The sequence below is a fragment of the Dyella caseinilytica genome (assembly GCF_016865235.1).
GTDB classification, from domain to species: domain Bacteria; phylum Pseudomonadota; class Gammaproteobacteria; order Xanthomonadales; family Rhodanobacteraceae; genus Dyella_B; species Dyella_B caseinilytica.
Window position 1 is genome coordinate 864625 of record NZ_CP064030.1, and the last position, 115343, is coordinate 979967.

82 protein-coding genes (1 of these 82 running past the window's edge) are annotated in these 115343 nt (G+C 61.0%); 47 read left to right on the forward strand and 35 right to left on the reverse strand.

Annotated elements, in window-relative coordinates; genetic code table 11:
* Positions 1 to 1439 carry the 5' portion of an acyl-CoA dehydrogenase C-terminal domain-containing protein gene (locus ISN74_RS03545; RefSeq protein ID WP_188797456.1) on the reverse strand. The gene continues 337 nt to the left of window position 1, outside the view, so 1439 of the gene's 1776 nt are visible here — the first part of the coding sequence; it begins with the start codon at positions 1437 to 1439; its stop codon lies beyond the left edge, outside the window.
* 36 nt (positions 1440 to 1475) lie between these two features.
* On the reverse strand, positions 1476 to 1973 hold the full coding sequence (locus ISN74_RS03550) for a hypothetical protein (protein WP_188797458.1): 498 nt from the start codon (positions 1971 to 1973) through the stop codon (positions 1476 to 1478).
* Between the two features lie 315 nt (positions 1974 to 2288).
* Here ISN74_RS03550 and ISN74_RS03555 point away from each other — a divergent pair, with 315 nt between their 5' ends.
* A complete protein-coding gene (locus tag ISN74_RS03555; protein ID WP_188797460.1) occupies positions 2289 to 2756 on the forward strand; it encodes an SET domain-containing protein in 468 nt (155 codons plus the stop codon).
* A gap of 120 nt (positions 2757 to 2876) precedes the next feature.
* Here the strand turns inward: ISN74_RS03555 and ISN74_RS03560 are convergent, their stop codons facing one another.
* Together ISN74_RS03560 and fusA are read right to left on the reverse strand one after the other, a co-directional pair.
* A complete protein-coding gene (locus tag ISN74_RS03560; RefSeq protein ID WP_188797462.1) occupies positions 2877 to 3377 on the reverse strand; it encodes a GreA/GreB family elongation factor in 501 nt (166 codons plus the stop codon).
* 158 nt (positions 3378 to 3535) lie between these two features.
* On the reverse strand, positions 3536 to 5575 hold the full coding sequence (fusA, locus tag ISN74_RS03565) for an elongation factor G (protein ID WP_188797464.1): 2040 nt from the start codon (positions 5573 to 5575) through the stop codon (positions 3536 to 3538).
* Positions 5576 to 6057: 482 nt separating this feature from the next.
* Here fusA and ISN74_RS03570 point away from each other — a divergent pair, with 482 nt between their 5' ends.
* Positions 6058 to 6954, forward strand: coding sequence for a hypothetical protein (locus ISN74_RS03570; RefSeq protein ID WP_229678976.1), 897 nt, complete (start codon positions 6058 to 6060; stop codon positions 6952 to 6954).
* 117 nt (positions 6955 to 7071) lie between these two features.
* Entirely contained in the window at positions 7072 to 9045 is a 1974-nt protein-coding gene (locus tag ISN74_RS03575) for a hypothetical protein (RefSeq protein WP_229678978.1), read from the forward strand.
* A 156-nt stretch (positions 9046 to 9201) separates the two neighbouring features.
* On the opposite strand, the gene ISN74_RS03580 is transcribed toward ISN74_RS03575, so the two are convergent.
* The 3 genes from ISN74_RS03580 to ISN74_RS03590 are packed head-to-tail and all read right to left on the reverse strand — an operon-like array spanning position 9202 to position 13361.
* A complete protein-coding gene (locus ISN74_RS03580) occupies positions 9202 to 11457 on the reverse strand; it encodes a xanthine dehydrogenase family protein molybdopterin-binding subunit (RefSeq protein WP_188797466.1) in 2256 nt (751 codons plus the stop codon).
* The gene (locus ISN74_RS03585; protein WP_188797468.1) at positions 11454 to 11987 is read right to left on the reverse strand and encodes a (2Fe-2S)-binding protein; all 534 of its coding nucleotides are present in this window, start codon (positions 11985 to 11987) and stop codon (positions 11454 to 11456) included. The genes ISN74_RS03580 and ISN74_RS03585 overlap by 4 nt, the downstream gene beginning before the upstream one ends.
* Positions 11988 to 12041: 54 nt before the next feature.
* Positions 12042 to 13361 carry an APC family permease gene (locus ISN74_RS03590; RefSeq protein ID WP_188797470.1) on the reverse strand — a complete coding sequence of 440 codons (1320 nt, stop codon included), beginning with the start codon at positions 13359 to 13361 and terminating at the stop codon, positions 12042 to 12044.
* A 561-nt stretch (positions 13362 to 13922) separates the two neighbouring features.
* Here ISN74_RS03590 and ISN74_RS03595 point away from each other — a divergent pair.
* Positions 13923 to 14543, forward strand: a complete 621-nt coding sequence (locus tag ISN74_RS03595; protein ID WP_188797471.1) for an outer membrane protein — start codon at positions 13923 to 13925, stop codon at positions 14541 to 14543.
* A 119-nt stretch (positions 14544 to 14662) separates the two neighbouring features.
* Here ISN74_RS03595 and ISN74_RS03600 read toward each other — a convergent pair whose 3' ends face one another.
* Complete coding sequence (locus tag ISN74_RS03600; RefSeq protein WP_188797473.1) at positions 14663 to 16591, reverse strand: S53 family peptidase; 1929 nt, start codon at positions 16589 to 16591, stop codon at positions 14663 to 14665.
* A gap of 499 nt (positions 16592 to 17090) precedes the next feature.
* On the opposite strand from ISN74_RS03600, the gene ISN74_RS03605 reads away from it, so the two are divergent.
* From ISN74_RS03605 to murD, 6 genes are all read left to right on the forward strand, one after another.
* Positions 17091 to 17735, forward strand: a complete 645-nt coding sequence (locus tag ISN74_RS03605; RefSeq protein WP_188797475.1) for an outer membrane protein — start codon at positions 17091 to 17093, stop codon at positions 17733 to 17735.
* 112 nt (positions 17736 to 17847) lie between these two features.
* Entirely contained in the window at positions 17848 to 19362 is a 1515-nt protein-coding gene (locus ISN74_RS03610; RefSeq protein ID WP_188797478.1) for a fumarate hydratase, read from the forward strand.
* Between the two features lie 372 nt (positions 19363 to 19734).
* Positions 19735 to 22296 (forward strand): bifunctional aspartate kinase/diaminopimelate decarboxylase, encoded by a 2562-nt coding sequence (locus ISN74_RS03615; RefSeq protein WP_229679203.1) that lies wholly within the window; start codon positions 19735 to 19737, stop codon positions 22294 to 22296.
* A 177-nt stretch (positions 22297 to 22473) separates the two neighbouring features.
* Entirely contained in the window at positions 22474 to 22854 is a 381-nt protein-coding gene (locus ISN74_RS03620; RefSeq protein WP_188797482.1) for an endonuclease domain-containing protein, read from the forward strand.
* A gap of 141 nt (positions 22855 to 22995) precedes the next feature.
* Positions 22996 to 24345, forward strand: a complete 1350-nt coding sequence (murL, locus tag ISN74_RS03625; protein ID WP_188797484.1) for a UDP-N-acetyl-alpha-D-muramoyl-L-alanyl-L-glutamate epimerase — start codon at positions 22996 to 22998, stop codon at positions 24343 to 24345.
* A 1-nt stretch (position 24346) separates the two neighbouring features.
* Positions 24347 to 25705 (forward strand): UDP-N-acetylmuramoyl-L-alanine--D-glutamate ligase, encoded by a 1359-nt coding sequence (gene murD, locus ISN74_RS03630; protein ID WP_188797486.1) that lies wholly within the window; start codon positions 24347 to 24349, stop codon positions 25703 to 25705.
* 116 nt (positions 25706 to 25821) lie between these two features.
* On the opposite strand, the gene ISN74_RS03635 is transcribed toward murD, so the two are convergent.
* On the reverse strand, positions 25822 to 26490 hold the full coding sequence (locus ISN74_RS03635) for a TetR/AcrR family transcriptional regulator (protein ID WP_229678981.1): 669 nt from the start codon (positions 26488 to 26490) through the stop codon (positions 25822 to 25824).
* 24 nt (positions 26491 to 26514) lie between these two features.
* Here ISN74_RS03635 and ISN74_RS03640 point away from each other — a divergent pair, with 24 nt between their 5' ends.
* Both ISN74_RS03640 and ISN74_RS03645 read left to right on the forward strand, forming a co-directional pair.
* Entirely contained in the window at positions 26515 to 27150 is a 636-nt protein-coding gene (locus tag ISN74_RS03640; RefSeq protein ID WP_188797488.1) for a glutathione binding-like protein, read from the forward strand.
* A 509-nt stretch (positions 27151 to 27659) separates the two neighbouring features.
* Complete coding sequence (locus ISN74_RS03645; RefSeq protein WP_188797490.1) at positions 27660 to 31583, forward strand: autotransporter outer membrane beta-barrel domain-containing protein; 3924 nt, start codon at positions 27660 to 27662, stop codon at positions 31581 to 31583.
* A gap of 90 nt (positions 31584 to 31673) precedes the next feature.
* Here ISN74_RS03645 and ISN74_RS03650 read toward each other — a convergent pair whose 3' ends face one another.
* Together ISN74_RS03650 and ISN74_RS03655 are read right to left on the reverse strand one after the other, a co-directional pair.
* Positions 31674 to 33758 carry a M13 family metallopeptidase gene (locus ISN74_RS03650; RefSeq protein WP_188797492.1) on the reverse strand — a complete coding sequence of 695 codons (2085 nt, stop codon included), beginning with the start codon at positions 33756 to 33758 and terminating at the stop codon, positions 31674 to 31676.
* A gap of 142 nt (positions 33759 to 33900) precedes the next feature.
* Positions 33901 to 37260 carry a GH92 family glycosyl hydrolase gene (locus ISN74_RS03655; protein WP_188797493.1) on the reverse strand — a complete coding sequence of 1120 codons (3360 nt, stop codon included), beginning with the start codon at positions 37258 to 37260 and terminating at the stop codon, positions 33901 to 33903.
* Between the two features lie 407 nt (positions 37261 to 37667).
* Here ISN74_RS03655 and ISN74_RS03660 point away from each other — a divergent pair, with 407 nt between their 5' ends.
* Together ISN74_RS03660 and ISN74_RS03665 are read left to right on the forward strand one after the other, a co-directional pair.
* The gene (locus tag ISN74_RS03660; protein ID WP_229678983.1) at positions 37668 to 39134 is read left to right on the forward strand and encodes a DHA2 family efflux MFS transporter permease subunit; all 1467 of its coding nucleotides are present in this window, start codon (positions 37668 to 37670) and stop codon (positions 39132 to 39134) included.
* 37 nt (positions 39135 to 39171) lie between these two features.
* Complete coding sequence (locus tag ISN74_RS03665; RefSeq protein ID WP_188797495.1) at positions 39172 to 39942, forward strand: DUF899 domain-containing protein; 771 nt, start codon at positions 39172 to 39174, stop codon at positions 39940 to 39942.
* Between the two features lie 22 nt (positions 39943 to 39964).
* Here the strand turns inward: ISN74_RS03665 and ISN74_RS03670 are convergent, their stop codons facing one another.
* The 3 genes from ISN74_RS03670 to ISN74_RS03680 all read right to left on the reverse strand — a co-directional run bounded on the left by ISN74_RS03670 (position 39965) and on the right by ISN74_RS03680 (position 48289).
* The gene (locus ISN74_RS03670; protein WP_229678985.1) at positions 39965 to 43756 is read right to left on the reverse strand and encodes a translocation/assembly module TamB domain-containing protein; all 3792 of its coding nucleotides are present in this window, start codon (positions 43754 to 43756) and stop codon (positions 39965 to 39967) included.
* Between the two features lie 8 nt (positions 43757 to 43764).
* Entirely contained in the window at positions 43765 to 45525 is a 1761-nt protein-coding gene (locus tag ISN74_RS03675) for an autotransporter assembly complex protein TamA (RefSeq protein ID WP_188797497.1), read from the reverse strand.
* Positions 45526 to 45670: 145 nt separating this feature from the next.
* Complete coding sequence (locus tag ISN74_RS03680) at positions 45671 to 48289, reverse strand: glycosyltransferase (protein ID WP_188797499.1); 2619 nt, start codon at positions 48287 to 48289, stop codon at positions 45671 to 45673.
* 703 nt (positions 48290 to 48992) lie between these two features.
* On the opposite strand from ISN74_RS03680, the gene ISN74_RS03685 reads away from it, so the two are divergent.
* Positions 48993 to 52061 carry a TonB-dependent receptor plug domain-containing protein gene (locus ISN74_RS03685; RefSeq protein WP_188797501.1) on the forward strand — a complete coding sequence of 1023 codons (3069 nt, stop codon included), beginning with the start codon at positions 48993 to 48995 and terminating at the stop codon, positions 52059 to 52061.
* A gap of 53 nt (positions 52062 to 52114) precedes the next feature.
* Here ISN74_RS03685 and ISN74_RS03690 read toward each other — a convergent pair whose 3' ends face one another.
* Positions 52115 to 52582 (reverse strand): Dps family protein, encoded by a 468-nt coding sequence (locus ISN74_RS03690; protein ID WP_188797503.1) that lies wholly within the window; start codon positions 52580 to 52582, stop codon positions 52115 to 52117.
* A 118-nt stretch (positions 52583 to 52700) separates the two neighbouring features.
* On the opposite strand from ISN74_RS03690, the gene hrpA reads away from it, so the two are divergent.
* The 7 genes from hrpA to ISN74_RS03725 all read left to right on the forward strand — a co-directional run bounded on the left by hrpA (position 52701) and on the right by ISN74_RS03725 (position 66053).
* Positions 52701 to 56858 (forward strand): ATP-dependent RNA helicase HrpA, encoded by a 4158-nt coding sequence (hrpA, locus tag ISN74_RS03695; RefSeq protein WP_188797505.1) that lies wholly within the window; start codon positions 52701 to 52703, stop codon positions 56856 to 56858.
* A 122-nt stretch (positions 56859 to 56980) separates the two neighbouring features.
* Positions 56981 to 59113 carry a RelA/SpoT family protein gene (locus ISN74_RS03700; RefSeq protein ID WP_188797507.1) on the forward strand — a complete coding sequence of 711 codons (2133 nt, stop codon included), beginning with the start codon at positions 56981 to 56983 and terminating at the stop codon, positions 59111 to 59113.
* A 186-nt stretch (positions 59114 to 59299) separates the two neighbouring features.
* Positions 59300 to 60997, forward strand: coding sequence for a tetratricopeptide repeat protein (locus tag ISN74_RS03705; RefSeq protein ID WP_188797509.1), 1698 nt, complete (start codon positions 59300 to 59302; stop codon positions 60995 to 60997).
* Positions 60994 to 61824 (forward strand): SDR family oxidoreductase, encoded by an 831-nt coding sequence (locus ISN74_RS03710; protein WP_188797511.1) that lies wholly within the window; start codon positions 60994 to 60996, stop codon positions 61822 to 61824. The genes ISN74_RS03705 and ISN74_RS03710 overlap by 4 nt, the downstream gene beginning before the upstream one ends.
* A gap of 219 nt (positions 61825 to 62043) precedes the next feature.
* Positions 62044 to 64383: a penicillin-binding protein 1B gene (gene mrcB / locus ISN74_RS03715; RefSeq protein ID WP_188797513.1), complete on the forward strand. Its 2340-nt coding sequence runs from the start codon at positions 62044 to 62046 to the stop codon at positions 64381 to 64383.
* Between the two features lie 8 nt (positions 64384 to 64391).
* A complete protein-coding gene (locus ISN74_RS03720) occupies positions 64392 to 64922 on the forward strand; it encodes a tetratricopeptide repeat protein (RefSeq protein ID WP_188797515.1) in 531 nt (176 codons plus the stop codon).
* Between the two features lie 3 nt (positions 64923 to 64925).
* Entirely contained in the window at positions 64926 to 66053 is a 1128-nt protein-coding gene (locus ISN74_RS03725; RefSeq protein WP_188797517.1) for a prephenate dehydrogenase, read from the forward strand.
* Between the two features lie 24 nt (positions 66054 to 66077).
* Here ISN74_RS03725 and ISN74_RS03730 read toward each other — a convergent pair whose 3' ends face one another.
* Complete coding sequence (locus tag ISN74_RS03730) at positions 66078 to 66464, reverse strand: MAPEG family protein (protein ID WP_188797519.1); 387 nt, start codon at positions 66462 to 66464, stop codon at positions 66078 to 66080.
* A gap of 112 nt (positions 66465 to 66576) precedes the next feature.
* Here ISN74_RS03730 and yoaA point away from each other — a divergent pair, with 112 nt between their 5' ends.
* The 3 genes from yoaA (at position 66577) to ISN74_RS03745 (ending at position 72129) form a co-directional block, all read left to right on the forward strand.
* Positions 66577 to 68523, forward strand: coding sequence for a DNA repair helicase YoaA (gene yoaA, locus ISN74_RS03735; RefSeq protein ID WP_188797521.1), 1947 nt, complete (start codon positions 66577 to 66579; stop codon positions 68521 to 68523).
* Positions 68524 to 68792: 269 nt separating this feature from the next.
* Entirely contained in the window at positions 68793 to 70229 is a 1437-nt protein-coding gene (locus tag ISN74_RS03740) for a sugar porter family MFS transporter (RefSeq protein ID WP_188797523.1), read from the forward strand.
* Between the two features lie 292 nt (positions 70230 to 70521).
* Positions 70522 to 72129, forward strand: coding sequence for a CocE/NonD family hydrolase (locus ISN74_RS03745; protein ID WP_188797525.1), 1608 nt, complete (start codon positions 70522 to 70524; stop codon positions 72127 to 72129).
* 169 nt (positions 72130 to 72298) lie between these two features.
* Here the strand turns inward: ISN74_RS03745 and hemE are convergent, their stop codons facing one another.
* The 5 genes from hemE to ISN74_RS03770 all read right to left on the reverse strand — a co-directional run bounded on the left by hemE (position 72299) and on the right by ISN74_RS03770 (position 76860).
* Positions 72299 to 73369, reverse strand: a complete 1071-nt coding sequence (gene hemE, locus ISN74_RS03750; RefSeq protein ID WP_188797527.1) for a uroporphyrinogen decarboxylase — start codon at positions 73367 to 73369, stop codon at positions 72299 to 72301.
* Between the two features lie 3 nt (positions 73370 to 73372).
* Positions 73373 to 73636: a WGR domain-containing protein gene (locus ISN74_RS03755; protein WP_188799494.1), complete on the reverse strand. Its 264-nt coding sequence runs from the start codon at positions 73634 to 73636 to the stop codon at positions 73373 to 73375.
* A gap of 82 nt (positions 73637 to 73718) precedes the next feature.
* A complete protein-coding gene (locus ISN74_RS03760) occupies positions 73719 to 74780 on the reverse strand; it encodes a terpene synthase family protein (protein WP_188797528.1) in 1062 nt (353 codons plus the stop codon).
* A gap of 452 nt (positions 74781 to 75232) precedes the next feature.
* Positions 75233 to 76327 (reverse strand): 3-dehydroquinate synthase, encoded by a 1095-nt coding sequence (aroB, locus tag ISN74_RS03765; protein ID WP_188797529.1) that lies wholly within the window; start codon positions 76325 to 76327, stop codon positions 75233 to 75235.
* Positions 76324 to 76860: a shikimate kinase gene (locus ISN74_RS03770; protein WP_188797530.1), complete on the reverse strand. Its 537-nt coding sequence runs from the start codon at positions 76858 to 76860 to the stop codon at positions 76324 to 76326. The genes aroB and ISN74_RS03770 overlap by 4 nt, the downstream gene beginning before the upstream one ends.
* Before the next feature lie 98 nt (positions 76861 to 76958).
* Here ISN74_RS03770 and ISN74_RS03775 point away from each other — a divergent pair, with 98 nt between their 5' ends.
* The gene (locus ISN74_RS03775; RefSeq protein WP_188797531.1) at positions 76959 to 77789 is read left to right on the forward strand and encodes an NAD-dependent epimerase/dehydratase family protein; all 831 of its coding nucleotides are present in this window, start codon (positions 76959 to 76961) and stop codon (positions 77787 to 77789) included.
* A gap of 29 nt (positions 77790 to 77818) precedes the next feature.
* Here ISN74_RS03775 and ISN74_RS03780 read toward each other — a convergent pair whose 3' ends face one another.
* Both ISN74_RS03780 and ISN74_RS03785 read right to left on the reverse strand, forming a co-directional pair.
* A complete protein-coding gene (locus ISN74_RS03780; RefSeq protein WP_188797532.1) occupies positions 77819 to 78577 on the reverse strand; it encodes a response regulator in 759 nt (252 codons plus the stop codon).
* A gap of 373 nt (positions 78578 to 78950) precedes the next feature.
* On the reverse strand, positions 78951 to 79781 hold the full coding sequence (locus ISN74_RS03785; RefSeq protein WP_188799495.1) for a kinase: 831 nt from the start codon (positions 79779 to 79781) through the stop codon (positions 78951 to 78953).
* A 40-nt stretch (positions 79782 to 79821) separates the two neighbouring features.
* On the opposite strand from ISN74_RS03785, the gene pdxH reads away from it, so the two are divergent.
* The 3 genes from pdxH (at position 79822) to ISN74_RS03800 (ending at position 81759) form a co-directional block, all read left to right on the forward strand.
* Positions 79822 to 80409: a pyridoxamine 5'-phosphate oxidase gene (gene pdxH, locus ISN74_RS03790; RefSeq protein WP_188797533.1), complete on the forward strand. Its 588-nt coding sequence runs from the start codon at positions 79822 to 79824 to the stop codon at positions 80407 to 80409.
* 11 nt (positions 80410 to 80420) lie between these two features.
* On the forward strand, positions 80421 to 80861 hold the full coding sequence (locus ISN74_RS03795; RefSeq protein ID WP_188797535.1) for a secondary thiamine-phosphate synthase enzyme YjbQ: 441 nt from the start codon (positions 80421 to 80423) through the stop codon (positions 80859 to 80861).
* 88 nt (positions 80862 to 80949) lie between these two features.
* Positions 80950 to 81759 carry a cobalamin-binding protein gene (locus tag ISN74_RS03800; protein WP_203546696.1) on the forward strand — a complete coding sequence of 270 codons (810 nt, stop codon included), beginning with the start codon at positions 80950 to 80952 and terminating at the stop codon, positions 81757 to 81759.
* A 289-nt stretch (positions 81760 to 82048) separates the two neighbouring features.
* On the opposite strand, the gene ISN74_RS03805 is transcribed toward ISN74_RS03800, so the two are convergent.
* Positions 82049 to 82624: a YggT family protein gene (locus ISN74_RS03805; RefSeq protein ID WP_188797539.1), complete on the reverse strand. Its 576-nt coding sequence runs from the start codon at positions 82622 to 82624 to the stop codon at positions 82049 to 82051.
* Between the two features lie 16 nt (positions 82625 to 82640).
* Positions 82641 to 83462 carry a pyrroline-5-carboxylate reductase gene (gene proC, locus ISN74_RS03810; RefSeq protein WP_188797541.1) on the reverse strand — a complete coding sequence of 274 codons (822 nt, stop codon included), beginning with the start codon at positions 83460 to 83462 and terminating at the stop codon, positions 82641 to 82643.
* A 448-nt stretch (positions 83463 to 83910) separates the two neighbouring features.
* Between proC and ISN74_RS03815 the strand changes: the two genes are divergently transcribed.
* Positions 83911 to 84948 carry a type IV pilus twitching motility protein PilT gene (locus tag ISN74_RS03815; RefSeq protein ID WP_188797543.1) on the forward strand — a complete coding sequence of 346 codons (1038 nt, stop codon included), beginning with the start codon at positions 83911 to 83913 and terminating at the stop codon, positions 84946 to 84948.
* Positions 84949 to 85101: 153 nt separating this feature from the next.
* Positions 85102 to 86271, forward strand: a complete 1170-nt coding sequence (locus ISN74_RS03820; protein WP_188797545.1) for a PilT/PilU family type 4a pilus ATPase — start codon at positions 85102 to 85104, stop codon at positions 86269 to 86271.
* 163 nt (positions 86272 to 86434) lie between these two features.
* On the opposite strand, the gene ISN74_RS03825 is transcribed toward ISN74_RS03820, so the two are convergent.
* The 4 genes from ISN74_RS03825 to ISN74_RS03840 all read right to left on the reverse strand — a co-directional run bounded on the left by ISN74_RS03825 (position 86435) and on the right by ISN74_RS03840 (position 90410).
* Complete coding sequence (locus ISN74_RS03825) at positions 86435 to 88207, reverse strand: hypothetical protein (protein ID WP_188797547.1); 1773 nt, start codon at positions 88205 to 88207, stop codon at positions 86435 to 86437.
* 169 nt (positions 88208 to 88376) lie between these two features.
* Entirely contained in the window at positions 88377 to 89303 is a 927-nt protein-coding gene (locus ISN74_RS03830) for an aspartate carbamoyltransferase catalytic subunit (RefSeq protein WP_188797549.1), read from the reverse strand.
* 103 nt (positions 89304 to 89406) lie between these two features.
* A complete protein-coding gene (ruvX, locus tag ISN74_RS03835) occupies positions 89407 to 89838 on the reverse strand; it encodes a Holliday junction resolvase RuvX (protein ID WP_188797551.1) in 432 nt (143 codons plus the stop codon).
* Positions 89835 to 90410, reverse strand: a complete 576-nt coding sequence (locus tag ISN74_RS03840) for a YqgE/AlgH family protein (RefSeq protein WP_188797553.1) — start codon at positions 90408 to 90410, stop codon at positions 89835 to 89837. Before ISN74_RS03840 ends, ruvX begins: the two co-directional genes overlap by 4 nt.
* Positions 90411 to 90563: 153 nt before the next feature.
* Here ISN74_RS03840 and ISN74_RS03845 point away from each other — a divergent pair, with 153 nt between their 5' ends.
* Positions 90564 to 91148, forward strand: a complete 585-nt coding sequence (locus ISN74_RS03845) for a flagellar basal body-associated protein FliL (protein ID WP_203546697.1) — start codon at positions 90564 to 90566, stop codon at positions 91146 to 91148.
* 67 nt (positions 91149 to 91215) lie between these two features.
* On the opposite strand, the gene ISN74_RS03850 is transcribed toward ISN74_RS03845, so the two are convergent.
* The gene (locus ISN74_RS03850) at positions 91216 to 92076 is read right to left on the reverse strand and encodes a TonB family protein (RefSeq protein WP_188797555.1); all 861 of its coding nucleotides are present in this window, start codon (positions 92074 to 92076) and stop codon (positions 91216 to 91218) included.
* Positions 92073 to 93035 carry a glutathione synthase gene (gene gshB / locus ISN74_RS03855; RefSeq protein ID WP_188797557.1) on the reverse strand — a complete coding sequence of 321 codons (963 nt, stop codon included), beginning with the start codon at positions 93033 to 93035 and terminating at the stop codon, positions 92073 to 92075. Before gshB ends, ISN74_RS03850 begins: the two co-directional genes overlap by 4 nt.
* 496 nt (positions 93036 to 93531) lie before the next feature.
* Between gshB and pilG the strand changes: the two genes are divergently transcribed.
* From pilG to ISN74_RS03895, 8 genes are all read left to right on the forward strand, one after another.
* On the forward strand, positions 93532 to 93888 hold the full coding sequence (pilG, locus tag ISN74_RS03860) for a twitching motility response regulator PilG (RefSeq protein WP_188799497.1): 357 nt from the start codon (positions 93532 to 93534) through the stop codon (positions 93886 to 93888).
* Positions 93889 to 93917: 29 nt separating this feature from the next.
* The gene (locus tag ISN74_RS03865; RefSeq protein WP_188799498.1) at positions 93918 to 94289 is read left to right on the forward strand and encodes a response regulator; all 372 of its coding nucleotides are present in this window, start codon (positions 93918 to 93920) and stop codon (positions 94287 to 94289) included.
* 7 nt (positions 94290 to 94296) lie between these two features.
* Positions 94297 to 94851 (forward strand): chemotaxis protein CheW, encoded by a 555-nt coding sequence (locus ISN74_RS03870; protein ID WP_188799499.1) that lies wholly within the window; start codon positions 94297 to 94299, stop codon positions 94849 to 94851.
* 109 nt (positions 94852 to 94960) lie between these two features.
* A complete protein-coding gene (locus ISN74_RS03875) occupies positions 94961 to 96994 on the forward strand; it encodes a methyl-accepting chemotaxis protein (protein ID WP_188797559.1) in 2034 nt (677 codons plus the stop codon).
* Positions 96995 to 97068: 74 nt separating this feature from the next.
* A complete protein-coding gene (locus ISN74_RS03880; RefSeq protein ID WP_188797561.1) occupies positions 97069 to 103146 on the forward strand; it encodes an Hpt domain-containing protein in 6078 nt (2025 codons plus the stop codon).
* Complete coding sequence (locus ISN74_RS03885) at positions 103139 to 103339, forward strand: hypothetical protein (protein WP_188797563.1); 201 nt, start codon at positions 103139 to 103141, stop codon at positions 103337 to 103339. The genes ISN74_RS03880 and ISN74_RS03885 overlap by 8 nt, the downstream gene beginning before the upstream one ends.
* Positions 103336 to 104991: a chemotaxis protein CheB gene (locus ISN74_RS03890; RefSeq protein ID WP_188797565.1), complete on the forward strand. Its 1656-nt coding sequence runs from the start codon at positions 103336 to 103338 to the stop codon at positions 104989 to 104991. Before ISN74_RS03885 ends, ISN74_RS03890 begins: the two co-directional genes overlap by 4 nt.
* Complete coding sequence (locus tag ISN74_RS03895; RefSeq protein ID WP_188797567.1) at positions 104988 to 105464, forward strand: chemotaxis protein CheW; 477 nt, start codon at positions 104988 to 104990, stop codon at positions 105462 to 105464. Before ISN74_RS03890 ends, ISN74_RS03895 begins: the two co-directional genes overlap by 4 nt.
* Before the next feature lie 88 nt (positions 105465 to 105552).
* Here ISN74_RS03895 and ISN74_RS03900 read toward each other — a convergent pair whose 3' ends face one another.
* Positions 105553 to 106287, reverse strand: coding sequence for a 16S rRNA (uracil(1498)-N(3))-methyltransferase (locus ISN74_RS03900; protein WP_188797568.1), 735 nt, complete (start codon positions 106285 to 106287; stop codon positions 105553 to 105555).
* Positions 106288 to 106466: 179 nt separating this feature from the next.
* Between ISN74_RS03900 and ISN74_RS03905 the strand changes: the two genes are divergently transcribed.
* Entirely contained in the window at positions 106467 to 106784 is a 318-nt protein-coding gene (locus tag ISN74_RS03905; RefSeq protein WP_188797570.1) for a hypothetical protein, read from the forward strand.
* Between the two features lie 33 nt (positions 106785 to 106817).
* Here ISN74_RS03905 and ISN74_RS03910 read toward each other — a convergent pair whose 3' ends face one another.
* Positions 106818 to 108182 (reverse strand): adenosylmethionine--8-amino-7-oxononanoate transaminase, encoded by a 1365-nt coding sequence (locus ISN74_RS03910; protein ID WP_188797572.1) that lies wholly within the window; start codon positions 108180 to 108182, stop codon positions 106818 to 106820.
* 130 nt (positions 108183 to 108312) lie between these two features.
* Here ISN74_RS03910 and gspN point away from each other — a divergent pair, with 130 nt between their 5' ends.
* The 6 genes from gspN to ISN74_RS03940 all read left to right on the forward strand — a co-directional run bounded on the left by gspN (position 108313) and on the right by ISN74_RS03940 (position 113346).
* Positions 108313 to 109095, forward strand: coding sequence for a type II secretion system protein N (gene gspN / locus ISN74_RS03915; protein ID WP_188797580.1), 783 nt, complete (start codon positions 108313 to 108315; stop codon positions 109093 to 109095).
* On the forward strand, positions 109092 to 109892 hold the full coding sequence (locus tag ISN74_RS03920) for an inositol monophosphatase family protein (RefSeq protein WP_188797582.1): 801 nt from the start codon (positions 109092 to 109094) through the stop codon (positions 109890 to 109892). The genes gspN and ISN74_RS03920 overlap by 4 nt, the downstream gene beginning before the upstream one ends.
* 166 nt (positions 109893 to 110058) lie before the next feature.
* On the forward strand, positions 110059 to 110616 hold the full coding sequence (nudE, locus tag ISN74_RS03925) for an ADP compounds hydrolase NudE (RefSeq protein ID WP_188797584.1): 558 nt from the start codon (positions 110059 to 110061) through the stop codon (positions 110614 to 110616).
* On the forward strand, positions 110613 to 111434 hold the full coding sequence (gene cysQ / locus ISN74_RS03930; protein WP_188797586.1) for a 3'(2'),5'-bisphosphate nucleotidase CysQ: 822 nt from the start codon (positions 110613 to 110615) through the stop codon (positions 111432 to 111434). Before nudE ends, cysQ begins: the two co-directional genes overlap by 4 nt.
* Positions 111435 to 111549: 115 nt before the next feature.
* Complete coding sequence (gene mazG / locus ISN74_RS03935) at positions 111550 to 112362, forward strand: nucleoside triphosphate pyrophosphohydrolase (protein WP_188797588.1); 813 nt, start codon at positions 111550 to 111552, stop codon at positions 112360 to 112362.
* A 207-nt stretch (positions 112363 to 112569) separates the two neighbouring features.
* The gene (locus ISN74_RS03940) at positions 112570 to 113346 is read left to right on the forward strand and encodes a DUF4097 family beta strand repeat-containing protein (RefSeq protein WP_188797590.1); all 777 of its coding nucleotides are present in this window, start codon (positions 112570 to 112572) and stop codon (positions 113344 to 113346) included.
* A 97-nt stretch (positions 113347 to 113443) separates the two neighbouring features.
* Here ISN74_RS03940 and ISN74_RS03945 read toward each other — a convergent pair whose 3' ends face one another.
* Both ISN74_RS03945 and ISN74_RS03950 read right to left on the reverse strand, forming a co-directional pair.
* The gene (locus ISN74_RS03945) at positions 113444 to 114577 is read right to left on the reverse strand and encodes an SLC13 family permease (protein WP_229678987.1); all 1134 of its coding nucleotides are present in this window, start codon (positions 114575 to 114577) and stop codon (positions 113444 to 113446) included.
* A gap of 76 nt (positions 114578 to 114653) precedes the next feature.
* The gene (locus ISN74_RS03950; protein WP_188797592.1) at positions 114654 to 115283 is read right to left on the reverse strand and encodes a glutathione S-transferase family protein; all 630 of its coding nucleotides are present in this window, start codon (positions 115281 to 115283) and stop codon (positions 114654 to 114656) included.
* Positions 115284 to 115343 lie beyond the last annotated feature (60 nt).

Sequence of the window (115343 nt, forward strand, 5' to 3'; positions counted from 1 at the left end):
TGCGCCTTGCAGAAGGCGCCGATTTCGGCGAGGAAGTACTGCAGACCCACGCCTTTGAGCTGGAGGATTTTGCGACCGAGCAGGTCCGCCGCCTGGATGCCGGTGGTGCCTTCGTACAGCGTGATGATGCGTGCATCGCGCACGAACTGCTCCACGCCGTTCTCCACGATAAAGCCGTGGCCGCCGTAGACCTGCAGTGCTTCCTTGGTGCATTCCTGCGCCAGCTCGGTGACCACACCCTTGGCGATCGGGATCAAGAAGGCGAGCAGTTCGCTGGCGTGCTGGCGCGCGGCTTCATCGGCACCGCGCGCTTCGATATCGGTCTGCAGTGCGGCGTACATGATCAAGGCGCGCGAGCCTTCCACGAACGCGCGCTGGGCGAGCAGCATGCGACGTACGTCCGGCTGCACCAGCAGGTTGTCGGCGGGCTTGTCGGGGAACTTCGGACCGGACAGTGAGCGCGACTGCAGACGTTCGCGCGCATAGTTGAGGCTGTTCTGCAGCGCGCGTTCGGACAAGGCCAGACCTTGCAGACCCACCGACAGGCGCGCGGCATTCATCATAGTGAACATCGCCGCCAAGCCCTTGTGCGGCTGGCCGATCAGATAGCCTTCCGCCTCGTCGAAATTCATCACACAGGTGGCCGAGCCACGGATGCCCATCTTGTGCTCGATCGCACCCGGGTAGGCATTGTTGCGCTCGCCCAGCGAGCCGTCGGCCTTCAGCTTGTACTTGGTGACGATGAACATGGAAATGCCACGGCTGCCGGCGGGTGCGTCGGGCAGGCGTGCCAAGACCAGGTGCAGAATGTTTTCCGCCAGATCGTGATCGCCGGCGCTGATGAAGATCTTGGTGCCGGTGATTTTGTAGCTGCCATCGGGGCCGGGTTCGGCGCGGGTTTTCAACAGGCCGAGGTCGGAACCGGCTTGCGGCTCGGTCAAGCACATCGTGCCGGTCCAGCGGCCGGCGACGATGGGCTTGAGATACGTGTGCTTCTGCTCCTGCGTGCCGTGCAGTTCCAGCGCGTGGCAGGCGCCTTCAGACAGCAGCGGATACAAGCTCCACGCCAGATTGCCCGACTGGAACATCTCGGACGTCGCGATGCCCATCACCGACGGCAGCGCCTGGCCACCGAATTCTTCCGCCATGGTCAGACCGGCCCAGCCGCCATCGGAGAACTGGCGGAAGGCGTCTTTGAAGCCCTTCGGCGTCGTGACCGTACGGGTGGCCTTGTCGAAATGGCAGCCTTCCTCGTCGCCCGGGGCATTGGTCGGCGCCAGCACCACCTCGCTCAGCTTGCCGGCCTCCTCCAGCACCGCGTCGAGCAGGTCACGAGTGTGGCCCTCGCCACCTTGTAGCTTGGTAAGAATGGCTTCTGCGCCGAGCACGTCAAAGAGTGCAAAGCGCTGATCGTCGAGGGGGGCCTTGTAGAGCGTCATGGCGTAAGTCCTTCGTGTGGCGATTGCGATAGATCGTCAGCGATACGTATTGGCGATGCCGGGTACCGGTGACAGGAAATCGTCGTGTTTGAATGGGAAGTCGCGCGGATTCTTGTCGTCCGGGTGATCTTCCAGATTGGGCATGCAATGCACGATGCCGCGGATCGTGTAGGCCAGCGAACCGGCGCTGCCCTTGGCGTTGACCGCTTGCAGTGCCTGGCTCATCTCGGTCGTCGGCAGCACGGACACCTGGATCACGTCGGCGGCAAAGGACGGCACACCCAGGTCGAACTTTGCATGCAGGCGCACGGGAATCCCTTGGGCGACCTGCAACTGGCCTTCGACCGATTGGTAATCCATGCCGGTGTAGCTGTTGTTCTGGAAGCGCAGGGTGAGTTCCCAGGTGCCGTCAGGCTGCAGGCGCATCTGCTGGATCGTGATGGTGGGCGGGAACACGCTTTGTTTCTGCGGCCCGCAGGCAGCCAGGACGCCAGCCAGGAGAACAAGGGCCAATCCGTGGAGCAGTCGTTTCATGGAATCACCTCAAACGATTGTTTGAATATAGCAGGGAAAGGGACGGGTGGAATGGGCGCCCGCAACACGCGAAACGTTTGAAACTGTTGTGGTTATACAAAATAGGAGGAGGGAGATGGGGCGTGGAGGGGCAAGTTCGGCCGCTTGCATTCCATGTCACGGAGAACACGCCTCGGGACTGCTGCGGGAGCGCGTGTTGCAAGAGTGTGGGACGGTGTGTTCTTGCGCCCACACCAGCCGTTCGTTACTTCCCGTTTTCAAGCCAGGCTGGAGCAGGCATCATTAGGGATCGCGTCCCTCATTCCCCGGTTGCCCATGCCCCGTCGTATCGTTGCTCGCCGCTCTCCCATCCATGGCAATGGCGTGTTTGCCGTCGCTCCACTCAAGAAAGGCGAAGAAGTCATCGAGTACAGGGGCACGCTGATGACCCACGACGAAGCCGACGTGATGTACGGCGACGGCGGGGAGACTGGCCATACGTTCCTGTTCACGCTCAATGATGACTACATCATCGACGCGAACCGCAAGGGCAATATCGCGCGCTGGATCAATCACAGCTGCAACCCCAATTGCGAAGCCCTCGTCGAGGAAAACGACACGGGCAATCCGCGCAAGGACAAAGTGATCATCCAGACCAAGCGCAACATCAAGCCTGGCGAAGAGCTCACCTACGATTACGGCATCGTGCTGGAAGTACCGCACACCGCACGGCTGAAGAAGCTGTGGAAGTGCCTGTGCGGTTCGCCCAAGTGCACGGGTACGTTGCTGAAGCCCAAGCGCTGAGATTTTTCAGTTTCTTCCTGATGAATAGCATTACCTCACCGTCATTCCGGCCTTCGCCGGAATGACGGTGAGGCTATAATTCGACATCGCTGCAAGTCAGCGGTGGTGGCGAATGGGCACTCAGCTCGGATAATCGATCGCCACCACCTCGATGGTCATGTCGCCGGCGGGCCGCTGCCAGCGCACTTCATCGCCCACACGCGCGCCAAGCAACGCTTGCGCCAGCGGCGAGACGTAGCTCACCAGACCATGCTCCGCGTCGGCCTCATCTTCGCCGACAATCTGCCATCGTCGTTCGCCATCTTCGCTATCCACGGTAACGATCGCGCCAAAGGCGACACGATCGTGTGGCTGTTTGGCGAGATCCACCTCCATGGCACTGGCCACGCGCGTATTGAGCCATCGCAGCTCGCGCTCCAGCGCGGCGAGTTCGCGCTGCTCGTCGAGCGCATCCTCCTCACCCGTCTTCAGGGCATCGCGTCGTGCTTGCGCATCGGCCAGCCGACCGCGCAAGGCGGCGATGCCGCGCGGCGTGACATAGTTGGGGTGTTCGCTTAGCGGTAGTTCGGGCAATGCGTCTTGGGCATCGCCGTCATTGTCTTTAACGAAGGCGCGACTCATGCGGCCCTCCGCAGTCATGGATTATGAGTGTGTGAAAGCACATCCTGGAACCCTGATGGCTCGCGCCAGGAGGGGCCTGCAGCTCCTTCTGCAACATGGGTATGCGGCCGGGCGACTGCAATGTTGCCCGGCCATGCATTTAAGTCAGGCGGGCGACGTCAGTCCTCGTCCAGCTTGGGCTTCCACGCCTCGCTGAGCTGTCGCTGCAAGGGCGGGGGAACCGGTTCGTAGTGACTGAGATCAAGGCTGTAGCGGCCTCGCCCGCCGGTCATCGCTTTCAGCTCGGTCGGATAGTCCGTCAGCTCGGCCAGGGGAGCCTGCGCCTTGATCACCAGTTCGCCACCGCGCTTGGTATCGGTGCCCATGATCCGCGCACGTTTTCCGGCCAGACCGCCGGTGACATCGCCGACGTTGTTTTCCGGAATCGACACTTCGACATCCACGATGGGCTCCAGCACGATCGGACGCGCCTTGCTGATCGCATCGAGAAACGCCTTCTTGCCGGCGCTGATAAAAGCCACCTCTTTCGAATCGACCGGATGGTATTTGCCGTCGTACACGGTCACGCGCAAATCCTGCAGCGGATAGCCGGCCACGGCTCCGTTTTCCATCGCCTGCCGCACGCCTTTCTCGATCGCCGGCAGAAACTGCCCGGGAATCACGCCGCCCTTGATGGCGTCGATGAACTCGAAGCCCGCGCCGCGTTCGAGCGGATCCACGCGCAGAAACACTTCGCCGAACTGGCCTGCGCCGCCGGTTTGTTTTTTGTGCCGATGATGTCCCTCGGCGGAGCCGGCGATGGTTTCGCGATACGCGATGCGTGGCGGATGTGTCACGACTTCCACGCCGTAACGATCCTTCATGCGCTCCAGCATGATTTTCAGATGCAGGTCGGACAATCCTCGCACGACCGTTTCATTGAGTTCCTTGTGGTGCTCCATGCGGAAGCAAGGATCTTCCTCGGAAAGTCGATACAGCGCCTGCGAGAGTTTCTGTTCCTGGCCTTTGTGCTTGGGCTCGAGCGCGAGGCTGAACATGGGTTGCGGGAAGTGCAGGGGTTCCAGGTGAATGCTGTCTTCGTCGTGCGAATCGTGCAGCACGGCATCGAAGTGGATGTCTTCGATTTTTGCCACTGCGGCGATATCGCCCGGAACGGCCTGGTCGACTTCCACGTGATTCTTGCCATTGAGGCGGAACAGATGACCGACCTTGAAGGCTTTGCGGTTATCGTCGATGAACAGCTGACTGTCGCGGCGGATGGTGCCTTGCCATACACGGAACACACCCAGTTTGCCGACGAAGGGATCGTTGATCACCTTGAATACGTCGGCAACGACATGAGAAGTAGGATTCGGATCGACGGCGATCTGCACATTGTCGCCATTGCGGAACGGTGGCGGGTTGGCTTCGGCCGGGTTGGGTAGCAGCCGTTCGAACACATCCAGCAGTTCCTGGATGCCTGCTCCGGTGCGCGTGCTGACGAAACAGATCGGCACCAAGTGCCCTTCGCGCAAGCATTGCTCGAAGGCATCGTGCAATTGCTGCGGCGTCAGGGCGTCTTCACCTTTGTCGAGATAGTCGCCCATGGTGGTTTCATTGATCTCCACCACCTGGTCGAGAATCTGCTGGTGCGCCTCGGCCAGCGATGAGAAATCGGTCTTGCCGTCGCGATGGAAAAAGCAATCGAGCACGCGGCTGGCATTGTCGGCAGGCAGGTTGACCGGCAGGCATTCGTTGCCGAATTCCTCGCGAAGCGCATCGATCAGCGTGGCCAGATTCACACCTTCGCTGTCGATCTTGTTCACCACCAGCAAACGGGCGAGGCCACGTTCGCGCGCATGTTCCATCATGCGGCGCGTGCCGTGTTCGATGCCGTTGGCGGCATTGACTACGATCGTTGCAGTTTCGACCGCCGCCAATGCGGAGAGCGTCGCGCCGCGGAAATCGCTATAGCCGGCGGTATCGACGACATTCATATGGCAGTCACCGCGATCGATGCTGGCAATGCAGCTATCGATCGAATGGCCGCGGGCTTTCTCTTGTATATCGGTGTCCGATTGCGTGGTTCCGCGCTCCACCGATCCCATGCTCTGGATGGCGCCGCCAGCGTGCAACAAGGCTTCGAACAAACTGGTCTTGCCGGCACCGGCGTGACCGGTGAGTGCGACGTTGCGGATATTTTCCGTGTAGTAGGACACGATGCGACCCTCCTGATACAGAGGCGCGGGATCGTGCCGGCGACGCCGCATGAGGCCGCGCATTGGCGGGCCGTCATGGTCGTCCTTCGCGTGCGGGACGCAGGGCGGTCATGGCGGGAAGGCGGGGAAGGGACCAGTGGTCTCTCGGCCGCGCCGTTAGCGTTCTCCCATTCCCGGCAATGGTCAAGTTGCACTGCGAAGACGACGAGCCACAAAGTGGCTCGTCGTCCCGGCGAAGGCCGGGATCCAGTGTCTTTCACGCCACTCAAGCCGACAACCGTTAACGCGGTGTGAGCACGGTATGGAACCGGCGGCTACGCGAAAGGTCTCTGTGGCAACCTGGGAATCTTTTCCACATAGCATCCCATTCCCCTGCGGTCACAAGCTGTGGCCGGGCAACATAGCGAGGACGGCTTATCGAACGCCCCGATCAGGTCGAACACCACCGCTGGCTTCCCCTGCCCGAAGGCAAAGACCGCGGCTTGCATCCGTTCGACGGCCCCACGCGCGCCATGCTGCATCAGATGCGCTGGCGCAAAGCACCGCGCGATCGTCGCCGCCTGTGGGTGGCGCTGACTATCGCGCTGTTGCTGCACGTCTTTTTCATGTCGTTCGTGTGGTACCAAATGGAGCCGCGCGGACCATTGGCAAGAACGGTAGCGGTACAGACGCAGAGTGCCATCGAGGTGCGTTTCATAACGCGTGGCTCCGGTCCCGTACAGGCCGTGCCGCCGCCGGTCGTGCCTCCGTTGCCACCGCGGCCATCACGTGAGCCCGTGTCGAAAAATGCGATGACTTTGCATATACCGGGTCCCGCGCCAGCGCCTGCTGCGACCACGCAGCCGCCTCCTGCGCCCGCGCCTGTCCTGTTCGATCGCACCGGGCGGATCATCCTGCCGGCCAATGCCTCCAGCGCGCCCACGGCACCCGAAGCCGATTATGTGCAGCGCGGTCCGCAGGGTGATACGCAGATCATGCGCGATCAAAATCCGGTCAAATACAAGCCGACCAAGCTCGATCCCTATTGGCGCAAAAGCACCAATGCTGTGGACGACGCGCTGCAGAAGCTGGTCGAAAAAACCACCGTTACCAAGACGATCGAATTGCCTAAGGGCATTCGCATTCACTGTGGTATCTCGCTGGCGGCGCTTGCTGGTGGCTGCGGCGGCGATCCGCCACCACCACCGCCGACCAACGATGGCGATGAACGCATGAACATGGCCCCCGCGTCGTTAGTGAAAGGTGGCGCGGCGCCAGCCAAACCGGATCTCGCAACGTGTATTGCCACGTACAAGGCCGGAAAACCGTTGCCCTATGGTTGTCCGGTGGACACGCCGGCGCGCGCGGTCTCTGCGCAGAAACCGGCATCGGGGCCTTGATCAAGCGAATGGTCAGTGTCACTGACCTGCCGCGATGCTGCGGCAGGTCCACGGCGACGCAGGGACGTGGCCGGTCGCGGTCAGGCTTGAAGCGATCCAGGCGCAAGAAATGCCGTCGTGCCCATTACACTGGCGCCCATGCAGCCATCGCCTCCGGATCAGCCTGCCCCACCTAAATCTGCCGTGTTGATCAGGTCGCCCCGCGACGCGACAACATGGGCGCTCGTCTATCGGCGGCGTATCCGCGAGAGGCCGCGCGAGCGGTTGCTGAAAGTGGCCGGCGTGGTCGGCGCGCTCCTGGTGCATCTGTTGTTTCTGCTTGGATCGATGCTCGGCTCGCCTTACCAGTTTCAACCACCGCCCGAGCCGAAAGGCAACACTTTGCTGGTGCGCCTGATCAACAACAAGCCATTGCCGCCCCCTCCACCTCCGGTACTGGGTACCCCACCCAAGGAACATGGCCCGCGCCATCGCGGCAACACGTCGCAAGTGGTGCATGCAACGCACGAGATCTCGACCGCGGCCCCCGTGGCTGCCGTCGAGCAACCGCCCACGCCTGCGCCGAAGCAGCAGCCTGTGGTGGCGCCAAAGCAGCAGGCATCATCCGAAAAGCCCCAGCCTGTGGCCGCGCCGCTGCCGCCGATCACATTACCCAAGCCGTCGCCAGCCCCCATGGTGCAGGCGAAACCTGTCGGCTTGCCGCCACCTCCACTTTCACTGCAAGCCGTGCAGGTGCCACAGCCAGTGCCGCCGGCATTCCAGCCAGAAATGCCGCGCAAGGCACAGGCGGAAGGTACGCAGCCGATGCCGCCATTGCCTTCGCTTGCGCTGCCAACCCAGCCGGCCCAATCAGCGTTGACCGCGACGCCGCCGCAGATGGCGGTGGAGACGCCGTCGCTTGCGCCGGTGGCAATCCCTCAGGTTGCTACCGTCACGCCAGCACCAACACCGGTAGCGCCGCCAGCGCCAGCATTGCAGCCGATTCCGATGCCGGCGCAGCCCGCGCCCACTGTCAATCTGCAGTCTTCCGCCGCGCCGCTGGAAGCGCCGAATGTGCCAAGCACGGCCCAACAAGTCGTGTCGCCTGTATTGCGTCCGCAGGAAGCGCAACTCGCGCCGGTGCCGGTCACGCCTGTTGCCGCGCCAGCGGCGAACCTCACGCCCTCCGCGCCTGCGCTGACCGTGGAAGCGCCTAAGCTGGCCATGCCTGCGGTGTCGGTACAACCGCAACTCAGCACGGCGCCATCGCCAGCGCCAGCACCCGCAACGGCGCAAACCAAGCCGGCAGAGTCGCCCTCCAGCGAAAAGGCGGCGGAGCAGCAGCCGTCCTCATCCGCGAGCAACGCAGCGTCATCGAGCGCATCGGCAAACGAAGAAAACGCCAGTGTCAGCACAGCACCGAACGCGACGCCGCAAGGTAGCGAAACCGGCAATCCGGGACAACCTAATGGCGTAAGTCAGCCTTCCGAAAACAATGGCAGCCAGACAGGCCAGCCATCGCTATCGGCGGGAGCCGGTAACACGGCAAACGCGCAAGGCAGCGGCACGCCTGGTACGCCCAACGGCACGTACATCCAGCTCAAACCACGCGGCGACACCGAGATCATGTCGCACAACATCAATCTCCCCAAATATCGCCCGACTGTCTTCGACCAGTACTGGACGCCGAAGGGCGAGAGCTCGGTGGATACGGCTTTGCGCCATGCGGTGGAAAAGACCACCGTCAGCCATACCTTCAATTTGCCGCAAGGCGTGCGCATCAAGTGCACGGTGATGCCGCTGTTGCCGTCGTCACTGTTCGGCTGCACCAATCCGGATCCGCCCGCCGTGCCATTGCCGCAGAAGATCTATGATCGTCTGAACTTGCCCACGGCCAATACATCGGTACCGAAGGTGGCGCCGGTCGCTGCCGCCACGCAAGCGGCACCGGTCACACCTGTGCAACTGGATAACAGCGCGGAGTGTGCGGCGGCGCGTATCAGCGGCGGACCGATGCCACCGAACTGTCCGCCATCGGCATCAGTGCAACCCTTGAAACTACCATCGCCCGCTTCGGGTTCGTGGGTGCCGGCGAGCGATCAGTTCCACTGAACGGGAGTTCTGCCATGGATGCTGCGTTGAGCTTCGAAGGTGGTTGCGGTTGCCGACTGGAGTTACCTGATTCTGCCTCAGCGTCATTCCGGCCTTCGCCGGAATGACGCTGAAGCAAAGCTTGTTATTGCTGCAGGCTGAAGTTCTCGCGATGTTTTACAACAACCGCACCAGCTCCTTCATCAACGGCAGTCGCCGCACACGCACCGCACTCACACGGAACACGGCATTGGCCAACGCTGGCGCTGCGGTAGGCATGGCAAGGAAACTGGCGCCGGCAGGATCACCTTCGCCAGGCACGGTGATCACTTCCACCGTATTGGGTAGCTGCGCCATGCTGGCGAGCGGGTAATCCTTCCAGCTGCTTTGTTGAACCTTGCCATCTTTCACCGTGATAGCGAGATTCAACGCTGCGGACAGCGCATCCAATGTTGCGCCGGCCACTTGTCCTTCCAGTCCCTGGGGATTGATGACACGGCCGACATCGACGGCGCACACGGCACGTTCGATGGTGAGCTTTTCGCCTTGCATCGACACTTCGATGGCATGCGCGACATACGCGCCGTCCATGTACCAGCACGCAATGCCAAGGCCGTTGACCGTGCGCAGCCAGTCTTTCCAGCTGATGCGGTCGGCGACCAGTTTCAACACATTCACAAGACGCGCCGTGTCGATCGCGCCGCCGCCTTGCAGCGGGACCAGACGCGGTTCACCGATCAGGCGAAGGCGGGTGTCGAGCGGGTCTTCCTTGAGCGAATGCGCGATCTCATCGATAAAGCTGTCGGCGGCAAACGCGTTGGTGACATCCGGCATGCCACGGTGCGGGCCGCGCGGCATCGACGAGGTCAGACTGAACCAGTCGCTGCGATAGTTCGGCACGAAGCCGGCAGGAAATTGGTTTACGCCAACTTCGGACGTCCAAAGGTGATCGCTCGATGTGCCGCGGCCGGTCAGTGCGGAAGCGCTGGCAAGGCGCTGGTTCCACGCAATGATGTGACGCTTGGCATCGACGATGGCATTGAACTTATGCACGGTGCCAGAACGGTAATAATCGTGCGTAAGATCCTCATCGCGTGGCCAGAAAAGACGCAATGGTTTGTTGATGGCCTGTGCCAGCAGCACCGCTTCGGCGACGTAATCATGATCGAGACGGCGGCCATAACCACCACCAACGCGTGATACGCGGATATCGATCTGATCACCCTGCAGGCCGGTGAGGCGTTGCACCACCGTCCATGCCTGCAGCGGCGATTGCGTCGGCACGTACAGCGTGGCGCTGGTTTTATCCAGCCGCACCAGGCAATTCATCGGCTCGCTGGTCGCGTGCGCGAGCCACGGTTGGTAGTACGTCGCCTCGACGCGGCGCGCGGCTTTGCGGCCGGCCTTGTCCACATCACCGTCGTCGCGCACGCGTGTGGTGGGTGCGCTGTCGCTGTTCAATAGCGTGGTGGCTTCTTGTTCGAGCGCAGCAGTACTCTCGCTGCCGCTAGCGCCTGGTTTCCAGTTGAGCTTCAGTGCGCGCCGGCCTTGCAGAGCGAGCCAGGTTGTTTCGGCGATCACGGCGACGGCAGGCGCGATCACGGTTTGTCCGGGCGGCAGCTTGGGATCGGGCTTGAGTTCGATCACGTCGATCACGCCCTTGATGGCCAGTGCGGGCGCTTTATCCAACTGGTCGAGGTGACCATCCGGCCAAGGGCTGTGTGCAAGGACGGCAACGACCGCATCGCCGAAATGCTGGTCGAGCGAATAAGGCGTTTGCCCGGTGACGATATTGCGCGCGTCGGCATCGCCAGCTGGCTGGCCGATCAAGGTATAGCGATCCGGCGTCTTCACCGCGATGGGTGCTTGCTGCGGCGCGACCTTTGCGGCGGCTGCGGCGAGCTGGCCGTAGCCGAGACGGCGGCCATCGGGAGCGATCACGGTGCCTTTTTCGGTGTGCAGGCGTTCGGCCGGAACACCAAGCTGCTGCGCCGCAGCCTGCATGAGCAGCCAGCGCGCCAGTGCGCCGGCCGCACGCAGATCGCGCCATGCCCGCGGAATGGAGTTGCCGGTGCCGCCCACTTGCTGACCGTAGATCCACTGCGGCTGACCGTTGTTGACGTTGACGCCAAGGTCGAGCGGTACGACACGCACGCGCTGCCAGTCGGCATCCAGCTCATCGGCAATGATGCGTGGCAGTGAGGTATTGACGCCGGTACCGGTATCCGGATCGCGCGCGCCGATCAGCACGCCACCATCCTGATCGATGCGCACGTACAGACCCAGCCCGTAGAGATTGTCGCCAAGCATGTCCAGCGGCACCGGTGGCGCATTGGCGGCTTCCGCCGTGCGGATGCCCACGATCAACGCACCGGCAGTGCCGGCAAGCACCTGCAAGAAGCGGCGGCGGGAAAGGCGAACCTGGCCGCTCATGCCTTGCTCCCTTGCTTCATGGTTGCCGCAGCGCGCTTGATCGCAGCGCGCACGCGCGTCTGGCAGCCACAGCGGCACAGGTTGGGCAGAGTATCGATATCGCTGTCGGCAGGATCCTTGTGACGGTTGAGCAGATCCATCGAAGCGATCAGCCAGCCCGGCGTGCAGTAGCCGCAGCCGATCGCGTCTTCATCGATGAAGGCCTGTTGCAGCGGATGGAGATTGCCCTTGGCATCGACCAGGCCTTCGACCGTCACGATCTGCTTGCCGCTGAGCTTGCTGACCGGTACACCGATGGCCGAGGTCGCCTTGCCATTGACCAGCACCAGATCTGCGCCGCCCTCGCCATGCTCACCACCGTACTTGGTGCCGTCCAGCCGCAGCACGTCGCGCAGATACCAGAGCAGCGGCATTTGCGGATCGCCGGTGTGGAGATAGTGCTCGCCATTGATCTGCAGATCGATCCCGGAACGAGCCGGAACCGGGGTGATATCCCCGCTATGCGCCGGCACGGCGTGGTCTTGCGCCATCTGGTGGACTCTCCTGAATGCTTAGGACGCGCATTGTGGCATTGACGCAAGAAATTAGGGGTGTACGGGCCTGAACAGCCGGCGCCAGATCCAGTACACCGGAATGCCCGCCACCATGATGGCCACGCCGATGCCGGTATTGACCGGGCTATCACGCAGGTTTTGCACCACGACCAGGGCAATGACGGCGATGAAGATCAGCGGCAGCAATGGGTAGCCGGGAACCTTGAACGAGACCTCGCCCGGCTGACGCCGCCGGTACCAGAACACCGTGCTGACACCCACGGCGCAGGCCAGCCAATCGCCAAAGGTGGCGTAATCGAGCAATTGCCCGTAGCTGCCCGAGAGCACCAGCACGATCGACCAACCGGTCAGCAGCAGCAAGGCAGTGTTGGGAGTGTGGTGGCGTGCATGCAGGCGGCCGACGCTGGCGAAGAACAGGCCATCAGACCCCATCACCTGCAGCACGCGGGCGCCGGCCACCAGGGTGATGTTGCAGAAGCCGAAGGTGGAGATGGCGATGCCCACGGCGATCAACTTGGCGCCGGCAGAACCGAACACCTTGCCCATCACATCCGCGGCAGGCGTGTGGCTGAGCGCCAGACCGTCATGGCCCAGTACCGCCAGGTAGGCCACGTTCACCAGCGCATACGCGGTGATCACGCCGAGCATGCCGAGTACCAGCGCGCGGGGCAGGGTGCGCTGCGGTTCGCGCACTTCGCCGGCCAGATTGTTGAGGTAGGTGAAACCCGAATAAGCAAACAGCACCGGCAGCGATGCACCCATGAAGCCGACGCCCGCATGTACCGGATCCACCGCCAGCACCGAGGTCTTGCCCGCGCCGGCCAGAAACAGCCCGCACACCACCAGTACCGCCACAGCCAGCAGCTTCAGCAGGGTGAACAGGTTCTGCATCTGCACACCGAATTTCAGGCCGAACAGGTTGATCCCTGCGACCAGCACCAGCGCGCCGGCAGCAAGCGGCGTCGCCATGCCGGGCGGCAGCCCGAATACTGACGCGGCATAGCTGGCAAAGATGGTCGCGACCGCAGCGCTGGAACCCGAATAAATCACCAGCAGCATGGTCCAGCCAAACAGGAAACCGGCCAGCGGCCCGAAGGCCTCACGCAGATAGACATAACTGCCGCCGGCATGCGGACGGCGTGCGCCGAGTTCCGCGTAGCAAAGCGCGCCGATCAAGGTGAGCACGCCTGCGCCTACCCACATCAGCAGTAAGGCTAGTCCCGATTCCGTGCGTTGCGCGGCAATGCCTGGATTGAGAAAGATGCCGCCTCCGATGATGCCGCCAATCACGACCAACGCCGCATCCCGCAGGCGAAGGCTGCGCTGATAGCCGGTAACCGGTGACGTCATGGGGGAGTTCCCTGCAGGTTAAAAGCGCAGCATCGCAATCGGGCGGGGATTGGGCAAGGGCGGGATGGAGAGTTACACGTGGCACCTAAACCGCTTGTCGCGCTTAACCCAACCTCGAATTTCAATTTCCCGTCGTCCCGGCAAAGGCCGGGACCCAGCGTCTTTGATGCGGAAAGTCACTAGGTGATTCGCTTTGCTCACCCCTTCGGGCCATCCTTCGGATGTTCTCCGCGCTTTGCGCTCCGTCCTTCGCGGGACGACGGGTTGTGGTTTACATCAATCAGATAGTTGATCGGCACATGAGCGCGTGTTTTGTTCGGCATGAGTGCATCGCATTAGCTTCCGTGCTTTATCTGCATCACAAAGACGCCTTGATCTGCGCAAAGCGCTGTCTGCGTGGCCCCATTTGCCAATTCTTTCCCAATTCCTACAATGCCCGATCCGCGGGTTTTTCCAGCGGTCGCAAGAGTTTGCGTTAGTGGATCAGCGCGAATGCAAAGGTGGTCGGATCGTTGCGTTCATTTCGTCGACAACAACCCACTTTCTCTATCAGGGGCTTCAATGAAAACATGGATTTCCAAGGCCGCCATCGGGGCGGCGCTGGCTGTTGCGTGTAGCACGGCCATGGCAGCGGATGGCCAGTTCTTCGTCAACGGCGAGGCGGCCGGTCAAGATACCGCCTTCAATAATCTGCGAGACAGGGACCCAACCAGCTGGGCAGGCGCACTGCGCCTGGGCTATCTGTGGAACACTGGCCCGTATTCCTGGGGTATCGAAACCGGTTACGTGGATCTGGGCAAAGTAGCCGGGACCAACTTCAACCTCGTGTCCAGCGAGGGCGGTCCTTATGATCCCCTCCGCATAAGTGCCAAAACCCACGGTGAAATATTGGGTGGCAATTTCAAGGTGCACTATGGCGACTACCGCTGGTTCGTGTCGGCGCGCGCAGGCTGGTTCCATTCGCAGACCAGCGAAAATGTGCACGACACGCTCGGTCTGATAACGGGTTCAGCACATGCCAGTGACAACGGTTTTTATGCGGGTGTAGGCGTGGGTTACGACTTCACCCAGCATCTGGGCCTAAGCCTGAATTACGACCTGTTCCATTCGCAGGCTCCCGGCATCTGGCAGGGTCATTTCGGCACCAGCATGTACGGCGGTACGCTCGAATACCGGTTCTGAAGTTCGGCGCGACGATCCCACCTCACAACGGCCGCCATCGTGCGGCCGTTGTTGTGTTTGCACGAAAGAAAACGGCCCGCGTGCATCACACGCGGGCCGATGTTCGTGTCAACGCGAGATCAGAATCCGCTACGCAGGAACAGATCCAGATTGGCCACATTCAGCGAGCCGATACCGGCACCCTGGTTGTAGCGCGGCTCGCCGTAGTAGAACCAGTTGTCACCGGCACGGATACTGTTGAACGCCGAGAAGCGTCCGTAGCCGAAGATGTTCTGGATCGCGTACACCTGCGGATTCCACAAGCCGATGCGATGGCCGGAGCTCTGCCGCAACAGTGCAGTGATACCGTTGAGCTGCGGAGCGACGAAGCTGGTACCGCCTTCACCGCTGTTGAGGCCGCCGTCGTAGGTGGAAACGAAGATGTAACCGGTTTCCGGATCCGCATTCAGCGAAATATCCGGCACGTTACGGCCCTGGAAACGGCTGGGCAGGATCAACTGCGTGGTCGGGCCGGCGCTCGGGTCATAGAACACCAGTGATTGATTCGGCTGGCTGCTGCGAACGCCGTTGGTGAACGCCTGATAGAACGGTGTATGCCAATACACGCTCACGCCGCCGCCACCGCCGGTGGAGAACAGATTGACCACGTTCGGGCCGATGTAGGTATTGAAGTAGTTCTGGATATAGTCCCAGCCCCACACACTTTCCTGTGTGATTTGCTCGGTCGGACCCGTGCCGAATGCATAGCTGTATGGTGTGGTGGTGCCGCCCGCCGCGGTGATGAACGGATCGGAGGCCGGCGAATCGACGGTCAGCGGTGCGCTGTAATCACCAGGAGCGGTACCGACGCCCAGATCACGCACAGTGTCATACGCGCCAGAGTCACCCGCTGCCGCGAACAGCGATTGTCCCTGTACTGCCGCTTCCAGGAAGATCGAGTGGAACGCGCGCAGATCGCCAGCGTCGCTGGTGTCGGTATTGCTGGCGCCCGTTACGTTAAGCGCGGCGAAGTTGAAAATTTCCGGCAGACCCCAGCTGGTGGAAATGCTGTCGGCGATGTTGTCCGATACGGCTTGCGCAAAAGCATCGACGTATCCGTTTCCAGCATTGGGTGCGTCGTACACGATGATGTTTGCGAAAGGCGCGACACCGCCGGACTGCTCGACGTCGATCGAGGTTTCGCCGCTACCGCCGTCGATGGCGCCACCGCCGTCCACATGCACCTGAGTGATACGGTTCGGCTTGGTGGTCAGGCCGATATCCGACCAGTAGGTGGTCGCGTCGCTGGGATAGAAATTCGACAGTGTCACGATCGCCACCGTCGAGCCCTTGCCGACCACGCCACGCTTGTACAGCGGATTGATGTTGTAGAAGTTGGCGACGTCGCCCACGGTGTACTCACCCGGCACGCCCGAGGCGGTCGGATTACCGTTGGAACCGGTGGAAGACGAACTGGAGGCACTGAGCTTCGGCGACTGGCTGTTGAGCGCCGTGAAGGCCGATGCCGAAACATGATGCGAACGATAGGCGCGTTCGTTGCTCAGACCGCTGGCGACATCCACGACATCGGCGATCGCCGAGGGAATCTGCGCCGTGCCGGCGGGCTTGTGGAACTGACGCCCGGTTTCGCGCGACACATAGTTGTGGATGGAGGTGCTGAACAGCGCGTCGAGCTGAGCCGTCGTGCCGCTGGTGCGGATGGCCAGATGACTCGGCAGCACCTGACTGCTCAAACCCTGCTTCTGCAAGTAGGCCTGCACGCGCGAAATATCCGCGCTGCTGGCGCCATATTGCTCGGCGAATTGGCTGGTGGTCAGGAACTGCTGGTAGTGCGCGCTGCCGGGTGTCACGGTCTGCTTGATGTAATCCTCAAGCGCGGCCTGATTGCGTAGTTTCAACACCAGCGTGACTTGCACGTTCTGACTGGCCGGTGCTACTCCGGCGTCCACGGCAGGGGTCGCGTTGGCTGCCACGGCGCCGGTGGTGATACCGGCCAGCAACAGGCCCAGGGACAACGGAAGCGACTTGCGATGCAACTTGGCGAGCATTGGTGTTCCTCCCGGTGAGCACAACGATCCGCTCGTCTGCATAGCCTGGGCACTGGACACATGTCCCCGACCCAACAGGCGAACCGTTGAGCGTTAGCTTGAGTCTCTCGATCTTCCCCGCGACGTCATCCGTCTCCCCTGACGACTGGCGTTGCGCCGCTTCACCACCCTATAGCGCTCTCAGTAACTGTGGAAGTGCCTGAGAGACATGTAGGCATGAGTGAATGTCCATACGGGAAAAATTCCGAGATTTGTTTCCGTGATGACGCCGTGAATCAGCATGACTGGCGTCGCCGATGGATTTGCGTGCCGCACCTATTCGGATCGACCGCAATTCACAAGACGTTTTGTGTAGGCCCATCCCTACCGGCGATGGGGAAAAGTCTTTAGGCGTCAGCGACTTGGTTCGCTACATTTTGCGAAATCTTTACAGTCAGAGCCGACTCGGTATGCGCGCGGCTCGATGGATACGACATCACTTCACCAAGGAGCTCGCTCAATGCGCAAACTCGTCACGCTCGCCGTTGCACTCACGCTGGGTACTGCATCGGCTGCCGCTTTCGCCGATGGCAATGCTTTCGTCAATGCCAATGCCGGTTATTCCGATTACAACTACAACAAGGATGCGTTCTCCGCGCCCGGCCTTGATACCAACCTGCGCAAGCGTGATCCAGCGGGTGCCGTGCGTGTTGGCTATCGCTGGAAAAGCGTTGTCGATTACGGCGTGGAAGTGGGTTATGGCTACCTCGGCCAGGCTCGCCTGAACGTTGCCGCGGATCCCTATGCAGCACGCCTGACCCAGAAGAACCGCGGCTTCCTGTTGGGTGGCAACCTCAACTACAACATCACCGACAACTGGTACCTGTCCGCGCGTGCAGGCTGGTTCCGTGGCCGCAACACGTACACGGTTGCCGCCTATGCGCCGCAAGGTACAGCCACGTTGCGTGGCACGAACACCCATACCGGTGAGTACTTCGGTGTCGGCGCAGGCTACAACTTCAACAAACATTTCAGCCTCGGTCTGGCCTACGACACCTACCACACCCCGAACAGCGCCCTGCGCAGCTCGACCTTCGATGGGATGGATCTGGGACGCGGCACCCGCGCCGGCATGTACTCGATCCAGGGCGAATACCGCTTCTGATTCAAGGGCTTTCTGCCATTCTCTGCGGCCGCCTTGTGCGGCCGCTTTTTTTAATGAGGCGCCCGATTGGGGCACAATAGGCAGGTTGTGCCCCTCAGTCGAAGCAGCCGCCATGACCCTCATCAAGCAAGACGATCTGATCCAGTCCGTCGCCGACGCCCTCCAGTACATCAGCTACTACCACCCGGTCGACTACATCACCAACCTGGCCAAGGCCTACGAGCGCGAAGAGTCGCCGGCGGCCAAAGACGCGATGGCGCAGATCCTGATCAATTCGCGCATGGCTGCTGAAGGCCATCGCCCGTTGTGCCAGGACACCGGCATCGTCACCGTGTTCCTGAAGGTGGGCATGAACGTGCGCTGGGACGCCACGATGTCGCTGGACGACATGGTCAACGAAGGCGTGCGCCGTGCCTATAACGATCCGGATAATAAATTGCGCGCCAGCGTGCTGGCCGATCCAGCCGGCAAGCGCAGCAACACCAAGGACAACACACCGGCGGTGATCAACATCTCGATCGTGCCGGGCGATACCGTCGACGTGATCGTCGCAGCCAAGGGCGGTGGCTCCGAAGCCAAGTCCAAGTTCGTGATGCTCAATCCATCTGATTCCATCGTCGACTGGGTACTCAAGACCGTGCCGACCATGGGCGCCGGCTGGTGCCCGCCGGGCATGCTCGGCATCGGCATTGGCGGTACCGCCGAAAAGGCCATGCTGCTGGCGAAAGAAGCACTGATGGAGCCGATCGATATCCAAGATCTGATCGCCCGCGGCCCGAGCAACCGCGCCGAGGAATTGCGTCTGGAGCTCTATGAGAAGGTCAACGCACTGGGTATCGGCGCGCAGGGCCTGGGTGGTCTCACCACCGTGCTCGACGTAAAGATCAAGGACTACCCCACCCACGCTGCCAACCTGCCGGTGGCGATGATTCCGAACTGTGCCGCCACCCGTCATGCGCACTTCACGCTGGACGGTTCCGGTCCGGTCACGCTCGATCCGCCATCGCTGGAAGACTGGCCCAAGCTCACCTATAACCCGGCGAATGCGCGGCGTGTCGACCTCGATACGATCACCAAGGAAGACGTCGCCAGCTTCAAACCCGGCGAAGTGCTGTTGCTCAACGGCAAGCTGCTCACCGGCCGCGACGCTGCGCACAAGCGCATGGTGGACATGCTCAACAAGGGCGAGAAACTGCCGGTCGATTTCAACGGCCGCTTCATCTACTACGTCGGCCCGGTCGATCCAGTCCGCGACGAAGTGGTCGGCCCGGCCGGCCCGACCACCGCCACCCGCATGGACAAGTTCACCGAGCAGGTGCTGGCGCAGACCGGCCTGCTGGGCATGGTCGGCAAGGCCGAGCGCGGCCCGGCTGCGATCGAGGCGATCAAGAAGCACCAGTCGGTCTATCTGATGGCCGTGGGCGGCGCGGCTTATCTCGTTTCCAAGGCGATCAAGGCCTCGCGCGTGGTTGGCTTTGCCGATCTGGGCATGGAGGCGATCTACGAGTTCGAGGTCAAGGACATGCCTGTGACCGTCGCCGTCGATTCGGTCGGCACCTCGGTGCACAAGACAGGGCCGCGTGAATGGCAGGCGAAGATCGGCAAGATTCCCGTTTCAGTGGAATAACGTAGTGCGCGTAGCGCACACCTTCGCCTCCTCTACCCTTCGGGGAGAGGATTGAGGTGAGGGGTCAAGGCTGGCCCCAAACTTCAAAAGAGCCGCACTTCGAACTATCTCTAAGGCGAGACTGACCCCTCACCCCAACCCTCTCCTCGCTCCTCAAAGCCGAGCACGTCCGTGTGCTCTCCCCGCGTACCCCAGAGGGGGGAGGGAGAAGAGCCAGCCATTTAGCCATCCAAACCCATATGCCTCATTGCCGGTTGCATTCCGGCTGATGCAGCGCAACACTGGCGGGATTGTCTTCCCCGCAACCCTGATAGAGAAACCGTGACCTCGAATGCCCCCGCGCCGCTTACCTCCGGCGCACCCTGGATCGTGATGAAGTTTGGCGGCACCAGTGTCGCCACCCTGCCGCGTTGGCAGAACATCCGTGAGCTCGTTGCCAGCCGCCGCGCCGAAGGCGCACGCGTGCTGGTGGTCGTGTCCGCGCTCACCGGCATCACCGACGCACTCAAACACATGTGCGCGCAGGAAGACAAAGGCAAACGTATCGAGGCTGCCAAAGCGATCGCACAACGTCATTACGATTTGCTCGATCACATGCAGCTGGCGGTTCCGGATGCACTCGGCACGCGATTGGCCGATCTGGCGAAGCTGGCCGAAGAAGGTCCTGCAGCGCTGGGCGAACTGGCGTGGTCGGCATCGGTGCAGGCGCATGGCGAGCTGATGTCCAGCGCGCTCGGCGCAGCGTTCCTCAGTCATAGCGGTTTGCGCACGCAATGGGTGGATGCGCGTGACTGTCTGGCCGCGGCATCGCTGCCCAACCAGAACGAGCGCACCAAACTGCTTTCGGCGATGGTCGAAGCCAAGCCTGATCCAGCCTTGAATGCGCGCCTGGCGCAGCTCGGCGAGGTGTTCATCACGCAAGGCTTTATTGCGCGCGAATCGCAAGGCCGCACCGTGCTGCTCGGCCGTGGTGGTTCGGATACATCGGCCTCGTATTTTGGCGCGTTGCTGAAAGCGCTGCGTGTGGAAATCTGGACCGACGTGGCCGGCATGTTCACTGCCAATCCGCGTCAGGTGCCTGGCGCGCGACTGCTGCAGAAGCTGGACTACGAAGAAGCCCAGGAAATCGCTTCTACCGGCGCGAAAGTGCTGCATCCGCGCTGCCTCTCGCCGCTGCGCGAACCGCGTGTGCCGATGCTGATCAAGGATACCAACCGACCCGAGTTGGAAGGCACCGTGATCGGTCCGGAAGTACGCGAGCATGCGCCAAGCGTGAAAGCGATCAGTGCACGTAAAGGCTTGACGTTGGTGTCGATGGAATCGGTCGGCATGTGGCAGCAAGTCGGTTTTCTTGCCGACGTGTTTGCGCATTTCAAGCAGCACGGTTTGTCAGTGGACTTGATTGGTTCGGCCGAAACCAACGTGACGGTGTCGCTCGATCCCACCGAAAACCTGCTTGATTCCGATGCCGTCGCCGCGTTGGCCAGCGATCTCTCCAAAGTATGCCGCGTGAAGGTGATTGCGCCATGCGCGGCGATCACGCTGGCCGGCCGCGGCATGCGTTCGATGTTGCATACCTTGTCGGGTGTATTGGCCGAATTCGGGCAGTTGCGCGTGCACTTGATTTCGCAGTCGTCAAACAATCTCAACCTCACCTTCGTGGTGGACGAGAGCGTGGTCGATGAACTGGTGCCGCGCCTGCACGAGATGTTGATCGCTGCCGGCGCTCTGCGCACCGACGACAGCGCCTTGTTCGGGCCGAGCTGGCAAACGTTGTACGGCAGCGGTGAAACGGTTGCTGTCGAAGATGCGTGGTGGCGTTCCTCATGCCGCGAGCAACTGCTTGCCCTCGGCGGCGAGGCGACACCGCGCTACGTCTATCACTTGCCGACGGTGCGCAAACAAGCGCGTGAACTGAAAACGCTTGGTGCAGTCGATCGCCTGCATTACGCAGTCAAGGCAAACACTCATCCAGCCATTTTGCGTACGCTGGCCGAGGAAGGTTTCGGCTTCGAATGCGTGTCGCCCGGCGAATTGAAGGCAGTGATGGCGGTGGTGCCGGAATCTACGCCGCTGCTATTCACGCCGAACTTTGCACCGCGCGACGATTACGCATGGGCATTGAGCACGCGCGCCACTGTTTCGCTCGATTCGCTCTATCCGCTGGAGCATTGGGGCGATGTATTCCGTGGACGCGAGATTGTGCTGCGCGTTGATCTTGGCCGCGGCCTGGGCCATCACGAAAAAGTGCGCACCGGTGGCAGTGGCAGCAAGTTCGGCTTGCCGGTGGATCAGATCGATGCGTTCCTGCGTCTTGCCGATGCTCACCACGTGACGGTGCGCGGCCTGCACGCGCATCTGGGTTCAGGCATCCTCGACGACAAGCACTGGGGCGAGGTCTACAACCAGCTCGCCAGCCTGGCCGAGCGCATCGGCAGCGTGGCCTTCCTGGATATCGGCGGCGGCCTCGGCGTCCCTTCGCATCCCGGCGAGGCGCGATTGGATATTGCCGCGCTCGAAGAGGTGCTGCGCAAGGTCAAATCCGCTTATCCGCATTACCAGCTATGGATGGAACCGGGGCGCTACCTCGTCGCCGATGCCGGCGTGCTGATCACCCGAGTCACTCAGCAGAAGGGTAAGGGTTCCTGGCGCTACCTCGGCGTGGACACTGGCATGAACAGCCTGATCCGCCCCGCGCTATACGACGCCTGGCACGAGATCGTGAATCTCACCCGCCTCGACGAGCCTGCTACCGCGTTGTACCAAGTGGTGGGGCCGATTTGCGAAAGCGGTGACGTCATCGGCTCCGACCGTCGCCTGCCGGAAGCGCAGGAAGGTGACGTGATGCTGATCGCGCAGGCCGGCGCCTACGGAAAGGTCATGTCTTCGCCGTACAATCTGCGGGATGAGGCGGAAGAGATCATTCTGGAGTGACGATCCACTTTTCCCTCTCCCCTTCGGGGAGAGGGCAGGGTGAGGGGCCAATCTTGCACTGAGTAAAAACGAAGCGGGGCTCTTAGGTTGGTTTATCGCAAGATTGGCCCCTCATCCCAACCTTCTCCTCGGATGGAGAAGGCGTTATTTGTGGCAAGCATGGAGCAATGCGTCAGGATGAAACGCATGCATGTCGATCGGGCGCGTGGACTGCGCCGCAATATGACGGATGCCGAACATCTGCTTTGGCGCTATCTGCGCAATCGACACCTGATGGGAAGCAAATTCCGCCGCCAGCACGAGATCGATCGTTACATCGTCGATTTCGTCTGTCCTGAAACGGGTTTGATTGTGGAACTCGACGGCGGACAACATGCGGAAATGCTGGCAGCGGATGCTGACCGTACACATCGGCTCGAAGCTTTGGGTTACCGTGTGCTGCGTTTCTGGAACAATGACGTGTTGACGAATACCGAAGCGGTGCTTGAGGTGATTTCGGGGGCTGTGGCAAGAGTGGCCCCTCACCCCAGCCCTCTCCCCGGAGGGGAGAGGGAGTAAAGCACAGCGCCGCTTTTCCACTCCCCTCGTGGGGGAGTGGGCGTAAACGCGCAGCGCGGCTCTTCCCCTCTCCCCTCCAGGGGAGGGCTGGGGTGAGGGGCCAACCTCGCGAAGTATTAGAAATAAAGCCGGAGCTTACGTGTGACCAACCCGATCCAACCCCGCCTGACCCAGGTCTTCCGCTTCGTACGCTGCAGCTACGCCAATGGTGTGGCCGAGTTGGTGTACGCATTCGACCAGGGCGAGGAACTGATCGAGCGGGTGAGCTTTCCTGCCGCTCCCCCTGTTCCTGCTGAGCGTAAGCGCGCATTCGATGATGCGCTGAAGCTGCTGCATCTGTTTGCCGGCGTTAGCTATTACAAGGCTGGTATTCCACCAAAGATCGAGTTGGCCAACGGTCCGCTCGATGACGCCACGGCTAATTTGCTCGAAGCGCTTTACCTGCATGGCTTGGCTGAGTTTGCGTATCGCAACGGCCTGGATCTTCGCGGTCGGATCAACTTCCCGCGCTCGGGTGAGCCTGCCGACAGGGTGGAAGCAGCCACGCTGCATCTGCCCAAGCGCACCTTGGTGCCGATCGGTGGCGGTAAAGATTCTCTGGTGGCGGTGGAAGCGGTCAAGCAGATCGGCGGCGAGGCGACGGCAGTATGGGTCGGTAATTCGCCGCTGATTGCTGCGTGCGCGGAAAGCACGGGTTTGCCGACGCTCAATATTCAGCGCGAACTTGCACCGGGTCTGTTTGAGCTGAATCGGCTGGGTGCCTGGAACGGGCATGTTCCCGTCACCGCGGTGAACTCGGCAATTCTGGCCGTCGCAGCCATTCTTTATGGTTACGACAGCATCGCGTTCGCCAATGAGCGTTCTGCCTCGGCGGCCACGCTGGAGTATGAAGGTCAGCAAGTGAATCACCAGTGGAGCAAAGGCTTCGCGTTCGAGCAGATGTTCGGTGACTGGCTGCACACGCATGTTGCGGCAGATCTGGATTATTTCTCGCTGCTGCGCCCGTATTCGGAGCTGGCGATCACGCGCGCCTTTGCCAGACTCACGTCGTACTTCGATGTGTTCTCCAGTTGCAATCGCAATTTCAAGATCCTTGGACCGAAGCCGGCGGATCGCTGGTGCGGTCAATGCCCGAAATGCCACTTCGTATTCCTCGCCTTGGCGCCGTTCCTACCCAAGCCGCGGCTGCTTGGTATTTTCGGCCGCAATCTGCTGGATGACGAAGCGCAGTCGGCCGGGTTTGATGCATTGCTCGAATATCGCGACCACAAGCCGTTCGAATGTGTGGGCGAGGGTGCAGAAGCGCGTGCCGCGATGTACGCGTTGAGCCAGCGGCCGGAATGGCAGGAAGATGTGCTGGTTGCGCGCTTCCGCAGCGAGATCCTGCCGCAACTGGATAGCTCACAGCTGGCGCTTGAGCCGTGGCTGCAGGCATCCCCGGAACATCGCGTACCGAGCCGTTTGCAGGCGGCGCTGGCAGCGATCGGCTGATATGCGCATAGCCGATCTGGCGGGTCAGCGCGTCGCGATCTGGGGCTTTGGCCGCGAAGGGCGAGCGGCAATCCAGGCATTGCGAAAGCATCTTCCCGAAGTGGCGCTGGCGCTTTATTGCAGCGATGCTGAAGTGGCAGAAGCACAAACCTTCGACGCGGCGTTGCGCATCTATCCGCATGAGCCGGATGCGGTTGTGCTGAGCGCGTACGACATCGTTATCAAGTCGCCTGGCATTTCCGCCTACAAACCCGCCATTGTCACGGCGCAGGCACAGGGCACGCGTTTCACGTCCGGCACGGCGTTGTGGTTTGGCGAAAATCCCCAGGCTCGCGTGGTTGCCGTGACCGGCACCAAGGGCAAAAGCACCACCACGGCGTTGCTGGCGCATCTCTCGCGCGGGCTTGGCATCCGCACAGCGTTGGCCGGCAACATCGGCTTACCGTTGCTTGAGTTACTCGATCAACAGGCGGAATTGTGGGCGATCGAGCTATCCAGCTTCCAGACGGGTGAAGCAGGTCCCTTGGAGCTTGGTGTTATCACCAGTCTCTATGAAGAGCATCTCGACTGGCATGGTTCGCGCGAGCGCTATGTGACTGACAAACTCAAACTGGCCGATGTTGCGCGTCGCCTGCTGGTGAATGGCACACAGGAAGCGCTACTGGAGAAGACGGCCCATCACGCGCATCGTCAGTTGTTCGGTCAACTGGAAGGTTGGCATGTGGCGGACGGGTTCATTCGCCGTGGCGCGACAGATGTGTTTGCGTTGGAACGTATTGCCGTGCCGGGCGCGCACAATGCGTTGAATGCCTGCGCTGCACTCGCCGCACTCGAGGCAATGGGCTACGACGCCGTTGCAGCCGCCCCCGCGCTGGCAACGTTCCGCCCGCTGCCGCATCGCCTGCAACCCATCGGCGAACGCGATGGCCTGCAGTGGATCAACGACTCCATCAGCACCACGCCACAGGCCACGCTGGCCGCACTGGAAAGCCTCAGCGGCAGGGAAGTAACCGTCATTGTCGGAGGCCATGATCGCGGCCTGGACTGGACCGTTTTTGTTGATGCGATCAAGTTACGCACAAGCCTGCGCATCATTACGCAGGGCGCCAACGGCCCGCGTATTGCCACAGCGCTGCGCGCTGCCCGATCGGAAGTGCCGCTGGGTGACGTGGACAAGCTGGACGATGCCATCCAGATGGCACGGACGATTACACCGGAAGGCGGCACGGTGCTGCTTTCGCCGGGCGCGCCGAGCTTCGATCAGTTTCACGACTATGCCGAACGAGGCCGCCGCTTCGCGGGCATGATCGGTTTTGACGAAAGTGAGATATCCGGTATCGCCGGCATGGGCATCAGTTAGCGCGAATGAGCCATTGCACGCGGACGGACGGCTACGCCAGACAAATCAGATTGCGCCATCAGGATAGACCACGCGACTACGTGCGGCGCTTTGAACGGAACGATCCATAGGCTTTTTTAGCCGGATGCGCAAATCATCTTCATGCCCGCCATGGCCGTTGCTCGCAGCGATGCTTTGGTGTCGCCGGCGCGCGAGCGCATGGCTAACGTGTGGATGATGGCCGATGCAAGTTTTGCCAACACGGCGGGCTTGGAGTCGGCTGGAATTTCCCCCCGCTTTTTCGCGACCTTGAAGCGATCTTCGAAGGCGTGATCGAATGTTTCCAGTGCGGCGCGAAGCTTCTCACGTACCTCGACATCATTCATCGCCTCGGCCAACGATGTGCCAATCAGGAAGCAGCCGTGCGCGTCGGCCTGAGTAGGAAAGTAACGGGCCAGTGCAAAGTCGCAAACCTTCATCAGGGCTTGTTCCAGCGGTATATCCGCCGCCAGTGCTTCCACCATCGCGTCATGGCTAACCGAGATGTAGCGGTCCATGACAGCTAGATAAAGCGCTCGCTTGTCGCCAAAAGCGGCGTACAGGCTTGGGCGGTTCATGCCGGTCGCCTCGCTCAGGTCATCCAGTGATGTAGCGGAGTAACCCTGCTGCCAGAACGTGTCGCGGGCGCTCGCCAAGGCGTGCTCAGGATTGTAGGCGCGCGGGCGTCCGCGAGGCTTGGGAGAAGTTTTTTGTACCATATCGTATAAAAAGATTGACCAAGGGTTATTTTGTTCAATATAGTACAAAAGCTATCTCAGGAGGCTTGCCGGATGAATCTCTACTTTTCCCCGCTGTCTTGCTCGATGGCCAGCCGCATTGCGTTCTACGAAGCTGGCGCTGACGTGGAGTTCACACGGGTGGACAACAAGTCAAAAACCTTGCCCGACGGCTCGGACTTCCTTGCCGTCAATGCGCTAGGGCAGGTTCCTGTCCTGCACACCGACGAAGGCGTGCTGCTGACCGAAAACACAGCCATCCTGCCTTTTATCGCCGATTGTTTTCCGGAAGCCGGATTGGCTCCCGTGACGCGATCAGAACGTGTCCGCATGCAGCAATGGCTGGGGTTTGTCAGTACGGAGCTGCACAAAGCCGTATTCACACCATTGCTTGATCCCAAGGCGCCGGAAGAGGCCAAGACCTATGTGCGCGCTAAAGTAGAGAAGCGCTTCGACGTCTTGCAGAAACATTTCGCCACCCATGAATTTCTGCTCGACCGCTTCAGCGTGGCCGATGCTTATCTGTTTGTAGTGCTCAACTGGGCAGCGTTCGCAGGTGTGAGCCTGGCGCAATGGCCGAACGTGGATGCTTACTTCAAGCGATTGTCTCAACGGCCGAATGTCGCCAGGGCACTGAGCGAGGAGATGCGCCTCTATGGTGAGGAGCGCTTGAAGCGCGCAAAGGCTTGAGCTTCCTCACGAGGTTTCATCTAAAGGGCCGCTCTATGCGGCCTTTTTTTTCACATGCGGTTGGTGTGACTTTATTCCATTGATTGCCCGTACTAGGGCTTCCGGTATTGAATCTATCGAGTAACTGGTCGATATTACGTAGGCGGTTAGGAAGTCGCGAAAGTTCATGTGAGTGGGGAGATGTCGGCGTAAGCACGCCGGGACATCGAATATTTCCCAGTCATCGTTCAGATAGATGACAAGCGTGCTCGCTATGCGTTATGTGAAGAAAGCGTAGACAGCATGCAGCAATGCCTATTCTTCTACATCTTTTGTAGCATTGGCATTCGGCTGATATTTAGCCATCTTGAGTTTTTCTATGTGACTCATTGTTTGGCAGCATCGAACTAACCTTAAACGTTGTCCAACTTGTTCGTCGTTTGTATATCGATATCTATGCAGATACCGGGGTGGATTACACCGCAGTCAACAAGCGAAGGATAGGTTGCAACCGTTGTGGATCGATGGGGATGCCGAATAAAAAAGAAATTCCTTGGCTCTACCTGCTTGGAGGCGGTCGCATGAGTGGCAGAGAGCGAAAGGCTTGCAGACTGCAATGTGCCATCGGCAGCACCGTCATGTATCAGGATTGGCGCAAAGGCGACAAGAACGATCACGTTGCGATGTGCATCAAGGGGCATCTACGGGATCGACTTCGTTTGGCGCCGCTTTATACGAGCCTGCTGATGATCGGACTGGGTACTGTCCTGAGCCACGCAAGCGCTCAAACGATCAACCTTACAACCGCCAATCCAAGCTATGCCCTCAGCGGAGATCAATCTGTTACGGCAATCACTGTCGCTAATGGTGTAAACGGTACGATCGCTGGTTCTGGTTACACGCTTACTTACTCAGGTGCAGCAACAAAATTCGCGCTTGGAGGTACCGCTAGCGGCGCAAATCAGACTCTGAATATGTCTGGCTTGACCAATTTTATTTTCGACAATCCTACGCAAAGGTTCAGTGTCGGAGGGCAATTGATCGGTAGTTCCGTGACGGGTAGTGCCTCGGGCACCTTGACGTTGGCTTCAGCTGGCAACGTCATTACGACGTCTTCGTTTGGTGTTGCTGATGTGGGCCGAAGTATCAGTGCGACAAATAACAATACAGGCACGCTGAATCTTGGGCAAAGCAATACGATCAATGCCAACACGATTAACATTGGTGCCAATCAGTCGACAGGCACCATGCAGTTCGCGAGCGGAATAACCAATGGTTCCCTGGTGCTTCGTGCTACAGACGGCAGCAGCGCAGTGGCGAATTGGAACATCGGTACGGGAGCGTCGAGCAATTACACCGGTACGTCGGCTACTGTCAATCTAAGTGCTGGTACGTTGGATGCGCTAGTTACTAATGTGCTGATTGGGCAGTCGCTTTACGGCACCGTGAGCAACAGCGCTGTCGGCACTCTTATTCTTGGAAACGGTACGCTCGACGCTACGTCTGTCATCGTAGGGCAGAACATGACCACCGAAAGCGGTGCGGGTCGCGCAACGGGTACCCTGACAATAGGTAACGCCACGGTCGCAACACAAACGCTGACACTGGGTGATCATCCTAATTCGCAGGGTTCAGTGACCGGGATCGTTAATTTGAATGGTGGTGCGTTGCTTGCGCAGACCATTCAATCTGGCGCGGGCACCGCTACGCGCACCTTCAACTGGAACAACGGCACCATTGGCAACTATGCCAGTGGCGAGAATATGACAGTGTCCATTCCTGGTATCACTTTGGCCGGTGGTGGCGCGCAGATATTTGATATCGAAGGCGCCGGCGCTAATGCTACGGTGAGTTCCGTATTGAGTGGCGCGGGTGGGTTTACCAAGAACGGTGCCGGCATACTCACGTTGACAGCAAGCAACGCCTACGCAGGTGGTACCACGGTGACCAGTGGGCTGATTAATTTTGCCGCTTTGTCGAATTTTGGCACAGGCAACATCACTCTCAATGGTGGCGGTTTGCAATGGGCAACTGGCAACCGGGTCGACGTCTCTGCGCGCTTGAATCCGCTGGGCGTCAACGGTGCCACATTCGATACCAATGGCAACAATGTGACCCTTGCCGGAAATCTTGCTGGCGCAGGCGGAAGCCTGATAAAGAATGGCGCAGGTGTGCTGGTTTTGACGGGGACTAACACGTATGGCGGCGGTACGCGGATCAATGCCGGTACGTTGCAGCTTGGCAACGGAAGTACGACAGGTAGCATCGTCGGCAATGTCATCGACAACAGTCAGCTGGCCGTCGTCCATTCCGATACATTGACTTTGTCCGGAGTGATTTCAGGTAGTGGAAGCTTGGCTCAGTCCGGAACGGGAACCACCATTCTCACAGGCAACAATACGTATACCGGTGGAACATTGATTGTCAGCGGCACGTTGCAGCTGGGCGATGGTGGTACCAGTGGCAGCGTCGTCGGCGCAATCATGGATGGAGCAGGCATTGCGAACGCGGCACTGACGATTGATCAATCGAGCACAGTCACGCTATCCGGAAGCATCTCAGGATCGGGTTCATTGAACCAGATCGGTACAGGCACCACGATACTCACCGGCACGAATACGTACACCGGCGGCACCGCCATCAGCGCTGGTACATTGCAGCTTGGCAGCGGTGGCACCACTGGCAGCATCGTGGGTGATGTCACCAACAACGGCACGCTGGCGTTCAATCGTTCCGATACCGTCGTCTACTCCAACATCATCAGCGGCACCGGTGGTTTGACGCAGTTGGGTCCGGGGACATTGCAACTGGAAGGTGCTCAAACCTACACAGGGCCGACCAACATTTTGGGTGGCATCCTGGCCGTCGATGGTTCGATTCAATCGGACACCACGACCATTGCATCCGGTGCGACCTTGTCCGGCTTCGGCGATCTTTATGCTGACGTGATCAATCAAGGCACGGTGTGGCCGGGCAATGCCATCGCTGGCGACACAAACTACGGCACGCTCACCATTCATGGCAACTATGTCGGGCAGGGTGGTGTACTGGCGCTCAATACCTACCTTGGTGGCGACGGCTCACCTTCGGATATATTGGCCATCGATGGCGGCGCCGCGACCGGTATCACCGGTGTGATCGTGCACAACACGGCTACAGCTGCCGCCGAAACCAGTGGTGACGGCATTCTGGTGGTTTCCGCGATCAATGGTGCTACGACTGCGACGGATGCCTTCAACCTGATTGGTGAGACACGCAGCGGAGCGCTCGACTATCGATTGTTTCGTGGCAGCGTGGATGGAACGAGCCCAGACAGTTGGTATCTGCGCAACGAGTTCACAGTACCGCCGGAACCCCCCGAGCCGCCTGAGCCGCCAGTGCCACCCGAACCGCCGCTCCCGCCGGATCCACCACCTGAGCCACTGCCGCCCGGCGTCTATCCCATCATCGGGCCGGAGGTTGCTACGTATGGTGTCGTGCAACCGGTGGCCCGTGAATTGGGAATGCTTACGTTGGGAACCATGGACCAACGCATCGGTGACAGTGCCTTGATGGCGTCATCGTCGGCAGGCACGGATCAGGGCCCTTCTGCGTGGGGACGTTTGTTCGCGACCAACATCGACAACAGTTATCGCGCGTTCGCGGCACCCCAGGCGAATGGCAATCTTTATGGCTTCCAGACGGGTGTAGATGTCTGGCAGGGTGAAACGTTCGCCGGTCATGTCGATCGTTTTGGTGGTTACGTCTCTTACGGTCAGGCTGACATCAGTGTGCGTGGTCTGGTGACCAATGAAGAGGCCACCAACTACGCGATGCAGCACACCGGTGACCTGACCCTGCGCGCGACATCCGCAGGTGCTTATTGGACACATGATGGACCCGGTGGCTGGTATCTGGATGGCGTGGTGCAGGCCAGCACCTACAACGGCGCCGCCACGACGGAAAATACGCGCCTGAACACGAACGGCGTCGGCTTCATGGGGTCGTTGGAGTTTGGTTATCCGTTCTCGCTGCCGCAATTGGGTTCGAGTTTTGTACTTGAGCCGCAAGTGCAGGCGATATGGCAGCACACCGCTTTCAGCCCCAATGACGACGGTTTGGGCGAGGTGAATCTTGGCAGCACCAATGGCTCGACAGGTCGTGTTGGCGTTCGCGGCAAATGGCAGTTGACGAGTGCCAATGGACAGCTGTGGGAGCCGTATGCTGCGCTGAATGTCTGGCGTGATTGGGGTGGTCGCAGTACGACGGTGTTTGGCGACTCAGCAGGCGACGCAAGCACCGCACCACTCGTGCCGCAAGCCAGTCGTGCCGAGCTCGATGGTGGCGTCACCGCAAAGTTGCTGACTCGCTTAAGTGTTTACGGTTCGATGGGTTACGAGCACGAGCTGGGGACTTCGGCAAATGCCAAACGCGAGGGCTTCAATGCCAACGTGGGATTGCGTTATTTGTGGTGAGTGATAAAGCGGCGTCGTCGATCCGTGGTAACGAAAATAAAAATGGCCGCACTCGTAGAAGTGCGGCCATTGGTTTTTGAATCGGCGTTCTTACCAGATCTTCACGCGATCATCCGGCGCGAGATAAAGCTTCTCGCCGGGCTTCACGCTGAAGGCGTCATACCAGCCATCGATATTGCGCACCGTGAGTGCACGGAAGTTGGCCGGTGCATGCACGTCGGTGGCGAGACGTTGGCGCAGCGCGGCGTCGCGGATCTTGGAACGCCATGCCTGGCCAAAGGCGAGGAAGAAGCGCTGATCGCCGGTCAGGCCGTTGATCACCGGAGCAGGCTTGCCGCCGAGCGACTTGTGATACGCCGCATAAGCCACGGTCAAGCCGGAGACGTCGGCGATGTTTTCGCCCAGTGTCTGCTGGCCATTGACGTGGATGCCTGGCAGCGCTTCATACTGGTCGAATTGCTTGACCAGCTTTTGCGTGGCTGCCTGGAAATGTGCGGCGTCTTGTGGCGTCCACCAGTTTTCCATCTTGCCTTGAGCGTCGAAGTCCGCACCGGTGTTGTCGAAGCTATGGCTGATCTCGTGGCCGATAATGGCGCCGATGGCACCATAGTTGGCAGCCTCATCCGAGTTCGGATCGAAGAATGGCGGTTGCAGAATCGCGGCGGGGAAGTTGAGGGCGTTCTGCAGGGGCAGATTTACCGCGTTCACCGTTTGCGGCGTCATCCACCACTCACCGCGATCCACGGGCTGATGCAGCTTGGCGAGCTGGTGCTGGTATTCGAGTGCGACAGCACGTTCGTGATTGCCCACTGGATCGTCTGTGCGGATATCCAGCGAGCTGTAGCTGCGCCAGGTTTCGGCATAGCCCACGCCCACGCGCAGGGTTTCAAGTTTTTCCTTGGCCTTGGCGCGCGTCGCGGGCGTCATCCATGCCAGCGTATCCACGCGATCGGCGAAGGCAGCAATGATGTTCTTCACCATCTCTTCCATCTTCGCTTTAGACGAAGCCGGGAAGTACTGCTTCACGTAGATCTGGCCGACAGCATCACCCAAATCCCTGTTGGTCGCGGCAACGGCGCGCTTCCAGCGATCCTGTTGCTTGGGTGTGCCTTGCAAAGTGGTGCCGTAGAAATCGAAGTTCAGATCCGCATAGGCTTTGGGAAGCAGGGGCGCTGCGCTGTCCAGAGCGTGATAGCGCAGCAGTTGCTTCCAGGTTTCCAGCGGTTCACTGGCGACGAGGGCAGCAAGGCCGGTGGTGGCGGAGGGTTGCCATACGTCGATGTGCGTCTGGTCGCCCAGGCCCGCGGCCTTGAAATAGGCGGTCCAGTTGAGTCCAGGCGCCTTCTGAGCAAAGTCGCTCATGCTCCACACGTTATTGGCCTTATGCACATCCTGGCTATCGACCAGGCTTTCCTGCGCCTGCGCAATCTTGGTCTCGAGCGCAATGATCGACTTGGCTTGCGTTTCGGCATCGGGTGTGCCGGCCAGCTTCAGCAGCGAGGTGACATAGGTTTGGTATTTGGCGCGCGCGTCCACCATCTCCTTGTCTTGCGACAGGTAATAGTCGCGGCTGGGCATCGCGATGCCGCCTTGCAGCAGATATGCCATGGCATGCGACGGATCTTCCAAGCCTTGCGTGACGAACAAGCCGAACAGGTTTTCGGTCGCGAAGTTGGTGTCGTTGATCGGGTCGACGTCCGCACGTTGCTCGCTGCCTAGCACGCTGGCGAGATCATCGCGCGTCTTTATCGCGTCGATCTGGTCGAATTGCGACTTAAGCGGAGCGAGGCCGTGCTTTTCGATGCCCGCTTCATCCATGTAGGCCGCGTAGTAATCGGCGATCTTGCGTTCGTTGCTGCCGGGTGCGGCATGGCCTTGGGCGATGTTGCGGATCAGCCCGGCGGTACGCTTCTCGGCCAGCTCGTAGACCTGCAGGAAGGTGCCGGTGCTTGAGCGGTCGGCAGGGATCTGCGCTGTCTTCAGCCAGTTGCCGTTGGCGTAATCGAAGAAATTGTTGCCAGGCAACACGGTGTGGTCGATGCCCTTGAGGTCAATGCCGATAGCCGGCCCGCCGGCCTTGGCGACCGGTGCGCCATCCATGGCAGCGGGAGCCGCTATCAAGGTAGTGGCGCTGCCAAGCACCGCCGCCGTAAGAATCCATCGAAATCGCTGCATGGCGAACACCTCTATGTGGGACTAAGTAAGTCACGATAGTGTGCCACTGCAGGCTTGTGAGTATGACTTTTGGGCTAGAGCTCATCCATACGGCTTACTCCCCCAAGGTACGTGGGGGAGTAAAGGCGCGCAACGAATGCTCTCAATGCCCAAGCAATTCGATCTCGGCTAGCGCGGTCGGTCCGCTGTTATCAAAACGCAACCGGTAATACGTGTGTCCCGCTGGCTTGCCGATACCGAACACGCGTGTCTGCCGCGCCCACGGAAAATGTTCGTCTTGGCGGGCATCCAGTACGGTCCAGTGTTGTCCGTCGTCGGAGGCTTCAAGTTTCCAGTTGGCAGGCGCTGGCACATGCGTGCCCGACGTAAGCGTGTACATGGCGACGTTATGCGGTTGTGGGAAGTGCCAGCTCACGACTGCCTGCGTGCCAGGCAGTTGCGCTTCGGTGTCGCTGGTGTGATCGAACAGCGCGTTCAGATCGGGCATCGCAGGTTCGCTGCTTGCTTGGCCTTGTCCCGGGCCGGCCAGATCGCGCAGCGGTGACGGTTTGCCGGTCGTGGTGAGCGAAGTGGGGACGGCCTGCGTATCGCTGCCCCAGGTCGAAGGTTTGGGACCCATGGTGAAATCGAGGGTCGCGCCTTGGGCCAGCAATTCATGCGGCAATGTCAGTTTGTTCCAGGGCTGACCGTTGATGCGCAGGCTTTGCACGTAGCGGTTGGTGTCGCTGACGTCCGGAGCATTGATAACGATGTGCTTGCCATTCTCCAGCGCGATATCCATATGCGGGAAATACGGCGCACCGATCACGTATTCCGGTGTGCCCATGCGCAACGGATAGAAGCCCGCGGCACTGAACAGCCACCAGCCGGACATTTCGCCGTTATCTTCGTCGCCCAGATAACCCTGGCCGATGCTGCTGCCCAGATACAACCGCGACAGCACATCGCGCACTTTGTCCTGCGCTTTCCATGGTTCGCCGGTGTAGTCGTACATGTAGATGATGTGATGCGACGGCTGGTTGCTGTGGCCGTACTGGCCCATACGCACTGCTTGCGCTTCGCGCATTTCATGGATGGGCGAGCCGTAGTCGCCGACATGGTAGACGCCGGGCGTGGCGAAGAACTGGTCCAGTTTGGCGGCCAGGGCTGCGCGGCCGCCGTACAAGGCGGCGAGGCCGGCGCCATCCTCCGGTGCGTGGAAGGCCATGTTCCAGGCATTGGTTTCGGTGTAATCACCACCCCAGGCCAGCGGATCGAATTGCTGCTTGCTCACGCGCCAGTGACCTGCCGCATCACGGCCGACGAAGAAGCCGACGTCCGGATCGAACAGATTGACGTATTCCAATGCGCGGTTCTGGAAGTAAGCGGCATCTTCCGTATATTGCGCAGCGTACGGATCTTGCGCATCGTGCTGGGTGTTGAGTGCTTGGGCGAGATTGCCGATGGCGAAGTCAGCGATATAGCCGTCCATCGACCACGACAGACCTTCCTTGATGCCGGTGTCGGTATAGCCGTTGAAGATCGAGCGCTGCAGGCCCTTGCGTCCGGTGCCCTTCAGCGGGCTGACCACGGTGGCATCCTTCAGTGCCGCTTGATAGAAGGATTGCACATCGAAATTGTGCACGCCTTTCAGCCACGCATCAGCGAAGGCGACATCGGCGCTGGTACCGACCATCAGATCGGCATAGCCGGGCGAAGACCAGCGGGCGATCCAGCCGCCATCGCGATATTCCTGCACGAATCCATCGATCATCTCGCCGGCCTGATGCGGCATCAGCAGCGCGTACGCTGGCCAAGCGGTGCGATAGGTGTCCCAGAAACCGTTATTGACGAACACCTTGCCGTCGACGATGCGCGCGCCGGTATGGGTGGGCGTGTCCGCGGCAACTTCAGGCGAGAACGGGCTCGCATATTGATAGACCGGATGCGTCGCGGTGCCGGTGTTCTCGTAGGCCGAGTTGGGGTACATCAGCATGCGATAGAGATTGGAATACAGCGTGACCCGCTCGCCCTGGCTGGCACCTTGCACTTGCACGATACCGAGCTGCTTGTCCCAGATCTGCTGCCCATGATTACGCACATCGTCGAAACTTTCGTTCGGTGCGATTTCCAGTTCCAGATTGTGCTTGGCTTGTTCCAGGCTGATCAGCGAGGTGGCGATGCGCACGTTCACGGTTTTCGTTTTCGAGGTATCGAAGCCGAACCATGCGGTCACGTGGTCGCGTCCTTCGCCCGTCAGCCGTCCGCTTTCGCTGACGGGTTGGTCGACCACGGCATAGAAGAACAGACGGGTGGCGCCAGCGGATAGGTCACTTTTTACGTCGGAATAGCCGCTGAAACTGCGATGCGACGGGTCGAGCGTAATCCCGCCCTCGGCCGTACGATTGTCAAAAATGAGCTGTCCGCGCTGGCCGGGGAAGGTGAAGCGCAGCATGGCGGCGTGGTCGGTCGGCGTCATTTCGCCGACGATGCCGTTGTCGAAGGTCACCTTGTAGTCATGCGCATGCGCGATTTCGTTAGCGTGGCTGAAGCTAAGTGCGCGCGCTTCACGATTGGCACTGGGCGCGCCGCTGGCCACTGCGGCGGGCATCATCTGGAAGGTCTGGCGATCGCCCATCCATGGACTGGGTTCGTGCGAGAGCGAGAAGGCTTCCAGCCGCGGCCGGTTGTTGGCGTCGTTGCGTGACTGGTATTGGTACATCCAGTCCGAGCTGGCATCGGTCACCGGAACCCAAAAGTTGAAGCCGTGTGGCAGCGTAACGGCCGGAATATTGTTGCCGCGCGAGAACACAAAACCGGCGTTGGTACCACGCAAGATGTTTACGTCGTCGCTGGGATGCTGGTTGACCGATTCGCCGACAGCCGGGCCGATACGCAGGTCATCGAGGAAACCTTCGAAGTGCGCAGCGGGGCCGTCATGGATAAGTACGATTTTGCGAATCCGGCGCCCGGCGACAAGCTTGCCGATGTCGATTGCCAGCCTGTTCCACTGATTCACATACACCGTACGACTGGCGCCCAGCGCATGCGCGTTGGCGGCGATGCGGTGCTGATCCTGCGCATTCAGGCCGGAAAGGCGGGAGCCGTCGTCGAAGATCAGGTCGATGGACACGTAGGTGGACGGATCGTCTAGATCGTTGGCGACGATGCAGGGGAACAACATATAGGAAAGCTGTGTATCGGCCTGCACCGGCAGATCCACATTGAAGATGGCGGCCTCCTGCTTGCCGCCGCTCGTGCCCTGATAATGGAGCGATTGCAAGCCCGTGAAGCCGACGCCGGGTTTGGCGCTATAGGCATCGTCAGTCGAAGGACCGCCGGCGACATTGACCTGGAACGAGGCGCCCGCGGCACCGGCCACCGGCGCAGGCTCGCCCTTTTCGAAGGATCGGTAGAAAGTGTCGTTCTGGTTTGCAAAGACGGCCGTGGTAAACAAGGCCAAGCTGAAGCAAAGCAGTTTTCGCTGGAAGCTGACTGCGGTAGAACCTGGAGCCGTGTGCATCTGTTCACCCCTGTCGGGCCGTGCCGTGCGCGGCCGCCATGCGTCAAAGGCTTGATTTGAATCGATCTAAATCAGAAGTGTCAAACCGCACTGCAGCACGGTCGGTATGGCTTTAACCGTGTATCGGGCATGGTGGCTGCGGTAAAACGTGGGGATCATTGCGAGTGCCATGCTCCCAATGTGATGTAGCCACAGAAGAGTGGCATCTCGCCTCATCGTCATCCCGGCTTTCGCCGGGATGACGATCGGTTTGATGAACGTTCGAGGCAACTATGCGGCTGTATAGGTACGGCAGTTCGAAGTTTGCAGTATTGATCGCGAGTGCGGCTGTCGATTTTCCCAACGGCCATTCGACGTAACCACAAGGACGCCGGAATCGTCCTGCGATAAACCTTTCTGGAGCCATCATGACGCACGTGTCTGAAACACAAGCCTCCCACGTTTCCATGCATCCCGATCGCCGCTGGCTGGCCTTGATCGTGCTGTGCATGGGCGTGCTGATGATCGTGCTCGATACCACCATCGTTAACGTGGCGCTGCCCTCGATCAAGACCGATCTGAAATTCGGCGACACCGCGCTGGCGTGGGTGGTCAATGCCTACATGCTTACCTATGGCGGTTTTCTGTTGCTGGGCGGAAGGCTGGGCGATCTGTACGGACATCGCCGCCTGTTCCTGATCGGCATTGGTGTCTTTACGTTCGCATCCCTGGCTTGTGGCCTGTCGACCACGCAGGCTGCGCTGGTGGTGGCGCGTAGCGTGCAGGGCTTGGGCGGCGCCGTGGTTACGGCGGTGGCGCTTTCGCTGATCATGGATCTGTTCACGGACCCGGCCGAACGCGCCAAGGCGATGGGTGTCTACGGATTCGTTTGTGCAGGCGGCGGCAGCATTGGTGCGATGCTGGGCGGTGTGCTGACCAGTAGTCTCAGCTGGCACTGGGTGTTTCTCGTGAACCTGCCGATCGGCTTTGCCGTGGTGCTGGCTTCGCTGCGCTTGTTGCCGGCGGCGCCGGGTACGGCGACTTCGCGGCATCTGGATGTATGGGGCGCGGTCACGGTAACCGCTGCACTGATGCTGGCGGTGTACGCCATCGTCAACGGCAACCAGATCGGTTGGCTGTCTTCAGGCACGCTTGGTCAGCTTGCCGTGGCTGCGGTGTTGCTGGCGCTGTTTCTGTGGACCGAGGCACGCGTGCAAGTGCCGTTGATGCCGCTGCGTCTGTTCCGGCTGCGCAATCTGGTGGTATCGAATATCGTCGGTGTGCTGTGGGCGGCGGCGATGTTCGCGTGGTTTTTCCTGTCGGCCTTGTACATGCAACTCGTGCTTGGTTATGGGCCGATGGAAGTGGGCTTGGCATTCCTGCCGGCCAACCTGATCATGGCGATGTTTTCGCTGGGTATTTCAGCCAAGCTGGTGATGCGTTTCGGCATTCGCCGGCCACTGGCGGTGGGACTGGCGTTTGCAGCATGCGGACTGCTGCTGTTTTCGCGGGCTTCGGAACACGGTCATTTCCTCACCGATATTCTGCCCGGCATGCTGATGCTTGGTGTCGGTGCCGGTGTTGCCTTCAATCCCGTGCTGCTGGCAGCGATGAGCGATGTCGGTCCGTCGGAATCGGGGCTCGCTTCCGGTGTGGTGAATACGGCTTTCATGATGGGTGGCTCGCTGGGTCTGGCGGTGCTTGCGAGTCTTGCTTCCTGGCGCACGCAAGTGCTGGCAGCGGCTGGCGGCAGTCAGGCATTCGCGCTTACTGGCGGCTATCAATGGGCCTTTCTCGTCGGCGCTTGTTTTGCGGCGCTGGGCGCGCTGCTTGGCGCGTTGCTATTGCGTACACGTCATGCGCCGGCCGGCGAACAGCCGGCAATTGCGCATTGACTGGCAGTTTCGGTATCTGAGTGTCATCGGAGGCACCATGAAACACGAAGTGACATCGCGCGAAGCATGGCTGGAAGCGCGTCGTGCTTTACTGGCCAAGGAGCGGGCGCATATGAAGCAGGGTGACCAGCTCAATGCGGAGCTGCGAGCGTTGCCGTGGGTGAAGTTGGAGAAGTCTTATACCTTCGATGGACCTTCTGGCACGCTGACCCTTTCAGACTTGTTTGCCGGCCGCAGCCAGTTGTTCGTGAAGCATCACATGCTGGGCCCCGGACAGCAGCATCATTGCGTGGGTTGCGCGTTGGAGGTCGATCACCTCCAGGGCATTCTGGTTCATCTGCAGAACCATGATCTCTCGTATGTGGCGATTGCGCGTGCGCCGATCGAGGAGATCGAAGCCTTGCGGCAACGCATGGGGTGGCAGTTCCCCTTCGTATCGTCGTATCGCAGTGACTTCAATTACGACTTCCATGTGTCGTTCACGCCAGAAGCGGTGAAAGAAAAGAAGGCGTTCTATAACTTCCGCGAAAGCGATCCTGGCGTTGAGGATCTTTCCGGCGATAGCGTGTTCTACAAGGATGAGGATGGCGACATTTTTCACACGTACTCGGCCTTTGCGCGGGGCTGCGAACGTTTTCTCGGCATCTACGACTTCCTTGACGTCAGCCCTAAAGGACGCAATGAGCATGGCCCGTATCACGGCCTTACCGATTGGGCGAGGCCACATGATATGTACGGCAAGGGCGGAACGATCGAGCCAATCGGGCGTTATCACGCTCAGACATGCACCTGCTCAATGCATCGATAACCACGTCAGCCGATAATATTGTTTATTTCTCGATGCGGTAATTGAGGCTGGCGCGATTAAAATCCGTGGCATTCTGCGCCTCGAAATTCCAGCGCCTGCTGAGGCGATAGCGCAGGGTGATCACCTGTCCGGGTTCGAACAAACCCACGCCATAGCTGAGATAGAGTCGCGGCGACAGATACTTGCCCACGGTGAAAGCGGAGCCGCCATTTAGCGCGTCATTGCTTGATACGCCGATATCGTCGATACCAAGCTTGCTGCCGATACTTTTGGCCAGCAGATTGCCGGTCGCTGAGCCAAGCGCTTGCGCTGCGGCATTGACCATACTGCCTTCGCCGCCTTTCACTTGTGAAAGTGGTTTGCCGGTAACCAGGTAGGACAGCGCATCCGATTGATCCATCACCGGGTTGGAGAAGACTGTGAGTACGGGACGCTGTGCCGTGCCGGTGATCTGCAAACCCACCTGCTGTCCCTGATCGACCGTCGCAGTGGGTGTGAGGCTGCGCAGGGCGCGGATGTTGAGGCCCGGATTGTCGATAGGCGTGCTGGCGAACAGCAGCAGACCCTGCTGGATTTGCAGATTCTGTCCGTAGGCTTTGTATGTGCCATTCACCGCGACCTGGCCTTGGCCAGTGGTGCTGCGTCCCGGGCGCTCATCCACGGTAAGCACGCCGCTCAAGTGCCCATCGAGACCCATGCCGACCAGATGCGCGTGTTGTCCCAGATCCACCTTGATCGAGGCGGTGATGGGTGTGGACCCGCTGTTGGCCGGTTGTTGCGGTTGATCGACGATCACGACATCGGGCGAAGCTTTGTTGGTACCGCTGCCGGGCAGCTTGTCGAGATTGACGTCGGCACTGTCCAGACGCACCGAGCCAGTCGCGTTGATGCCTTGCGCGTCACGCCGCACCAGCACATCCGGCGAAATGGTTACCTTTGCCGCGGGAATGTCGACGGCGGTGAATGCGTTGCCTTTCAGCGTGATGCTGGTGGGTGTCTGTGTATCCAGTCCGGCCACGCCGTCGATGGTCAGAGCGCCTTTGCCCGATTGCACGCTGCCGCGGATGTTGAGCTGCCGGGTATCGGCCGCACTGACGATGAGTTTGCCGTCGGTGAGTTTGAGTCCCGCGTCCGGAACTTCCGCGGCAAAACTGTCGACGCCGGCCTGTCCCGTGATGGATGGTTCCGAAAGCGTCCCGCCCAGCTTGAAGTCACCGTCGAGGCGCCCTTTGACATTGACCAACGCGTCGGTGAACAGATTGATGAAGCCAAGATTATCCAGGTGCAGGCCGATTTGTCCGGCCAGCGTTTCCTGTGCTCCGGTGATGCCGATCTGTCCATCCAGTCGTCCGTTGCCATTGAGCGCGGCGCGCAGGGTGATCTGCTGATTGCCAGGCGACAGCGCCGCGTTCAGGGCCAAGCCGGTGTAGCTGAGCACCGGCTGTTCGGGATGCTCGTTGTAGGTGAAATGGCCTTGTGGCGAAGTGATGGATGCGTTGCCGGTAAGGCTGCCGGCAGCGTTGCGGCGGATCTTGCCGTTGCCTTCCAACGTGCCTTCCGCCCTGAACGGAAGATTGGTGCTGCCGATTGCATCGACCACCAGCGTCAGTGGTACGGCATGGAGCTGGTAGCTTGCATCGAGATTGCCAGCCTTGTCGTAGTTACCGCTGAGGCAGAGCAACGGATCGCCTGCAGTGAGGCACAGCTCGGACAGACTGGCGCTGCCGTTGTTCCAGCCAAGACGTGTCGCCTGCTGCAGACGCCAGCGCGGCAAGCCGGAAACATCCAGCGAGAGCGACGAAAGCGTGCCGTTCCAGTTTTCACCCTTTAATGCGCCGCTGAGTGCCAGCGCGGCAGAGAGCTGCTGGCCTTGCGCATCGAGGGCGAGCTGATGTTGTGCTGAGGTGCCTTGGCCGCGCAGGTTTATTTGCTTGAAGGCGAGGCCGCCCAATTCGGCGCCAGTGGCATCCAGTTCCAGTTTTCCGCCCGGATTGCTGATGTCAGGTACATCGGCCTGCAACTGCAATTGATTGACGCGCTCGTCCTCCCAGGCCAACGATTGGCCTTGCAGCGTGCCATTGACGGCGAGCTTTGGCAGCTTGCCACGAATCCGGAATTGGCCGTCCAGCCGTCCGCCTGCTTGCGGTAACCAGTCGCTCAGCGATGCGATGGCGAGTGTCACATCCGCATCGTTGCTGTTGCCGGGGCGTGCAGCCATCTTGATCGTGCTGTTTGCCGAGGCGAGATCCAGCGTGCCGTCGACTACCTCATTCGGTGACAGGTGCAGATGGCCGTTGCCGCGCAGATGACGTTGCCGCAACTGGCCTTCCAGTTTGCGCAGGTCCAGCGTGACATCCGGTTGATCCTTGATCCATTTGCCTTGCGTACCAAAATCAGCGTCCAGCAGACCTTGCCAGCCCGCGAACAACTGGCCGGGATCGAACTTGCTGGCATTGGCTTGGAGCTGCCATGCCAGCTCAGGTTGCAGGGTCAGCGAGCCGGTGGCAGTGAAGTTGCCTTGCGGTTGGCGCAGGGTCAGTGCATGCAATTGGATCTGCTGCGACGTGCCGTCGATATTCAATGCCAGTGCCGCAAGCTTGTCGGGTGGTCCGATGCTTACGTCGCCTTCGGCGTGATAGTGCTCGGCGCTGCCGTTTGCGGCGAGATGGCCGTGGCTGCGCAGTTCCTGGCCGACCCATTCGGCAGGGAGCTGCAAATCTTTCCAGTCGATGGCGAGATCGGCGCTGACCGGATGCGCATCCAACTGCACGGTGCCTGATGCGTTGAGCTGGCCTTTCACTTGTGGCGAAGCCAGTTGCAAGGTTTGCAATGTGAGTGTGCTGAAGTTTTTGTCGAAACTGGCCTGCAGCGGTTGTAGCTGCAGACGATAGTCGTTGAGATCCACTTCACCCGTGATGCTGCCGCTGTACTGGTCACCGCTGCCTTGCAGGTTCGCTGCAAGGCTTGTCAGCGAGCTGCTGCCGAGCAATGGCTTGGGATCGAACGCTGGTACATCGAGTTTGGCCGTCCAGGCGTTGTTCTTGCGCTGATCCAGATTGAGCTGCAGTTGCCCAAGCATGGGCTCGGTCAGGGCGAGTTGCAGCTGCGCGTTGCGGCCGTCGCTTTGCGCATTCAGCGTGCCGGCGTATTGCGTTCCGTCGAGGTTCCACGACACCTCCGCATGGCCCTTGCCGCGATAACTCCGCCCGATGCCGAGCTGCCCGTCCATAGCAATGTGACCATCGGGCGCGTGCAACGTCAGGCGCGTCACACGGAAGCCGCGATTGGTCCAGCTGCCGGCGAGGTCGAGTTGATCCGAGGCGAACAGCGGCTTGCCGCCCTGGGTGATGGTCACCGGGCCAACATGTACCTGATCCAGCACCAGCGCCAACGATGGCTTCAGCGAAAAGCTGCTGGATGAAGACGATTCTTCCTGGGACTTGGGTAGTGCGACATCGACGCGCTGTACACGCAGGTCGAGCACGTGCAGCCGCTTGTAGAACAGAGGCCAGGGAAGCCAGTTCAGATGCGCGCCGGTGACACGTACGTCGGTGCCTTCACCGTCGTCATAGCGTAGTGACCCGAAGTCGAGCGGCCCCATCAGGCGGCCTTGCGCATCTTGCACCTGCAGTGCACCGTGCGTCAGGCGTTGTGCCTGACCAAGCGCGAAGCGCAAACCGCTTTCCGTGCCGAGCAACCAGGCCAGGCTGCCGACAAGTACGACGATAATCAGCAACACACCTAATCCCAGCGCGCGAAGCCAGCGGCGGCGAGGACGGGGTGGGCGAGGAGTGGGCTGTGTAGGAGTATTCACGATATGCCTCACAGATCCGGCCCGATGACCAGGTGCAGCTCCACCCCATGTCGTTGCGCATCGTTGATGGGCGTACCCACATCGACGCGAATCAGGCCCACCGGCGAACGCCAGCGTACACCCACACCCGTACCAATCTTCGCCTGGACGTTGGTGCCATTGTAGGCATTGCCGGCGTCGACAAAGGTGGCGATGCCCCAGCGTGGCGTGAAGTAGTGTTCCAGCGTGGCGCTGGCGATAACCATGCTATCGCCGCCGATCACACGTCCGTAACTGTTCTGCGGACCCAGCGATTGGAACGAGTAACCGCGAATGGATTGATCGCCGCCGGCGAAGAAACGTAGCTGCGGCGGAAGCGCGTCGAAGTCGTCAGTCCATACGTGACCGAGACTGCCGCGCAGAATCAGACGGTTGTTGCGCCAGAACGCTCGGATCCATCGCGCATCGACCGTGATCTCGCTGAAGCGCGCCGAAGACAGCAGGTCGCCCGCGGTGCTACGCGCATCGATGCTTACCGACCAACCGCGGCGCACGAAATCGAAATTGTCGGCCTGCTTGCGCACCAATGAGCCTTCGGCATACACCAGCGTGCTGCTGCCGTGTTCCACGCCGGGCGTACTCGCCGGTTCGTCAGGCGTCTTGCCGACGGTGAAGGTGCCGGTAAGCGCATGCACGCCGAAAGTGCGAACCCAGCCGCGCCAGATTTCGCTTTCGTTGGCGACCAGTTCCAGCGTGCGCGATTGCGAGGTGATCGTATTTGCATCGCGGTAGGTGGCGCCGAAATTCAGGCTGCGCTCGTTGTCACCTGACAGAGGAATGGTGTACTGGCTGGTGACCGTTTTCAGTCGCTGCGCCAGCACAATGTCATTCTTCCACTTGTGGCCGTACCGGTTCACCCAGCGTCGTTCCATGCCGCCGCGCACGCCAACGCCGGTGTCGGTGCCGACAAACAGGCCGCTGGTATAGATGGTGCGCTTGGCGGGTGCGAGCTGCACATCGATATCGACAATGCCGTTCTTGGCCGTGTCGAGCTGCGGCATCACGTTGACCGCCGAAAAGTAATCGGCACCATTAAGTGCCTGCTGGAATTTCAGCAGTTGATCCTGATTGAAGTAATCGCCGGACTTGAACGGTACGTAGCGGTCAAGAAAGCCCGGGCGAAACTGCGATCCATCGAAGTGCACCTGCCCATAGCGGTAACGCGTGCCCACATCCCAGGCCAGGTGGATGGCCGCGCTATGTTCGCCACGATTCACCTCGACGCGGTGTACGGTAAGGCGGGCATCGAGGTAACCATTGGCGGTAAGCGTGCCATTCAAGCCGTCGCGCGCTTGTTCGTAGGCACCGTCGTCCAGCCGCTTCCCCTTCAGGCGTTCAATGGCGCGGCGGGCTGTCTTGATCGGCGCCAGACTGGTTGCCGTGCTATCGAGCTGGACATCGACCGACGTCACGATCACCGGCTGGCCCGGCGTGACATGCAGGGTGACACGCCAGCCCTTATCGGTCTTTTCCAGTTTGCCGCTGGTGTGCGCCTCGTAATAGCCATATGGCTGCAGTGCGGCGCCAACTTGCGCATCAGCGCGATCGTAAAGCCGCTGCACCTGGGCTTCGCTGATATCGCGCGAGGCGTATTGCGAGAGGTTGACGCCAGCGACCACGGCGGCTTTGAGTTCGTCGTCCACGCCATCCACGACAAGCTGCACCCCGGCATGACTCAGGGCGGGGATCAGCAACAGCGGGAGCAGGCATAGGCGACGTGTCCAGCGCATGCGTTAGGGTTCCATCCTCTTCTTGGCATCGCAAGTCGCAGCTTAGCGAGTCGTGGATGGATGGCGCATTAAGCCTGTTCTTATTTTGAATGACGTGTTTTTCGCGTTTGCCTCCTCTCCCCTGTGGGGAGAGGGCTTAGCGCAATCAACCGGCTTTATCGCCAGACTTGTGCGCAATCCACGCGCCAATCATGGCGGAGATATACGGAATGGCCTGTGCAGCCAGGATGAACATCCATAGCCGGCCTTCGGCGAAGTGCGAGGCGGTGCTGCGCGCCATGCCGAGGATGCACAGTACGAGCGCCAACAGCATCAGCATTTCCTCGCGCACCGGCGCGAAGGCGGCGAAGTTGCTGCCACCCAGGCGGCGGCTCTTGGCCGTCACCACGAACGAGGTCTTCTCGCGCGTCAGGCCGTGCAGGATGCCGCGCGCGATGGCGTGGCTGAGACCCATGCTGGCGATGGACGCCATGATGGTGTCGTACCAGCCGCATGGTACGCGTGCGCGGTACAGCACGAAGCCGAAGATGGCCTTGGCGAAGAAGAAGCCGATGATCGGGATCAGGAACAGCTGCATCGGCAGGCTGAAGACTTGCGGCAGACCCACCATGCCGGCGGTCCAGAAGATCGCCATCAAGGTGAAGATCAGGTGCAGGGCGTCGGCAAACCAGCTGAACCAGCCGGTGAGGAAGTGGAAGCGCTGGCCGGCGGAGAGCGGGCCTTTCTTCGTCATCCAGCTCCAACGGCCCTTGAGGATCTGCATCGCGCCGAAGGCCCAGCGATAGCGCTGGCTCTTATAAGCCTTGAAGTCGGCGGGCGTCAGGCCCTTGCCCATCAGCTCGTCGACGTAAACCAGCTCGTAGCCGGCGTGCATCAGGCGCAGGCCGAGTTCGGCGTCTTCGCAGATGGTCCATTCCGACCAGCCTCCGGTGCCTTCCAGCGCGGAGCGGCGCACCATGGTCATGGTGCCGTGCTGGATGATGGCGTTGCGCTCGTTGCGGTGGTGCATGCCGATACGGAAGAAGCCGTCGTACTCCCAGGCGGTCATACGGCGGAAACGGTTGTGCTCGAAGTCGCGATGCGCCTGCGGGCACTGCACGACGGCCACCTTCGGATCGTGGAAATAGCCGGTGAGGGCGCTCAGCCAGTCCTTGCGCACCACGTAATCGGCGTCGATCACCGCGACCACGTCAGCCTTGGGGGTGGTTTCCTTCAGGCCGAAATTCAGTGCGCCGGCCTTGAAGCCGGGCCACGGCTCCAGGTGGAAGAAGCGGAACTTCGAACCCAGCTTCTCGCAGTACTCCTGCACCGGCTTCCAGATCGCCGGATCCTTGGTGTTGTTATCGATGACCAGTACTTCGTAGTTCTGGTATTCGAGCTCGGCCAACGAATCGAGCGTGACCATCACCATCTCCGGCGGCTCGTTGTAGCAGGCCAGGTGGATGGAGACGAACGGCTGTTTCTCGACCGGATCCGGCGGCAGCAGATCGGCGTGGCGCATCCATTTGCGCCGCCACAGCACTTCGGTGAACTCGAAGCCGTTGATCAGCAGGATCGCCAGGATCGCCACCTGGGCTGGGAACAGCAGCACCAGCATGCTCCAGTCGATCCAGTCCAGGTAGAAATTGAAGGGTAGGGTGACCGACCAGACGATCAGGCCGCAGGCCAGCTGGATCAGCACATCGAAGAACAGTCGCCCGGTCACCTTGAAGCGGCTGAAGCGGATGCCGAACCAGATCATCGGGATGATCGCGAGCAGGCTGGCGGCCAGCGCCTTCCACGGCCAGCCGGTGTCTTCCGTGACCGGGCCGGTGAACGGGAACTTCAGCTGCCGGTCGGCGCTGAATACACCCCAGTAGGCGCCGGTGCGGCCTTCACCGAGGTTTTCCTTCCACGGCTGGTCGAAGGCTTCGAACAGGTAGTAGTCGACGTTGTTCTTCTGTGCCCAGATCATCCATTCGCGGTCGAAGATCGCCTCGTTGGAGATCGACGGATAGGCGCGCTCGCGGCGGTCGCCGTTGGACGGCCAGCCGACCTCGCCCACCACGACGTGCTTGTTCGGGAAGCGGGCCTTGATCTGCTGATAAGCACCCACGGCCGCCTGGATGGCCACCGATTTCTGAGGGTCGCTGGAGACCGGGTAGCCGTTCCAGAAAGGGAACAGGTGGATGGTGATGTAGTCCACGTGGTCGGCCAGCTGCGGATACTTCAGCCAGATGTAGTCCGGCTCGGCGATCGAGACCGGCTGGCGGATATGCGCGCGCGCGCGATCCAGGTAGACGATCATCTTGTCGACCGGCAGGTCGTTGCGGAACAGCACCTCGTTGCCGACCAGTACTCGGTCAATCGTGTCTGGATAGCGGTTGGCCAGCGCGATCAGCGCGTCCAACTCCTTCTCGTTGTTATCCAGCCGGGTGTCGATCACCGTGCCGGCCATCACCTTCAGCCCCTCTTTCTGGGCCAGGCGATAGACCTGCGGGTTCTGCAGCGTGGAATAGGTGCGGATGCGGCCGGTGTAGTGGCGCAGCAGCTTCAGATCACCGTCAATCTGGTCGTCGTTGGGGAAATCCTGGTTGAACGGGTTCTGATAGCGCTGGAACAGCGACACCGCGAAGCCGTTGATCTGGCCGTGCCAGTCCTCTGGACCGTGCGGGAGGTTACCCCACCACCACAGGCCGATGTTCAACGCGGCGACCACCAGGGCCAGCAGGATGGCAGTGAAAATCGACGGCCTGGTTTTGGGTTGGTTGGGTGTCGCGCTCAAGAAAATCCCCGTTAAGGTGGCCTCTTTCGAGGCACATGAAGCTCGCGGAGCTTAACCAATTAACGGTAGTCGGCTCAATAAATTGCGGTTGGAGCGGTCAGCGCGAGGTCAGGGCTGGCGTGGGTACGGGCCGGGGATGGCCTTTCTTGGTCCTGATCACGGTGACGCGGGGCCAGGCCCCGGGGTCGTTCGAGGATAGCCCATGGGAGTGAAATGGGTTTGCCTGCGAAGGTGCTTCCAGCGGAGACGACCCGTCACGCGATGCTTGTTATGGCTCATCGTGGCGATGCGCTGCGGGCTTGGCTTTTGTTCCATGTCGATTTGAATCTGTTTCATTCGTCATGCTGTTGATGATGCATGAACAATGTTTGTGTAGGTTGTCGCTGCAAAAGCACGATGCCATGGACGCGCTGTCGTGATGACGTTGACCGCATTGAATGGCTCACTATTCGTAATTCATTGCGCACTTCATTCGTAATGAATTACGCGTGGTTCCATTTTCGCTTATTGCGCGTGCGCATACATGACAAACGGTTGGATGTTATTGCCGTATTTTGCGTAGATAGGTACTACACGCCTTTATGCGTTATCGCTATCTTTCGGAATAGGGGAGGGGACTGGATTCTTTTAACTTTGTTAGGGGAGTCCGGCGCATTGGCGCGAGCAATGAAAAGGCTCGCGCGACTGACAATCGGGGAAAGTCATGAACGCTCAGCAGCGGAAACTGTTGTATGTCGTGATTGGCAGTGTGCTTGCAGGAACCTTGGGCGATGCCCACATCGCCCAAGCTCAATCCACGACAACAAGTACGACGACACAGACGTCTGGTCCTTCGCCGCAATCCACGTCGACAGCACAGAGCGGCGATCAATCGCAGGCACCAAGCAGCACGGCGCAAGCCAAAACGCTGAAAACCGTGACCGTAACGGGTTCGCTGATCCGCAGTGTCGATGTGGAAAATGCGCAACCTGTTGTCACCATCACGTCGGAAGACATTCAGAAGCAAGGTTTTGCCACGGTCGGCCAATTGCTGGCCAATCTCACCTCGGCGTCCACGCCTGACATCAGCAAATCCGATCCGTATGAGTCCGGTCCGGACGTGGGTGGTACCTATGTCGATCTGCGTAATCTCGGCGCGACACGCACGTTAGTGCTGCTCGATGGCAAGCGCGTGGGTACATCGTTCGATGGTTACACCAATCTCGACACGATCCCGACCGCGATCGTCGATCACATCGACGTGCTGGCTGATGGTGCCTCTGCCATTTACGGCTCCGATGCGATTGGCGGTGTGATCAATATCGTTACGAAGCAGAACTACAACGGTGCTGAGCTCGATACCTACAACGGTAAATATCTCCCGGGTGGCGATGGCGACCAAGGGCAATACAGCCTGCTGTTCGGCAAGACCTTTGCGCATGGGTCGCTCGAACTTGCCGCGCAATACCAGAACCAGAATGCCATCAGCGCAGCGGATCGTCCGTTCAGTGCCTATCCGGAGACCAGCAATTTTCCGTATAACAACTTGGCGGCGTACGGGGGGCAAGGCCAGTACTCGTTTGATGATGTCAATTGGAATGTGCTCAATAACGGAGGCAATCCGCAGAACATCAATGACTATCATCCGGTGCAAGCAGCTGTTACGGGGCCCAATGGCGTCGTCACCAATCCGGGTGATTACGCCAACATAAATCCCTATGCGGACCTGATGAGCGCGACGAGCATGAAGAACATATTCGCGCAGGGGCACTACGACTTCCTCAGTAACCTCACCGGGGACTTTACGGCCGGCTTTAACCAGCAGGCGAACACAGCCCAGATGGCCGGATTCCCGCTCACCAGTTCGGGATTATTCTCCGAGCAGTACCCGCAGTACACGGGGATGCAGCTGTCGGCGAATAGCTATTACAACCCCACCAATGCGCCGGGCCAGACACCCACTGCACTGTATTTTCAGCGTGACGTGCTGGAATATCCGCGCCTGAATATCAACAAGGTGGAGAACTATCGCTTCAGTCTTGGCGTCGAGGGCAACTTCAGCATCGGCGAGCACTTGTTCAACTGGGATGCTTATTACTGGGATACCCATTATCAAGGCACCATTCTGGACACCGGCAATTTCTCCTTGCCGAATCTTTTCAACGCGCTTGGTCCTTCCTTCCTGGCCTCAAACGGCAGCGTCGAATGCGGTACGCCGGGTAATGTCATTGCCGGTTGCGTGCCGTTGAATGTGCTCGCATCGCGCTACACCCCCGCGATGTTGAATTACATCGTGGTCAACGGTTATGAGCACTACGGCAGCTCGGAAAAGGGACCACAGATCGATTTGAGCGGCGATCTGCTGGAATTGCCGGCCGGTGACCTGACCTTTGCGGTGGGTGCGTCACATCGCAACCTCAATGGCTATGACACGCCGGATGTACCTTCCGCAGAGGGCCTGACCACCAATCTCGCCGGCCAACCTACGGCTGGTGGATACAACGTCACCGAAACCTGGGTCGAGTTCAATGTGCCGCTGCTCAAAGATTTGCCGATGGCGCAATCCTTGAGTCTAGACGTCGCCGACCGCTTTTCCCATTACAGCAACTTCGGCGGCACGAATAACAGTCAATACAAGCTGACCTGGAAGCCGATTGACGACCTGATGGTTCGTGGCAGCTACGGCACCGGTTTCCGTGCGCCGACGGTGGGCGATCTTTACGGTGGTATCTCGACGACCTATCCGTTTTACAACGATCCCTGCGACGTGGTTTACGGTCTTGCTCGCTACAACTCGACGGTTGCTAAGAATTGTGCGAGCGGTATCGGCGGGCTGCCTGCTTTGAATCAGTCGGCGTTGAACGCGGCTGGCTTGGGCAACGAGTTCCCCAGTGGTTTCATGCAGGAGCTGGCGCCGGGGACTCCGGTGATTTCTCCCGGCGGTTATCCCGTGTACGCACCATTCACCCAGGGCGGCAACCCCGACCTCCGGCCGGAAACCTCCAGGAGCGCGCAGTTTGGCGTTGTTTACAGCCCCAGCTATCTGACCGGCTTCAATGCCACGGTGGATTACTTCCACTACATCGTGCGCAATGTCATTTCGCTTATCACCGATAACCAGGTGCTCGACAATTGCTACGCGCTCAGCATCGTCGCCGATTGTCAGTTGTTCCAGCGCACAGCAGCGGACGACTACCAGGTAAGCAGCCTTTTCATGGGGGAGCAGAACCAGGGCTGGATGAATGTCGCCGGTTACGATGTGGACCTGTCGTACAAGCTGCCCAAATTCTCCTTCGGGCAGTTCACGCTCGACTCCAAGTCCACTTACTACACGCACAACAATAGTGAGCAGTATGCCGGTGCGCCCGTCTCGTATAACAACGGCTTGAGCGGCTACTGGCGGCTGCGCTCCAACTTCACCATCGGCTGGGACTATCGGAACTTTGGCGTGCAATGGACCTTGCGTTACTACTCGCCGCTCAAAGAGCCATGCTATGACCCAGGCGCTTCGGCCTTCCCGTGCACTTTGCCGAATTACTACATGCCTGGCGTAGGCATTGTTCCGGTGACGCAGATGCCATCGGTGACGTTCAACGATGTGCAGGTGTATTGGAACACGCCCTGGAACGGCACGATTGCATTGGGTGCCAACGACATCTTCAATCGCTTAGGGCCGTATTCCTACGGCGGGTTTGTGGTCAGCTCGATCAACAATGTCGACTACCAGTACAACTACATGCCGTCGTATGACTACGGACGGTTCGTCTACTTGCGCTACACGCAGAAGTTTTGACCGTCGCAACCACCACGCCCTCCCCCCGCAAGCGGGGGGAGGGCGCTTGTTGATTACTTCAACAGCGAACGCAGCATCCACGCCGTCTTTTCGTGTTCCTTCAAACGGCCGGTGACCATATCGGCCGTGCCCTCGTCACCCGCTTCATCCGCAACCTTGATTGCTGCGCGCGCCGTGGCTGCAGCAATCTCGTGGCCGGTGACCAGTTGCTCCACCATCTCCTTCCAATCCGGCACGCCGGACTCTTCCTTAATCGTGGTGAGCTTGCCGAACTGGCTGTAGGAACCCGGTGCGAACACATCGAGTACACGGATGCGTTCGGCGATTTCGTCCGCCGCCAGCCACAGTTCGTTGTACTGGGTCTGGAACATGGTGTGCAGGCTGTTGAAATGCGGCCCGGTCACGTTCCAATGAAAACTGTGGGTTTTAAGGTAGAGCGAATAGGTATCGGCCAGCAGTTTGGAAAGCTGCCTGGCGATGGTTTCGCGGTCCTTTTCGGCGATCGCGATGCTGGTGGCCATGGTGTGCTCCTTAGGGGTTATTGTTTACTCCGGCCTTTGAGCTTACCCATCCGTAACGGTCAGCGGAAATGGATAGTGCACATCTCGGCGATAGTCACCGGCTATCATGTGCAGCTGCATGAGTACTACGAAACCCGAAACACCAACCGTCGCTCCGGACGCCCGTCTGCGCGACCTGCGCAAATCACTGGATGCGGTCTCCAGCCGTGATTTTGGCCGCCTCTTGGGCCGCTGGCGTGGGCTGTCGCGTCGTCCGGATGCGAAAAAACTCGAAGCGCTAGCCGCTGATATCGCCGCCTCGGCCGAGCGGAGGGAGCGCCGCGTCCGGAACAAACCGCCGATCCGGCTGGATGAATCGCTGCCGATCACGGCGCGCGCCGATGAGATCGTCAAGCTGATCCGCGACCATCAAGTCGTGGTGATAGCTGGCGAAACCGGTTCCGGCAAGACCACCCAGCTGCCCAAACTATGCCTTGCAGCCGGACGCGGCGAGGCCGGCCTGATCGGCTGCACCCAGCCCCGACGGCTCGCTGCACGCTCTGTCGCACGCCGCGTGGCGGAGGAACTTGGAACCCAACTGGGCGACAAGGTCGGCTTCCAGGTGCGCTTTACCGATCAGGTCTCCGAGCAGAGCCTGATCAAGTTCATGACCGATGGCATCCTGCTGGCCGAGACGCAAGGCGATCCCTGGCTGTCTGCCTACGACACCCTGATTATCGACGAGGCGCACGAGCGCAGTCTCAACATCGACTTCCTGCTTGGCTATCTCAGGCGACTTGCCGTAAAGCGGCCGGATCTGAAGATCATCGTCACCTCGGCCACCATCGATACAGCGCGCTTCGCCGAGCATTTCAGCGATGCGCCCGTGGTGTCGGTGGAAGGGCGCGCCTATCCGGTAGAGGTGCGCTGGCGCTCGGTCGACGAGGTGCAGGCGCGGCGCAATCAGCGCAGCGGCGAACTGCAACAGGGCAGTGCCGAGCATGTCGCCGCAGTGCTGGATGAAATCACTCACGACGACCCGCGTGGCGACGTACTGGTGTTCATGCCAGGCGAACGCGAAATCCGCGATGCCCATTTGCTGCTGTCGCGCCGGCAATACCGTGAAACCGAAATTCTGCCGCTGTACGCGCGGCTTTCGGCAACCGACCAGGACCGCGTGTTCAAACCCGGCACCAAGCGTCGGGTGGTGCTGGCGACCAACGTGGCCGAAACCTCGCTGACGGTGCCGCGCATCCGTTATGTGATCGACAGCGGCACCGCGCGCGTGAAACGCTACAGCCAGCGCAGTCAGCTCGAACGCCTGCATGTGGAGCCCGTCTCGCAGGCTGCTGCGGATCAGCGCAAAGGTCGCTGCGGTCGCGTCGGCCCCGGCACCTGTTATCGCCTTTACGACGAAGGCGATTACGCGTCACGCGCCGCCTATACCGATCCGGAACTGCTACGTTCTTCGCTCGCCAACGTCATCCTGCGCATGTTGTCGCTGCAATTGGGTGAGGTGGATGAGTTTCCGTTCCTGGAGTCGCCCGATCCGCGCGTGGTGGCGGATGGCTATCGCCGATTGACCGAAATTGGCGCCATCGATGAACGCCGGCAACTGACCGCCATCGGCCGTACGCTGGCACGCTTGCCGATTGATGTGCAGCTCGCGCGCATGTTGGTCGAAGCGCAGCACTTGGGTTGTGTGCGCGAGTTGCTGACCATCGTGGCGTTCCTCAGCATCCAGGATCCGCGCGAGCGTCCCGCCGATGCCAGGCAACAGGCCGACGCGGCGCACGCGGCATTTGCCGACCCCAAATCCGATCTCGTTGGCGTGTTGAATCTTTGGCGCGAATACCACGCTGCGCATGAGGAACTGACGCAATCGAAACTGCGTGATTGGTGCTCGCGGCATTTCCTGAGTTTCCTGCGCATGCGCGAGTGGCGCGAGTTGCACCGGCAGTTGCTGCTGGTGGTGCAGGAGCTTGGGTGGAAGCTGGGGGTCAATTCCTCTCCCCTTCGGGGGGAAGAATCTCTTTCACCCTCTCCCCTTCGGAGAGAGGGCCGGGGTGAGGGGACAGCCTCGCGAGGGGCAGCGAACGCGCGCGCAAAGAGTCCTCAAAAGAGCCGCAAGGATACGCATTCTGGCAAGCCCCAGCCCCTCACCCCAGCCTTTTCCCCAGAGGGGAGAGGGAGTAAAGAAGTGGGCTCACCAGAGGGTAGAGGGAATGAGTCTGAGGCCGATCGGATCTACGAGGCTGTACATCGCAGCCTGCTCGCCGGTCTACCTACGCAAGTCGGCAACAAGGACGAAAAAGGCATCTATCGCGGTACGCGCGAGCGCCGCTTCCAAATATTCCCCGGCTCCGCGCTGGCCAAAAGCTCGCCCAATTGGGTGTTCGCCGCGCAGATCATCGATATTGGTGGCCGCGTGTGGGGCATGATGTGTGCGCGCATCGAGCCGTCCTGGATCGAACAGCAAGCCGCACATCTGCTGCGATGCACCTGCCGCGATGCACATTGGTCGCGCAAACGCGGCACCGTGGTCGCGTACGAGCAGGTGAGCTTGTTCGGACTCGTGCTGGTCGAACGCCGCCCGGTGACATTCCAGAAGCAGGATCCGGCACTGGCGCATGAGATTTTCCTGCGCGAAGCGCTGGCGCGTTGTGATATCGAGACGCGTGCCGATTTCGTGCGCGCCAACCAGCGCGTGTTGGAAGATGCGCGGGGCATTGAAGCGCGGCAGCGTCGCGAGGGCCTGATTCGCCACGAAGACGAGCTGGTCGATTTCTTCCGCGGCAAGTTGCCCGAAGAGGTCGCCAGCAGCCGTGCGTTGGATGCCTGGTATCGCCATGCACAGCCCGCCGAACAGGCTGCCTTGCGCTGGTCGATCGACGATGTGATGGTCGGTGGCACGGGACTTGATCCCAAGGCGTTTCCGGCTTCGCTGGATATCCAGCAACAGCGCTACCGGCTGGAATATCGCTTTGTGCCGGGCGACGATGCCGATGGCGTCACGTTGCATTTGCCTTTAGCCATGCTCAACGCATTGCCTGCTGCACGCTGCGAATGGCTGGTGCCGGGCTTGCTGGGCGAGAAAGCCGCCGAACTGATTCGCGGCTTGCCCAAGGCCTTGCGCCGCAACTTCGTACCGGCACCGGATTTCGCACGGGCTTTCGTCGAAGCGGAGACGCCGCGCGACGAGCCACTGGCCAAGGCGCTAGCCGTATTTTTGCGCAAGACGACAGGCGTTGAAATCGATGCGTCCGATTTCGAGCCGGTGGAACTCACGCCACATTTCAACATGCGCTATCGCCTGCATGACGAAAAAGGCCGCACACTGGCCACGGGGCGTGATCTTTCCGCCTTGCGCGCGCAATGGGAAGGGCAGGCGCGCGAAGCGTTCTCTCGCAAGACGGATATCGAGCTTACGCGTGAAGATGTCACCCACTGGGACTTCGAGGAAATTCCCGAACAAGTGCGTTCGGACGGCGGCTTGCTCGCATTCCCCGCCTTGGTTGATCTTGGTGATGCAGTGGCCTTGCGAGTGTTCGAGCGCCACGATGAAGCGAAGGCTGCGCATGTAAAAGGTGTTGAGCGATTGTTGCGCAACGCGCTTGCCAGCGACATGAAACAGGTGCGCCGCCGTCTGCCGATTGCCAATGCGATGTCGCTGAAATATGCGCCGCTGGGCAGCATCGATGGCTTGCGTGAGGACTTGGCCGAAGGTGGGTTTACCGACCTGCTCGCGACGCAGGATCTCAACGTTCGTAGCACTGCCGCGTTCGAATCGCTGCGCACGCATGCCGCTCGCGAACTGTTTGCATCGGCCGTCGAGCGGCTCAAGCTGGCCGAACCGATCATCGAGGCGCAGGCTGACCTCAAGCCGTGGATGCAGCCGCCGCTGATGGGTTTCGCGCGTGCCAGTTATGACGATCTGGGTGAACAACTCGAAGCATTGCTGGCTTCCGGTTTCCTGCGGGAGCTTCCGACTGCGCGGCTGGCGCATTACCCGCGCTACCTCAAAGCGATGCGTCTACGCGCGGAGCGTTTGCGTCAGGATCCCACCAAGGATCAGCAGCGCATGTTGCAGGTGTTGCCGTATTGGCGGGAATACCTCACCCACCGGGCTGCCGGCGCGGCGGAGCTGGACGAGTTGCGCTGGCTGATCGAGGAGTGGCGCGTGTCGCTGTTTGCGCAGGAATTGAAGACGCCGGAGCCGGTATCGGCGAAGCGGCTGGCGAAGGCGCTGGAGGCGGTGGTTGCCCTTTCCCGGGAGGGGAAAGGGAGGCGCCACTAAGCGCCGCTAAAACCTGCTGAGCGAGCCGCTCTCCGAGAGGGAGGGCGGCTGAAGGTTGCGTTATGCTCACCCCTACACACGACATGCCCTGCATGTCCTGATCCACGGGGAATCGCTGCACGATGGTTCATGCCACTACCACTGCTGCGGAACACTTGGCGGCGTGGCAGGCACGGGCCGACACGCTGCCCGTCGTGCTGTCCGACGCCCTCGCTATTTGCTCCCGGAACGGGGTGAACGAACGCGAGTGTGGTGATGTCCTCGACCTGCTGGCCATGCTTGGTTGCGATGCGCAGACTCAGGCGGCGGCTTTGTGGTTCGAGATTGCGCGCATCCATCCGCTGGTGTGGGAACAGCAAGCGGCCTCACTGCCGGAGGAACTGCGGCGTCTGGTCGCCGGCCAGGTGGCGGCGGAACGGGTGTGGGCGTTGCACGCGCAGCGTCCCCCCGAAGGCGGTTCTGAAGGCTTGCGCCGGCTGTTGCTGGCGATCATCCGCGATCTGCGTGTGGTGTTCATCCTGTTGGCGCGCCAGCTGGCCCGGATGCGTGCGGCCAACACCATACCTGAGCAGGAACGGCAGGAACTGGCGCGGCTGACCCGCGACATCCATTCCCCGCTCGCCAATCGTCTGGGTATCTGGCAGTTGAAGTGGGAGCTGGAAGATCTGGCATTCCGCTACCTGCAGCCGGACACCTACAAGCGCATCGCCAAACTGCTGGACGAACGTCGCGGCGATCGCGAAGCCTTTATCCGTGACGCCTTGGCCGAGCTTGGCCGTGCCTTGCAAGGGGCGGATATCCGTGCCGATCTGGCGGGCCGACCCAAGCACATCTACTCGATCTGGAAAAAGATGCAGCGCAAGACGCTGGAGTTTTCCGATCTCTACGATATCCGCGCGGTGCGCGTCCTGGTCGAGAGCGTGACCGACTGCTACGCCGCGCTGGGTGTCGTGCATGCGTTATGGCCGCATCTGCCGGGCGAGTTCGACGATTACGTCGCGCGTCCTAAAAGCAACGGTTATCGCTCGCTGCATACAGCGGTGATCGGTCCGCATGGCAAGACGCTGGAAGTGCAGATCCGCACGCACGAGATGCATCGCGCCAATGAGCTGGGCGTTGCCGCGCACTGGCGCTACAAGGAAGGTGGCGGCGGTGACGCGGATTTCGAGGCGAAAATCGCCTGGATGCGCAAGCTTCTCGAACCGCGCAACGATGATGGCGAACTGGCCGCCGACCTGCAGACCGAACTGCTGGAAGATCGCGTCTACGTGCTCACGCCCAAGGGTGAAGTGGTCGATATGCCGCACGGCGCCACCGTGCTGGATTTCGCCTATCACGTGCATACCGAAGTGGGACATCGCTGCCGTGGCGCCAAGGTCAACGGCCGCATCGTGCCGCTCACTTACCAGCCGCACAGTGGCGATCGCGTCGAGATCCTCACGGCCAAGATCGCCGAGCCGAGCCGCGACTGGCTGTCCATCCATCACGGTTATCTCAATACCAGCCGTGCGCGCGACAAGGTGCGCGCGTGGTTCCGGCGCAGTGCGCACGAGGCCAATCTTGCCGCGGGTCGCGCCTTGTTCGAGCGCGAACTCAAGCGTTTGGCCATCCATGATGTGGACATGGTCAAGCTTCCGGCCTTGTTCAATCTGCAGACTCATGACGAACTGCTGGTTGCGCTGGCTTTGGGCGAGATCAGTCCCGGGCAGGTCTCGCGGGTATTGCAGGAATCGCAACATCCGCCCGAGCCGCCGCCGAGCGTGCCTGTCACCGCGGCACGACCGACGGTGTTCGATCACAGTGCGATCAGCATCGAAGGTGTCGGCAATCTGCTGACGGTGCTGGCGCGCTGCTGCCAGCCCTTGCCTGGTGACCCGGTGCGTGGATTCATCACGCGCACCAAGGGTGTTTCGGTACACCGCGCCAACTGCACCAGCCTGGCTCGGCTGGCGCGGCGTGATCCTGATCGGGTCATCGATGTGAGCTGGGGCCATGCCGACGCGCAGGCCTACGAGGTCACCATCCAGCTCAACGGCTACGACCGCAAAGGCCTGCAGAAGGATGTGGTCGGCGTCATCAGTAACGCCAACATCGGCATCATCGCCTCGTCCAGCCGGCTGTTCGCGCGGACCGGCGAGGTAGAGATGCGCTACACCCTGCGCGTGCGGGATTTCGAGCAACTGTCGGCCTTGCTGGACCGGCTGGCGGCTTTGCCGAACGTGGTGGAGGCACGCCGGGTTGGGGCGGGGGGATGAAAGCCAGGACATGGTGGGCGTCAAGTAACCGACAGGTTGCCCGACGTTTCGCGTAAGCCAAACCCACTTCTTTGCTCTGTGACGTAACGCCGGCCCTGTTCCCCCGCCTGAACGCAACATCCTGCCCTCAGCGCGTCGATGAGGCGCAATGTTAAGCTGCGCGCGTTGACCACCATGCCTTGAATCATGAGCGGAACCCGCGACCCGCACGACCCCTTTAACGGCCGTACCGACCCGAAGCTGGGTGATCTGGATCACCTGGACAAACCGCGCCCGGCGTCCGAGCCAAACGATGGTTTGCCACAGATGAAGGTGGAGCCAGGTTATCGCCGCGGCACGTCCTCGGGCCGTAACAAGCGTAAGCCGCGCCGCGGCTGGCTGATGCCCGTAGTGATTGTTCTGCTGCTGGCAGTGATCGCCGGGCTCTGGTTCAACCAGGGGCGTTTGCGCGGCTTGGTGCCGCGCACGGATTTCGATGATGTGCTGCATCGTGCGCAGGTCGCCTTGCAGCAGGGGCATTTGGACGGCTCCGATGGCACCAGCGCACGCGAGTTGTTCGAAGCGGCACGCGCGCTTGAACCCGACAACGATGCTGCGCGGCAAGGTCTCAATGATGTCGGCCGAGCCGAAATCGCGCGCGCAGATGCGGCGATGCAGGCCGGCAATTTTGATCAAGCGCAGCAGGCGCTGACCAACGCGCGCGAATTGCTCGGTGGCGGCAGCGACGTGGATCGTTTGACTCAGGCCCTCGCCAAGGCACAGGTCGCCACGGGACAAACCGCCACCTTGATCAGCCAGGCACAGCAGGCGCTGAGCGACAACAAGCTCGATGGTCCGGATGGGGCGGCAGCGCTCTATCAGCGTGTGCTGGCGGCCGATCCCGACAATGCCGTCGCACGCCATGGCATGGACCAGGTCGGCGACGCGATGGCAGCCCAAATTCAGAAAGCGCTGGATGCCAACGATGCCGCGACGGCGTCTGCCGGTATCGACCGTCTTGCGGCGTTGCTACCCAACCATGCACAGCTGCCGACCCTGCGTGCATCACTCTCGGTCTTGCAGACGCAGAACGGCACGGCGTTGACGGACGCGATCAACCAGGGCAACGACGCTTTGCGCGCTGGCCGTGTCGCCGGTGATGGTGACGACACTGCGCTGGCACATTTCAAAGCAGCGTTGGCGATTGATCCCAACAATGCGCAAGCCAAGGCAGGCCTGGGGCAGGTGGCGGAAGCACTGATTGTGCAGGCCAATGCAGCCGCCGACAGCGGCGATGCCGATCATGCGCGGCAGTTGCTCGACCAGGCGGCAAGCCTCGCGCCGGGTTCGGCCGATCTGATCGCTGCGCGTGCGCACATAGGACAGTCTGCTCCCAACATCGCTGCGGCGAATACCGATCAAGACAACAACATCAGCGCTGCGCCTGCCGCCACCTTGACGCCGCAGCAGCAAGTGCAAGTGGCGAACATGATTCAGCGTGCGAAGATCGCCGTGCAGCGCGGCGATATCATGTCGCCGCCGGGCGATTGCGCCTACGACCTCTATCGTGGCGCGCTGGCCATCGATGGCAACAACCAGACTGCACTGTCTGACTTGCAGGCGCTGCCAGGCTTGGTGCAGCAGCAGTTCAACCAGGCCTTGAGCACAGGCAATCTCAACAAAGCCAACAATCTGTTTGATGCGCTGACGAACTTGTCGCCGGGTGATGCAGGCCTGGGACCAGAGCGGCAGCGACTGGCCGATGCATGGCTGGATCAGGCCGAGCAGCAATTCGACAGCGGCGACCGCAACAATGCCGCCATGTCGCTGCAGCAGGGGCGCAAGCTGTCGCCGAACGATCAGCGTGTGCAGCAACTCACCGTTCGCATGCAGGGCGGTGGATGACAGTTCTGGTCTTTGGCGGTAGCAGTCAGATCGGGCGTTATCTGTTGCCGTTGCTAGCCGCCCGCGATGAATCGGTCGTTGCCCTTAGCCGCACGCCGCGCGCCGCGGCGCATGGTGTGACCTGGCTGGCGGGGCAGCTTCCTGGCGAAGTGCCTGCCGTCGATGGTGTCTCCGCGATCTTTAGTTTTGGTCCGTTGCGGCAGTTTGCCGATTGGCTGGCCAGCGCCAAGCTGCCACTCGCGCCACGCATCATCGCGACCAGTTCGATGAGCGCAGAAACCAAGCGCGATTCCGAAGTGCCAGCCGAACGCCTCATTTCGCAAACGCTGCGTGATGGTGAAAACGCGCTGGCGGTTGCCTGTGCGCAACACAGCAGCGATTGGACCGTGTTGCGCCCGACGCTGATCTATGGCGCAGGCTTGGACAAGAGCCTCACACCGATTGCCCGCCGCGCCATGCGTACTCATGTTTTTCCGTTGCCAGCTGGACTCGGCTTGCGTCAGCCCGTGCATGCGCAGGATCTGGCCTTCGCCGCCCTGGCTGCGCTCGATACGCCTGCTGCAGCGATGAAGATTCTGCCGATCGGCGGTGGTGAGCGCCTGACGGCGGGCGAGATGTTTGCAAGGGTGCGGCGCAGCCTGCCAGTCGATACCTTGCCTGTGCCGATTCCGGCCTGGGCATTGCGGATGGCGCGTCGCGGCGTGGCGCGAATGCGCGGACCGCTGAGTCGACTGGAGGCGGATCTCATTGCCGACAATACGGAAGTGGTCCGGCTATTGGGGGTGAATCCGCGGCCGTTTCGGCCCGATGGGGATTGTTGGCGTTGAGATGTCCGGCAGGCATGGGGAGCCGGTTTTTTTTAAGTCATGCCCGCCAACACCTCACAGGCATAACCATTCCTGCGTCGAGCCGGGTGTTTTGGCAAAAAGCCATTCCAAACCCCTCTCCGTGCCCGCTTTACGCCACTTCCCCCTCTTGGCGTTCATCCGGGCGCCGGGTGCCGGGCCCTATGATCCCTGCACCTTAAGTTAACGGACGCTCCCACGTTGGACTTCCTGAGCCGAATTCGATCGATCGCGCGCGCATGTTGGCCGTGGCTGCGCATCCCTTTCTGGATCTGTACCGGTCTGTTTTTCGGTTTCGTGCTGCCTTACTCGATGATTCTGAGCAAGCGGGTGCAGGACCGCTTCAATGATCTCGTCTTCGCCGTGCCGACACGCGTGTACTCGCAGCCCGTGCGTCTGGCGTCCGGCGTGCCGATGATGCCGGCCACGCTCGAAGTGGAACTCACCTTTGCAGGCTATGTGGCCGACGGTCATGGCGATGTGCCGGGCAGTTGGGCCAAGCGCGGCAGCACCTACTACATCTCATCGCGCGGCTACGCGGGTCCGGATGGCGGCGAATTGCCCAAGCACATCCGCGTAGTGTTGGGACAGGGGACGGTGCAGTCGGTGACGGATCTGGCGACCAACCAGATCATCGCGCAGACGCATCTGGATCCAGCGCGCATTGCGACGGTATACGGCGCAAAGCAGGAAGACCGCAGCATCCTGCAGCTGAGCGACGTGCCGCCGCTGCTGGTGGGTGGTTTGCAGGCTGTCGAAGACCGCGATTTCAAGCATCACATCGGTGTCGACTTCACCGCCATCCTGCGCGCGGCGTTTGCGGACTTGCGTGCTGGTCACACGGTGCAGGGTGCTTCCACCATCACCCAGCAGCTGGTGCGCAACCTGTTCCTCAGTCGTGACCAGACGATGGGGCGCAAGTTGAACGAAGCGCTGATGTCGATTTTGCTGGAGATGCACTACGACAAGTCGCGCATCCTCGACGCGTACATCAACGAGGTATTTCTCGGTCAGCAAGGCAACCAGGCAGTGCGTGGATTCGCTGCGGCATCGGAGTTCTACTTCGGCCGCCGTCTTGAATTCCTGCGGCCACAGGAAATCGCCATGCTGGTCGGTCTGGTGAAAGGACCCAGCCAGTTCGATCCCCGTCGTTTTCCGGATCGCGCGCTGGCTCGGCGCAATCTGGTACTGGATCAGTTCGCCAGCACCGGTTTGCTGACGCCGGATCAGGCCCGTGCCGCGCAGGCCACACCGCTGGGCGTGATCGAAAACGGACAATTGCCGCATGACCGCTTCCCGGCCTTCATGCAATTGGTGCGTGCACAGATCACCAACGATTTCGACGAAGACACCTTGCGGCAGGGCAACCTGTCGATCTTCACCACGCTCGATCCGGCCACCCAGCTGTATACCGAGCAGGCGATCGACACCACCATCAAGAGCCTGGGCAAGCGCGGCGACGACACTCAGGCCGCCGCCGTCATCACGGATTCGAAGACTGGCAGCGTGCTGGCCGTGGTCGGCAGCAAGTTTGCCGGCGACCAGGGCTTCAACCGCGCGCTGGATGCGCAGCGGCCGATCGGCTCCACCATCAAGCCATTCGTCTATCTCGTTGCGCTGACGCAGCCGGGGCGCTGGAATCTTGCCACCGAGCTGGATGACTCGCCCATCAGCATGCGCCAGCCTGATGGCACGCCGTGGGAGCCGCATAACGACGACAACCAGAGCCACGGCATGGTGCCGATGGTGGATGCGCTGGCGTATTCATGGAATCTGGCGACGATCCATCTTGGCCTGGATGTGGGTGTGCCACGCATCAAGTCGTTCCTGGATTCGTTCGGCCTGACCAAGATCCAGCCCGGTCCGTCGCTGCTGATTGGCGCGATCGATCTGGCGCCGATCCAGGTGGCGCAGCTCTATCAGTACCTGGCTTCCGACGGCCATGCGCTGCCGCTGCTCGCAGTCAGTGGCGTGGTGGACGGCAATGGGCGCACCATCAAACGCTACGAAGTGCAGAGCGGGCAGGGCGAGTATCAGCCCGCCGTGCGCCTGGTGACCTGGGCGATGCAGCAGGTGGCGACCTATGGCACGGCGCATTCGTTGGCCGAATCCAGCCTTGCCGGCTTGCATGTGGCCGGCAAGACCGGCACCAGCAACGATCTGCGCGACAGCTGGTTCGCGGGTTTTACCGGCGACCGCCTGGGCGTGTTCTGGATGGGCCGTGACGACAACAAGCCCAGTCACCTGTTCGGTGCCACCGGCGCGCTGCGCGCCTGGCAGGAACTGTTCCGCAAGCTACCGACTACGCCGCTCTCTGCCGCGCCTGGCGAGGGGCTGGAAATGGCCTGGATCAACCCGTCCGACGGCAGGCGCAGCGACCCCCAATGCTCCGGTGCCAAAGAAGTGCCGGTGATCGCCGGATCACTTTCCAGCGATTCGGAGGGGTGTTTCTGGCAAAAGGTCGGTAATCTGTTCGGCTCCGGGTCCAGTGCCCCGGCGCCTGCCGGTGCCGTACCAGCTACTACCACCGTTACCAACTGAGAATGACCATGTTGTTCCGTTCGCTTCGCGCCTTTCCACTCGTGCCTGCGGTTGCCGCGGGCGTCCTGCTTGCCGCCTGCAGCCAGCCAGCGCCGGAAGCACCCAAACCGACGGGCAAGTCCAACGCTGCGATGGTGGCCGAGATCCAGGCTGCCGGGCAGCGCGACAAGTCGGTGATCAACGTGCATCCGCTGGTCGACCCGGGTATCACTGCGCTGCAAGATGGCGCGCACAACGATGAGCGCAACGGCCAGTACGATGCTGCGGCCGCCAAGCTCGACATGGCGCTCAAGCGCAATCCCGATTCACCGGACGTACTGCAGGATCGCGCCGAATTGGCCATCTATATGGGCAATTACGATCTGGCCGAAAAACTGGCGCATCAATCCTGGTCGCTGGGTTCCAAGCAAGGTCCGTTGTGTGCGCGCAACTGGCAGACCGTCGTCGAAATGCGTCAGCGTGTCAACGACACTGCGGGAGCTGCGACGGCAAGCAAGAGCGTCGACGATTGCCGCGAAGCTGGCATTCAGCGTTTCTGATACATGGAAACGGCGCCAAGGATTGGGTTGGTCGGCAGCGAGGGCTCTTATGGGCGCTGGCTGCGTCGTTTCTTCGAGCAGCGGATGGGGCTGCGTGTGTTGGGTCGCGATCCTGCGGGCGATACCGCACTCTCCGAACGCGAACTGATCGAATCGGTCGACGTACTCGTGTTCTGCGCGCCGATCCGTCAGACGCCATCGGTCATTCGGCATTACGTTGAGCAGGCCGCTGGTATCGAGCGCGGCCAGCTGTGGCTGGACATCACGTCGACCAAGGCGGCGCCGGTGGCAGCCATGCTGAATTCGCAGGCGGAGGTGGTGGGTTTGCATCCCATGAGCGCCGCGCCCAAATCCGCAACCTTGCGTGGACGCGCCATGGTGGTGTGCGAAGCGCGCGTGGATACGTGGCGTCCGTGGCTGGAACGTTTTCTTGCCGCTGCGGAAGCCGATTGCGTGCGCGCCGATGCCGAACAGCACGATCGCGTGATGGCGCTTGTGCAAGGCATGGTTCACGCCACACATATGGCGCAAGGCGCGGTGTTGCGCGAACTGGCACCGGAAGTGGGTGGACTGGAAGGCATCCGTCCCTTCAGCTCGGTGGGCTACGAGCTGGATGTCGCCGTGACGCGCCGCATACTCGCTGGGAATCCGGCCATCTACCAGGACATCCAGTTCGAAAATCCTTATGTGGCACCGATGCTGGAGCGACTGGCGGTGCATCTGGATACCCTGCGCGATCTGGTGCGGCGTGGCGACGATGACGCGCGCGATCAGTTGCGGGAACAACTGCTGGATCGCAGCCGCCAATACGCAGGCAAGGCTTCCGTCGCGGAGGGCAGTTACGCCTTCGAACGTCTCGGCTACCTGCTCGCCGATCTGCGCGAGCCGCGCTTCATCAACGTGTTCCTGCCACTGGACAAACCCGGTTCGTTGCGTGCGTTGTTGTCAGTATTCGAGCAGCGCAACATCAATCTCGATTCGATTCATTCTTCGCGTAGTGCTGAAGGTGAATTGCTATTCCGTATCGGCGTCAGTCGCGCTGGCGATGCCAGCGCGTTGCAAGATGCGATGAAGGCGATCGAAGCCGAAGGCATTGGCCGTGTCGTGGAAGCATCCGGGCTGGCTGCGTAAACGCCTGGAAGTGTCGACAAAACATCAAAGTGGCGGCAGCAACAATACGATGCCGACAATGCTGGCGGTCCAGATCAGCGTCCGCAGATACGGAATGCCGAGTGCGTAAACGGGCACATAAACCAGCCGTGCCCAGAAATAGAGTTGCGCACCGAGTACCGTCATTGCGGTATGACGTTGCAGCAGGTGGTCGGCAAGCACCAACGCGGCGAAGAAAACAAAGGTTGCAAGAAAGTTGGCATTGGCGCGATCCAGTCTTCCTGTCATGCCAGTGAGAACGACAGGTGTGCCGTCGCGTGGGCTGGCCATCCAGCCCAATCCGCATTGGGCGAGGGTGGCCGTCGTGGCGATAGCGAGTTGTACCAACCCCAACACAACACTCCATACAAGCATCTGCATTTCGACTGTCATGACACCTCTCCCCGTGGTAATGGCCCGATGGTGAACCCAAGTAGTTCTTCGCGCCAGCGCGGCGAACGTTACGCCGGTTCCCTCAGTGCCGTGGCTGCGCGATACTGCTTCAATGACCGACCCCGATGACATCGGCGCACTGCTCGGCGCCGACGGCCCGTTTGCCCGCGAGTTGCCGAATTTCGCCCCGCGCCCCGCACAGCAAGTGATGGCGAAAGCCGTCCAACACGCGATCGCCGAATGCGAAACGCTGATCGCCGAAGCCGGTACCGGCACGGGGAAAACCTATGCCTATCTGGTGCCGGCGATGTTGTCGGGCGAGCGGGTCATCGTGTCGACCGGTACCAAAGCGCTGCAGGATCAGCTGTTTTTCCGCGATCTACCCAAGGTGCGCTCCGTACTCGGTGCGCGATTGAAGACGGCCTTGTTGAAAGGGCGCGCCAATTACCTGTGCCTGTACCGGCTCGATCAGACGGTGCGTGAAGGCGCAAGCTTCGATCGTAACCATGCGTCGCAATTGGCCGCGATCCGCGCGTGGTCCGCGCGAACGCGGCGGGGCGATCGCATGGAGCTGGCGGAGGTGCCGGAGGATTCGCCGTTGTGGTTGCGCGTGACCTCCACACCGGAAAATTGCCTCGGCGTGGAATGCCCGTTTTACGACGATTGCCATGTTGTGGCAGCGCGGCGTGAGGCGCAGGAAGCGGATCTGGTGGTGGTCAATCATCACCTGCTGTTCGCCGACCTTGCGTTGAAACAGGAGGGCTTCGGCGAGATCTTGCCAGGTGCGCAGGCCTTCATCCTCGATGAAGCGCATCAGATTCCCGAGCTGGCGGGACAATTCTTTTCGCAAAGCCTCAGTGCAAGACAACTCACCGAACTGGCACAGGATGCGCTAGCCGAGTGCAGCGGTATTACCGGCGCAATCGGCCTTGTGCTCGAACCTGTCGAAGCCTTGCAGGAGGCCGTACGCAAGCTGCGGCTCATGTTGGAACCGCTGCCGACACGTGGTCCGTTTCATGAACTGCTCAAGCGCGATGGAGTGCGGGCGTCATTGCACGAGGTGGCCGAGTTGCTTGCCACGCTCACCGACGTACTCGCTTCGCAAGCTGAGCGCTCGCGCGGTTTCATGAATGTGCATGAGCGCGCGGCGAGTCTTACCGAGCGTCTTGACCGGATCATCGAGGAGCACTCTGAACAGGACGTGCGTTGGTACGAACTGTTCCCGCGCGGTTTTGCCTTGCACGCCACGCCGCTGGATCTGGCCGCACCCTTGCGCGCGATGCGCGAGCGCACGCACGCCGCGTGGATTCATACCTCGGCCACCCTGTCAGTGGCGGGGCACTTCGATCACTTCGCGCGTCAGCTTGGGCTGGACGATCCGCAGACGATGAGTCTGGAAAGTCCTTTCGATTACGCGCAGCAAGCGCTGTGTTATCTGCCCGAAGGATTGCCGGATCCGGCGGCGCGCGATTACACCGAGCGTGTGATCGATGCAGTGATGCCCGTGCTGCACGCATCGAATGGACGCGCCTTCCTGCTATTTACCTCGCATCGCGCTTTGCGGCGTGCCGCCGAGCTGCTGGCCGATCGCGTGCCATGGCCGCTGTTCGTGCAAGGCAGCGCGCCGCGACATCAATTGCTGGAGGAGTTTCGCGCGAGCGGACACGGCGTGCTGCTTGGCGCGGCCAGTTTCTGGGAGGGCGTCGATGTGGCTGGCGAAGCGTTGTCCGTGGTGGTGATCGACAAGCTGCCGTTCGCCGCGCCGGATGATCCGGTGTTGCAGGCGCGGCTGGAAGCCTTGGAGCAGGCGGGGATCAATCCGTTCATGGGCTGGCAGGTGCCGTCTGCGGTCATTGCCTTGAAACAGGGGGCAGGCCGTCTCATCCGCGATGTGCATGACCGTGGCGTGCTGGTGCTGTGCGATCCGCGTCTGACAACCAAAGGTTACGGAAAGCTGTTCCTGGCCAGCCTGCCGCCGATGCCACGGACGCGCGATCTAGGGCAGGTACAGGCGTTCTTCGAGCACGTGTCGCAGATGCCATCTTCTTGCGAAATGTAATTCCCGTTTTCCCGGGACACCGTTGTCCTCATTTTTATTGAGGCGACTCACCGAGCCTCACCGTCATTCCGGCGAAGGCCGGAATCCACGCTACGTACTTGCCATGGATTCCGGCCTTCGCCGGAATGACATTGTGGAGAGGTCAGCCCTTAAGCCAGAGATGGCTGGCCGTGGCGGGGCGCCTGCATACGTATTCACCCAGACAAGCCATACTCTCATCCGCAGAATCGGGCATCACCTGACACCATCATGCGGGGAGCATGGTCGATATGAATCTCAATACAAGTACAAATACGAACGACGCGCAGGGGGAAGATGGGCACACCACGGCACGCGTAGTGTTGATCGCGGCCGCGGCCGCCATCGGTGGTTTTCTGTTCGGCTTCGATACGGCGGTTATCAACGGCGCGGTTGATGCAGTGCGGCATGGATTCGGATTGGGCGTGGGCGAGATTGGTTTCGCGGTGTCCTGTGCCTTGCTCGGTTCCGCACTTGGTGCATGGTACGCCGGTACGCTGGCCGATCGCATGGGACGAGTACGCACCATGCAGATTGCAGCGCTGTTTCTGGTGATGAGCGCGATCGGCTCCGGCCTGGTGCATGGCGTGTGGGATCTGGTGCTGTGGCGTGTCATCGGCGGCATCGGTGTGGGCATGGCGTCGGTGATCGCGCCGGCCTATATCGCCGAAATCTCGCCGGCCAATGTGCGCGGGCGGCTGGGTTCGATGCAGCAATTGGCGATCGTGCTCGGCATCTTCGTGGCCTTGCTCAGCGATGCATGGCTGGCGAGTACCGCAGGCGGTGCGGCGAAGATGCTCTGGCTGGGACTGGAAGCGTGGCGCTGGATGTTCCTGGTTGCGAGCGTGCCGGCGCTGATTTACGGCGTGCTGGTGCTTGGTGTGCCGGAGTCGCCGCGCTATCTCGTCGCGCGTGGCCGCTTGCCCGAGGCGCGCGCCGTGCTGGCGAAGGTGCTGGATATGCACAACGACAGTGCACTGGATGCCAAGGTCAACGACATCGCGCACAGCCTGCGCATGGAATATCGCCCCAGTCTGCGTGATTTGCGTGGTCCGCGCGGTGGTCTTCTGCCCATCGTGTGGACGGGCATTCTGTTGTCGGTGTTCCAGCAGTTCGTCGGCATCAACGTGATCTTCTATTACTCGTCGACGCTGTGGCATTCGGTGGGTTTCAGCGAGACCGATTCATTCTCGATCACCGTAGCCACCTCCGTTCTCAACGTGCTGGTGACGCTGGTTGCCATCGCACTGGTCGATAAGATCGGGCGCAAGCCTCTGCTGCTGATCGGCTCGGCCGGCATGACGGTGACGTTGGGGTTGATGGCGCTGTGCTTCTCGCAGGCTAGCGGGAGTGGCGCGAATCTGAGTCTGCCAGCGCCCTGGGGCATCATCGCGCTGATTGCCGCCAACGCTTATGTGGTGTGCTTCGGCCTGAGCTGGGGACCGATGGTGTGGGTGCTGCTAGGCGAGATGTTTCCCAACAGCATTCGCGCGATTGCTTTGGCCGTGGCGGCTGCGGCGCAGTGGATTGCCAACTTCGCCATCACCAGCACCTTCCCGTGGCTGGCCGAGGTCGGCCTTAGCTTTGCGTACGGGTTATACGCATTGTTCGCCTTGCTCTCCCTGGTGTTTGTGATGCGCGCTGTACGTGAGACGCGCGGCATCGAATTGGAAGATATGAAGGCTTGAAGTGCCATGGCTTCACGCGCTGATGTCTGCGCGTGAGTGGGGCATGAAACGGGGACAGGTGCCCCCGTTTCATACCTGCATGTATTAACACGGCTGCGTGCTTGCATTAACACGGCTTTGAGCAATCGCCATATCCGCGGCAGGCAAGCTGTTTCCGCGTTTTTTCCAATCCTGACTTTGTTTTTGTTCACGTCGGCATCACTCGTGCGAGCGCACATGTGCGCACTGCATGCGTACGCGTACGTATGTACAGGGGGACTTACTCGTCTCTCACATATCTGCGGAGGGTGATATGCGACACACAGTAGCCTTGCTCACCTTGCTGGCATCCGCCATCACGACCACGGCGGCAGCACAGAGTCTTCCTGGTACATCTACATCCATTCCCACGCCGGATGGTTATCAGCTCCAGGCTTATGTCGCCGTGCCCACGGGGCAGGGCAGTGGTCCGTTTCCGCTGGTGGTCATGCCATCCAGTTGGGGCGAGGGTGATTCTGAATACGTTGGCGAAGCCAACGTGCTGGCCAATGATGGTTATGTGGTGATCAGCTACAGCTCACGCGGCTTCGGCACGTTGTGCAGCTTGAATCCGCAATGCGGCTATATCGATATCGCCGGGCCGTTGACCGTGGGCGACGTGAGTACGGTGATCACCTGGGCGCTGAACAACACACCATCCAATCCCAACGAGATCGGTGTTTCCGGCATTTCCTATGGTGCGGGTACCAGCCTGCTGGCCGCGGAGAACGATTCGCGCATCAAGGCGGTGGCGTCGATGAGCACTTGGGCGGATCTGTTGGCCTCGCTCGATGCCAATCAGACGCCAAGCCAGCAGGGGATTGGCTTGTTGTCGTTCGCCAGCTATCTGGGCAAGCCGGGCACGCTGATGACACAGGTCAACGAAGACGTGCTTGCGGACAATTTCTCAGGCGCGGTGCAAGCCGTCGATAACGATCCGAACACGCCAGGGCGCTCGCCGATTACCCACGTTGCCAACATCAATGCGAACGGACCGGCTGTTTTCGTGGCCAACGCCTTCGAAGACAGCCTGTTTGTACCCAGCCAACTGATCAACTTCTACAACCAGCTTACCGTGCCGAAAATGATGATGTTCTCCCACGGTGATCACACCACGGCAGAGCTGAGTGGCGCGGCCGGCCTTCCCAACGAGATCTATACCGCGGTCAATGAATGGTTCGACCATTATCTGAAGGGCATCAACAACGGCATCAACACGCAACAGCCGGTGCAGCTGAAATCGCAGACGGGCGTATGGAGCACGTTCGCAAACTGGAGCGCGGTGCAGCAGGGCGCGGTGACGTACAACCTCACCAAGCCGGTGTCTTGTGGTCTGCTGTACCAATGCACGGGAAATCTTTCCACGGGTTCGGGCGGTAATTGGCAATACGGTATTACCGGAGGTTATCTGACCGCTGCAACCACCGGCGTCGCATTCGTCAGCGGCGCGCTGACCGGTTATCTGGATCTGCCGCCGGCTGTCGCGCTGTCGCTGGTCAACCGCTGGAACGCCGGTGTGTGGGTAGGTCCAGCCGTTGCGCAGACGCAGAACCTGACGGGCATGCCTGCGCTGCAGCTTACCGTTACGCCAACGACCAATCAGGTGACGCTGATTGCCTACCTTTATGACTTGAATTCGTCGGGCATCGGTCAGTTGATGACCTGGAAGCCATACACCATCACCAACGCCGCTGTCGGCGTGCCACAGACCATCAGCATCAATCTGGAAGCGACCAACTGGCAGGTCAACCAGGGCGATCAGCTGGCGCTCGTCATCGGCACGGATGATCTGCGCTATGCAGGGGTGACGCCGTTGAATAGTGATGTCACGTTCAGTGGATCGACGGCGGTGCCTTCGACGTTGACGGTTTCATTTCACTGATTTGAAGTTGTTCCCTCTCCTGCGTGGGCAGGGGAGGGCGGCGCGCTTCTGTTTCCGAGAGGCCTATAAATGCCTCAGCGTCATTCCGACCTTCGCCGGAATGACGCTGAGGAGAAATCTGATATTTCGGAAACAGCAACTATCTGGGCTTGCAGCGAGGAAGGTTGCCTCATCCACCGCGAAGCACACGCCCATAAGCATGTACCTCATCGACCAACACCTTCACATGCTCCGGATCGACTTCCGGCGTAACACCGTGCCCCAGATTGAAAACGTGCCCGGGATGATTGCCGTAGCTATCCAGCACGTTGCGCACTTCCCGGCGAATCACCTCTGGACTGGCACGCAGCACCGCCGGATCCAGATTGCCCTGCAGGGCTACTTTGCCGTTCACGGTCTGGCGGGCGTCGCCAAGGTCGATGGTCCAGTCGACGCCGAGTGCCGCGCAGCCGGTATCGGCCATGGCTTGCAGGTGTGTGTTGGCACCTTTTGAAAACAGAATCACGGGCAGGTCGCGCGCGCGTGGATCCGCTTTCAGCGCATCGACCACTTGCGCCATGTAGCGCAGCGAGAATTCGCGATAGGCAGCCGGGCTCAGCATGCCGCCCCAGGTGTCGAACACCATCAACACCTGTGCGCCTGCAGCCGCTTGGGCGCTGAGATAGGCGGCGACAGAGCGTGCGAGGGTATCGAGCAGCTTGTGCGCGACTGCGGGCTCGTTCCAGCACATCGCCTTAGCGGTGGCGAAATCGCGTGAGCCTTCGCCTTCCACCATGTAGCAGGCCAGCGTCCACGGGCTGCCGGAGAAGCCGATCAACGGCACGCTGCCATCGAGTTCGCGGCGGATGACGCGCACCGCGTCCATCACATAGCGCAGTTCGGTTTCCATGTCCGGCACGCCGAGTTTGTCGACATCGGCGCGGGTGCGGACCGGACGGGCGAATTGCGGACCTTCGCCTTGGGCAAAGGACAGGCCCAGCCCCATCGCGTCTGGAATGGTGAGGATGTCGGAGAACAGGATCGCGGCGTCCAATTCGAAGCGGCGCAGCGGCTGCAGCGTTACCTCGCAGGCCAGTTCCGGATTCTGGGCCAGTGCCATGAAGCTGCCAGCCTTGGCGCGGGTGGCGCGGTATTCGGGCAGGTAGCGGCCGGCTTGGCGCATCACCCACACGGGCGTGGTATCGACGGGCTCACGGCGCAGGGCGCGCAGCAAGCGGTCATTCTTCAGGGGAGTAAGCATTGTTTATCGGCGTCCATGGGGGCCATCGAGCCCCTGGGCAAACATGACGCGGAAGCCACGCTTGAGCTGGGCATCACGCACTTTTTCGAAGGCGGCGATGGCTTCGTCGCGTTCCAGGTATTGGTCCCGCTTGAGGGTTGCCCGGCCACCTTGGGTGCCGGACTCGCGGTACAGCGTCCAGCCACCCAGCAGATCCTGCTCCAGTACGATCTGGACATAGCGCGGCGGTTCGGCCGAGGCAGGCATGGTTTGCAGATAAAGGCGCATGGCGTCCTGAATGGCGGTGCGGCAACCATGCCGCTGGTAAGCCATTTTAGGGGTCGCGCGCGCCGCTAGCGAGCGAAACGATTCAGGCGGGCGCCGCGGATGGACGTTCCTGTTCAGCGCTGGCGCTGGAAGGCAATAGCTGGCGGTCGTCGGCATCCTGCTCCGCGAAGGCGGCGTCGTAACGCTGAGTGTCATGCGCCACCCAATCGAAATAGCCGCTCACCCAGTCCTTCATGCCGGTGATGAATCCGCGTAGCAGGCGGTCTGCACCTTGCTCGACAGTGGTCGCCAGACTGAGGAACTGATGGATTTCCGCCCGTACCCTGGCGGCGGTGTGGTCCACACCTTTCTGCAGCGAACCATGCCGCAGCGCTTCCACAGCCACCATGCTCCAGAACTGTCCCGGCTGTTTCATTTCGATATCGAGGCTCTGCACGTCGTTGGCCCAGCACACGATGTTGTTGGCGTGCAGGCGCAACTGCTGAACATCGGATCGGTAGTACTCGGCAGCGGGCAGCGGGCCTGCATTCGCCGAATCAGCCAGGTCCAGGCAGGGATTCATGCCGCTGGTGTGTCGCCGGATCGCCATGTAGGCACTCAGGCCGGCGGGCTGTTCGTTCAGATGATTAAGGATCTGCAAGCCCGCGGTACTGGCCCATAGCCGCATACCGTTGGCATAGCGTTGGAAATGCTCTGCGGGCAACAGCTGCCGCAGATGCTGACAGATATCCAGCCAAGCAGCTTCTCCGTATATGGGCTCTGCGCCGAGGCGATTGAAGTCGAGCACGTCGAGCATGGCGGTCAATTGCGGCAGCGTGCGTGGCGAGGTGATGTCCACGCGATCCACGAACATGTCGTCGACCAGGAAATACCACACGAAGTAATTGGCAATGGTTTGCAGCAGATGACGTTCTGCGCGCGGGTAACAACGTGCTGCCAGCCACGCATAACGGGTGCGAAGTACGCGGCGGCGATGGTCCTCACCAAGAAACAGGCCGTGCGTTTCGGCCCAGCTGATCATGCCGCGCTCGAGTTGTTCCACGTCGCCTGCGCAGGCCGATGGCCACGCTATCTCGAAACGTGGAATGGATAGCGCGATCGGTTGCCGTAGGTGATCGGCAACGGGAAGTGTGGATGTGTTCAAAAGCGGCCCCTCCGACACTGGGTACAGATCCCTGGATTTCCGTTGTCAGGAAAAAGCCGGGCGCGATGGGCGCTTTTTTCTTGTCGCACACATCGCACGGGATCCAGCCTTTCCTTACAAGGAAGCTGGTGAACGCTTGGAACTCGAACAGTCCTGACTCGGCGATCAGGAAATGACTTTCAGTGTTTGCCGATGCTGACGATGAGTGAAACCGCAGTCACCTCGCTTGAAGTGTGATGCGGCTCGCAGATCATCATGCAGCCCTGTTCCTGCTGAAGTATCTGCCAAGTGGCATTCAAAGGAATGTCAACGATAGGCTTGGAAACAGTTAACGCGTGTGCATGACGCGTTTTCTTGCATGCACGTGACGTAAGCGTGTCAGTGTTTTATTCGCGTTGTCTTTTCGTTTCGACGCGATGAGACGTATCGTGATGTGTCTGAACGAACCTGGTTCACTTCGTGGCATCGCGCAGCACAGCGAGTACGTCGTTTTCATTCACGCCTGAAACGATCTCCGCATGACCGATGCCGCGCCACAGGATCAACCTCAGCGTGCCAGCGGTGTTTTTCTTGTCCAGTCGCATCAGCGCCAGCAGTTGATCGGGATCGAATCCGGATGGAACGCGGGTCGGCAGGTTGACCGATTGCAGCAACTGCTCAAGGCGCGTGGTGTCGGCCGGAGTGCTCATGCCCAATCGTTCGGACAGTCTCGCTGCGAGCAGCATGCCGACGGCAACACCTTCACCATGCAGCAGGGTGGTGTAGTGGCCTGCTGTTTCCAGCGCGTGTCCAAAGGTATGACCGAGATTGAGCAAGGCGCGCTCGCCTTGTTCGGTTTCATCGCGTGCGACGACGCCGGCCTTGTAGCGCACTTTGGTGGCGATGGCTTGCACGAGCGTTGTTTCGTCACGCCGCCTCAGCGCATCGGCATGTGCTTCCAGCCAGGCGAAGAAAGGTGCATCGCCAATCGCTGCACCCTTGATGACTTCGGCCAGGCCCGCGCGATATTCACGCTCCGGCAAACTATCCAGAGTGCCAATATCGGCAATGACGGCGCGCGGCTGGTGGAACGCACCGACCAGGTTCTTGCCCGCAGGAAGATTCACGCCGGTCTTGCCACCGACGGAAGAATCCACCATCGAAAGAAGGGTGGTGGGCATCTGGATAAAATCGATGCCACGCATCCAGCATGCTGCCGTGAAGCCGGCCAAATCGCCGACCACACCGCCGCCAAGTGCGATCACGCAGGCATCGCGCGTCGCACCGAGCGTGGCCAGCGCATCAAGCGCCAGGCCAACGTTGGCAAACGTTTTGTGCGCTTCACCATCATCGAGCAAGAACGACGACCACTTCAGGCCATCGAGCCCGCGTGAAAGACGTTCCAGGTAAAGCGGAGCGACAGTGTGATTGCTGATCACCAGCACATGCCGTCCGCGCAGGGCACCGCGCCAGCGAATGTGATCATCAAGCAGGCCGCGACCGATCCATACTGGATAGCTGCGTTCACCGAGTGTGACGTCGATGGTTTCGGATGTAACGGTGCTCATGGCCGATTCCAGTGTTGTTCGATGAGTGCCAGACAGCGCTCGGTGGCGGCAGCCAGACCTTCGTGCTCACCGCCATGCGGAATCACTAGATCGGCGATCTCCTCGTAGAGTGCCGTGCGTGTGGCGGCCATCGCTTCCAGTTTCTGCTGCCGGTTGGCATCGGCGAGCAAGGGCCGCGTGGTGTCGTGTACCAGGCGCTGCAACTGCAGTGGCACACTGGCTTGTAGCCAGACCACATAGCCACGTTCCATCAGATGATGGCGGCTGACCGGATCGAGCACCGCGCCCGCGCCGCTGGCGAGCAGGATGCCGCGGCGCTGGCTGCACATGTCCAGCATGGCGTGTTCGCGCTGACGGAAGCCCGCCTCACCCTCGATCTCGAAGACGGTGCTGATCGGAACACCAGTCTGGCGCTCGATTTCCTGGTCCAGATCGAGAAACGGCAGTTGGTAGCGCGCCGCCAGCTGGCGGCCGATCGATGTCTTGCCGGCGCCCGTCGGGCCGATCAGGAACAGGTTGCTCGAAGGATTCATGCACTGATTTTAGTATGGAAGGCGGGGTTTCAGGCAGCGCTTATGGTGCGTGACGCCCAACACTTAGAATGGGCGGGCGCATTCCCGAGGGTGAATAGATGGCTGGACGGATATTGCTGGCGGGATGCGGAGATCTGGGGCAGCGTATTGGCCGCCTGCTCGCAGCGGATGGTAACGAGGTTTTTGCGCTGCGCCGCCGCCCACCGATCGATCACGATGACACCATTCGCTGGTTGCAAGCTGACTTGACTCGGCCGGAAACCCTTTCGCATCTGCCCGATGGCATCGACCACCTGATCTATCTGCCCGCGCCGGGTGGCCGCGAGGAGTCGCTGTACCGGGCCGTTTTCGTCGAAGGTTTGCGCTACGTCGTGCATGCGCTCGATGCAAGCGCATTGCAGCGCGTCCTGTTCGTTTCATCCAGCGCGGTCTATGGCGAACACGATGGCGCATGGGTGGATGAAGACACGCCGCCGGCACCCCAGGGGTTCAATGGCAACGTGTTGCTGGAGGCGGAGCAATGGCTGAGCAGCCAGCCGGTACGCTCCATCGTGATGCGTCTTGCCGGATTGTATGGTCCGGGACGCATGCAACTGGTGGACCGGATACGTGCGGGAGAGGTCCGCGCACCGCGCCAACCTCCGCATTGGGCCAACCGCATCCATATCGACGACGCCGCTGCAGCCATTGTGCATGTGCTGGCGCTTTCCGATCCTCATCGTGTGTACATCGGCACGGATGACACGCCGCTTCCGCAACACACCTTGTACGACAGCATTGCGGCTATGATCGGCGCGCCGGCGGCGCCTGAGGGTGCTGCGCCGTTTGGTGTAGGCAGCAAACGCCTCAGCAATGCGCGCTTGCGCGAAAGTGGTTTTCGTGTGCGTTGGCCGGATGCGCGTGATGGTTATGCGGCATTGTTGCGCTGACCTGTTTTAAAGCGCGCCAGCCGATACCGTCAGGGTGTTTCGCCGGCCTGCAGGGAGTGTCGCGGCAAGTTGTTCGATCCGATATTCGCTTGCAGGGTAAGGTCCGAATCGATGCCGTACTTGATGAGATCAGCATCGCGGCGAATGCCCAGCCGGCGCATCGCACTCATCTTCTGGGTGCTGATCGTCTGCTTGCTGCGATGAAGGCGCTCGGCGATTTCACTGACTGTCAGCCCTGATACGAACAGACGCACCACTTCCAACTCTCGTACGGTGAGGTTTTTGGTGATGGCATCAGGCGGGGTGTTGCCGGCACCGTGCATTTTCACGATGGCTTCGATCGAGGGCGAAAAGAAGCGTTTGCCGGACAAGCCCGCATAGAGGGCGCCAGCGACATAGGTCAAGGAGTCCGATTTGCTGAGGATGCAATCGACGCCTTGCGCGACCAGCGAACGGATGACGCCGGGATTGCTCATCATCGTCACGGCGATCAGGTGCGTCTTGGGGAAGCGCCGTTTGAGATAGCCAAACAAGGCGATGCCGTCACCGTGCGTGCCGCCCGGCATGGCGTAATCGGAAATCACCACGTCGACGGGCTGGCGATTCAGCAATTCCACCAATTCTGTCGAATTCTGCGCGGAACCGGCGATGGTGACGCCAGGATGCTTTTCGAGTTCATGCGTGAGCCCCGCGAGCAGCAATGGATGATCATCGGCGATCGCGACGCGAAGCGGATAGCCATAAATATGGCGCGGATCGAAGTCATGGTTGTCTTGAGGCAGGTTCATCGGCACGACGTTACGTGGTAGGGAGGATGTCTTCCATGACATGCAGCCACGATGGGGCGCGCGTTGAGCGATGTTGTGTGGCGCGTGCCGTACGTGATGGTGGCTGCGAATCGAGTGATGCATTCATCACGCATCGGCGTCGCAGCGCATGGATTAAGGCTGATTCATACGGCACAGCACGCGTGCAGGAACTAAACCCATGCTCAGGTTGATAGATGTGGAGTGTGAGTGAATCAAATGAAAGTGACGTAGGCATTCACAGACTGGAATGCGATGGAAGAATTATGGGTGCGCCGCACAAAGCGACCAATAGTTCTAATCCTAAAATTGCGCGGCCTTTCGTGAATGTGGAACGGTAGGCATACCGGTCCGATCAGCTGTGGTTGAGGCCAGTCACGTGATGTTCGGTGTCATATTCGACACAGGTATCGGCGAGCACCGGCAAGGTCGCCAGGGCGTGACGGCTGAGCCGTTCGAAATGCGCAAGAAAGCGCTTCATGGATTCGGCGTCCATGGCCAATGGCGCACCACGGGCCAGCAACTCCTTTTCCGTTTCGCTGCGCCAATTGCGCACCACTTCCCAGTTCGGCGCCTGCAACACCACCAGTGCATCGAGCTTACGCCACAGCGGCTGATACGCGCGCAGTTGCTTGTTGACCCAGTGGCGCCAGCGGCCGTCCGGGTCCTCGGTACGTTCCAGCTCGTTGACGGGATCGTCCAGGGTGCTGTCCAACTGGGGGCGCAGGCCCAGCGCCCAGCCTTCCACGATCACCAGCCGGGGTGGGCGTATGACGCGTGGCCAGCGTGAAGGCGGCGTGCGGGTATCGCGACCCTTGTCGAAGCGGGGCCAGGTGACTGGCAATTTGTCGGAGGCGTGCGGCAGCGCGGCAAGCACGGAGAGCAGCAGTTCGATTTCGTGGGTGCCTGGCACTCCGCGCGTGCGCAGCAGCGGATGGACTTGATGCGCCAGTGCTTCGCGTTCGCTGCGTGAGTAGTAGAAATCGTCCAGCGACAGGACTTCGGTGGGCCAGCCACGATGTTCGGCCAGGGTCTTGATCACCCGGGCGAGGGTGCTCTTGCCGCTGCCCTGCAGCCCGGACAGGCCAAGCACGTACGGCCGGTGCGTCCGCGCGATGCGGCCGGCGTAGTGATCCAGCAGGTGCCCGGCGAGGGCCTGATTCTGCGTGCTAGCATCCTCCTTCATCGCGTCATGATGACGTGCGTGCGCCACGATTCAAGTCCCTATGCTGAAACCCGAGATTCTTGACACTTTCCATACACTGCTGGATCAGGCGGTGGCCAGCGGCGATCCTGAGCCGACTGCCATGAGCCTGTCCAGTGTCGACGCGGCCGGGCGGGTCAGCGCGCGCATCGTCCTGCTCAAGGGCGCGGATCAGCGCGGCTTCCGCTTCTTTAGCAACTACCAGAGCGATAAGGGCGTGCAACTGGACGCGCACGCCCAAGTGGCCCTGTGCTTCCATTGGAAGCGCTTGCGCGAAGGCGTGCAGGTGCGGATCGAAGGCTTAGCGCGCAAGTTGCCGGGGGAGGAGTCGGATGCCTACTTCGCCAGCCGTCCGCGCGGCAGTCAGATCGGCGCCTGGGCTTCGCTGCAATCGCAGACGCTGCCGGCACGCGAGACGTTTGAGCAACGCGTGGCGCATTACGAACAGCAGTTTGCCGATCGCGACGTGCCACGTCCGCCGCATTGGGGCGGCTACCTGGTCGAGCCGGACATGATCGAATTCTGGTACGGCGCCAATTTCCGGCTGCATGAACGCGTGCGCTGGGATCGCCATGGCCAGACCTGGACCAGCAGACTCTTGTATCCCTGAGGCGACCTGCGATGAGCCGAGCGACTCCTGCGGAACACATCGCGCAAAACGGCTTCACGGTGCACACCCGTGGCCGCGGCTTCAGCGAGATTACCAGCAAGGTGGCCGAACTGATCACAGCCAGCGGCGTACATACCGGTATCGCCAACATCTTTACCGCACACACCAGTTGCTCGCTGCTGATTAGCGAAAATGCCGATCCCGCTGCGCGCACCGATCTTGAGCGCTGGTTTGCGCGCGCCGTGCCTGATGGCGACGCGATCTTCCAGCACGATGCCGAAGGTCCGGACGACATGCCGGCCCACGTGCGCGCCATCCTCACCGGCGTGAGCCTGACGATCCCCGTGCATGGCGGCAAGCCGCAGCTCGGAACCTGGCAGGGGATCTATCTGTGGGAGCATCGCGTGGATCCGCATCAGCGCAAGGTGACTGTGACGGTGTTTGGGCATTGAGATGCTTGGGCGGCCTTGACGTTGCTGGTCATCCTGGCCTGCGCCGCGGCGACGTTGGGGACTCCCGCGTTCATTTAGCTAATTGATGATGAAAACCAACGACCCTTTTCCCCACCGCATCGTCTGTCTTACCGAAGAACCCACCGAAGTGCTCTACGCGCTGGGCGAGGAAGATCGCATCGTCGGCATTTCCGGCTTTACCGTGCGCCCGCCGCGTGCGCGCAGGGAAAAGCCGAAGGTCTCGGCATTCACCAGCGCCAAGCTGGATGAAATCCTCGCGTTGAAGCCGGATCTGGTGATCGGTTTTTCCGATATCCAGGCCGATATCGCACGTGAATTGATCCATGCCGGCATCGAAGTGTGGATCAGCAATCACCGCAGCGTGGAAGGCATTCTTGCCTACATCCGCCGGCTCGGCGCGATGGTTGGCGCCCATGAGAAAGCCGAGCAGTACGCACAGCGCGCGGAAGCGCATCTTGAAAAAGTGCGTGCCGCCGCCGCGCAATGGCCGCGGCGACCGAAGGTCTACTTCGAGGAATGGGATGAACCCATCATCACCGGCATCCGCTGGGTGGCGGAGCTGATCGGTGTAGCCGGTGGCGATGATGTGTTTCCCGAGCACTCGCGCGAATCGCTGGCCAAATACCGCATCCTTGCCGACGGCTCCGAAGTGGTCGAGCGTGCGCCGGATATCATCCTCGGCTCATGGTGCGGCAAGCGTTTTCGCCCGGAGAAAGTTGCGGCGCGTCCCGGCTGGGACGTCATTCCCGCTGTGCGCAACGGTGATGTGCACGAGATCAAGTCACCGATCATTCTTCAACCTGGACCGGCCGCTTTGTTCGACGGCCTCGACGCCATTCATGCGGTGATTGCCAACTGGTCATCACGGCGGACATAAGCCTGTCCATGCGTCTTCAGAGGAGGGCTTGGGTCTAGGATTTTTCCAGTTTTTTTTATGATCTCAATGACGTTCGCAGAGCTTGAATCTTCCTTGAAATAAACTGATCGCCGAGTCGTCATTCCGGCCTTCGCCGGAATGACGACTCGGTGGTCTAAGAAGTTGTAGCTAGCTCGGGTAGTTTCCTGGCTTTGCTGGAATCAAAGAGCCAAAAATACGGAAATGCCTCGGGCCGGGAAGCACTTCACCGCGCAGCACCATAAAGCCAGCGGCAGTGCAGGCCGCAGTATCAACCACCTTGCGCGAGCCGTGAACCCAGATCGAACAGCGGCGCGGCCATCAGGATGCGCGCCAGCAGCAGCACGATGACCACCACTGTCGGCGAGAAGTCGATGCTACCCACCACCATCCTGCCGCGCAGCGGGCGCAGCACTGGCTCGATGATGGCGCCGGCAAGCCGGATGATGGGCTGATACGGATCGGCCGAGAGCATGGTGAGCAGCGACCAGCCAAAGATCACGATGATGTAGAACAGCAGCACGAAATCGAGCAGGTCCGCGAGCGACAACACCAGCAGACCCGGTAGCAGCGGCATGAAGCCGCCCAGGCCGAAGATCAGCAGACGCTCGATCAGCAATGTCAGCCACACCATCAGCAACGCCGCCAGATTGATGCGCCGCCAGTTCGGCAACACCCGACGGATGGGCCTCAGCACCGGATTGGTGTAGCGGTAGATGAACTGGCTGAGCGGGTTATGGAAATCGGCGCGTGTCGCTTCGGCCGCCACGCGCACCAGGAACAAGGTGGCGATCATGGCAAAGGCCACTTGGATCAGCATAGATAAAGCGTTGAGCAGGTAAGACATCCGGGCGTCCTTAAAATTATGCTTTGTCCAACATGGCGGCCAGCTCTTCGCCACGGCGCGTGGCGGCGGCCACGGCGCGTGCGACCACGCGCGGCAGCTGATCGGCGCTGAAGCTTTCCAGTGCGGCCTGGGTGGTGCCGTTCGGAGAGGTGACGCGCTGGCGCAAGGTGGCGGGCGCTTCGTTGCTTTCGACCATCATGCGCCCCGCGCCCAGGCAGGTCTGGGCGGCCAGGATGCGTGCGGTTTCGCGCGGCATCCCTTGCGCGACAGCCGCATCTTCCAGTGCTTCCACGATGGCGAAGAAGTACGCCGGACCGGAGCCGGAGATGGCGGTGACCGTATCCATCGCCTTTTCATCATGGATCCAGCGAGTGATACCCACCGCATCCAGGATGTGTTGCGCCTGCTCGCGCTGTTGCGGCGTCACGCGCAGATTCGCACACAAGCCAGTCGCGCCCGCGCCGATCAGGGCAGGGGTGTTGGGCATGCAGCGTACGATCGGCAACAGGTTGCCAAACCAGCGTTCGAGCTGGTCGATGCGTACGCCTGCGGCGATCGAGATCAATAGTGGACGATTACGCAGCAGGGTGTCGCGCAGTTCGGCGTGGATCGCCGGCATGATCTGTGGCTTCACGGCCAGCACCAGGACATCGGCATCCGCCGCGGCCTGACGGTTGTCGGCGAACGTGGCGACGCCAAAGTCGCGCCCGAGCGATTCGCGCGTCTGCGCCGACGGTTCGGCTACGCGCAGGTTGGCAGGGGCCGCGCCGGTCTTCAGCAGGCCGCCGATCAGGCTGCGCGCCATGTTGCCGCCGCCGATGAATGCAATACGTGTCATGTTGCCCAAATCCGGCCAGTTCCAGATCACCTACCTTACCGGAGGTGGGTGTTATGAAGAACCCTGCCGAGGCTCCCCTAAGAGCTGCCCGATGGGGTGTTTTGATGGTGTCAAAAATCTTGCCGTCGTACCGGTGCAGGCCGGGATACGGCGTCTTTGACGCAGGGAAAGTCACTGGGTCCCGGCCTGCGTCGGGACGACGGTGAGGAAGTGTATGGATCTTCTACTCCCATGGATCCACGTCGTTTCTGTGCTCACGCCCGCATTTAGGTGATTGAAAGACTGGCTGTTCCACCATCGCCCCGAGTAGTATCGAGCCGGCTGCAAGGGATAGGGGGAGCGGCGAGGCAGACATGCCCGTGCCCGCGCGTCCGTCCAAGGTGACCTACCGTCGTCCTGTTTGTGGCTGAGTTTTCATCATTGACGATCGGTTGAGGGGAAACACCCGATGGACATCGCCGAACTGCTTGCCTTCTCGGTGAAGAACAAGGCGTCCGACTTGCACCTGTCGGCGGGCCTGCCGCCGATGATTCGCGTGGATGGCGACGTTCGCCGCATCAACATTCCCGCCCTGGAACACAAACAGGTGCACTCGCTGATCTACGACATCATGTCGGACAAGCAGCGACGCGACTATGAAGAATTCTACGAGACCGACTTCTCCTTCGAGATTCCCGGCCTTGCCCGTTTCCGCGTCAACGCGTTCAACCAGAACCGCGGCGCGGGTGCGGTGTTCCGTACCATTCCGTCCGAAGTGCTTACCCTGGACGACTTGGGCTGCCCGAAGATCTTCCGCGAGCTCATCGAGCAGCCGCAGGGCCTGATCCTGGTAACCGGTCCGACCGGTTCGGGCAAGTCCACCACGTTGGCGGCGATGGTGGATCACATCAACAAGAACGAATACGGCCATCTCCTCACCATCGAGGATCCGATCGAATTCGTGCACACCTCGCAGAAATGCCTGGTCAACCAGCGCGAAGTGCATCGCGATACGCATGGCTTCAACGAGGCACTGCGTTCGGCGCTGCGCGAAGATCCGGACTTCATCCTCGTCGGCGAGTTGCGCGACCTTGAAACCATCCGCCTGGCGCTTACCGCTGCGGAAACCGGACACTTGGTATTCGGCACCCTGCACACCAGCTCGGCGGCCAAGACCATCGACCGCATCATCGACGTGTTCCCGGCCGGCGAAAAACCGATGGTGCGCTCGATGCTGTCCGAATCGCTGCGCGCGGTGATCTCGCAGACGCTGCTGAAGAAAGTCGGCGGCGGCCGCATGGCGGCGCACGAGATCATGGTCGGCATCCCCGCCATCCGCAACCTGATCCGCGAGGACAAGGTGGCGCAGATGTATTCCTCGATCCAGACCGGCCAGCAATACGGCATGCAGACGCTGGATCAGAACCTGCTCGACCTGGTGAAGCGCGGCGTGATCGCGCGCCAGCAGGCGCTCGGGTATGCGAAGAACAAGGAAGTGTTTAAGTAGAGCCGGGAATGAGGCGTGGAGAACAGGGAACCGCAAGAGCGGATTCCTGTTAGCCATGACTCATTCCGCAGCAAGCGCTGGGAACCGGAAGCGCGGCTTTTTCAACGATTTCCCATTCCCGATCCACGATTCCCCTCCCGAAGGGAGAAGGCCATGAGCGAATTCGATTTCACCTCATTCCTGAAGCTGATGGTCCACAAGAAGGCTTCGGACCTATTCATCACGGCCGGTGTGGCGCCATCGATGAAGGTGCAGGGCCGCATTGTGCCCATCACGCAAAGCCCGCTGTCGCCGCAGCAATCGCGCGACATGGTGATCAACGTGATGACGCCGGGACAGCGCGAGGAATTCGAAAAAACCCACGAGTGCCAGTTCGCGATCTCCGCGCAGGGCGTGGGCCGTTTCCGTGTGTCCTGCTTCTACCAGCGCAACTGCGTGGGCATGGTGCTGCGCCGGATCGAATCGAAGATTCCGTCCATCGAAGAACTGGGCCTGCCGCCGGTCATCAAGCAACTGGCGATGACCAAGCGCGGCATCATCATCTTCGTCGGTGCGACCGGTACCGGTAAATCCACCTCGCTGGCGTCGATGATCGGCTACCGCAACCAGAATTCGAGCGGTCACATCATCACCATCGAAGACCCGATCGAATACGTACACAAGCACGAAGGCTGCATTGTCACGCAGCGCGAACTGGGTATCGATACCGATAGCTGGGAAAACGCGCTGAAGAACACGCTGCGCCAGGCACCCGACGTGATCATGATCGGCGAAGTGCGTACGCGCGAAACGATGGAGTACGCCATCAACTTCGCTGAAACCGGCCATCTGTGCCTGTGTACCCTGCACGCCAACAACGCCAACCAGGCTATCGACCGCATCCTGCATTTCTTCGCGGAAGACCGTCGCCAGCAGTTGTTCATGGACTTGTCGTTGAACCTCAAGGGCATCGTGGCGCAGCAGTTGATCCCAACACCCGACGGCAAGGCCCGCCGCGTAGCCATGGAAGTGATGCTGGGCACGCCGCTGGTGCAGGACTACATCCGCCAGGGCGAGGTCCACAAGCTCAAGGAAGTGATGAAGGAATCCACCAACCTCGGCATGATGACCTTCGACCAGAGTCTGGTGCAGCTCTACCAGGCTGGCGAAATCAGCTACGAAGATGCGCTGCGCCACGCCGACAGCTCCAACGAAGTACGCCTGCGCATCAAGCTGTCGCAAGGTGGCGATGCGCACACCTTGTCGCAGGGGTTGGAAGGTGTGGAGTTGGAAGAGGATCGCTCAAACCAGAATGGTATCGGCGGCGGGTTCGTGCGTCGTTGATAATCGGTGCATATGAGGGCCCGACTTTTTGTAGGCCGTCATTCCCGCTTTCGCGGGAATGACGGTGATTAGGGTTGCGTTTACGCCTTACTCACCGGGCAGCGCCAAAGAAAAAGGAGCCAATCGGCTCCTTTTTCATGTGCATCGATAACGCGGCAAAACGTTACTTCAATTCCGTATGCGTGGTGATCACCAAGCCCTGATCACCCATCTTCACATTCGCGCCAATCGCCTTGATATGCGCCGCTTCGGATTCCATCGCCGCAAACTGCGCCTTGGTACTGGCGAGCGAGGCGGCGTTCTTCTGATCATCCTGCTGCGGATCGGAGCTGTCGGGGTTTAGCGCCGATGCCATGTTGGCGGCATTCTCGGCGTGCTGTTCCATCAGCTTGATCCAACTGGTGTACATGTCGCCATCCAGGTGCATGCGCATCAGGTCGCCCGCGTCGCCGCCCGGTTGCTTGAGCAGGTCGGTCAGTTTCCCATCCTCGCCGTCACCAACGGCAAGACCCAGCGACTTGGCGCCCATGGCTGCCCAGCCGGTCTCGCCCAGCGCATTGGTCAACTGAGCAGGCAGTGCCACCGGTTGGCCGTTGCTGGTGAGCCGGACGCCGGCGATCAGCGGGCTGGTCACTTGCGCCATGGCGAGCAGGCCTGCCGGGTTATTGGTGCCGACGACCACGCGGCCAGCCAGCTTCGGCATACCGCCATTGGGGTTGGGGGTGTAGCTGTCCAGTGCAATATGCAGACCCAGCAGGTCGCCGATTGGCGGCACGGCCGCTTTCTGCATGCCTTCGCCAATATTGCTGAAGCTTTCGTTGAGGTTTTCCAGCATCGGGCAGCTGAAGGGTTTGGCTGCTACCGCATCTGCCTGCGCGCCCCAGAACGCACGCAGTTGGGTCATCGGCAGGGCTACGCTCACCTCGAACGGTGCCGTGGCGTCACTGCCCAAACCCGGCAGCTCCACTTTGAGTGCATTGAACGCGCTGACGATATCGCTGGCGAGCGTGACGTCAAAGCGCATGTCGCGATGCTTGTCGTCCAAGGTGGTGTAGCCAAAGCTCATCAGCGGTATACGGGCCGCGATGCGGTTGGCATCGGTCTGACAGCTGGCGGGCACCTGTATCAGGTTCGTCACCGGTTCGCCGGTTTTGGCCGATTCGCCTTCGGCACGGGTCTTCAGCAGCGCCAGCGCCAGCGGATCCTGTCCGCCGCTGGCCAATGGCAGCAGACGGGTCAGGTCGATCTCGCCCACTGCCCACTTGGCATAGCCCTTGGCCTTGGCCAGGTCAGTCAGAGTGTCGGTGTCCTGGATGCTCTTGGCGGGGCGGTCCAGGCCCAGCGCCTGGCGCACCAGCGGCTGCGTCGCGTCATCCGGCAGCATGGCCAGCACGGCCTGCTTGCCGACCACGGCGATGAGGAATTGCAGATGTGAGGCCGGCGCGACATAGCGCTGGTAGCTCTGCGTACCCAGCGTCACCACTTCGAACTTTTTGCCGTAATCGCTCTGGATCTTGGTCACGAAGCTCTGGAAGGCGTTGACGTCCGCCAGTTGCATGCGCACCACCGGGGACAGGCCCAGGCCATAGAACGCGCCGTAACCCTTGGGATCGATGCCAGTGTCCTGGATGACCTGTGCAGCGCTCTTGCCATCGAATTCGCCGGCCACGGTGCGCAGGTACTTGGCCATATCAGGGTCAGTAGCCTGGATCTGGTCGGCCTGCGCTTTCATCTGTGCCACTTGCGCCGGAATTTCAGCGTCAGCCTGGGCTAATAGGGCCTCGCGCGTGCTGTCATCGAGCACGTCCAGGTTGGCGATCACGTAGGGGGTATCCGCCGGCACGAAGGCCAGGGGGGCATCCTTGTCTTTGTGCGAGCAGGCGGCCAGCATCAAGCCAGTCAACGCCAGCGCCAGCACGCGCTTGGTCGTACGCATAATCATCCCCGGGTCAGGTGTTTGTTACCGCAACATTATGCCCGCTTCTGGAGAAAAGCGGGGGTAAATGCTTGTAGATCGGCAGTTTTTCAGCCGTCATGGCCGCGTGCCCGATGGTGCTGGCACGCGTGCGATGGCCTGATCTGCGCGTTGACGCGTTCCGCTCGTATCAGCGTGCGAGCATTTCGGCCAGCACCGCCATGCGTACGAACACTCCGTTGGCTACCTGTTCCAGAATGCGTGACTGGGGGCCATCGGCGACATCAGGGGCAATTTCAATGCCGCGGTTGATCGGCCCCGGATGCATCACCAGACAGCCACGCGCCGCCTTGGCCAGGCGACGTGTATCAAGGCCGTATTCGCGGAAATAGGCTGCTTCGTCGGGCAGATCGATGCTGGCCATGCGTTCCTTCTGCAAGCGCAGTGTGATCACTGCATCGGCGCCTTCGATCGCCTGATCGAAGTTGTCGTAGAAGCTGCAGCCAGGAAATTCGCCGGCGTCGGGCATCAATGCCGCTGGGCCGCACAGGCGAATTTCCTTCGCACCCAGCTTGCTGAAGGCGTGCACGTCCGAACGCGCGACGCGCGAGTGTTTCACATCCCCGCAGATCACGATGATCAATCGGCTGAAATCCGGCCGATGCTGACGAATGGTCAGCGCATCGAGCAAACCTTGCGTCGGATGTGCACGATTGCCATCGCCGGCATTGACCACCGAGACGCCGCTCATGGCGTGCTTCACCAGTTCATCCGGCGTGCCCGATACCTTGTGCCGCACGATGATGGCGTCCAGATGCATGGCTTCCAGCGTGTGCAGCGTATCGAACAGTTCTTCGCCCTTGGCGGTGGAAGAAAAGCCGATATCGAAATTGATCACATCCGCGCCTAAGCGTCGTGCCGCCAGCTCGAACGAGGTGCGCGTACGCGTGGACGGTTCGAAGAACAGATTGAGGATGGTGCGCCCGTTGAGCAGATCCAGCTTGCGCGTACCGTGCGCACACGCGTCGCGCATGGTGATGGCGCGATCCAGCAAGCGCTCGATGCATTCGCGCGGCAGGTTTTCAAGCGTGGTGAGGTGGCGCAGGCGGGCAATCATGATGGCTGTCTTTAGGTGTTGTTATTGGAAATGAGGCCGGGCCTCTATCAAAAAAACGTCGCACTGCAATGACACGTGATGTTTGTTGTGGGTGCCAGATTATTCATGCCGCATCCGCGCCTTGATGCAGCCAGCGTTCCAGAATCACCGCCGCCGCTTCCGCATCGATCTGCGCCGCATCGCGGCGACGCTTCAGCCCTGCAGAGCGGGCATGGGCGAAACGCTGCGCTGCTTCGCGCGAGCTGTGGCGTTCATCGACCAGCATCACCGGGATCTGGTAGCGATCATGCAGATGCCCTGCAAAGCGGCGGGCGCGTTTGCTGGAGGGTTGTTCTTCGCCTTCGAGCGTCAACGGCAGGCCCACGACCAGGGTCTCTGGTAGCCATTCGCCGCGCAGGTTGTCCAGCGCCGTCCAGTCCGGGGTGTCGTCGCGCATGGCAATGGTGGCGATACCACGCGCGCTTGCCGTGACGCGATTGCCGACTGCGACGCCGATGAGTTTGCTGCCGACGTCGAAGCCGAGCACGCAACTCATGCGTGGCCCGCGTAGCCGGGTAGTTGCAGCGGGTCTACGCCGACCAGCCCGGCGGCAGCGCTCCAGCGTTCTTCCAGCGGGGTGTGAAAGATCACCCGCTCATTGGCTTCTGCGGTGAGCCAGGTGTTGTCCTTGAGCTCCTGTTCGAGCTGTCCCGCGCTCCAGCCGGAATAGCCCAGCGCCATCAGCGCCAGCCTTGGACCTTCGCCGGCGGCCATGGCGACCAGAATGTCGCGTGAGGTGGTCACCGACCAGTCGCCGTTGATGCGGTAGCTCGATTCCCAGTGGCCGTGCTCGCGATGCAGCACGAAACCGCGTTCCTGCTGCACCGGGCCGCCGATCAGCACCGGCGCGTCGGCCAGTTCGTGGTCGGCACAATCCAGTTTCATTTGCGCCAGCACATCGCCGAAGCGGTATTCGGACAACTGGTTCACCAGCAGGCCCACCGCGCCGTCCTCATCGTGCTGGCACAGAAAGGCCACGCCGCGAGAAAACGGCGGCTCGGCCAGGCTGGGCATGGCGATCAGGAACTGCCCGGCGAGGGACTGGGGAGTGTTGGGGATGGGCCGCATGGTGCCATTGTAAGCGTTGAGAAGCGCCGCGTCTGCCGCGCGCCGGCAGGGTGGCGGCTGAATATTGGCCTACGCAGGTTATCCGGGTGTCATCGCCGCGTGAGGTGGATCGTTATGCTGCTCTGTCACGTGTTACTGAAATGGAAACCCTCCATGAAACGTCTTGTCTGGCTGAGCTTGTTGCTACTGCTGCTGGTTCCGGCGCTTGCGAGCGCCAAGCATGATCATGGCGATGGCTTGGTCGATACCACGGTCATGATCATCCGCCACGCGGAAAAACCGGAAAGCGGCCCCGGCCTGACGCCGGAAGGCGAGGCGCGAGCACAGGCTTACGTCAGCTATTTCGAGCATTTCAATGTGAACGGCGCATCGATGGTGCCCAATGCGCTCTATGCCTCGGCGGATTCCAAATCCAGCATGCGCCCACGCCTCACCATCACGCCGTTGAGTCAGGCTCTGGGCTTGCCCCTCGACACCCGTTTTGCGGATAAGCAGACCAAGGAGATGGCGGACGCGCTGCGCAACGAAGCGCACGGCAATCATGTGTTGATCGCTTGGCACCACGGCGAGATCCCCAAGTTGATTCATGACCTGGGCGGTGATTCGTCGGCATTGATTCCGGGCGACAAGTGGCCGTCGGACGTGTTCGGCTGGGTGGTCGTGCTGCAGTATGACCACAAGGGAAAACTGGTTGCCTCGCAGGTGATCCACGAGCATTTGATGCCGGATGATCAGTGAAGTACGAAGCGGGATGAGTTGGGTTACGCGCGAACCCAACGACGAAAGCGGTTGATTCGGCGAACGCTTACCGCGTCTTCAGCACATCCCCTGGCTGAAACTGCCAGGTGCGCGTGATGTAGAGAATATCCACCTTTTCTTTGCTATCCGGTGGTAGCGGCGGGAAAGGCGCGCACAGTTTGACGATGGCTTCGGCAGCTTTGTCGATGACCTGCTGTCCAGAACTCTGTGTGATATCGATGCTGCGCACCGTGCCGTCGCGATTGAGGCCGACGGTAAGAATCACGTCGCCATGCAGATGTTGTTCGCGTGCCTGCTCAGGGTAATTGAGGTTGCCAACGCGTTCGATGCGGTCGACCCAGCCGCGCATATAGGCCGCATAGGCGTATTCCTTGGTGCTGGCCGAGATGAATTTCTTGTGCGGACGTTTGGCGTAAGCCTGGCTTTGGTCGCGCACTTCAGCGGCAAGCTGTGCGGCTTCCTGTTCAATGCGCGCCTCGTCGGCATTGGCGGCAGTATCACGCTCGTCCTTGGCGGTATCGCTGTTGACGCTGTAATCGGTGCTGCCGCTGGTGGTGACGATGCGCTGGTCAGTGGCCTGCTGTTGCGTCGGGGTGGCGGCATCCACGTGTTGTGGGGCGGTCCCCAGATCGGGCGTGGGGAGCAAGCCGGAGAATGGCTGCGAGGGGCGAGCGGATTTGTCGCTATCGCCTCCGCCCTTGTTATTCGCCTGGCCGAGGAAATCGGCCTTGTCGGGCGCTTCATTGTTGGCCACGTTGACCAAGGTCACGTCCAGCGTGGGCAGGGCAGGTCGCGTGGCGACGTAGGTCACCCCGATGCCGAACAGCAGCAGGCCATGAACCAGCAGCGAAAAGATGAAGGTGGCCCCGATCTTGTTATCGCCGGGACGGCGGGCAACGGCATTCACGCAGCAGAGTTCTCGATCGCGTCGAACAGCAATCCGGCAATATTAAGCCCGAACTGCTTGTCCAGTTCGCGCACGCAGGTCGGCGATGTGACGTTGATCTCGGTCAGGTAGTCGCCGATCACGTCCAGGCCCGCGAAGCGCAGGCCTCGGCGGCGCAGGTCGGGTGCGACCTCGGCAGCGATCCAGCGGTCGCGGTCGCTGAGCGGCACGCCTTCGCCGCGTCCGCCTGCAGCGAGGTTGCCGCGGAATTCATCGCCTTGCGGGATGCGCGCCAAGGCGTACGGCACCGGCTCGCCGTCGATCAGCAGGATGCGCTTGTCGCCGGCGCTGATCTGCGGAATGAACTTCTGTGCGATGGCGAACTGGCGGCCTTCACCATGCGAATTGCCGCCGATCAGCGTCTCCAGCATCGAGTTCAGGTTCTTGTCGCCCGCCTTGACCCGGAAGATGCCGCGTCCGCCCATGCCATCCAGCGGCTTGAGCACTGCATCGCCATGCTCGGCTACAAACCGGCGCAGCTCGGCGGGCTCGCGGGCGACCAGGGTAGGCGCCATGCATTGGGGAAAATGCGTGGCGAACAGTTTCTCGTTGCAATCGCGCAGCGCCTGCGGATTGTTGATGACTTGCACGCCGGCTCGCTGCGCGGCTTCCAGCACCATGGTGTCGTAGATGAACTGGGCGTCGACCGGTGGATCCTTGCGCATCAACACGGTGTTGAGTTCGCGCATATCGGTCCAGCGAGCGTCACCCAGGGTGAACCAGCCGGATGGATCGTCCTTCACGGTCAGCGGGCGCAGACGGGCCCAGGCGGTGCCGTCACGCAGGGCCAGGTCGCCCTGTTCCATGTAATAGAGCTGGTGGCCGCGGCGGCTGGCTTCCAGCAGCATGGCGAAGGTGGTGTCCTTGACGATCTTGATGGCGCTGATGGGGTCCATCAGGACGGCGACCGAGTGGGGCATGGGGATTCCGGCAACCAGGGGAGGAACGTGAATGGTCGCCGAGGTGGTCCGCGCGCGGCAAGGCGGCTTGCTCAGTCCCGTACAAGACAGAGGAGGGGTGACGGGGAAGTCCGCGGCAATGCGGCAAGCACCAGCAACCCCGACCCGGCCTTCCCGTGCCAGGCAAGGAAGGAAAGCATGTTCTTTGCATGGCTCAAGATTTGACGGTGATCAAGATCACGTTTGTGAAGATCGAGGAAACTAGAGGGGTAGGGGCTAACGTCGGCTGCCATAAGTGATTTTTCCTTGACGGAAGACCGTGCAGGCAGTAAACAGCAACGACGGAGCGCCCTGACGAAGAGCAGGCGCCTAGCTAAATGTTCTGCAGGATTTTTCATCTGCATCAGGGGGCGATCCTTGGTCGCCTACCGGGTGTCGTACCTGAGCCTGGGGCAGGCCGCAGGGGGGTTAAGTGAACTTGAACGTAGGTACGAACGGCTTGGCCGGTCTGAAGGTCATGGTTATTGATGACTCCAAGACCATCCGCCGCACGGCGGAAACCTTGCTTAAGAAGGAAGGCTGCGACGTGCTCACCGCCGTCGACGGCTTCGAAGCGCTGGCCAAGATCTCCGACCAGAAACCGTCGATCATCTTCGTGGACATCATGATGCCGCGACTCGACGGTTATCAGACGTGCGCGCTGATCAAGAACAATCCGCAATTCCGAGCGACGCCAGTGATCATGCTGAGCTCGAAAGACGGTTTGTTCGATAAGGCGCGTGGTCGCATTGTCGGCGCCGAGCAATATCTCACCAAGCCGTTCACGCGCGATGAACTGCTGGGCGCCATCCACCGCCATGTCACTACGGTTTAAGGCCGGTGAAGAGCTCTAAAGGGGGAGCTGTGGCAAACATTCTTATCATCGACGATTCGCCGACCGACGTGCGCGTGTTCACCACGATGCTCGAGCGTGCGGGGCACCGGGTCGATGCCGTCAACAATGCCGAGGACGGCATCGAGCGCGTGCGCGGCACGCGGCCCGATATCGTCATCATGGACGTCATCATGCCGGGCATAAACGGTTTCCAGGCCACGCGTACCTTGACGCGCGACCCGGAAACCTCGGGCGTGCCGATTGTGATCATCACCACCAAGTCGATGGAAACCGACCGGGTGTGGGGCATGCGCCAGGGAGCCAAAGCGTTTATCACCAAACCGGTGAACGAAAAGGAACTCCTGGCCTGCATCGACGAACTGCTGCAGAAGGCGGCCTGAGGTGAGCATGAGCGCGAGCATCGCCGAGCAGCCCCAGTCGCCCTTCGAGATCCTCGCCCGCTACGAGCGGCTGTCGTTGGCGCACGCGTCCGGCACGCAGGAGCGTTTCGAGGCGCCGGGCCTGTGGCGTGGCATCGGTTATCGCGCCGGCAGTCATCTGTTCGTCAGCGGTATCGAAGAGATTAACGAGCTGCTGGCGGTGCCGACGCTTACCCCCGTGCCCGGCACCAAGCCGTGGCTGCTGGGCGTGGCGAACGTGCGCGGCAACCTGATGCCGGTGATCGACCTGGCGCGTTTCCTGTTCAGTGAGCGCACGCTGCATTCGGAGCGAACGCGTTTGCTGGTGGTGCGCCAGGGCAATGGCAACGTGGCGCTGATGGTGGACGAAGTGTTCGGCCAGCGCACCGTGGACGCGGAACAACGCCGCGGCGCGGAGCCGGAAGAAGATCCGCGCTTGGCTCGCTTCGTCGACGACCGGGTGGACGTCGACGGGCAGCGACTGGCGTTGTTCAGCATGGGCAGGCTGGTGCGTGCGCCCGATTTTCGACAGGCCGCTGCCTGATGGAATGCGGGGGACCGGTGCCGAGTGTGGCCGGATGAGGAGCGTGGGCTCCGGTTTTTCTTGACCGGCGGGTAGGTGGCCGGTGTGCAGTAACGGATGAGGTGAAGACATGAGCACTACAGGGGGCGTCGGCAAGGAACGGGGATACACCATCCTTATCGTCTTGCTGGTGGTTTCGATCGGCTTCGCGGCCATCGACTTCGTACTACTCAACCTCAAGAACGGCGAAGACCGCCAAGCGATCGCGTTGACCACGCAGATCCAGGTGTTGTCGCAGCAGACGGCCAAGTACGCGCTGGAAGCGTCCGGCGGTAACCCCGACTCGTTCGCCGAGCTGGAGAACGCGCGCGACACCATCGATTCGGCCGTGCAGCGCCTGGTCAACGGCGACACCAAGACCGGCATGAAGCCCTATGCCGACAAGAACACGACTCCGACTGGTCGTTCGGTCAGCAAGCTTGCCGATGCGTGGAAGCAGCTCGACGGCGATATCGGCAGGATTCTTTCCAATAAGGCCACGGTGCTCGATTCCTCGCAGCGCGCCGACGACCTTTCCAAGCAGTTGCCACTGCTCAACTCCAACATGGAGCAGGTGGTCAACATCTTGCAGCAGCGCAAGGGCACCAGCGCCGATGAAATGCTCGGCGCTTCGCGCCAGATGGTGCTGGCCGACCGTATCATTCGCCGTGTGCAGGAGGTGTTGCAGGGTGGCGAATCCGAACAGGCTTCTGCCGATGGCCTCTCACGTGACGCCCAGAACTACGGCGAAGTGCTGAACGGCCTGCTGCAAGGTAACCAGGGTATCGGTGTGCAGCAGATCGGCGACGCCAATGCGCGCAAGATCATGGAGCAGATGCAGGGTGACTGGAACAAGCTCAGCGACCCCGTCGCCAAGCTCGCAGCCGCCGCCAGCAACATCGCCGAAGTGAAGAGCGCCGGCAACCAGGCCTCGCTGGATTCATCCAATGTGCTGTTGCGCGCGAACGACCTGGCCGACCAGATCGGTCAGCTGCCGGTGCGTCGCTTGTTCCCGAACGTTGGCTGGGGTGTGGTCGGCGCGATCGGCGCCGTAGCCTTCGCCATCCTGCTGGTTATCCAGCTCGTCGGCGACCAGCGCCGCCGCTTCCGCGAAAGTACCGAGCTCAACCAGCGTAACCAGGAGGCGATCATGCGCCTGCTGGACGAAATGGGTTCGCTCGCCGAAGGTGACCTGACGGTGAAAACCACCGTGTCCGAGGACATCACGGGCGCCATCGCCGACTCGGTGAACTACGCTATCGACGAATTGCGCACCCTGGTGACGACGATTAACGAAACCTCCGAGCAGGTATCGTCCTCGGCCCAGGAAACGCAGACCACCGCTCGCCACCTGGCCGATGCCGCGCAGAACCAGGCGCATCGCATCAGCACGGCGACCACCGCGATCAACCAGATCGCAAGCTCGATGGACGACGTGTCGAAGAACTCCGCCGAATCGGCCGACGTGGCCGAACGCTCGGTGCAGATCGCCTCGCACGGCGCGGAAGTGGTGCGCGAAACGATTTCCGGCATGGACTCGATTCGCGACCAGATCCAGGAAACATCCAAGCGAATCAAGCGCCTGGGTGAGTCGTCGCAGGAAATCGGCTCCATCGTGGAACTGATTAACGACATTGCCGAGCAAACCAACATCCTCGCCTTGAACGCCGCCATCCAGGCGGCCTCGGCAGGTGAAGCAGGCCGCGGTTTCGCGGTGGTGGCGGACGAAGTGCAGCGCCTCGCGGAACGCTCCGCGAGCGCGACGAAGCGAATCGAAACATTGGTGCAGACGATTCAGTCCGACACCAATGAAGCAGTCAATTCTATGGAGCAGACCACCGCGGAAGTGGTGGCCGGTGCCCGCAAGGCGGAAGACGCGGGCAGTGCGCTAGGTGACATTGAGCGCGTTTCGCACGATCTGTCTGCGCTGATTCAGAACATCTCCGCCGCGGCACGTCAGCAATCCATCGCCGCGACGGATATTTCGCAATCCATGAATGCAATCCAGGAAATCACCTCGCAGACGTCACAAGGCGCAAGCCAAACGGCGGAATCGATTGGTTATCTGGCGCAATTGGCTAGCGATCTGCGCCGTTCGGTGGCGCACTTCAAGCTGCCGGGTTGATATCGGGCCATAACAACGAGGGCAACCTCGACGGTTGCGTGATGCGTCAATAACGCAACCGCTGAGGGGGGCGCATGAGACTTCAAGACCACATCGATTTCACAACCCTGCAATGGGTCAAGCCCGAGCTTGACGAAACGCTTGCGCTCGCGCGCCAGGCGCTGGAGTCCTACGTCGACAACCCCGGCGAGCGCCAAGTCATGCGCTCCTGCGCGGACAACCTCCACCAAGTGCAAGGCACCTTGCGCATGGTCGAGTTGTACGGCGCCGCGATGGTTGCCGAGGAGATGGAAACACTCGCCATCTCGCTGTTGGAAGACCACGTTCGTAATCGCGAGGATGCCTACGCTGCGTTGATGCGCGGCCTGATGCAGTTGCCCGATTACCTGGAGCGTCTCTCCAGCGGTCATCGCGATGTACCGGTGGTGCTGCTGCCGCTGCTCAACGAGCTGCGAGCCAGCCGCGAGCAGGAAGCATTGAGCGAATCGGCGCTGTTCACGCCCAACCTCGACGCACCACTGCCTCCGCAAGCGCCGCCTGCTGCAAATCCTGTCGACGCACAGCGCAACAAGGCCGATATTGGCGAACTGCGCCTGCATTTCCAGCAGCAGATGCTGGCTTGGTTCCGTGGTCAGGGCGCGCAGCATCAGCTGGCCGCCATGCGCAAGACGCTGACCGCCATCACCGCGCGCTGCGAAACCATTCCGGGCCGCCGTCTGTGGTGGATCGCCGCCGGCGTGCTGGAGGGTCTCGATCACGGCATGCTCAAGAATCACGCCGCCGAGGTGCGCCAGCTGATCGGCCGCGTCGACCGCAGCATTCGCCAACTCATCGAGCAGGGCGAGAACAACCTGCAGGGCGGCGATGCCGACGATCTGGCGCGCAAACTGCTCTACATCGTGGCGCAGTCCAAGCAGCGCAGTCCGCAGATGGCGCTGCTGGCCCAGGCCTACAACCTCGACGGTCTGGTGCCGGACGAGGCCGAACTGGAACATGCCCGCGGCTCGATGGCCGGCCACAACCGTGCCTTGCTCGATTCCGTGGCACGCGCGCTGAAGGACGATCTGCTGCGCGTGAAGGAATCACTGGATCTGTTCCTGCGCCAGGCCGATGCCGATCCGTCGCAGTTGGGCGCACAGGCTGAAGTGCTGGAGCGTGTCGGCGATACGCTGGGCATGCTGGCGCTCAATGTGCCGCGCCGGGTGATCAATGAACAGCGGCGCGTGCTGGAAGAAGTCGCCAGCCGCCTGCGCAGTCCTGACGAAGAGTCGTTGCTCGACGTTGCCGGTGCATTGCTTTACGTCGAAGCCTCGCTGGACGATCACATCGAAAGCCTGGGCTCGGAAAGCGCGCCGGCCGACGAACACACGCCTGCCATGCTTCCGCGCAGCGAAGCTCGCCACATCCTCGCCACGTTGATGAACGAGGCCGTCGCCAACACCGGCAAGGTGAAGGGCGGCATCGTGGCCTTCGTGGAATCGGGTTGGCAGCACGAGCAGCTCAATGGCATGCCGGCGTTGATGGACGAAGTGGCCGGCGCCATGCGCATGCTGTCGTCGCCGCGTCCGGCGCAGATCGCCGAAGGCGTTGGCCGCTTTATCGGCAATGAATTGTGTGTCGATCAGCGTGTGCCGAGCAGCGCACAGATGGATCAGCTCGCTGATGCACTGGCTGCTCTGGAGTATTACCTCGAAGCCGCACGCGAGCATCGCGGTGGTCTCGACCACATTCTGGATGTTGCCGAACACAGCCTGGGTGGTCTGGGTTATTGGCCGCCACCGCTGGCCAAGGCCTTGCCGGAGCCGGTCGAAGAAACCCATGCACATACCGAAGCACCTGCGCCGACCTTGAACGAACCGGTCAGCGTGACGCATGGCGAAGACGCCACGGCACTGTTTCTCGGCAGCAGCGAAACACCAGTGCCGCACGCGCACGACGTCACCGGTCTGCATCTGGTCGAGACCGAAAGCCGTACGCATACGCCGGTCGAGAGCGAAGGCGACGACTGGGTCGAGATCGAGGAAGAAGTCGAGGAGCAGGTGGCTTCTGCCGATCCGCTCGCGGCAACTGCAGGCTTCCAGGCCAGCACCGAAGGCATCGACGACGACATCCGTGAAATCTTCCTGGAAGAAATGCAGGAAGAGATCAACAACCTGCGCCAGACGCAGCACGTGTGGATGACGGACCCGGCCCAGATCGCGTCACTGACACCGATCCGCCGTTCGTTCCACACGCTCAAAGGCTCCGGTCGCCTGGTCGGCGCCAGCACGCTGGGTGAATTCGCCTGGCGCGTGGAGAACATGCTCAATCGCGTGCTCGATGGCACCATCCAGCCGCACGAAGGTGTGCAGGCGGTGGTGGGTCACGCCATTGAGGCACTGCCGCAACTGTTGGCGATGCTTAAGGATGGCGTGCTGCCGACTGCACCGCTCAGCGCCATCATGCAAGCCGCCGATCAGTTGGCTGCAGGCGAGCAGGCCAGCGTGAATCAGTTTGTTTCCAGCGACGGCGTCCAAACCGTGCGTCGCGTCGTGCGCCGTCGTGTGCCGCGCACAGAAGCCGCGATCGAGGCGATTCCTGCCGCCACGCACACCGATCATTCCGTGGCTGCGACACAGCCCGTCGAGGAAGTAGCCGCATTCGCTCAAGCGATTCACGAGCCTGTGCTGCCGCCCGTCGATCCGGTATTGCTGGAAATCCTGCGCAGCGAAGTGGCGCAGTATCTGCAGATCATCCGCAATGCGGCGAACTTCGCCGAGGGCGAGCTGCCGGTCGAAGATGGCCTGCTGCGTGCCGTGCACACCTTGCACGGTGCGATCGCGATGGTCGAAATCCCGCTGCTGATGCACTTGCTATCGCCACTGGAGAGCTTGCTCAAGCGCTTGCGCGCAGCGGGTCAACCGCTGTCGATCGAAGGCGTGCGCCTGTTGCGCCAGAGTGCCGATGTGGTCGACGAGGTGATGACACAGTTTGACGTGTCCAATCCGCAGTTGCCGGATGCGTCCGCACTTATCGAGCGTCTGGAACAGCTGCGCGATCACCAGCCCGAGCCGCAAATGGCGCATGTGGTATTCGAGCCGCATCATGTCGAACCGGCAGCGGTCGCACACGAACCTGCGCATCTCGAATTCAACGAGCCGGCTGACGCGGCACACGAAGCGCCGGTCGACGGCGCCGAAACCGCACAAGCGGAAGAAGCCGCCCATCACGATGAGCCGGTGCTCGACGAAAACGAAGCCGAGCTGCTCGCTTTGCTTTCCGCACACGAGCCGGAAGAAGCTGCCGAATCGCTGGATCAGGAAGCGGTCGAGCCGCCAGCGCAACACGAACCCGAGTCCAGCGCGGAAGAGGATGACTTTGCCGCACTGCTTGCCAGCCTCGAGGCGCTGGAGCCGGAGCATCACGCCACAGCGTTGCTGGGCGAAGAAACCACGTCTGTTGAGCATCACCTCGACGTGGAACATCCGGCCGCCAACGAACCGATCGACGACACAGCGATCCACGCGCTGTTGAACGAAACGCCTGCGACTGCGGATGCCGGCAAGGTAGAAGAAACAGCCGTCGACGAAGCGCACCACATTGAACATGCGGTTGATGAACCTGTTGCCGAAACGTCACATGACGTTGAGCCTGCTGCTGTCGAGGAAACGTCGTTCGAAGCGGAACCAGCTGTTGCCGAAACCACACACGAAACGGAATCGGTTGCCGCAGACCATGTCGAACACGAGGCCGTGGAAGCGGCTTCGGCAGGCGAGCTGATCAGCTTCGGCCACATCGACCCCGATCTGCTGGAAATCTTCAGCGAGGAAGCGCGCGAAATTCTCGATGATGCCGACGGCGTGCTGGCCAAGTGGCATGCCGAGCCGACCGAGGTCTCGCACATGAACGGGTTGCTGCGTGCGCTGCATACCCTTAAGGGTGGTGCGCGCATTGCCGGTGTGACGCCGGTGGGTGACCTCAGTCACGCAATCGAAAGCTTGCTCGAGCGCTCGCACAACATCGATCCGCAACACACCGTCCCGCTGATCGGCACGCTCGAGGCGGCCTTCGATCAGATGCATGGACTCGTGCAGCGCGTGTCGCAAGGTAGGCCGATTGCCTATCCGCAGACGATGATCGAACTGCTGCAAGGTGGTGCTGAAACCGCTGCGCCAGCCCATGAAACCGCTACCGAAGCACCGGCGCTGGAACAGCACGTCGAAGCACCGGCACCACAACCTGTGTCGGTGCTCGATCTGCCGTCGCTGCTGCCTGCTGAAGAGGCGCAGACCGAAGATACGGGCCGCATAGCGCAAGAACAGATCCGCGTTCGCGCCGATTTGCTCGACAGCCTCGTCAACAACGCAGGCGAAGTCGCTATCTACCGTTCACGTCTGGAGCAGCAGGTTTCGGCCTACCGCTTCAACTTGGTCGAACTGGAACAGACGGTGTCGCGTCTGCGCGGCCAGCTGCGCATGCTGGAAATTGAAACCGAAGCGCAGATCATCGCGCGCTTCCAGCGCGAACACCGCGAAGCCGGCATCGGTGTGTTCGATCCGCTCGAGCTCGACCGCTTCTCCCAGCTACAGCAGTACTCGCGTGCGCTGGCCGAATCGGTATCGGACTTGGTGTCGATCCAGAACATGCTGGACGAACTGACCCGTCAGGCCGAAACACTGCTGATCCAGCAGTCACGCGTCAGTTCGGAACTGCAGGAAGGCTTGCTGCGCACGCGCATGCTGCCATTCGACACAATGGTGCCGAATCTTCGCCGTACTTTGCGCCAAGCGGCGCAGGAAGAAGGCAAGAGCGCCCAGCTGTATGTGGAGGGCGCGCACGGCGAAATGGACCGCAACCTGCTCGATCGCATCAAGGCGCCGTTCGAGCACATGCTGCGCAACGCCGTGGCACACGGTATCGAATCACCGGAAGAACGTCGCAAGGCGGGCAAGTCGGAAGAGGGGGCTGTGCGCATCCGCGTGGCGCGCGAAGCGACCGAGGTGGTCATTCGCGTCAGCGACGACGGCCGCGGCCTGGATCGCGAGGCGATCCGCAAGCGCGCCATTGAACGCGGCCTGGTGCGTTCGGAAACCCGCCTCAGTGACGACCAGTTGCTGGCGCTGATCACCCAGACTGGCTTTTCCACCGCCAGCACCGTCACCCAGCTTGCCGGCCGCGGCGTGGGCATGGACGTGGTGGCCAACGAGATCAAATCGCTGGGTGGTTCGCTGGCGATCGAATCGCGTCAGGGCGAAGGCACCACCTTCGTGCTGCGCCTGCCATTCACGCTTGCGGTAACGCAGGCAATCCTGGTGCGCATCGGCGAATCCAACTTTGCGATCCCCATGACCTCGGTGCAGGGTGTGGCTCGTATCACGCCGGACGAACTCGCCCAGCGGCTGGCAGAAGGCGATTCGCAGTTCGAGTACAACGGCGAGGATTACAGCATCCACGATCTGGCCGAGCTGCTTGGTCTGACGTCCAGCCATCTGGGCGATGAAGAACAACTGCCTCTGCTATTGACTCGTTCGGGCGAACTGCGCGCTGCGATCCGCATCGACGCCGTGATCGGCTCGCGCGAAATCGTGGTGAAGTCGGTCGGTCCGCAGGTCAGCTCGGTGCCGGGCATCCTCGGCGCCACCATCATGGGCGATGGTTCGGTGTTGGTGATTCTGGATCTGGCTCCGCTGGTGCGTCATGGTCTCAACCGCCGTGAGCAGCGCCTGGCCGAAGGTGCAGAGTATGCAACTGTGGCGCCGGTGGTTATTGAAGATGTACGCACCCGCCCACTGGTGATGGTGGTGGACGATTCGATCACCATGCGCAAGGTCACCGGCCGTGTACTGGAGCGTCACGAATTCGAAGTGGAAACCGCGAAAGACGGTCTGGACGCGATCGAGAAACTGCACGAGCGTGTGCCCGACCTGATGTTGCTCGATATCGAGATGCCGCGCATGGACGGCTACGAACTGGCGATCCAGATGAAGGCCGACCCGCGCTTCCGCGGCGTGCCGATCATCATGATCACCTCACGTACCGGCGAAAAGCATCGCCAACGCGCTTTCGATATCGGCGTCGAACGTTACCTCGGCAAGCCCTATCAGGAAGCGGAGTTGTTGGCACAGATCAGCGAAGTATTGGAGCAGCATGCGCAGGAGCCGGTGGATGAGTAAGAACCTGTTCTCATACGCCAACCACCCCGTGCCGGATCTGTTTGCCCACATGGCTGCGTCATCACTCAGTCGTGTATCGACATACATTCCTTCCTCGCTCCTCAAAGCCGAGCACATCCGTGTGCTCTCTCCGCGTGCGTTCTTCCTTGCCCTGCGTGCAAACAGCTTCCGCCGCGGGGTGGTCGGAGTATGAGGACGGATTCAAAGCACATCGCGCTCTTCTTTGATGATGCTGAACTGGGTAGTCATCTGCGCGCCGCACTTTCCGAACACGGTGCACAGATTGCGCACGAAGGTCCGCTGAGCAGTTTCGACGAAACGAAACTGCGGCAGTCCAGTGTGGATGTGCTGGTGGTGAATCTCGACGATGCCGTGGATGATGCGACGCTCGATCGCATCTACGGTTTGATCGAATCCGGAGACATCCCGGTGGTGTTCAACGATGCGCAGGCCAGCCGCAGTCTGGAAGGCTGGGATCGCGCGCGCTGGGCGCGTCATCTGGCGGCCAAGGCGCTCGACAGCGGCAGCATCGATCCGCCACGCCCTGACAATGCGCGCGAGATCGAGGCGCCCGTTGCCGTGCCCGTGTACGAAGAATCTGTCGTAGAGCCGGTAGCGTCTTTGCCCCCGGACGAACCAGCACTGGAGGCGTTCGCGGATACGCAGACCGAAGAGCTCCCACTGGTGCACGACGAGTCAGCACCCGATACGGAAACGCTGGCGGCGGAACTGGAAGCCTTGCTGGCTTCGGACGAAACCACGGAGCACACTGAAAGCGAATTCGGCTCCGGCCTGAAATACAGCGCCGAGGATGACGTGCCGGCGCTGCACGACGACTTCAGCTGGGATGAACCCGTTTCTCACGAAGCATCGGCAGAGCCGGCGCCTTCAGAAGCTCCGGCCCCGGTGGAAAGCAAGCCGTCGTTCCAGATCAATCTGGATCATCTCGCCCTCGCCGATATTGACGAGGCGTTTACCGCGCCCGTGATTGAAAAAGCCACGCTGGCGCAGCAAACACCGACGCCCGCGGTACCGGAATGGGGGTTTGTGGATGAGGAAACTGCCGCCGCTACCGCGGAGTCTTCCAAGAGCGATCAGCCGTTCGGTGTCGAGAAGCTCAGCGCAGCGGACTATCTGGCTCCGGACGTCGAGCACGTCGACGAAGACGAACTACCCATCCAACCCGGCATGAGCCTGGAACTGGTGTCGATGGAAGAAGCCGTCGCGCTCAAGCACGAATATCAGCCTTACGAAGCACACCTGCACGAGCTGGATACCGCGTTTTCGCACTTGCTGGTACTCGGTGCGGCGCGCGGTAGTCAGGCTTCGCTCGCCAGCTTCCTCGCTGAGTTGCCCACCGACATCAAGCTGCCGATTCTGTTGACCCAGCATCATGCCGAGAGTGCGGCCGAGCAACTCGTCCAGTCGCTGGCCGCGCGCAGCGCGTTGCCGGTGAAGGTGGCTGCGACAGGGGCACGGGCTCACAATGGCGAAGTGTTGGTGGTGCCACGCGGACAGCAAGTGCGCGTGTTGCGCGATGGTCGCGTGGAACTGACGGCCACCAGCGATGACAGCAATGAACAGGCGCCTTCCATCGACAGCAGTTTCACGATGGCAGCCAACGTGTTTGGGCGCGATGCGCTGGCGATCGTCTTCGCTGGCGATGCCACTGATGCAGTGGCCGGCGCGCAAGCTATCCATGACCGTGGCGGACAGGTTTGGGTCGAATCGTCCGCCAGCGATCACTACTCCGATATGGTCCATGGCGTGCTGGCCGAGCGGCTGGCCAGTTTCTCCGGCTCTCCCCAAGAGCTCGCAGTACGCCTGGTTGAGGACTTCCGATGAGCGAACAGCCACTACCCCGTGAAATCCGTTGCGTCTTGGTGCCGGTCGGCAATCTACGCCTGCTGCTGCCCAACGCCACGGTGGCCGAAGTCATCACGCTCGCCACGCCTGAGCCGGTTGCCGGCGCACCGGAATGGCTGGTCGGACGCATTGCATGGCGCGGCTGGCGAGTGCCGCTGGTCTCTTTCACCAAGCTGGCCGGTGCGCAGGAAGGCGATACCGAACTGAGTGTGCGCGTCGCCGTACTCAAAGCGCTCGGCGACAACCCGGAATTGCCATTCGTGGCGGTGCTTACCCAGGGTTTTCCGCGTCTGACCACGCTCAACGCGGAACTGATCATTCCCACCCACGATGGCAAGGCATTGCCGCGTGGTGTGAAGGCGCAAGTGTTGGTGCGCGATGACGTGGCGGTGATTCCGGATCTGGAAGGGATCGAGAACGAAGTCTACGAATTGCTGCAGCAAGCGAGCTGAGAATTTAGGCCGGGGTTGGGTGACGCCGCGCTAAACGAATCTCAAGCGGCGCAACATTCAACCTCGCGCGCGCCGCACCACATTAAAATCACAAATCGCCATGCAGCGCCTGCAATGCAGCAAGCGCCGCCAGTCCCGCTGTTTCGGTGCGCAGAATCCGCGGCCCAAGCCGCAAGCCCTCAAATCCGGCGTCCTGCAGCGCTGCGATATCTCGATCACCCAGGCCACCTTCCGGCCCAACCACCAGCCATCCGCCTGCTTCGCCAAAACGCAGTTCCCGCGCTTGCAGCGTACCTTCAGGCAGTAGCGCCAGACGCTGTGCTCCATCATCGGGGAGACTCTTCAGCCATTCCTGTAGCGTTTGCGCCGGCGTGATTTCTGGCACGCAAACCCGCCCGCTCTGTTCACAGGCGCTCGAAGCCACCGCGCGCCAGTGCAGCAGACGCTTTTCCGCGCGCGAGGCATCCAATTTCACTTCGGAGCGTTCCGTAAACAACGGCACGATGCGGGCGACGCCAAGTTCCGTCGCTTTTTGCACGATCAGGTCCATCTTCTCGCCGCGTGCTACACCCTGCGCCAGGGTCAGTTTGAGTGGTGACTCGTTGCGGATCTGTTCGCGATCCTCAATACGTGCCGTGACATCGCGCTTGCCGACGGAGAGCAAGGTGGCGGCGTAGTCGTAACCGTCGCCATTGAACAACGTCAGCATATCCCCGGCATTCATGCGCAAGACGCGCGTCACGTGTTCGGCGGCCTGCTGCGGGAGAACCACTTCGGCGGCCAGTGACAAGGGTTGTTCGACGTGGATGCGGGTGCTGCGCATGCAGGTTCGTGTTAAGGAAATGACCGTTCAGCATACAACTTGTCGTGGCTGACTGTTCATTCACGTGAACGTGAATGGCAGTCTTTGCTGCCGCACCTTGCGGCGGGCGGGGCGCCGTATCAGGATGAGTATCAACCCTCAGGAGGCTCGTCTCCCCCTCTGCGAGCAAGGAGGTTGCCATGTCCAAGATCATTTCCGTTGCCATTCTGCTGGCAGCTGCCGGTTTCGCCACCGCAGCGCGCGCCGCTCCCCAGAATGCGTCGGCTCCCCAACAGCCTGCGGCAACAACGCCGGCTTCGTCCAACCATTCGCCGGTGAAGCCCGGTGATCGCAATTGCATTCGCGATACCGGCAGCCTGATCCCGGCCAAGAAAGGTGAGTGCCTGCCTGTTACGGGTCGGTCCTACAGCAAGCAGGACATCGACAGCACGGGCAAAACCACGATCGGCCCGGCGCTGCAGCAGTTGGACCCGAGCATCACGGTGCATGGCCACTGATCGGCACCAAATCGCGGGTTGCAAGCGTTGGTTCTAGTCTTTTACCGCGAGCGCGATGCCTTCTATCGCGATACGTACAAGCTGATCGATATCGCTTTCGCTCACCACGTACGGCGGCATGAAATAGATGATGTTGCCTAGCGGTCGCAACAGCGCGCCGTTTTCCAGGCCGTGCAGGTAAACACGCTGACCACGCCGTTGTTCGGCAGGGAAGGGACGGCGCGTTGCTTTATCCGCGACCAGCTCCACGGCTGCAATCATGCCTTGCTGACGGACATCTGCGACATACGGATGGTCACGCAACGGTGCCAGCTTCTGCGCAAGATGCACTGATAGAACGCGATTGCGCTCCAGCACCGGTTCATCGCGAAAGATCGCCAGCGTTTCCAATGCCGCGCGGCAGGCGAGTGGGTTGCCGGTGTAGCTGTGCGAATGCAGGAACGCCTTGCCCGCGTTGTATTCGGCGTAAAACGCCTCATAGACATGCTGCGTCGTCAGTACGACCGAAAGCGGCAAGGTGCCGCCGGTCAATCCCTTCGACAGACACATGAAGTCAGGTGCAACGCCGGCCTGCTCACACGCGAACATCGTTCCCGTGCGGCCAAAACCCACCGCGATTTCATCGGCGATGAAATGCACGTTGTATTCATTGCACAGCTTGCGCAGTCCAGTGAGATAGCTGGGGTGATACATGCGCATGCCGCCCGCGCATTGCACCAGCGGTTCGACGATCACCGCGCAGGTTTCATGTGCATGCTGTTCGAGTAGCTCACGCATGGTAGCGAGTCGACGTGTTGCTGTTTGCTCGGGTGATTCGCCGGGTTCGCCTTCGTAGGCGTCCGGGGATGGCGCGAGAAAGGGCGTCAACAGCAAGGGCGCGTAGGTCTTGCGATAGAGCGCCACATCGCTCACCGACAGCGCGCCCAGCGTTTCGCCGTGGTAGCTGCCGGTCAAGGCGATGAAGCGCGTTTTCTCGCCGTGACCTTGATTGAGCCAGTAGTGAAAGCTCATCTTCAGTGCCACTTCGATGGCAGCGGAACCATTGTCCGCAAAGAACACTTTTTCCAGTCCGGCCGGCGTGATCTTCACCAGCTGCTCAGCCAACTCGATGGCCGGAGGATGGGTAAAACCAGCGAAAATCACGTGTTCCAGCGTCTTTGCCTGCTCGGCCAAACCCGCCGCGATACGCGGATTGGCGTGGCCGAACAGGTTGGTCCACCAGGAGCTGATACCGTCGAGATAACGGCGGCCTTCGGCATCGATCAGCCATGGGCCTTCGCCGCGAACGATGGGCACCATGGGCACGTGTTCGTGGTCGTGCATCTGGGTGCAGGGGTGCCAGATGTGCTGGAGATCGCGGCGGGCGAGAGCGGTGTTGGCGTCGTGGGGCTGGGTCATCCGGCTATGATCGGGGTATTGACCGGTTGCCTCAAGAGCATGGAGATGCCTCAGCGTCATTCCGGCCTGCGCCGGAATGACGCTGAGACTGTCTGGGGCTTCCCACACGAGCTTCACTTCGCACACAGGTATGAAACATCTGAACAAAGTACTCGCTGGTCTCGCCGCATTCCTCATAGCACTTACGCTGCTCGTCTGGTTCATGCCTGCACGCCTCGCGTTACCACTGATGCAGTCGCGAATTCACGGGCTTCGCTTCGATCAACTCGATGGCACGTTGTGGCAAGGCCGTGCCGGACAGGTGTCGGCGTCGGATGGCACGCCTTTGGGGAGTCTTTCCTGGACCCTCTCGCGACGTGCGTTGCTCGGCGATGTGCAGTTGGGGTTGGATTTGCGTCAGCCGCAACTTCAATGGCAGGCGCAGATGCATCGTCTGTCGGATACGCAGGAAGACTGGCGCGATGTCACCTTGCATGCCGATATGGCGTTGCTCGGCGTGCAACCGCTACTCAACGGACAACCGCAGGGTCAATTCGATTTGCATGTCGCGCAAGCCGTGTTGCAGGGACGTTGGCCCATGCAGGTCGAAGCCTCCGGCGCCTGGTCCAAGGCCGCAGTGCGCACGGCACAAGGCGTTGTTCCGCTCGGAAACCTGCTGCTGTCGATTCATGGCGAGGCTGGTGTTTTGAAGGCATCGCTCGATGACGATGGAAGCGGTCCGCTGCAGACGGCTGGACGGCTATCTTTGAGTCCATTGGGCTGGGATTTGCATCTGAGCATGAAGCCGCGCCGCGACGATCCAGCGCTTTTACACTGGTTGCGCGGCTTCGGTGCGCCAACAGCGGACGGCAGCGTGCAACTCCGCTATCGTGGTGGTTTGGCTCAATTCAATTCAGGCACGGAAAATCCATGAGCGGACAGCATTGGGATGCGGCGCTGAAAGCAGCGCGTGAGGCAGCGGAGGCTGCCGCCGAGGTGATTCGGCATTACTGGCGTCGAGGCGTCGACGTTGAAATCAAGTCGGACGCCACGCCGGTGACGATTGCCGATCGCGAAGCCGAGCAGGCGATTCGCGCCGTGCTTGGCCCGGCGTTGCCCGGTGCGGCGATTTATGGCGAGGAATTCGGCCTGGATGGCAGCCGCGATGGCCTGCTCTGGCTGGTTGATCCGCTGGACGGCACCAAGAGTTTCGTGCGGCGTACACCGTTCTTTTCCACCCAGATCGCGTTGATGCATCAGGGTGAACTGGTGCTGGGCGTATCCAGCGCGCCGGTCTACGGCGAAACGATGTGGGCCAGCGCGGGTGGCGGAACCTGGTTCAACGGCGAGCGTGTGCAGGTGGCGCAGACATCAGAGATGGCGCAAGCCTCGATCTCCACCGGCAACGTGAAGACCCTCACCGACGATGCGCGCTGGCAGGCGTTGGGCGCACTTATCCGCGACAGCAACCGCATCCGCGGTTATGGCGATTTCTGCCACTACCACTTGCTTGCCCGTGGTGGGCTGGATCTGGTGATCGAGTCGGATGTGAATATCCTGGATGTCGCTGCCTTGGCGGTGATCGTGCGCGAGGCGGGTGGTGTCTTTACCGACCTGGAAGGCCAGCCGCTGACGCTGGAGACGCGTAGCGTATTGGCCGGTACGCCGGCGATTCACACGCAGGCTTTGCGTCGACTCGCTCTGTCCCCCTTGGGGAGAGGTCCGGGATGAGGGGCGATCTTGCGGACATGGTCCTTTGACACATAGCCTGATGTAGCTTTATCGCGAGAGCGTTCCTCACCTCAATCCACCTCCTCGCTCCTCGAAGCGAGGCTATCCACGGCCTCTCCCCGCATCTCGAAGGGGAGAGAAGGCAAAAGCCCGCTACAATCCCTCGATGCCACGCTATCCCATCATCCACGCCAAGCGCGACTCGGACACCAGCAGTTTCCTGCATGTGGAACAGGTGGATCTGGAATTCTCCAACGGCGAGCACCGCACCTACGAGCGCCTGAAAGGCAGCGGCCTGGGCGCGGTGATCATCGTGCCGATGATCGACGAAGAGACCGTCCTGCTCGTGCGCGAATACGGCGTCGGGGTGGAGCGCTACGAGCTGGGCCTACCCAAGGGCCGGCTCGATCGTGACGAAACCGTGGAGCAGGGCGCCAATCGCGAGCTGAAGGAAGAAGTCGGCTACGGCGCTCGCTCGTTGAAGATCCTGCACAACCTGTCCCTGTCGCCCTCTTACATGACGCATATGGCGCACGTGGTGCTGGCGCAGGATCTATATCCCGAAAGCCTGCCCGGCGACGAACCCGAACCGCTCGAAGTGGTGCCGTGGAAGCTCGCCGATCTGCATACCCTGGTCTCGCGTGACGACGTCACCGAAGGCCGTTCCATCGCGGCGCTATTCATGGCGCGCGAATACTTAGCCGGACGCCTGCAACGAACGTGAGCGACAGCCTCGACCATCCCCTGTTATTGCAGATCGGCCTGCTGGCGCGCCGCGCCGGCGAGGCGATCATGACCGTCTACCGTGAAGACTTCGATGTCGAAGTCAAGGAAGACCACTCGCCGCTGACGGCGGCAGACCTCGCCGCGCAAAAGGTGATCGCCGCCGGTCTGGCGCAGCTCGATACGGTGCTTCCGGTCGTTTCGGAAGAGGCCAGCCATTCGCCGTGGGAGCAACGCCAGACGTGGACGCGCTACTGGCTGGTCGATCCCCTTGACGGCACCCGCGAATTCATCAAGCGCAACGGCGAATTCACCGTCAACATTGCCCTGATCGAGCAAGGTGAACCGGTGATGGGCGTGGTACTGGCGCCAGTCACGGGGGAGCTGTTTGTCGCCGCACGTGGGCGCGGCACCTGGTGGCAAGTGCAGGACGGCGCCGAGTGGGAGCGCATCTTCACGCGTGAGCTGGCCAACCCGCCGGTGGCTGCTGGCAGCCGCTCGCATGGCGGCATGGCCGAAACGACCATGCGTCGCCTGCTGGGTGAGGACTATCACTTGCAACCACTGGGCTCCTCGCTCAAGTTCTGCCTGCTGGCGCGTGGCGCCGCTGATGTCTACCTGCGTCGTGGCCCGACCAGCGAATGGGATACCGCCGCCGCCCAATGTGTGCTGGAAGAGGCCGGCGGAGCCGTGCTCGACCTCACCGGCCAGCCTTTGCGCTACAACCGCGGCGAATCCCTGATCAATCCGGAATTCCTGGCCGTGGGCGATACCGGCATCGACTGGGCGTCACGGATGCGTGAAGCCGGCTTGCCGTGAAGGCTTGGCGGGACATTTCATCCCGTCGCCCCGGCGCAGGCCGGGGTCCGGCGACTTTCGAACCGTAAGACACAGGTCCTGGCTTGCGCCGGGACGACGCACGTTGAAGATCCCCATGACCGACGCTACCCGCCACTCCCTCGCCGACCTGCTCGCCATCATGGCCCGCCTGCGTGATCCCGAGCGCGGCTGCCCCTGGGACGTCAAGCAGGACTTCAGCACCATCGCCCCCTATACCGTCGAAGAGGCCTACGAAGTCGCCGATGCCATCGACCGCCGCGACTGGCACGATCTGCGCGACGAGTTGGGCGATCTGCTGCTGCAAGTGGTTTTCCATGCGCAGATGGCGAAAGAGCAGGGTTTGTTCGATTTCGACGATGTGGCCAACGCCATCAGCGACAAAATGCTGCGCCGCCATCCGCATGTTTTTGGCGACGTCACGTATGCCGACCTTGACGAACAGAAACGCGCCTGGGACGAGATCAAGGCACGCGAGCGGGCGGCAAAAGGCGACCAGCACGATGACAGCGTGCTCGCTGGCGTATCACGCGGACAGCCCGAATGGCAGCGTGCGCTCAAGTTGCAGCAGCGTGCCGCCACGGTCGGTTTCGACTGGCCCGATCATCGCCCGGTGATCGAAAAACTGCATGAAGAACTGGCTGAAGTCGATGCCGAATTCGCCGCCGGCGCTGATCCGGCCCGCTTGGAGGATGAGATCGGCGACGTGCTGTTCGTGGCGGTCAATCTGGCACGGCATGCGAGGGTCGATTTTGTCCGGGCGCTGAAGCACGCGAATGCGAAATTCGAGCGGCGTTTCCGCAGGATGGAGCAGCTGGCCGCGGAGGCGGGGGAGCCCTTGTCCGCCTCGGATCTGGCCGAACAGGAAGCATTGTGGCGCAAAGCGAAGGCGGAAGAACCCAAGCTTTAGGCACTTCACCTTCTTTGCTTCGTCGGGCATAGATAGGCACAGATGGCTGGAAGCGCCGGCCTTATGCCGGCGCTGGCCGGGATGACGGTAGGTAAGGCCAGGCACCGCGAGTAAGGCAGCAAAGGGACGAGGTGAGTCAGCTGTCAGCCTTCAACCTTTGTCCTCTGGCAAGCATCTGAGCATTTGAATAACGACCGGAGATTCCCTATGCGCCGCACCCTCGTTCTTTTGCCTCTGCTGCTGATCTCGTTAACGGCGGCGGCGGACGACTGCCGCTATTCAGCCCCACGCAATCTGCACGATGACCTCTCCGGCGTGCGTGGCGTGCAGATCGAACTGCACAGCCATGATATGCATCTGGTCGGCAACGGCAGCTCCGGTTCGCTGGAGATCACCGGCCGGGCCTGCGCCTCCTCGCAAAGCGCATTGGACAACTTGCAAGTCACCTCGCACCGCGAAGGTGACCAGCTGATTGTCGATGTGGGTGGTGGCCACGGCGTCAACATCAGCTTCTTCGGGGTGTCCTACCAGGACTTGGATCTGCAGATCCAATTGCCTTCCACCATACCGGTATCGGTCAATGACGGTTCCGGTGATGCCTATATCAGCGGCCTGTCCCAGCTTGATGTGCAAACGGGTTCGGGCGATGTGCATATCCACGATATTTCCGGTGATGTGAGCGTGACGAACGGCTCGGGCGATGTCGAAATCGCGCACATCGGCAGCCTGCGGGCGGGTACCGTGGGTTCAGGCGATCTGAATGCGCGCGATATCACCAGCAATGCGCACATCGGCAGCGTAGGTTCCGGCGACGTGGTGTTGGACAAGGTAGGCGGTAATGTCGACGTGGGCACGCTGGGTTCGGGCGATCTGACCGTAAGCAACGTGCGCGGTGATCTCACCGTCGGCGCCAAAGGCAGCGGCGATGTCAGCCATAGCAATATCGGCGGCCACATCAACGTGCCGCACGATGACGACGACTAAGACCACGCTCTTGCCCCTCTCCTGCTAACAGGAGAGGGTTCGGGTGGAACAGTCATGTATGCCTGAAAAGCAGGTGCAATACCGAGGCTTCCACTCTTCAGCCCAACAGAAGCGCCATCAGATACACCAGCGGTGCGCACACCAGCAAAAACGGAATCGAAACCGCGTGAAAAAGCCGCATCCCATGCGGCTGTCTGGCCAGGCGCAAGGCAATCAGGTTGGCCAGTGAGCCGATCACCACGCCAAAGCCACCCACGTTCACTGCAACAGCCAGCGCCATGGCATTCGGTGCACGATCGAGCAGCAAGACCGTAGCAGGCACATTGCTGATCAACTGCGAGCTCACAATGCCGCCCAGATACACCGCCAACGGCTGATTGAAATCGATGTTGCCCAATGCGTGGTCAACGATTGGTAATGTGGCGAAGTGACCGAGACCCAGAAAAATAGCGGCAAAAGTGGCCATCAGCAGCCAGTCGATACGTATCAGGCTGCGCCAGGAAAACATGGCGAATGGCAGCACCAGCAGCAAAGCCCCCAGTGGTGCATGACCGTGCTCCATCATCAGCACCATAAGGGCCAGGCTGACCAGCGACAGCAACGCCAGCGATATCGAAACGTCGTGGCCATCGAGTTGCTCAGCTTGCAGCTCCACGCGATCTTTGGGCAGCCACAACCAGGTCAACGCCGCAACCAGTACAAACATCACCGACGCTGCCGGCAGCATCGTGCCCACGAATGATAGAAACGGAACCTGTGCGTGTTGCCATATCAGCAGATTTTGCGGATTGCCGATCGGGCTCAATGTTGAGCCGGCATTCACCGCCAGCGCTTCCAGCACCGCCATGCGCAGCACCGGCAGGTTGGACATGCTGCCGATGGCGACGGTCAACGGCACGATCAGGAACAGGCTGACATCGTTGGTCAGTACCGTCGAAAGCACAGCCGTCATGCTGACCAGCAACAATCCCACGCCACGCAGCGAATGGATACGCGCCACCATGGCGCCAGCCATGCGTTGCACCAGCCCGCTGTCGCGGATGCCCTGGATCGCAATCAACAGACCAAGCAGACCCGATAAGGTCGGCAACTGCAGCCAGCGTTGGTAACGCGCAAGCGGTTGCGGATCGATGCAGGCCAGTACGATCGTCAAGGCGACGAACAACAGCAGCAGCCACTCGTGTTTCAAGCGGCTGCGCCAGTGCGGTGCAGACAACGTATCGACTGTCACGAATGCCTCAAACAGCGAATGACCCTTACCGTCGCCCCAGCCTGTGCCGGGACGACGGTAAGGAGGTATGGGGCTTTTACCACTCGCTCAAACCTTCCAGTTCATAGAGCCGTGTCCAGCTCGGGCGTGCACGCACCAGATCCGCAAGCTGTTTCAGTGCGGGCCATTCCGTCGCAGGCCGCGGCATATTGCGCGACCAGCGCATCAGCATGGTCAGCAGCAAATCGGCGCCGGAAAAATCCTGGCCCAGCATATAAGGGCCGTGCGCCGAAAGATGGGCTTCGAGCCGATCCCAGATGCTTTCGATCTTGCGCTGTACCGCTGCGCGGATTGCCGGAGGCGTTTCTTCGAAACCCAATTCGTCCGGATAGAACCACAGCCGGTAGGTGGACATCAGCGCGTTGCTAAGAAATACCGACCACTGCAGCCACGCGTCGCGCGCAGCGGTGCCGACGGGCGGGATCAGCTTCGCTTCGGGGTGGCGTTCGGCGAGGATGGTGAGCAAGGCGACTGACTCGTAGACAGGCCGTCCATCGATCAACAGCGTCGGCACCTTGCCGCCCGGATTGAGCTTCAGATATTCCGCGTTGTGCTGGGCGTCCTTGTCGAAGTCGACCAGTTCGAGCCGGTAATCCGCACCGATTTCGAGCAGGGCCTGATGTACGACCATGCTCGCGGTGCCCGGAGAGTAATAGAGGGTGTACATAGACGGTGCCGTTCGGAAGATGGGGGTATCGTAGCGGTTTGTCGGGCTGTCGCAGATACC

Coding starts and splice junctions, on each gene's coding strand:
- ISN74_RS03890 (WP_188797565.1), top strand. CDS start 103,336: ATGAGGACGGATTCAAAGCACATCGCGCTCTTCTTTGATGATGCTGAA.
- mazG (WP_188797588.1), top strand. CDS start 111,550: ATGACCGACGCTACCCGCCACTCCCTCGCCGACCTGCTCGCCATCATG.
- ISN74_RS03730 (WP_188797519.1), bottom strand. CDS start 66,464: ATGACAGTCGAAATGCAGATGCTTGTATGGAGTGTTGTGTTGGGGTTG.
- ISN74_RS03605 (WP_188797475.1), top strand. CDS start 17,091: ATGCGCAAACTCGTCACGCTCGCCGTTGCACTCACGCTGGGTACTGCA.
- ISN74_RS03660 (WP_229678983.1), top strand. CDS start 37,668: ATGACGCACGTGTCTGAAACACAAGCCTCCCACGTTTCCATGCATCCC.
- ISN74_RS03845 (WP_203546697.1), top strand. CDS start 90,564: ATGAAACGTCTTGTCTGGCTGAGCTTGTTGCTACTGCTGCTGGTTCCG.
- ISN74_RS03950 (WP_188797592.1), bottom strand. CDS start 115,283: ATGTACACCCTCTATTACTCTCCGGGCACCGCGAGCATGGTCGTACAT.
- ISN74_RS03665 (WP_188797495.1), top strand. CDS start 39,172: ATGAAACACGAAGTGACATCGCGCGAAGCATGGCTGGAAGCGCGTCGT.
- ISN74_RS03820 (WP_188797545.1), top strand. CDS start 85,102: ATGAGCGAATTCGATTTCACCTCATTCCTGAAGCTGATGGTCCACAAG.
- ISN74_RS03600 (WP_188797473.1), bottom strand. CDS start 16,591: ATGCTCGCCAAGTTGCATCGCAAGTCGCTTCCGTTGTCCCTGGGCCTG.
- hemE (WP_188797527.1), bottom strand. CDS start 73,369: ATGCTTACTCCCCTGAAGAATGACCGCTTGCTGCGCGCCCTGCGCCGT.
- ISN74_RS03780 (WP_188797532.1), bottom strand. CDS start 78,577: ATGAACCTGCCTCAAGACAACCATGACTTCGATCCGCGCCATATTTAT.
- ISN74_RS03720 (WP_188797515.1), top strand. CDS start 64,392: ATGTTGTTCCGTTCGCTTCGCGCCTTTCCACTCGTGCCTGCGGTTGCC.
- ISN74_RS03795 (WP_188797535.1), top strand. CDS start 80,421: ATGAGCCGAGCGACTCCTGCGGAACACATCGCGCAAAACGGCTTCACG.
- ISN74_RS03895 (WP_188797567.1), top strand. CDS start 104,988: ATGAGCGAACAGCCACTACCCCGTGAAATCCGTTGCGTCTTGGTGCCG.
- ISN74_RS03595 (WP_188797471.1), top strand. CDS start 13,923: ATGAAAACATGGATTTCCAAGGCCGCCATCGGGGCGGCGCTGGCTGTT.
- ISN74_RS03700 (WP_188797507.1), top strand. CDS start 56,981: ATGGTTCATGCCACTACCACTGCTGCGGAACACTTGGCGGCGTGGCAG.
- ISN74_RS03840 (WP_188797553.1), bottom strand. CDS start 90,410: ATGCGGCCCATCCCCAACACTCCCCAGTCCCTCGCCGGGCAGTTCCTG.
- ISN74_RS03885 (WP_188797563.1), top strand. CDS start 103,139: ATGAGTAAGAACCTGTTCTCATACGCCAACCACCCCGTGCCGGATCTG.
- ruvX (WP_188797551.1), bottom strand. CDS start 89,838: ATGAGTTGCGTGCTCGGCTTCGACGTCGGCAGCAAACTCATCGGCGTC.
- ISN74_RS03775 (WP_188797531.1), top strand. CDS start 76,959: ATGGCTGGACGGATATTGCTGGCGGGATGCGGAGATCTGGGGCAGCGT.
- ISN74_RS03900 (WP_188797568.1), bottom strand. CDS start 106,287: ATGCGCAGCACCCGCATCCACGTCGAACAACCCTTGTCACTGGCCGCC.
- ISN74_RS03740 (WP_188797523.1), top strand. CDS start 68,793: ATGAATCTCAATACAAGTACAAATACGAACGACGCGCAGGGGGAAGAT.
- ISN74_RS03685 (WP_188797501.1), top strand. CDS start 48,993: ATGAACGCTCAGCAGCGGAAACTGTTGTATGTCGTGATTGGCAGTGTG.
- murD (WP_188797486.1), top strand. CDS start 24,347: ATGCGCATAGCCGATCTGGCGGGTCAGCGCGTCGCGATCTGGGGCTTT.
- ISN74_RS03905 (WP_188797570.1), top strand. CDS start 106,467: ATGTCCAAGATCATTTCCGTTGCCATTCTGCTGGCAGCTGCCGGTTTC.
- ISN74_RS03910 (WP_188797572.1), bottom strand. CDS start 108,182: ATGACCCAGCCCCACGACGCCAACACCGCTCTCGCCCGCCGCGATCTC.
- hrpA (WP_188797505.1), top strand. CDS start 52,701: ATGAGTACTACGAAACCCGAAACACCAACCGTCGCTCCGGACGCCCGT.
- ISN74_RS03920 (WP_188797582.1), top strand. CDS start 109,092: ATGAGCGGACAGCATTGGGATGCGGCGCTGAAAGCAGCGCGTGAGGCA.
- ISN74_RS03785 (WP_188799495.1), bottom strand. CDS start 79,781: ATGAAGGAGGATGCTAGCACGCAGAATCAGGCCCTCGCCGGGCACCTG.
- ISN74_RS03560 (WP_188797462.1), bottom strand. CDS start 3,377: ATGAGTCGCGCCTTCGTTAAAGACAATGACGGCGATGCCCAAGACGCA.
- ISN74_RS03690 (WP_188797503.1), bottom strand. CDS start 52,582: ATGGCCACCAGCATCGCGATCGCCGAAAAGGACCGCGAAACCATCGCC.
- ISN74_RS03675 (WP_188797497.1), bottom strand. CDS start 45,525: ATGCGCTGGACACGTCGCCTATGCCTGCTCCCGCTGTTGCTGATCCCC.
- aroB (WP_188797529.1), bottom strand. CDS start 76,327: ATGAGCACCGTTACATCCGAAACCATCGACGTCACACTCGGTGAACGC.
- ISN74_RS03710 (WP_188797511.1), top strand. CDS start 60,994: ATGACAGTTCTGGTCTTTGGCGGTAGCAGTCAGATCGGGCGTTATCTG.
- gspN (WP_188797580.1), top strand. CDS start 108,313: ATGAAACATCTGAACAAAGTACTCGCTGGTCTCGCCGCATTCCTCATA.
- ISN74_RS03940 (WP_188797590.1), top strand. CDS start 112,570: ATGCGCCGCACCCTCGTTCTTTTGCCTCTGCTGCTGATCTCGTTAACG.
- ISN74_RS03825 (WP_188797547.1), bottom strand. CDS start 88,207: ATGCGTACGACCAAGCGCGTGCTGGCGCTGGCGTTGACTGGCTTGATG.
- gshB (WP_188797557.1), bottom strand. CDS start 93,035: ATGCCCCACTCGGTCGCCGTCCTGATGGACCCCATCAGCGCCATCAAG.
- ISN74_RS03815 (WP_188797543.1), top strand. CDS start 83,911: ATGGACATCGCCGAACTGCTTGCCTTCTCGGTGAAGAACAAGGCGTCC.
- ISN74_RS03800 (WP_203546696.1), top strand. CDS start 80,950: ATGAAAACCAACGACCCTTTTCCCCACCGCATCGTCTGTCTTACCGAA.
- pilG (WP_188799497.1), top strand. CDS start 93,532: ATGGTTATTGATGACTCCAAGACCATCCGCCGCACGGCGGAAACCTTG.
- ISN74_RS03590 (WP_188797470.1), bottom strand. CDS start 13,361: ATGACGTCACCGGTTACCGGCTATCAGCGCAGCCTTCGCCTGCGGGAT.
- ISN74_RS03875 (WP_188797559.1), top strand. CDS start 94,961: ATGAGCACTACAGGGGGCGTCGGCAAGGAACGGGGATACACCATCCTT.
- ISN74_RS03725 (WP_188797517.1), top strand. CDS start 64,926: ATGGAAACGGCGCCAAGGATTGGGTTGGTCGGCAGCGAGGGCTCTTAT.
- nudE (WP_188797584.1), top strand. CDS start 110,059: ATGCCACGCTATCCCATCATCCACGCCAAGCGCGACTCGGACACCAGC.
- ISN74_RS03655 (WP_188797493.1), bottom strand. CDS start 37,260: ATGCACACGGCTCCAGGTTCTACCGCAGTCAGCTTCCAGCGAAAACTG.
- yoaA (WP_188797521.1), top strand. CDS start 66,577: ATGACCGACCCCGATGACATCGGCGCACTGCTCGGCGCCGACGGCCCG.
- ISN74_RS03770 (WP_188797530.1), bottom strand. CDS start 76,860: ATGAATCCTTCGAGCAACCTGTTCCTGATCGGCCCGACGGGCGCCGGC.
- ISN74_RS03550 (WP_188797458.1), bottom strand. CDS start 1,973: ATGAAACGACTGCTCCACGGATTGGCCCTTGTTCTCCTGGCTGGCGTC.
- ISN74_RS03580 (WP_188797466.1), bottom strand. CDS start 11,457: ATGAGCGGCCAGGTTCGCCTTTCCCGCCGCCGCTTCTTGCAGGTGCTT.
- ISN74_RS03640 (WP_188797488.1), top strand. CDS start 26,515: ATGAATCTCTACTTTTCCCCGCTGTCTTGCTCGATGGCCAGCCGCATT.
- ISN74_RS03650 (WP_188797492.1), bottom strand. CDS start 33,758: ATGCAGCGATTTCGATGGATTCTTACGGCGGCGGTGCTTGGCAGCGCC.
- ISN74_RS03645 (WP_188797490.1), top strand. CDS start 27,660: ATGCCGAATAAAAAAGAAATTCCTTGGCTCTACCTGCTTGGAGGCGGT.
- ISN74_RS03555 (WP_188797460.1), top strand. CDS start 2,289: ATGCCCCGTCGTATCGTTGCTCGCCGCTCTCCCATCCATGGCAATGGC.
- ISN74_RS03805 (WP_188797539.1), bottom strand. CDS start 82,624: ATGTCTTACCTGCTCAACGCTTTATCTATGCTGATCCAAGTGGCCTTT.
- ISN74_RS03830 (WP_188797549.1), bottom strand. CDS start 89,303: ATGATTGCCCGCCTGCGCCACCTCACCACGCTTGAAAACCTGCCGCGC.
- ISN74_RS03870 (WP_188799499.1), top strand. CDS start 94,297: ATGAGCGCGAGCATCGCCGAGCAGCCCCAGTCGCCCTTCGAGATCCTC.
- ISN74_RS03755 (WP_188799494.1), bottom strand. CDS start 73,636: ATGCGCCTTTATCTGCAAACCATGCCTGCCTCGGCCGAACCGCCGCGC.
- ISN74_RS03880 (WP_188797561.1), top strand. CDS start 97,069: ATGAGACTTCAAGACCACATCGATTTCACAACCCTGCAATGGGTCAAG.
- ISN74_RS03615 (WP_229679203.1), top strand. CDS start 19,735: ATGAAGTTTGGCGGCACCAGTGTCGCCACCCTGCCGCGTTGGCAGAAC.
- ISN74_RS03620 (WP_188797482.1), top strand. CDS start 22,474: ATGAAACGCATGCATGTCGATCGGGCGCGTGGACTGCGCCGCAATATG.
- proC (WP_188797541.1), bottom strand. CDS start 83,462: ATGACACGTATTGCATTCATCGGCGGCGGCAACATGGCGCGCAGCCTG.
- ISN74_RS03705 (WP_188797509.1), top strand. CDS start 59,300: ATGAGCGGAACCCGCGACCCGCACGACCCCTTTAACGGCCGTACCGAC.
- ISN74_RS03610 (WP_188797478.1), top strand. CDS start 17,848: ATGACCCTCATCAAGCAAGACGATCTGATCCAGTCCGTCGCCGACGCC.
- pdxH (WP_188797533.1), top strand. CDS start 79,822: ATGCTGAAACCCGAGATTCTTGACACTTTCCATACACTGCTGGATCAG.
- ISN74_RS03745 (WP_188797525.1), top strand. CDS start 70,522: ATGCGACACACAGTAGCCTTGCTCACCTTGCTGGCATCCGCCATCACG.
- ISN74_RS03585 (WP_188797468.1), bottom strand. CDS start 11,987: ATGGCGCAAGACCACGCCGTGCCGGCGCATAGCGGGGATATCACCCCG.